Below are 112,330 nucleotides of genomic sequence, written 5' to 3'. Positions count from 1 at the left end.
CCCCGCCCTGCAGGGACCGGCAGCCCGCGCCCTCGGGGGCGCCGACTTCTCCTGGCTGGCCGGCACCGTCACCTCCGGCAGCATCTACTTCCTCACCGGCTACCGACGGTTCAAGAGCCGGATCCACGACGGCATCCCGCTCGGGATCCGCGGTGACATCGAGGACCACCAGGCGGTCGCAGAGCTGCAGTCCTGTGAGCAGGATGCTCTGGTCCGCGATCGGGCCGAGGAGGAGGGGGTTCCGGCGTGAGAGAACTCTTCCACCCGCCATCGGGCTTCCCGTGGCCCGAAGGCAAGAAGTTCGCCGCATCGCTGACCTTCGACGTCGACGCGGAAGCCGGTGCGCTGGCCTTCGATGCGACCTTCCACCGGCGTATGTCGCTGATGAGCCACCAGAGTTACGGACCCACCGTGGCGGTTCCGAAGCTGCTGGCGATGCTCGAGCACCACGACATACCAGCGACGTTCTTCGTGCCCGGCTACACGGCCGACCTCTACCCGGACATGGTCAAGCAGATCGCCGACGGCGGCCACGAGATCGCGCACCACGGCTGGATGCACGAGAAGACCACCGCGCTGACCGACGCGCAGGAGGCCGAGATGCTCGACCGGGGGCTGGAGAGCCTGGACCGCGTCGGCGTCCGTCCGGTCGGCTACCGCGCGCCCTGGTGGGAGTACAACTACCGCACGACGGATCTGCTGCTGGAGCGCGGGTTCGCCTACGACTCCAGCCTGTTGGACGGTGACGTGCCCTATCGGTTCACGTCCGCCGATGGCGTCGAGCGCGATCTGGTGGAGATCCCGGTCGACTGGGCCCTGGACGACTGGGAGCAGTTCGCCTTCTACCCGGAGTGGACCGGAAGCGGACTCATCGAGTCGCCACGCAAGGCGCTGGAGATGTGGTCCGACGAGGCGACAGTGGCGGCCACGGCCGGCAACTGCTTCGTGCTGACCAACCACCCGTTCATCTCCGGGCGACCGACCAGGCTCAGTGCACTCTCCGAACTGGTCGAGCACATCACGTCGCTCGACGGTGTGTGGTTCGCAACCCTCCAGCAGATCGCCGAGCACACCGCAAACACCTTGTCCAACATACGGATCCATCGCCGGATCGCTGATCCCGGCCCCCAGCCCGGCCAGAGCGGTGACGGACACCCGCTGGGCCACCTGCACGACAACCTCTCGACAGAAGGAGACCTCTCATGACGACCACCGCTTCCCCCGCCACCAGCGTCGCCGACCTCGAGCGCCTGAAGGTGCTGCACAACGGGTCGAAGGTGCCGCTGACCTTCAGCGACGCCGAGCTCGAGCGGCGCATCGACGGCCTGCGGTCGATCATGTCCGACCTGCAGCTGGACGCCGTCGTGCTGACGTCATACCACTCGATCAAGTACTACAGCGACTTCCTGTTCACCTACTTCGGCCGGTCCTACGCCATGGTGGTGACGGCGAACGACACGGTGACGATCACCGCCAACATCGACGCCGGTATGCCGTGGCGCCGCTCCTACGGCGAGAACATCGTCTACACCGACTGGAACCGCGACAACTACTACTACGCCATCCAGCAGGCCCTCAAGCAGCGCGGCGTGACGGCCAAGCGCGTCGGTGTCGAGGACGACCAGCTGCCGCTGCTGCTGCGGCAGCGGCTGGCTTCCGCACTCGATGGTGCCGAGCTGGTCGACGTGTCGCAGGCCGCGATGCGGCAGCGGATGATCAAGTCCCCTGAGGAGATCGAGGTCATCAAGCACGGGGCGCGCATCGGTGACCTCGGCGGTGAGGCGATCCGGCGGGCGATCAAGGTCGGCGTCGCCGAGTACGAGGTGGCGCTCGCCGGGACCGAGGCGATGACCCATGAGATCGCCAAAACGTTCCCCAACAGCGAGATTCGCGACACCTGGGTCTGGTTCCAGTCGGGCATCAACACCGACGGCGCACACAACTGGTCGACCACCCGGAAGCTGGAGGACGGCGACATCCTGTCGCTCAACTGCTTCCCGATGACGTCCGGCTACTACACCGCCCTGGAACGCACCCTCTTCCTCGGTGAGCCGGACGCCCGGTCGCTCGAGCTGTGGAACATCAACGTGGAGGTGCACCGGGCCGGCCTGGAGCTGATCAAGCCCGGCGCGGTCTGTAAGGACATTGCGGCGCAGCTCAACGAGATCTACGTCGGCTACGGCTTGCTGCCCAACCGCACCTTCGGCTACGGCCACTCCTTCGGTGTGTTGTCGCACTACTACGGTCGCGAGGCGGGCCTGGAGCTGCGCGAGGACATCGACACCGTGCTCGAGCCGGGCATGGTTGTGTCGATGGAGCCGATGATCACCGTGCCGGAGGGCGAGCCCGGAGCGGGCGGCTACCGCGAGCACGACATCCTCGTCGTCGGCGACGACGGCGCCGAGAACATCACCAAGTTCCCGTTCGGTCCGGAGCAGAACATCATCAGCGCCTGACGACACCCCGGACACCCGGGGACGGGCTGGTGCGGCGGAGCCGGCTCGTCCCCCGGTCGCTGCGTTCGCACGTCGTATGGCCGAGAATGCGCCACCATCGCGGGTGGCACGGAGGAGGATGACAACCATGCACCTGAACGCACTGCGCGAACGCTTCTCACGATCGGCGTTCGAGGCCGCCGTCGAGGCGGCCGAAGCGTCGCTCGCCGACGGTGGCGTGCCGATCGGGTCGGCGCTGGAGCGCGGCGGAGCGCTGCTGGCCAGCGGCCACAACCAGCGGGTGCAACACAGTGACCCGACCGCGCACGGAGAGATCGACTGCCTGCGCCGGGCCGGTCGCATCGGCTCGTATGCCGGCACGATCCTGCACACCACTCTCGCGCCGTGCGCGATGTGCTCCGGCGCAATCGTGCAGTTCGGGATCACCGACGTCGTCGTGGGTGAGAACCGCACGTTCGCAGGAGAACTCGAGTGGTTGCGCAGCCGAGGGGTCACCGTCCTGGTGCTCGACGACGACCGGTGTGCCGGGCTGATGGCACAGTTCCAGCAGCGCTTCCCGCGGGTGTGGGCCGAGGACATCGGCACCCTGCCGGGCGACGATGCGAAGTAGCATCCGAGGAGATCCGCAGCGTAAGCGACCGGGAGGGGAGGAGCGAGCCGATGGCCGAGCAGATCGCCAGGACACCGCGTGGCACGTCACCCGTGGCCACCGCGATGGCCGTACTGCGCTGCTTCAGCCCCGACCGTCCGGTGCTCGGCGTCGTCGAGATCGCCGAGCAGATCGGGCTGCACAAGTCGTCCGTCTCCCGGATGATGACCACCCTCGAGGCGGAGGACCTGGTCGAGCAGGACCCGCTGTCCAAGAAGTTCCGGCTCGGCCTCGGTCTGCTCAGTGTCGCTGGCGCGCTGCTGGCCGACCTCGACGTACGCCGTGCCGCGCTGCCGGTGCTCACCGCGTTGACCGAGCGGACCGGCGAGACCAGTTCGCTGGTGATCTGGGACGTGTCCGCGGCGGTCATCGTCGAGCAGGTGCCTTCCGCGAACCCGATCAAGCACGCCACCGAGCTGGGCACGCGTTACAGCCGGATCGAGGATGCATCGGTCCGGGTGCGCCTGGCAGCGCTGACGGACGACGAACGCGAGGAGTCCTTCGCCGCCGCGTCGATCAGCGCGGCGGCATACCGGCGACTGGCCGCGAAGGACAGCGTGCACGGCGCAGCTCGCATCGCGGTGAACGACGGCGACACGACGCCGGACGAGGTGGGTGTGGCGGCCGCGGTGCACGACCACCGGGGGCGGCTGATCGCCGCGATCCTGCTTGCCGCGCCGCGCTATCGGGTCGGCCCGGAGCGACTTTCGCAGCTGTGCGATGACTGCCGACTGGCGGCGGCCGACCTCACCCGCGCCCTGGGCGGCACTCCGGGGCAACGCAGCGCGTAGTCGTCCCCCGGGCGTTCGAGCACGAGCGCGGAGTGACCACGACGGCGGGCCCCGACGGGTCCGCGCGCCCGGGCGGCGAACACCCCGCCCAGTCGGTGAGATCGGTCAACTGCTGGACACCGTGCGGTCACCCTCACCGTGCTACCGTCAAGGCTCGACTGCAGTTGCAGTTCCTCGTGGTGCGGCGCCCGACTCACTGGTTGGGCGCCGAGTTTGTGAGCGGACGGTTCACTCCATTGGGGGGATGCCTCGGCGGTCAGGTGGCCACGTAAGGTGCGCGGTCATGCGAAGAAGAACAATAGATTGAGAGTTACCCCCAATGGCACAGGGAACCGTCAAGTGGTTCAACGCTGAAAAGGGCTTTGGTTTCATCGCTCAGGATGGCGGCGGTCCGGACGTTTTCGTCCACTTCACCGCGATCCAGTCTCAGGGTTACCGCAGCCTCGAAGAGGCACAGCGCGTCGAGTTCGAGATCACCCAGGGTGACAAGGGCCCGCAGGCGGCCAACGTCGTTCCGGTCTGATCGACCTCTCGAAGTAGCACCCCAGATTTAGCAACACCCATGGTCGGGCACTGGTCCGGCCAGCAGGACGCCCCGGCAGCGCAGCAGCGTTGCCGGGGCGTTCTGTGTGCGCGTCGGGCGGGGCCGGGACCCGGTCGTATGTCGCCCCTGGGGAGACTTTGGTACGTGGTCGGGCTGGGACCCGGTCGTATGTCGCCCCTGGGGAGACTTTGGTACGCCGCCGGGGCCGGGGGTGGTCGGGTGTCGACCCTGGGGAGACTTTGGTACGTCGTCGGGGTCCGAGGGTGGTCGGTTGTCGACCCTGGGGAGACTTTGGTACGTCGTCGGGGTCCGGGGGTGGTCGGTTGTCGACCCTGGGGAGACTTTGGTACGCCGCCGGGGCCGGGACCCGGTCGTATGTCGACCCCGGGGAGACTTTGGTACGTGGTCGGGCTGGGACCCGGTCGTATGTCGACCCTGGGGAGACTTTGGTACGTGGTCGGGGCCGGGACCCGGTCGTATGTCGACCCTGGGGAGACTTTGGTACGCCGCCCGGGCTGGGACCCGGTCGTATGTCGACCCTGGGGAGACTTTGGTACGTGGTCGGGGCCGGGACCCGGTCGTATGTCGACCCTGGGGAGACTTTGATACGTGGTCGGGCTGGGACCCGGTCGTATGTCGACCCTGGGGAGACTTTGGTACGCCGCCGGGGCCGCGACCCGGTCGTATGTCGCCCCTGGGGAGACTTTGGTACGCCGCCGGGGCCGGGACCCGGTCGTATGTCGACCCTGGGGAGACTTTGGTACGCCGCCGGCGCCGCTCAGCTGTTGGCCAGGGTGGTGAGGAATTTCGCGGCAACCGGCGCGGCGGTGTCGCCGCCGCTCTTGCCCTTCGGGATGTCCTCGACCAGCACACAGAATGCCGTGTTGCCCTGCCAGCCGGTCAACCAGCCGTTGACCCCGGTCTTGCCGCCCTCGGCCCACTCCGATGTGCCGGTCTTGGCGTAGACGGGTCCGCCCGGCACGGACTTGACGGCCTTCGCCGTGCCTTGAGTGACGGTCAACCGCATGAGCTTCTGCAGCTCCTGCACGGCGCTCTGGTCCAGCGAGGTGGCCTTGTGCGAGCCGCCCGGAGCCGGTGTGGTGACCAGTGACGGCGGGATCGTCGAACCGCGCGCGACCGACCCGGACATGACCGCGATGGCGAGCGGCGAACCTTGCACCCGGCCCTGACCGAAGACCGAAACCGCTTTGTCCGTGGGCCCGTTCGCGGTCGGGACATTGCCGTCGAAGACGCCGTTGACGCCGACGCCCTTGGCCCACCCGGAGCCGAAGCCGAGCGCGTGCGCCGCCTGCTGGAGCTCGGTGTCGCTGAAGTCGGACGCCGCCTTGACGAAGGCGGTGTTGCACGACTTGGCGAAGTCCTCGCTGAACTTCGGGCTACCGGCGGTCTCGCCCTCGAAGTTGCCGATGCGATAACCGTTGACGGTCACCGACTTGGGACAGGGCACCACCGTGTCGGGATTGAAGCCGTGTGTCAGCAGCGCGTAGGTGGTGGCGATCTTCATCTGCGAGCCCGGTGCGTAGCGGCCGGTCAGCGCGCGGTCGATCCCGTATGTCGGCGAGTTGGCCACGGCACTGACTCCGCCGGTCTTGACGTTGATCGCCACGATCGCTGCGGGTTTGCCCTTCTGCGACTCCAGCGCCTTCTCGGCGGCATTCTGGACACGCGGGTCCAGCGTGACTGTGAGGTTCTTGCCATTCACGGCCTTGCTGCCGAAGAGCACCTCGGAGGTGTCCGAGCGCGGTGTGATGGTGAAGCCAGGAGTGGCGCTGAGCCTGTCGTCATACTGCGCCTGCAGTCCGGACAGTCCGGCGATGTCGCCCGCGTGGTAGCGGTTGGGATGCTTCTTGATCATCTCCGCGGTGACCGGTCCGACACTGCCGAGCAGCGGCTGGCCGAAGGTGCGCGTCTCGGCGAGTGGCTGCTTGCGGCTCTGGACCACCACGCCGGCCAAGCCCTCGACGCCGTTCTGGTAGATGATGTAGTCATCCTGCCGGTAGGTGATCACCGGGATCAGCGCCTGTGAGTGCGCCTTCTGCGCCGTGTGCAGCTTGTCGACCAGACCGGTGATGTTGAGGACGTTCTGCAACTGGCCGATCGACGCGTCGGTGCCCTTGGTCGGGTCGATCGAGATGTCGTAGACGGTTCGGTTGATCATGATCGCGCTGCCGTCGGTGCTGCGGATCTCGCCGCGGAGTCCGTGGTCCTGGTGCACCACGAACGCGTCGGACGCCTGCAGCTTCGGGTGCCACAACGACGTGGAGTTGTCGACCTTGACACCCCAGGTCTGTCCGCGCTTGGCCAGCTCGATCGGGTCGTTCCAGCTGAAGGTGCGCTTGTCGCTGAGCGTCCACGCCACGTGCAGGGTCGCGGTGGCCGTGTCGCCGTCGCGGTTGAACTTCGTCACGTCGACCTTGATCGGGCCGTCGCCCAGCGCAGCGGTCGCCGTTGCGAAATTGGCGGCCGCGCCCTGGCTGGTGGTGCCGATGTATGACGCCGCGCCGAGCTCCCGCGTGGACCAGTCGTGCGCGAACTGTGTCGCAGCGGCCCTGGCCGCAGCGTCCTGCTTGTGCACACTGTCGGCCTGCTGCCAATACATGTAGCCACCAACCCCGCCGGCGATGACCAGGGCTCCGGCAGTGACTCCCAGCACAGTGCGCGAACTCATGACTGCATCCAACCCCATCGGTCCGTCACGACCCGGCGGTGGGCACGACTCACAGCTGACCGGCAGCGCACGATCAGCAGGAGTCGGCCGTGTCGCTGATGGCGTTCTGGGTCGTGCTGCTGGAGCTGCTGGACGGCGTCGTCGAGGACGAGCTGGTGCTGCTACTGCCGCTCTTCTTCGGGGTCGACGCCTTCTTGCTGTGCTTGGCGGTGATCGCCTTCTGCACCAGCGCGTGGATCTTGGCGTAGTCGGGGTTGCTGTTGCTGACCGGGTTGGAGATGTCGACCGAGCGCATGTTGCCACTCTTCATCCGCTCGGCGAGCGTAGCGAAGGCCGGCAGGTCGTCCTGGCTGATGTCCAGACGGATGTTCTTGGCGGCGACCTGCATGATCGAGGGGAACTTCTGCACCATCTGGAACGGGTTGACCTGGGAGATGAGGCTGTTGATCATGCAGCGCTGACGGCGCATCCGCTGGTCGTCACCGCTCGCGACGCGGCTGCGGGAGTACCACAGTGCTTCGCGTCCGTTGAGCTTCTGGTAGCCCGGCTTGATGTAGCCGGTGATCGAGCCGGGCTGGACCTGGCCGTTGATGATCCGGCCACCGATCGGTATGCCGAGCTGCGGGTTGGTCTGCCCCGGGTCCGGTTTGACGTTGACCCAGACACCGCCCATGGCGTCGACCAGCTGCTCGAAGCCCTGCAGGTCGACGGTGGCGGTGTAGTCGATCTCCAAGCCGGTGATGCCGGTGACGGCGTCCTTGGTGGCGGTCAGGCCGGGCTGCGGGTCGTCCTTGGGGAAGAGGTCCCGGTGATCGTCGCCCGCCTGCCAGATGCTCTCCATCAGACCGGCGGCCGGGTCGGTCTGACCCGGCAGCTTGACGAAACCGTTCGGGTAGATCTTGTGCAGCGGGTCGCTGGCCGGGATCGGCGCGTGGCCCATGTTGCGCGGCACGCTCACCAGGACGGTGTCACCGGTCTTGGTGTCCACGCTCGCCACGATCAGGGAGTCCGGGCGTTGCTTGATGCGGTCGGCGCCGGCGTCGGATCCGAACAGCAGGATGTTGACCCGCGGCACGTCGGCCCACGGGTCGCTGCCTCCGCCGGGGGTCGCCGCATCGGTGTTGGTGGTGTAGCGCTCGTGGAAAATGTTGTTGAAGGCGTTGCGGGTGATCCAGACGTCGTGTGCGGCATACGCGGCCGGTGCCGCGACGACCAGGCACATGACCGTGGCGAAGACGCGGTGCATCCACCGGGTCTGCTCCGGCCAGCGCCGTCCGGTCGTGGTCATGGCGGTCAGCACGATGCCGGCGATCCAGAGCAGGCCGCCGCCGATCGTGCAGACGAGCAGCAGCACCAGGCCCTTCTTGGTGAGCAGCTGTGCGGTGCCGTGGATGAGGCCGCCGCTGGAGACGATGATGCCCAGGCAGATCGCGCCGATGACGGTGATGCCGACCATCGCCAGGCCGACCATCTTGCGGCGCGTCCACAGCAGGCCGAGACCGGGCAGCAGCACCGACAGTGCGGTCAGGCCGAGCGCGCGCCGGACGTCCCGGGCCCGTGCGGAGCGCATGTCGGCTCGCGAGCCGACGGGCGGGCGGGCCCCAGCCTGACGCCGGACGAGTTCCTGCCGGGTGGCGATGATGGTCTCGTCCGGGTCATGATCCGGTATGTGACGTCGTCCCCCGACGTCCCCGACGTTCCCCGTCATTCGCCTGCCTTCATTATGGTCCGTTACCGTTCTGTGATCATGTGATGAACGAGTCTGACCGACAGATCGTGCCGATCACAAATCGGCGCCCCATCACAGTAGACGCCGAACCTTTGTCTCCGGTTGTCCGACGCGGCGACCCGTTTTGAACTCGGGCCCGTCTCTTGGGTAGCCTTGCCACGCTTCACCGCACGGTGCAGCACTGGAGGCGTCGCCTAGTCTGGTCTATGGCGCCCGCCTGCTAAGCGGGTTTGGGGATAAAACCCCATCGAGGGTTCAAATCCCTCCGCCTCCGCACACTGGAACCCCCGGGAGCTTGCGACCGGGGGTTTTCCGTGTGCCGGACCGGTGCGTGCACTCACCCTCGCACCGTCGTCGGCCGGGGCGCGAACCATCGACGCAGCATCACGAAGCGGATGACCGTGGCGACCACGTTGCCGGCCAGTTGCACCGCCGACTGCGCGGTGTGCGAGGCGTGCGGTTGGGTCTGCAGCAGCAGGAAGAGCGCGAGCGCGGTGGCGGCCCACATGACCAACCACAGCACCAGGCCCTGCATCTGTGCTCTGCCCGCGCCGTCGCGGGAACGCACGCCGAAGGTGAAGCGGCGGTTGGCGGCGGTGTTGCCGACCGTGGTGACGACGAGCGCCAACGCGTTGGCGAGCTGCGCGTTCATGGTGAGGTTGAGCAGGTAGAAGAGCACCACGTTGGCGACGGTGCTGACGATCCCGATCACGGCGAAACTGCTCAGCTGGTGTTTCAGCCGGGTATGGCGCGGCGCCGTCGTCATACCGGCACCCGCGGGTCGTGCGGTGCGGTGGGGGCCGGTGCCTTGGCCGGCGGGGTCGGCTGCCGGCGCGGCAGCCAGATGGAGAAGACCGTCTCGCCGGGACGTGAGGTGACGTCGACGGTGCCGTGGTGCGCGGCGACCACCGCGGACACGATCGACAGGCCGAGCCCGGTCGAACCCTCGGTCCGGGTGCGGGCAGCGTCCCCCCGGGTGAAGCGCTCGAAGATGTGCGGCACGAGTGCGGCAGGTATGCCGGGGCCGTTGTCACGGACCTGCAGGAGCGCGCCGTCGCCCTGTGGCCGGACTGCGGCGACCACCTCGGTGCCGTCGGGGGTGTGCTTGCGCGCGTTGCCCAGCAGGTTGATCAGGATCTGCCGGATGCGCGCCTCGTCGGCCTCGATCTCGATGCCTTCCTCGGGCAGGTCGAGCGACCAGCGGTGGTCGAGCCCGGCGGCGCGGGCGTCGCTGATCGTCTCGATTGCGATCAGCGGCAGCTCGACCGGTTCGAAGTTCAGCGGGCGGCCGGCGTCGAGCCGGGCCAGCAGCAGCAGGTCCTCCACCAGCGTGGTCATCCGGTCCGCCTCGGACTCGATGCGGCCCAGAGCGTGCGTGACCCCTTGCGGCACCGGCTCGGTCTCCCGGCGGGAGAGTTCGGCATACCCCCGGATCGATGCCAGCGGGGTGCGCAGTTCGTGCGAGGCGTCCGCGACGAACTGCCGCACCTGGGTCTCACTCGCCTGGCGGGCGCTCAGCGCGTGGTAGACGTGATCGAGCATGTCGTTGAGCGAGGCGCCGACCTGGCCGACCTCGGTGCGTTCGTCGGTGTCGCGTGGTTCGACGCGTTCGGGCATGACGACCTCGCCGGACGACAGCGGAAGTTTGGACACTCGGGTCGCGGTGGCTGCGACCCGCCGCAGCGGCTCCAGGTTGCGTCGGATGATGTATGTCGCCGCCAGCGCGACCAGGATCACGCCCGACCCGCTGAGCAGCGCGATCGCGATCGCGGTCTTGGCGACGGTCGACCGGTTGGGGCCGATCGGCAGGCCGATGACCGTGGTGACACCGGCATTGCGCAAGGACGGTCCGATCCCCACCCCGGCCTCGGAATGCACTGCGATCACTCGGTATTCGCCAAGATAGCCGCCGAGTTCGACCGTCTTGGGCGAGGAGCCGATGCCCGCTGCCTGCAGGACGGCGATCTGCTTGTCGCTCAGGCTGCGCGGTGACTTGAAGCCGTAGACGTAGTTGTCCGTCTCGACGCCCGTGCTGCCGTCGCGGTATCGCACCGCCAACGGGGCGAGCCGGCCGGTGGAGCTGAGCAGGGTGACCCGGATCGACTCCCCGGCGACCGGTGGCGGCCCGCCGATGGTGTCGCTGTACTGGCCGTTGAAACGCGCGGCCGACTGTCTCAACTGATTGTCCAACTGACCGTTCAGCGTGCGGCTCAGCTGCCACACGCTCAGGGCGCCGACGGCCAGCGTCACGGCGACGAAGAGCAGCAGCATCCAGGCGACGAGCTTGGTGCGCAGAGTCCAACGGCTCGGGTGCCAGGACGCGGTGGTCGTCATCGTGGGTCGGTCGACGGTGAAGGGTCGCTCAACCGGCGGGTTTGAGCACGTATCCGGCGCCGCGCATGGTGTGGATCATCGGGGTGCGGCCGGCGTCGATCTTCTTGCGTAGGTAGGAGATGTAGAGCTCGACCACATTGGCCTGGCCGCCGAAGTCGTAGTGCCACACGCGGTCCAGGATCTGCGCCTTGGACAACACCCGCTTGGGGTTGCGCATGAGATAGCGCAGCAACTCGAACTCCGTTGCGGTCAGGGAGATCTCATCGTCGCCGCGGAAGACCTCGTGGCTGTCCTCGTCGAGGCGCAGGTCGCCGACGACGAGCATGGAGGAGGTGTCCTCGGTCATCGCCACCGATCGGCGCAGCAGGGCGCGCACCCGCGCCACCACTTCCTCGAGCGAGAAGGGCTTGGTCACGTAGTCGTCACCACCGGCCGTCAGGCCGGCCACCCGGTCCTCGACCGCATCGCGCGCAGTGAGGAACAGCACCGGCAGGGTCGGGTCCTCGTCGCGCAGCCGGCGCAACACCTCCATGCCGTCGAAGTCGGGCAGCATCATGTCCAGTACGACCGCATCCGGGCGGAACTCCTTCGCCGTACGCACCGCGCTGGTCCCGGTACCGGCACTCTTGATCTCCCAGCCCTCGTAACGCAGCGCCATCGACAGCAGTTCGGTCAGATTGCTCTCGTCGTCGACCACGAGGACGCGCACGGGCGATCCGTCGGGACGCTTCAGGCCGGATTTGTCGCTCATGACGCCGCCTTCCTTGCTCCGGTGTCGTCATCCGCCGACGATGTTGGTCGCTCGCTGCGCTCGCTCATGCTGCTCACCCTCTCGCCGCACACTGTGCGCGCACGTGGTCGAGTCTATGTCTCACCTGTGCGCGAACTGTATGACTGAGCGGTCGCGGCGTGATGATGGAGTCCGAGGCGGTGATAACGGTGGAAGCGAATCGCACGGTCGATCGACGGACCCTGCTGGCCGGAGTGGGCGCAGCGGGCGTCATGGCCGCGGTCGGCGGTTGCGACGCGCACCGGCCGGCCAGCACCGGCTCGCCGCCCGGACCCGGCGGCGGTGACCGCAACGCGGTCAGCGACGTCGTCACCGGTCTGCACGCACCGTGGTCCGTGGTGTGGGTCGACGGTGCCCCGCTGATCAGCCAGCGTGACGACGCGCGCATCCAGCAGCTCGTGAACGGCCGGTTGCGCCAGGTGCTCGAAGTGCCGGATGTCCAACACGGTGGTGAGGGCGGACTGCTCGGTATGGCGGTGCGCGACGGGTGGCTCGCGGTCTACTACACCGGCGAGGACGACCATAACCACGTCGTCCGTTACCGCTGCGTGACGCAGGGCGGCATGGCGCGGCTCACCGGCCGGCAGCAGATCCTGGGCGGCATACCCGCGGGCGCGGTGCACAACGGGGGACGGGTGGAGTTCGGCCCTGACGGCACGCTCTACGTGTCCACCGGTGACAGCACACAGCGCGAACTCGCGCAGGACAGAAGGAGTCTGGCGGGCAAGATCCTGCGGATCGAGCCGGACGGCCGAGTGCCGGGCGACAACCCTTTCGCCGGCAGCCCGGTGTGGTCGATGGGGCATCGGAATGTCCAGGGCATGGCGTGGGCGGCAGACCGCACGATGTTCGCGGTCGAGTTCGGCGAGAACACCTGGGACGAACTCAACGTCATCGTCCCCGGCGGCAACTACGGGTGGCCGGTGCACGAGGGGCGGGCGGCGGACCCGGCATACCGCAACCCCGTGCAGCAGTGGCCGACCTCCGAGGCCAGTCCGAGCGGTATGGCGATCCTGGACGACACCATCTACCTCGCGGCGCTGGGCGGGCAGCGACTGATCACCGTGCCGGTGCACCGTCCGACCACCTCCAAGGAGTACTTCGTGCGCACCTACGGCCGGCTGCGGGACGTGGTGGTGGCACCGGACAGGTCGCTGTGGGTGCTGACCAACAACACCGACACCCGTGGCGACCCCCGGCCGGGCGACGACCGGATCTTCCGGGTGGAGCCGGCCGCGCTCCGCGGTTCGGCCGACTCCGCCGAAGGCCGATCCGGTGTCTCAGCCACGTCCCAGGCGACATGAGGCACGATGAACAGCGTGCAACAGACTGATCGAAGGGCAGATATGACCGACGGCGACGATCGCGAGGTCGCGGTGACCGTGATCGTCCCGACCTATCGTTCCGGGCCGGGGCTGCAGCGCGTCTTCGACTCGGTCGACGAGGTGACGTTGCCAGGCGGGCTGGAGGTGATCTTCGTCGACGACGGATCCGGTGACGACACGGTGCAGCGGTTGCACGACTTCGCCCGCGACCGGCCGCATGTCCGAGTGATCGAGTTGGAGAACTCCGGTTGGCCGAGCCGACCACGGAATGTGGCCCTCGAGCAGGCGCGCGGCGAATACGTGCTCTTCATGGACCACGACGACTCGCTCTTCCCTAACGCTTTGCGCAGGGCCTACGAATTCGCTTGTGAGCAGGACGCCGATGTTGTCTCGCCCAAGGAGTCGAAGACCAACGACGCCTGGTGGAGCCTGCAGGACGCCGACTTCGGTAATACGCCCGACATACGGCTCGCAGGGGGCGTGCGGCGCATGATCCCGATGGTTCCCCACAAGCTCTACCGGCGGAGAATGTTGCTGGAGCACAACATTCGCTTTCCCGAGGGTCGGCGCTTCCTCTGGGAGGATTGGTATGTCAACGTGTCGTCCTACCGCTACGGAAAGGTCGCGGCACTGGTCGACACGGCGATGTACGTCTGGCACGCGAGCGACACCCAGACCACCCACACCTTCGACCCCTACCGCCAGGACTACTGGGATCGTCTGGAGGACCTCTTCGAGCACATTCGTGAGACGCTGCCCGGTCCCCAGTTCGACGACGATCGCAACACCCTGATCCGGCACAACCTCGGCCTGCGAGTCATCCAGCAGTCGGCCCGGCAGCTAGCGGCTCGTGCACGTAAAGACCCGGCGGCCAGCTCCCGGCTGACGGGAGAGGAGTCGATGATCCTCAAGCGAGCGGCGCAGGCGTTGAAGCGGTACGGCGAACCCGGCGTGCTGGCCAATTTCACCCCGGTGCAGAGCGCGCAGGCACGACTGTTGCGGCTGCGCCGCCCCGGGTTGATCCGGTCGTTCGAGCTTGCGATCGAATGTCTCAGCGCGACGGTCATGGCGACGGAGGTCGGATGGCGCAACGGCGCCCTGCACCTGGAGCTCGAAACTCGCTGGACGACAAGCGATCCCGATAAGGCCTCGTTCGTCCCGGAAAGTGGCGGTGGTGGACACCTCGACCTGGGCTGGTCGCTGAACACGCTCGTGCCCCGCGGCCTGTTGTCCACTGGCCAGGCCCCCGAGCCGACGGAGATCGCGCTGCGGGACCGGAGCGGCAAGGTCAGCTGGCCCGTTGCGAGCGAACTGCTCGGTCCGACGACGATGACGGAGACCGGATTCAGCTATCGCACCCGGGCCGTGGTCGATCCGGCTACGGCCGCGGCCGGAGCGCCGGTCCCCGATGCCGTCCTCGACCTGCGAGTCCGCTCGCTCTGGCTTGGATTGCGCAGCTACGGCGGCATCGAGACCCGATGCCCACCGGCGGCAATGCTGACCGGCCGCCGGCAGGGCACCGCCTACCGCAACACCAAGGGTATGCTCAGCCTGGACCTGTCCGGCACGCTGCGTGTGCCGGCCATCGACGCCGCACCGCAGGAAGGGCCGATCGGCCCGGTGTCCGATTTCCGTGCCCGATTGACCAAGGTCGCGTTGCACGAGCCGCAGCCGCTGTCGGTGGAGCTGGCCGCCATACCGCTCGAGACGGATGTGTCCGACCTGCCGGCCGACGAGCGCCAGGAGCGGTTGCGCGGCCTCGCCGCCCACGGGCGGTTGTCCACCCGGATCGTCGTCGAGGACGGCAGCGCGTGGCTCACCGGCTCCGGTGACCTGGCGGCCGGTTACTACCTGCTATGGGCCGATCGCGGCAACAAGTGGGAACGCACCCGGTACGCGATGTCGGTCGCCGAGGACGGCACAGCTCACCTCGACGTGCGCTGATCCGCGGGCGCTACTTCGTCGCGGTGACCTGTCGCAGCCCTTGCCGCATCTCGGGCGCTCGCAGCCGTGCCGCGTCGCTCTCGGCGTCGGTCTGCAATTCCTGCGAGACGCGTTCGGCGGCGACCCGCTCCCGATAGGTGTCGACCTCGTGGCGCTTCTGCTCCTCGGTCCAGCCGAGCAGCGGAGCCATGATGTCCGCGGTCTCCTCGGCCGCTTCGGCACCACGGTGCTTGGTCTCGATCGACATCCGGGTGCGGCGGGCCAGCACGTCGTCCAGGTGCAGGGCGCCCTCGTGCGTCACCGCGTACTTCAGCTCCACCCGCAGATAGGTCTCGGCCGAGGCCACCGGTTCCAGCAACGACGGGTCCTCCGCGGCCACCGCGAGCACCTCGTCCAGCTTCGACCCGTAACGGCCGAGCAGGTGCTCGATCCGCCACGGCGGCAGGCCGGTCTGCTCGGAGAGCTCGCGGGTGAGATTGCGCATGGCGGCATACCCATCGGCACCGACCAGCGGCACCCGATCGGTGACCGACTCCTTGATCTCGCCGATGTCCTTTCCGGCGATGTCGATGGCGTCCTTGGCCATCACCCGGTAGGTGGTGTACTTGCCGCCGGCGATCGAGACCAGTCCGGGTCGCGGGCGAGCGACCGCGTGCTCCCGGGACAACTGGCTGGTGTCCTCGCTCTCCCCGGCCAGCAACGGACGCAGACCCGCGTAGACGCCGAGGATGTCGTCCTTGGTGATCGGCGTCGCGAGCACCGAATTCGCATGGTCCAGAAGGTATTCGATATCGGATGCCGTGGCGGCCGGGTGCGCCAGGTCGAGCTCCCAGTCGGTGTCGGTGGTGCCGATGAGCCACTGCTGTCCCCACGGTATGACGAACAGCACCGACTTCTCGGTGCGCAGGATCAGGCCGACCTCGCCGGCGATGCGGTCGCGGGGGACCAGGATGTGCACACCCTTGGATGCACGCACCCGGAAGCGGCCGCGACCGCCGCTCATCCGCTGGATGTCGTCGGTCCAGACGCCGGTCGCGTTGACCACGACCTTGGCACGCACCGTGGCGCGTTCGTCGGTCTCCACGTCGCGGACGACGGCGCCCACGACGCGATCGGCCTCACGGACGAGTTCGACCACCTCGGTCGAACTGCGCACGACCGCTCCGTAGTGGGCGGCGGTGCGGGCCACCGTCATGGTGTGCCGGGCGTCGTCGGCCTGCGCGTCGTAGTAGCGCACCGCGCCGACGAGCGAGTCCGACTTCAGGCTGGGGAAGAGCTTCAGCGCGCCACCGCGGGTCAGGTGCTTCTGCCGGGGCACCGACCGCGCCCCGCCCATCTGGTCGTACATCGCCAAACCCGTTGCGACGTACGGGCGTTCCCACCCACGGTGGGACAGCGGGTAGAGAAAGGAGACCGGGTGCACCAGATGCGGTGCGATCGTGGTGAGCATGAGTTCTCGTTCGCGCAGGGCCTCCGCGACCAGGCTGAAGTTCATCTGCTCGAGGTAGCGCAGCCCACCGTGGAAGAGCTTGCTGCTGCGGGACGACGTGCCGCTGGCGAAGTCGCGTGACTCGACGAGCGCGGTGCGCAGTCCGCGGGTCGCCGCGTCGAGAGCGGCACCGGATCCGGTCACCCCGCCGCCGATGACGAGGACGTCGAATTCGCGCTCCTGCAGGTCTTTCCACGCCTGTTCGCGCTCCGCCGGACCGAGTCTGGCGCTATTGGGCTGCATCACCATGAAAGTTCCTCCTGGCTGCCGGTCGTATGGCGACGACCGGTGTGATCCACCTTAGGTATGGGGGTGATCCGCGTAGCGCGCGGATGGCTCGTGGCCGGCACGAACCATCCGCGCGAGGTGCGGTCCGGCTACGAGTCAGTCGACATCTACCCAGTCGAGCGTGCGTTCAACGGCCTTCTGCCAGCCGGCATACCCGGCCGCGCGCTGCTCGTCGTCCCACTCCGGCGACCAGCGCTGGTCCTCGTTCCAGTTGGCGCGCAGTTCGTCGGTGTTGTTCCAGAAGCCGGTCGCGAGACCCGCCGCGTAGGCCGCGCCCAGCGCGGTCGTCTCGGCGACCACCGGGCGGGACACCGGCACGCCGAGGATGTCGGCCTGCAGCTGCATGCACAGGCTGTTGGCCGTCACCCCGCCGTCGACCTTGAGCACGTCGAGCTTGACGCCGGAGTCCTTCTCCATCGCGTCGGCGACGTCTTTGCTCTGGTAGCAGATGGATTCCAGCGTTGCCCGCGCCAGGTGGGCGTTGGTGTTGTATCGCGACATACCGACGATCGCGCCGCGTGCGTCCGAGCGCCAGTAGGGGGCGAAGAGGCCGGAGAACGCGGGCACGAAGTACATGCCGCCGGTGTCCTTCACCTGCCGGGCCAACTGCTCGGTCTCGGCCGCGCCGGAGATGATGCCGAGCTGGTCGCGCAGCCACTGCACCGCGCTGCCGGTGACCGCGATCGATCCCTCCAGCGCGTAGACCGGCTTGTTGTCGCCGAATTTGTAGCACGGCGTCGTCAGCAGTCCGCTCTTGCTGCGCACCAGTTCCTCGCCGGTGTTCATCAGCAGGAAGTTGCCGGTGCCGTAGGTGTTCTTGGCCTCACCGGGGGAGAAGCAGACCTGGCCGACGGTGGCGGCCTGCTGGTCGCCGAGGTCACCACACAGCGGTACCTCGCCGCCGACCGGTCCGCTGCGCAGCGTCGTGCCGTAGTAGTTGGGGTCGGAGCTGGGTCGGATCTCCGGCAGCATCGAGCGCGGTATGTCGAAGAACGACAACAGTTCGTCATCCCAGTCGAGGGTTTCCAGGTTCATCAGCATGGTGCGACTGGCGTTGGTGACGTCGGTGACGTGGACGCCGCCGTCGGTGCCGCCGGTGAGGTTCCACAGCACCCAGCTGTCGGTGTTGCCGAAGATCGCGTCCCCGTGTTCGGCGGCTTCCCGCAGGCCGTCGACGTTGTCCAGCATCCATTTGATCTTGCCGCCGGAGAAGTAGGTGGCCGGTGGGATGCCGGCCTTCTGCCGGATGACATCGCCCTTGCCCTCGCGTGCGAGCGCCGAAGCGATCCGGTCGGTGCGAGTGTCCTGCCACACGATCGCGTTGTAGTAGGGCCGTCCGGTGTTCTTGTTCCAGACGACCGTCGTCTCACGCTGGTTGGTGATGCCGATCGAATCCAGGTCGGACGCCTGCAGATTGGCGTTGGCCAGGGCACTGCCGATCACGGTGCGGGTGCGGTCGATGATCTCCAGCGGGCTGTGCTCGACCCAGCCGGCCTGCGGCATGATCTGCTCGTGCTCGAGTTGCCGCTTGGCGATCTCGTTGCCGCTGTGGTCGAAGATCATGAAGCGGGTGCTGGTCGTGCCCTGGTCGAGGGCTCCTACGAAGTCGGGCATGGTCTCTCCTACGTCTTCTTGCTGCTGTGCTCGGGCGGTATGACGACGAGCGGGTCGACCGGTGGTCGACCCGCCGTCCGGACTAGTACTCGGCTTCCTCGTCGACCGGTGGCACCTGTTCCGGTGCCTCCTCGGGTGCGTTGACCAGCTCCCGGGCGTCCAGGGCCTTGCCGATGAAGAGGTCGTAGACCACGATGCCGATGACCCCGCCGATCAGCGGTCCGACGATCGGCACCCACATGTACGCGGTGAATCCGCCTGGCCCGTGGACGGTGCCGGGTAGCGCCAACTCGCCGAACCCGGCGAAATAGGCCAGGATGCGCGGGCCGAGGTCACGTGCCGGGTTGATGGCGTAGCCGGCGTTGGCGCCGAAGCTCATGCCGATCGCGGCGACGATGAAACCGATGATCAGCGGCGCCAGGTTGGCCTTGACGATGGTGTTGCGGGCGTCGACGACGGCCGCGATGCACAGCAGCAGCAGAGCGGTGCCGATGATCTGGTCGAGCAGCGGACCCCACATGGAGCCGTGGAAGGCAGGGGACGGGAAGGTCGCGAAGATCGAGAACGTCGCGTTGGTGTGTCCGTTGACCAGTGATGCCCCCGCCTTGGCGGCCGCGTGGTCGTAGGCGTTGATGGAGTCGTGGTAGTTCCACCAGACCAGCGCGGCGCCGACGAACGCGCCGACCAGTTGGCTCAGCGCGTAGGGCGCCACCTTGCGCCAGGGGAACTTGCGCCGTACCGCGAACGCCAGCGTGACCGCGGGATTCAGGTGGGCGCCGGTGACGCCACCGGCGATGTAGACGCCGAAGCAGACGGCGAAGGCCCACCCCCAGGTGATCAGCAGCCAGTCGCCCGAGGCGAGGAAGATCGTCGTCGCGCTCTCGGCGCGGCCGGAGCCGGGCAGTGCCGCGACGGCCATTGCCACGACACCGTCGCCGAAGAGGATCAGCACGCAGGTGCCCAGGAACTCGGCGGCGCACTCACCCCACATGCCCCCCATCTGCTTCAGGCCCCATCCCTGCTTCATCGGGGCTGTGACGGCGCTCATCGTGCGGCCGCCGTGGCTGGTATGTCGAAGACCGGATGTCTCATGGCGGTTCCTACCTTCCAATGTGATCGGCATCACAGATTGCCCTGCGTCACGCCAAGGTAGAGCCGGCACAACGGACCGGTGCGGACCGCGTTTGACATTGTCGAACGGCCGCTGCGCGGCCTAGGGTCGGGCGTATGCCGGGAAGCGTGCAGTCGGTGGAACGGGCGGCGGCGATCCTTCGCCTGCTGGCCGTCGGACAGGGCCGCGCGCTGGGTGATCTGTCGGGTGCGCTCGGGCTGAGCAAAAGCACGGTGCACGGCATACTGCGCACCCTGGTCGAGGTGGGATTCGTCGAGCAGGACCCGGTGAGCGGCAGCTACCTGCTGGCGCCGGAGATCCTCGGTCGGCGCTCGAAAGCCATGGACATCAACGAAATGCGGTCCCGTGCGACCAACTGGGTCGACGCCCTCGCCGGCCGCACCCGGCTGTCCGCCAGACTCGTCGTGCTGCCCGATGCGCCGCCGGCCTCGATCGGCTCCGGGGTCACGGCGCACCATGTCTTCAGTGCATCGCCCGTGCCACAGCGAGTGGAGATCGGCGACCCGGTGGACCTGGCCGCGACCGCCGAGGGCAAGGTGCTGCTCGCGCTGAGCCCGATCGGCGGGCAAGTGCTCGACGGCCTGGTGGGTCGCGAAACGATCGACGCCGCGGCCCGCTCGCTGCGGGAGAACATCACGGCCACGCGCTCCCGGGGACTGGCGGTCGCGCTCGGACGGGCCGATGCCGGCGTCGCCGTGCCGGTGCGCAGCCACGGCGGCATGGTCGTGGCCGCGCTCGGCGTCCGTGGGACCGTCGAGCAGGTGCTCACCTCCGCCCGCACTCCGCGCGAGGGAGTGCTGTCGGCGCTGGACGAGGCGGCTCGCGGCACCTCTCACGCCCTCATGGCTCAGCGATGGTGATGCCATGAGCGCGCGGTATGTCATCAGCATCGACCAGGGCACGACCTCGACGCGGGCCATGGTCTTCGACCAGCACGGCCGGCTGGCCGGCATGGGCCAGCGCGAGCACCGGCAGATCTTCCCGCGTCCCGGTTGGGTCGAGCACGACGCGGCGGAGATCTGGCACAACACGCGGCGCGTCATACCGCAGGCATTGGCGGACATCGGCATCTCGGTGGCCGATGTCGCCGCGGTCGGGATCGCCAACCAGCGCGAGACTTTCGTCTTGTGGGAGAAGGTGACCGGTCGCCCGGTGTGCCCGGCGATCGTGTGGCAGGACACGCGCACGACGGCGATCGCCGACCACCTGTTGGACGATCCGGGCGCCGACTTCTTCCGGGAGCGCGCCGGGATCCCGCCGGCGTCATACTTCACGGCTCCCCGGCTGTCCTGGCTGATGGACGACCGGCCCGAACTACGGGCGCGTGCTCGTAGTGGCGAGCTGTTGATGGGCACCATGGAGACGTGGTTGATCTGGAACCTCACCGGTGGTCCGGACGGCGGCATACACGTCACCGATGTGACGAATGCGAGTCGCACCCTGTTGATGAATCTTGAACGTTTGCAGTGGGATCCGGAGCTCTTGGAATTCTTCGACGTGCCGGAGGCGATCCTGCCCGAGATCGTGCCGTCGTCCTCCGTCGTCGGCACTGCGACGGGTGCGCTCGCCGGGGTGCCTGTCGCGGCGGCGGTGGGTGACCAGCAGGGTGCGCTGTTCGGTCAGACGTGTTTCGAGGCGGGCGAGGTCAAGTGCACCTACGGCACCGGCGCCTTTCTGTTGATGAACACCGGTGACGAGGTGGTGCGATCGACGCACGGCATGCTCGCCACGGTCGCCTACCAGCTCGCGGACGGGTCGAAGGCTTATGCGCTCGAGGGGTCGATCGCGGTTGCCGGCGGACTCGTGCAATGGGTGCGTGACGGGCTCGGCCTGATCAGCACCGCTCCGGAGATCGAGACGCTGGCGCGCACCGTCGACGACAGTGGCGGGTGCGTGGTGGTGCCCGCGTTCACTGGACTCTTCTCGCCCTACTGGTCCTCGGGCGCGCGCGGCGTGATCTCCGGCCTGACCAGCTTCGTGACGGCCGGGCACCTGGCACGTGCGGTGCTCGAGTCCTGTGCCTGGCAGACGAGCGATGTCGTCGAGGCGATGGCCGCCGATGCGGGAGTTCCGTTGAAATCGTTGCGTGTTGACGGCGGTATGACGTCAAACCACCTGATGATGCAGATGGTCGCGGACGTGCTCGACGTCTCCGTGGTCCGGCCGACGGTCAGCGAGACGGTGAGTCTGGGAGCGGCATACCTCGCGGGCTTGGCCGTCGGCTACTGGTCCGACGTGAAGGTGCTGCGCCGCAACTGGCACCGTGCCGGGCAGTGGGATCCGGGGATGTCCCCGCAGTTGCGGGAGGCGCAGCGCGCCGCCTGGCGGTCCGGCATTGGCCGGACGCTGGGCAGTGGCGTGGTGCGGATCGCGGAGTGAGCGTGAAAGCGGCCAGAGCGTCTTCAGGCCTGATCGAGTGCGCCCAGAATGCGCGTCGCCGTCTCGGCTGGTGTGAGCTGATCGGTGTCGACCGCGAGGTCCCAGCCGTCGCCGACAGCCACGTCGATGTGACCGCGCGCGTTGCCGAGCACCCGGCCCTTGAAGCGGCCACGCTCGCGCTCTTCCAGGATGGGCAGAGTCGCCGTCAGGTGAACCCAGAAGGCCGAGCGTGCTCGCAACTCGCGCCTCCACGCGGGAACGATCGAGTCATCGATGGGCATCTCATCGAGGATGACGTTGTTGCCCGCGGCCAACATCGCGTTCACCGCAGCTCGCATCCCGGCCAACAGCTTTGCGCCGTCAGCGCCGTAGCGGATTCGGGCACGCGGTGAGCCATCGGGATCGGTGGTCTTCTCGACCCAGAACCCCGGCCCCGGCTGCCGGACGCTTGAGACTCCGACCAGCACGATGACCCGACCGCTCATGTGCTGCAGTGTTCCAGGCTCCGGATGTGGCTCGGCACCCTCGCTGGGCGATCGGTTCAGCTCAGTCGACAGCCGTGTCCCGACTGCGGCTCGCCCGTCGTCATGATTCGCAGGTAAGCACGTGCGATGTCGTGGCCTGCTGCCATGATCCACGACGTGGCTCACGATCTCGTTCAGCAGGTTCGCGCCCTTGTCGCCGGCATCGAGCCATCTGACGATCTGGCGGGCGCCCATCAAAAGGTGGCGCTGCGCTGGCTGGACTCGACGCATGACATCTACCGGCGAACGAAACTGGCGATCCCCTCTCCGCACCTGGTGTCCTACTTCTTACTGATCGACCGCGCAACCAATGCGGTGTTGCTCTGCGATCACCGCCTTTCCGGTCTGTGGCTACCGACAGGCGGGCACGTCGAGCCCGACGAGCATCCGGCGGACACCGTGCGTCGTGAGGTTGTCGAAGAGCTCGGGATCGAGGCGATGTTCGACGCCCAGACGGGCGCCGCGCCGTTCTTCCTGACGGTCACAGAGACCGTCGGTGACCCCGCAGCACGGCACACTGATGTGAGCTTGTGGTTCGCCCTCGAGAGTCGACCTGCTCAAGTGCTCGTTCCCGATGAGCGGGAGTTCACGTCGGTGCGCTGGTGGGGCATCGATGAGCTGTACGCCGAGACGTCCACGCGCATGGAACCTCACCTGATCCGTGCAGTGAAGGCGCTGCACATGGAGGTACCTGCGGCCCGCTGAGGCATCCGCAACTGAGGCAGCCTCGCCTTCTGGACGGTAATTCGCGTGCGTCAGCAGCGGACCCGCGATGGGATCGAAATCTTCCCCACGCTTCTCGTGCGGTAGGACGGACGCGATGATGAGACACCCGTTCCTTGGAGTGAGCGTCGAGACGCCGCTGTTGCAGTTGTGCGCTGCGACCGACGAATCGATGGGGGAACTGGCTGCGCCGGCTCACACGCTCTCTCGGATCACACCGTGGTTGGTGATGGCGCGTGCTCGGGTGGAATGAACTCCCCATTTAGCTAACGCTCTATACGCTTCACCGAAAACGTGTTCGATGAATCTCTAGGTTTCCCCACGCCCCCTGCAGTAGAATAGAAGTACGTCGAAAGCATTGCCCGGTAAGGAGTTTCGCGATATGGATGTCGATCCACAGCTGCCCGGCGAACCTCTCACGCCCTCCCACCTGGGCACCGGTTCTGAAGACGTTGTCACACCTGCGGCGCCCGGTCGCGGACCGGAGTTACTCGCCGCGCTGCACGACGTGGCGGACCTGTTGGACGAGGTACCGGGCGCGGTGCATCAACTCGGCACCGAGCAGGAAGATGAACTGGTCTCGGTCCTGCTGCGGTTGCACGGGCGGTCCGCGCAAGTGGTGACCCTGGTGGCCGCGGACGTGGTCGACCGGGGTGTCGTGTCACCCTCGGATGCGGCCACCACCAGCCAATGGATCACCGGACAGCAGGGCGGTGGGGTGCCGGTCGAACCGCGCACGATCCGGGCGATGGCAGCAGTGGCCGACGCGTGCCAGCACCGCCAGAACTCCGTCATCACGCACGCGTTACGGCAGGGTCGTGTTCGGTGGAATCCGCCCGGACCGCGCTGACCCAGGCCGACAAAGTGGGTCCGGTGATCCCTACCGCCGACCGCGACGAAGTTCTGGGCTGGTTCCTGCAGATCGACCCCGGACTGGGGTGCGCCGGGCTCACCCTGCTGACCCGCCGGATCATCGCCCGGTTCGCCCCCGACCAACTATCCCTGGGCGACGAGAAACTCGAACGCACCGAAACCCTGACCTGGGGCACCACACCGACGGGCATGACCCGGCTGGTGGCCGAGTTGGCACCGGCCAACGCCGCAATCCTCCAAAACGCGATCATGGCCACCTCTGCACCCCGCCCCGCACAACCCACGCCGGAGGCCGAAACCGGCGAGGCCACCCACGGTGAGCAGGTGCGGGACGAGCGGTCCCCGGGCAAACGCCGCGTCGACGCCCTCATGGACCTGGTCGGTGCCGGCGCCCGCGCCGCCACCGGTGAAGGCGTCCAGACCGCCGCAGCCACCGTCCTCCTCACCATGAACCTCGAAACATTGACCACCGGCAGTGACGGGGCAACCACCACCACCGGGGACGTCCTCGACGCCGGCGCCGCCCGCCGCCTCGCCTGCACCGCCGACCTCATCCCCGCCGTCCTCGGCGGACCCAGCGCCCCCCTCGATGTCGGCCGCCGACAACGCCTCGCCACCAAAGCCATCCGGGCCGCAGTCATCCTGCGCGACCACGGGTGCACCTTCCCCGGCTGCGACCGACCACCCGGCTTCTGCGAAATCCACCACCTCACCCCCTGGTGGGCCGGCGGCCACACCTCCCTCACCGACTCCGCACTCCTGTGCAGCCGCCACCACCACACCGTCCACCGGCAGGGCTACACGGCCGAGGTCCGACCCGACGGCGTGCACTGGGACCTCACACCCGGCCACATGCCCGGACACCACACCGCAGCAGCCTGAGGAGCGCCGTGCCCGATAACCCGTTGACGCCATACGAGCAGATGCCTGACGGTTCAAGGTTGTTTATCCGACCAGAGCAGACGACCGACGTCGAAGCCATCCGGGCAGTCACCGCAGCGGCCTTCCGAAGCGCGGCGCACAGCGCACCGCCCGTGACGCCCGGCGGCGACCCGGGGGAAGCGACGCTGGTGTCGTGGCTGCGCGACGATCCCGCGTGGATCCACGAACTCTCGCTGGTCGCCCTCGAGGACGACGCGGTGATCGGCCACGTCCTCTGCACCCGTGCGCACCTCGACGGCGAGGACGCCCTCGGACTCGGCCCGCTCAGCGTCCTCCCGGAGCGGCAAGGGACCGGCGTTGGCTCCGCGCTGGTGCACGCGGTCCTCGCCGCCGCGGACGGACAGGGCGAACGGCTCGTGGCGCTGCTCGGCGAGCCCGGTTACTACGGCCGCTTCGGATTCGTGCCGGCCCGCGAAGTAGGGATCACCGCGCCCGATCCGTCCTGGGGTGACTACTTCCAGGTCCGGACGCTCAGCGGATATGAGGGCAAAGGCGGCACCTTTCGTTACGCCGAACCCTTCGACAGGCTCTGAGCCCGCCGCACCCGACAAATCACTCGGCAGATCACCAGGTGACGGTGAAGCTGCCCTTGTCGGAGATGGGGCTGACGGCATACGAGGTGCCGGGGAACTTCCAGCCCGCACCGTCGGCCACCCAACCCTGCGCAGGCAGCGTCCCCCGCCAATAGGCCTCGATGTCGGTGGGCAGATAGGTGATCCGCACCGTCAACGTGTGGTCCGTGTGCGCAGTGCGCTGCCACGTCAAATCCGACGGCATCGACAGCATGCGCGCCGGACCGCCGGAAGGATCCACCAGCGGCACCGCGCCCGTGTAATCCTGATCACCCAGCGAGCCCGACTGCGGGAGCTCGGACGGCATCGCCGGCGGCAGCTGTGCCGCGGAGGTGTGAAGCGACGACTGGGCCGAGCCACCGGTCGAACCGTGCGACAGCGCAGTGCGATTCACGTCCGGCGAGGTGGACGCATCCGACGTCGGAACGGTCGACTGACCACCGGACGATCCCACCGAGGACAGCGTCGAGGTGCGCCCGTTCCCGGGGGTGGCCGGCTGCTGGAGATCGGGCCCCAGCTCGCCGGTGGACGAGGACGACGGGCCGGTCACAGTGCTCGAACCCGGCGACGACGAAGTCGTCGTCACGGCCGGGGGCAGGCCGTTGACCACCTGCCGCGTGTTCCCGTCATGCAGACCCACGAGAGCCACACCGATGATCGCGGCCGCGGCGGCCGCCGAACCGATGCCGGCGAACCAACGCGTCGCCGGATGGCGGCGACCCTGGGCTTCCAGCGCCGCGACGACCTCTGCCTCGCGTGCCGGGTCGAGATCGGCGTCGGAGACCTGCAGGGCCTTGGCCGCGAACGCGTCGCGCAGGCGGCGCTCCAGCTCCGCCGGGTCGTGCGGGTCAGACGGATTCATCGGTTGCGCCTCCTTGCATGATCGTGGTGAGTGTGGCCATCGCACGGCTCGCCTGGGACTTCACGGTGCCCCGGCTGATCCCCAGGGCGTCGGCGATCTCCGCCTCCGACATGTCGGACCAGTAGCGCAGCACCAACACCTCGCGCTGCCGCGGCGGCAACTGATCCACCGCCCGCAGCACCTCCTGGTGCTCCTCGGCGATGATCACGTCGGTGTCGGCGGGCGGGGCGATCTCCGGCTCGGCGACCTTCAGATGCGCGCGCACCGTGCGCCGCCGGCGCAGCATCGAGCGCGACTGGTTGACCACCGCCTGCCGGAGATAACCGACCGCGGCACGCGAGTCACGCAAGGCCGCGCGGTTGCGGTGCATCCCGAGGAACGCCTCCTGCACCACGTCCTCGGCGCTGGCCAGATCGTCGACGAGCAGTCGCGCGAGCCGCACCATCTGCAGGTGGTGGGTGCGATAGAGCTCCGCCAGATCGACGGAGTCGTCCGCAGTCATCGCATCGTGGGCGGGAGCCGGTCCATGCTCATGGATCCGACCTCCCCAGCGACTCGGCCTTCCGGCATACACGACGGGTGTGCTGAGTGTCATGACACCGCAACCCCTCGCCCAGACCTTAACCACTGGCTGACGCAGGAGGGAACGACGCACCGCGACGGGCCGGGGACCGGCCGCCATCCGTCGGTTCGCACGTTCCTCCTCACACCGGGAAGACGTGCGACGGCCCGCGAGGTTGCCTGCGCGCGCCCGCCAACCTGTATGGCGAGAGGTGCGATCGGTCACATGCGGCAGCCCGGCCGGCGCCGGCCACCCGCGTTCACGGCAGCAGGAGTATGCCGTCCGCGCGGGCCTTGGTCGCCCGGACCAGTTCGGCGTTGCGCTCGTCGGAGCCGAGCGCACGCTCGGCAGCCTCCGCAGGACTGCGCCCGAAACGGCGGTGCCGCTGGATCAGCCGGTCGCGGCGCAGCGGGTCGGGGACGTCGACATACCAGACCGCATCCAGCAGCCCGGGCACCGCGCTCCACGGCGGCCGGTCCAGCAGCAGGTAGTTGCCCTCGGTGAGCACGACCCGTGTCCCGGGGGAGACCGCGATGGAGCCGGCGACCGGCTCCTCCAGCGCACGGTCGAACGCCGGCGCCCAGACGGTGTCGTCCCGCTCCCGACGGATCCGGTCGAGCAGCGCGACATAGCCGGCGCCGTCGAAAGTGTGCGGCGCACCCTTGACCGGTGCCCAGCCGCGCGCGTCCAGCACCGCCTGCGCCAGGTGGAAGCCGTCCATCGGCACCACGACCGTGCGCAACCCGCGCGCCCGGCAGCCGGCGGCCACCAACTCGGCGGCGGTGGATTTCCCGGCCGCGGGCGGCCCGGTCAACCCGATGACGACGCGGTCGGACCGCGCGGCCGACTCGACGACGGCGTCGACGGCGGCTGCGGCATCGAGGGCGCGGACGGAGGTCACTCGCGAGACTCTGCGGCATTCCGGCGCCGTGCACAAGCTGCGGTGGTGCGGGAGCAGGCTGCGGCGGTGCTACCGTTTCCGGATCGGGTGCCCGTGTCGGGCACCCAGGTGCGAGCAGGGGAAGCCGGTGCGATTCCGGCGCTGTCCCGCAGCCGTGAGCGGCCGACCGGTCGCGAGTCGGAATACCTGCTCCCACCCGTCACCGGATCGACTGTCGAGGACTGCAGTCGCGGGCGAGATCGTGTCGCGCGCAAGAAGTCCCGACACGAAAGGACTCACGCGCATGCCCAGCCGCACGGTGCGCTCCGTCGCAGCCCTCGCGCTCGCCGCCTCGGCGACCACCTTCGCGTATGCCGGATCGGCCGCGCCGGCGCAGGCCGCCGGCTACAACGGCGTGTGCAAGACCAGTTCCGGGGTGACCGTCGTGGTCGACTTCCGTGACCTCGGCGGCGGGATCGCGGTCCGGTGCTCGCCGGTCGGCAGCGGCGCCACCGGTCTGCAGGCGTTGCAGGCCGCCGGGATCCCGGTGGAGGGGACCCGGCAGTACGGCCTTGCCTTCATCTGCCGCATCTACGGGCAGCCGTCGGCATCGGCCACGCTGCCCGGTGGTTACCACGAGTCGTGCGGGCGCACGCCTCCGCCGAATGCGCACTGGTGGTACACCCAGGCGCCCAATGGCGGGTCCTGGACCTCCAGCGGCGAAGGCGCCTCCAGCAGCCATGTCATCCCCGGCGGTTTCGAGGGCTGGGCGTTCAGCGAGGGCGGCACCAACTACCCGCCCCGCTACACCCCGAGCCGGCCCGCGGCGCCGAAGCCGCCGCCCGCGCACACCACCACGGCGCCGCCGGCGCCGCGCCATACGACCACCACCGCGCCACCGCCCCCGCACAGCACCGCACCGAAGCACGGTGGTGGGTCGCAACCGCAGTCCGCCACCGGCTCGACGTCCGGGTCGTCGACCGCGGCCGGCACGCATACCGCGAAGAACAAGAAGACGGCAGCTTCCCGGTCGGCCGGCGCCTCGACGGCCGCGCACAAGAGTTCGGCGACGTCCTCGACCGGAGCGGGCATCACGGGCACCTCCAGCGGGGGGCCCACCAATGCCGCCGGTGCGCCGATCGTCAACAGCGACAAGAAGATCAAGGACGCGGAGAAGTCGTCCACCATCAATGCGACCACCGTCGTGGGTGGTGGCGTCCTCGCGGCGCTGGCCATCGGCGGCAGCGCAGTAGCGTTCCTCCGCCGGCGCAACTGACAGTGGATCCGAGACATCCCACCAGGGCGACACGGCTGCCCGCACCGGTCCATCCGGTCGCCTGGTGGTTGTGGGCGATCGGACTGGCGGTGGCGGCGTCGTTCACCACCAACCCGCTGTTGTTGCTGCTGCTGATCGGGGTCTCCTGCTTCGTGGTCGTCCTGCGCCGCGGCAATGCGCCGTGGTCGCGATCGCTGCGGCTCTACCTGCTGCTCGGACTCTTCGTCGTCGTCGTGCGGGTCGCCTTCCGGTGCTTGCTCGGCGCGGCCGGCGCCGGGCCCGTGGTGCTGGACCTGCCGCGAATCCCCTTGCCGCAGTGGGCTGCCGGCGTCTCACTGCTCGGCCCGGTGCACCTGTCCGACCTGCTCGACGGTTTGTATGACGGCCTGCGGCTCGCCGCGATGATCATCTGCATCGGCGCGGCCAACTCACTGGCGAACCCGAAGCGACTGCTCAAGGTGGTACCCATCAGCCTCTACGACATCGGCACGGTGGTGGTCGTCGCCGTCTCGGTCTTCCCGCAGCTGGCGGACAGCATCCGACGGGTGCGCCGAGCGCAGCGTCTGCGGGCCGACGCCGATGGTGGCAAGTGGCACGTCGTGCGCCGAGTCATCGTCCCGGTGCTGGCCGATGCGCTGGACCGCTCACTGCTGCTCGCGGCAGCGATGGATTCGCGAGGCTACGGGCGTCGCGGCTCGACGCCGAAGCGGACCCGCCGGATCCTCGGCGTGCTGACACTGGCCGGCCTGATCGCCGTCTGCATCGGCATCTTCGGTGTCCTGGACGACCGCGCACCGACACTCTTCCGGTGGCCGGCGTTCGTGCTCGGGGTGGCGCTCGCCGCACTGGGGCTGCTCTGCTCCTCGCGTGAGCGCGCGGTCACCCGCTACCGCGTGGATCCGTTCGGGGTGGTTGGTTGCGCCGTGGCCGCCAGTGGTCTGGCCGCCGGGGCGTTGATGATCCTGGCGGCACAGATCACGCCGGCACACCTCAACACCTCCACGACCCCTGCGCAGTGGCCGATCGTCGACCTGCTGCCGCTGGTCGCTGCCGTCATCGGCCTGCTGGCCGCCGTCGTGTCGCCGCCCAGCGTCATACAGGATGCGACGGAGGAGGTGGCGGCATGATCGAGCTGCACGACGTGTCGGTGCGTTACGAGGGTGCGCCCGCCGGCGACCCGGGACCGGCCGGCGGCACGGCTGCCGCACTGGCGCACGTCGACCTGCAGATCGACGAGGGCGAACTCGCCCTGGTCGTCGGGCGCACCGGCGTCGGGAAGTCGACCCTGCTCGGTGCCGTCAACGGGCTGGTGCCGCACTTCACCGGAGGCCGGCTGTCGGGTCGGGTCGTCGTCTCCGGGATGGACACCAGGGACCACCCGCCCCGTGAGATGGCCGACGTCGTCGGCCGGGTCGGCCAGGACCCGCTCGCCGGATTCGTGGCGGACACCGTTGAGGACGAACTCGCCTACGGCATGGAGCAATTGGGTGTTGCACCGGCCACGATGCGCAAGCGCGTCGAGGAGACCCTCGACCTGCTCGGCATTGCCGCGCTGCGTCGCCGATCGCTGGCCACGCTGTCCGGCGGCCAGCAGCAACGCGTCGCGATCGGGGCGGCACTGGTGACCGCGCCGAAGGTGTTGGTGCTGGACGAGTCGACATCGGCACTCGACCCCGGATCCGCCGAGGAGGTGCTCGCCGCGATCACCCGGCTGGTGCACGACCTCGGCACGACCGTCGTGATGGCCGAGCACCGGCTGGAACGCGCTGTGCAGTATGCCGATTCGGTGATCACCCTGCCGGGTGACGGCATCGTCCGCGGCGGTGACCCAGCGACGATGATGATCGACGCGCCGGTAGCGCCACCGGTGGTGCAACTCGGCCGGCTGTGCTCGTGGTCGCCGCTGCCGTTGTCGGTGCGTGACGCCCGGCGAGCCGCGCGGCCGTTGCGCGAGCGGCTCGGGTCGCCGCCGCAGCGTACGCGTTCGCCCGGTGAGGTGCTGTTGCGGGCCGACGGGGTGACCGTCCGGTATGGCGACCGCGTGGCGGTACGCGAGATCGGGCTGCGGTTGGCCGCCGGCACGGTCACCGCGCTGATGGGGCGCAACGGGTCGGGGAAGTCGTCGCTGCTGTGGGCCTTGCAGGGCAGCGGGCCACGCGCCGCGGGTTCGGTGCTGGTCGACGGCGTCGAGACCGCGTCGAGGAACCGGCGGCGCAGCTCGGCCGAGTCGGCCGCGATCGGGTTGGTGCCGCAGACCGCCGCCGACCTGCTCTACTGGGAGACGGTCGGGGAGGAGTGCGCCGCGGCGGGTCCCGGCGCGCGCGCCCTTCTGGACCGGATCGCGCCCGGCATCGACGACCGGCAGAACCCGCGGGATCTGTCCGAAGGACAACGTCTTTCGCTCGTGCTGGCGATCCAGCTGGCTGCTCGCCCGCGAGTCCTGCTGCTGGACGAGCCAACCCGCGGGTTGGACTACCGGGCCAAGGAACTGCTCGCCCGGCAGCTCGACACGCTCGCGGGTGAAGGGCACGCCGTGCTGGTGGCCACCCACGACGTGGAGTTCGTGGCCGGGGCGGCCGACCGGGTGGTCGTGCTCGCCGACGGTGACGTCATCGCCGATGGTCCGACCGCCGACGTGGTGGCGTCGTCACCGATCTTTGCGCCGCAGGTGGCCAAAGTGCTGGCCCCTCAGGCGTTCCTCACCGTCGACGATGTCGCCGCGGCGCTCGGGGGCCAACCGTGAAACAGCAGGCCGCCAAGCAGCAGGCCATGAACCAGCAAGTCGTCGAGCAACGGCCGATGTCGGCGCGCGACGGGCACGACCTGGTGGCCACGCTCGGTGGTCACGCGGTCCCGTTGCGCGCACGTTCGGCGCTGGTGCTGGCGCTGATCAGCGTCGCCGGACTGGCGATGTTCTGCTGGCCGTTGCTGGTGCACCATGCGGGGTCGGGCACGGGCCACGTCACCGATGCACCGATCATCTTCGCGGTGACGCTTCCGCTGCTGGTCTTCGTCGTGCTTGCCGAATTCGCCGACGGCGGAATGGATTCCAAGGCGCTGGCGATGCTCGGAGTGCTGTCCGCGGTGGACGCCGCGCTGCGTCCGACGGGCGGCGGCACCGGTGGGATCGAGACGGTCTTCTTCCTGCTGATCCTCGCCGGCCGGGTCTTCGGACCGGGATTCGGCTTCGTGCTCGGCTGCACCTCGCTCTTCGCGTCAGCGCTGATCACCGCGGGCGTGGGGCCCTGGCTGCCCTTCCAGATGCTCTGCTCCGCCTGGATCGGGATGGGCGCCGGGTTGTTGCCACGACGGCTCCGCGGTCGCCGTGAGCTCGCGATGCTGATCGGTTACGGGGTGATTGCGGCATACCTCTTCGGTGCGCTGATGAACCTCTACACCTGGCCGTTCCTCGCTGGCACCGACATCTCCGGGCACGCGAACCTGGCCTTCGTCCCTGCGGATTCGCTGCTGGACAATCTGCACCGATTCGGCGTCTACACGCTGGTGACCTCCACCGGCGGGTGGGACACCGGCCGCGCCATCACCAATGCCGTGGCGATCGCCGTGCTCGGCCGTCCGGTGCTGGTGGTGCTGCGCCGCGCCGCCCGCAGGGCGTCATACGACCCCATCCGCAGCGACGCTTGACCGCCCCGTTGCCGAGACGCACCGCGATGCTGGGGCGGAGTCTCGGCGAGACGTGGGCGCGGTTACATCTCCTCGTGGGTGTCAGGGTCGCCGCCGAAGAGCCGCCCGTCGGGGCGACCCAGCGCCGTGATCGCGTCCATCTCGGCATCGGACAGCTCGAAGCCGAAAATGTCCAGGTTGGTCTTCTGCCGCCGCGGTGTCGCGGACTTCGGCAGCGGCAACGAGCCCAGCTGGTGGTGCCAGCGCAGGATGACCTGGCCCGGGGTGACATCGTGCGCGCGGGCTGCACCGGCCACCGGCGCTTCGCCGAACGGCGCCTGCCGCTTGCCCATCGGGCTCCACGCCTCCGTCCGGATCCCGCGCTCGGCGTTGGCCGCGCGCATCTCGACCTGTGGGAAATAGGGGTGCAGCTCGATCTGGTTGACCGCCGGGGACACCCCGGTTTCGCCGATGATCCGGTCCAGCTGCTGCGCGGTGAAGTTGGAGACACCGATCGTGGAGACCATCCCCTCCTGCTGCGCCGTGACCAGCGCGCGCCACGCCTCGACGTACTTGTCGACGCTGGGGTTCGGCCAGTGGATGAGGTGCACGTCGATCCGGTCCACCCGCAGAGCCTCCAGCGAGGAGCGGATCGACGCGAGTGCATCGTCATACCCGTGATGGCGGCCGGGGATCTTGCTCTGGATGCGCACCTCGTCGCGCGGCACACCGGAGCGTCGCAAGGCCTCGCCGACGTCGAATTCGTTCTCATAGTTCACTGCCGTGTCGAGCAGCCGGTAGCCGGTGTCGAGCGCGCTCTTGATCGCGATCGTGCCCTCCTCGCCCTTCAGCGGGTAGGTCCCGAAGCCGATCGCGGGCAGGCTGGTGCCGTCGTTCAGGGTGTATGTCGGAGTAGTCACCACTCCCACGCTACGCGCGGCCCGGCCGGCGGTCAGCGGCCGGCGACGAGAATTCACTCTCGTGCAGGGTGCTCCGGCGCATGCCCGGACACTGCAGTGGATATCCCTGGTGCGCCGGTGCCCCCGGGCTAACCTGCCAGGAAGCCCCGACGGCCGGGCGCCCTCGACGAACGAACTGCCGACGCGACCAAGGAGCGTTCGATGCTTGGACTGCCGGACTCCATCACCACCTGCCTCTTCGACCTGGACGGGGTGCTGACCGACACAGCCAGTGTCCATCGCACGGCGTGGAAGCAGATGTTCGACGCCTATCTGGAAACGCGGGACGGCAAGGACTTCCGGCCGTTCACCGAGGACGACTACAACCGGTATGTCGACGGCAAACCACGCCAGGACGGCGTCCGCGACTTCCTCGCCTCCCGCGACATACACCTGCCGAACGGGGCACCGAACGACGGCGGTGACGCCGAAACGGTGTGGGGGCTCGGCAACCGGAAGAACGACAGGTTGCAGGCCGAGATCGAGCGCAACGGCGTCGAGGTCTACGAAGGCAGCCGACGTTACCTGCAGCTCGCCCGAGAGCACGGGCTGCACCGGATCGTGGTGTCGTCCAGCGCCAACACCAGGATGGTGCTCGAGGTCACCGGTCTCGACCGGTATGTCGAGGGACGCGTCGACGGGGTGACGCTCGGCGAGCAGCACATCCCGGGCAAACCCGCTCCGGACTCGTTCCTCGCCGGCGCGGAACTCGTGGGTGCCTCGGCGGATCAGGCGGCCGTCTTCGAGGACGCCGTGTCCGGTGTCGCTGCCGGCCGGGCCGGAGACTTCGGCTTCGTGGTGGGGGTCGACCGCGTCGGACACGCGGACGCGTTGCGGCGAAGCGGCGCCGACGTCGTCGTGCGCGACCTCGCGGAACTCGTCGACCCCGCTGCGTCCACTGACCATGCCGGGCTCTCCGGGCAGAAGGACTGATGCGATGACCGACAACGCCAAGAGCGAGTTCACCGTCGAGCCGTGGCGGGTGCGCGAACTCGGTGTCCACCCGGGCAATCTCGCGCAGTCCGAGTCGGTCTTCGCGCTCGCGAACGGTCACATCGGGGTGCGCGGCAACTACGACGAATCCACCCCGAACGGCCTACTGGGCACCTACCTCAACTCGTTCTACGAGGAGCGGCCGCTGCCGTATGCCGAAGCGGGCTACGGCTACCCCGAGGAGGGGCAGACGATCGTCAACGTCACCGACGGCAAGATCATCCGGCTGCTGGTCGATGACCAGCCGCTCGACCTGCGCTACGGGGTGGTGCGGCACCAGGAACGCACGCTCGACCTACGCGAGGGGTTGCTGCACCGGGACCTGATCTGGGAGACGACCGCGGGCACCCAGGTGCACATCCGGTCCACCCGACTGGTCTCGTTCACCCAGCGCGCGATCCTCGGCATCCGCTACTCCGTCGAGGCGGTCAACAAGCCGGTCCGCATCGTGATGCAGTCGGAGATGGTCGCCAACGAGAACCTCGTCGTGGCATCCAAGGATCCCCGGGTGGCGGCCGCGCTGAAGGATCCGCTGGAGCCGGAGGAGGCCACCAACAGTGGCAACCGGTCCTCGATGATCCACCGCACCCGCCGCAGCAGGCTGCGGGTTGCCGTTGCGTGTGACCACCAGATCCACGGCGAGAACGACTTCCACAGCAACACCTACGTGCAACCGGACTGGACCCGCACCACGGTCGGCACCGAATTGCAGCCGGGCGAGACAGTCGGCCTCACCAAGTTCGTTGCCTACGGATGGAGTTCGCAGCGCACCTTGCCGGCGTTGCGCGACCAGGTGGATGCGGCGCTGTCCGCCGTGTTGCACACCGGTTGGGACAACCTGGTCAGCGAGCAGCGCCGCTACCTGGACGAGTTCTGGGACGGCGCCGACGTCGAGGTCGACGGCGACCCGGTCATCCAGCAGGCCGTCCGTTTCGGCCTGTGGCACGTGCTGCAGGCCGGCGCCCGGGCGGAGGGGCGCGCCATACCGGCGAAGGGGCTGACCGGCCCCGGGTACGACGGGCACTGCTTCTGGGACAGCGAGATGTATGTGCTGCCCGTGCTCACCGCCACCGCACCGCAGGCCGCCCGTGACGCGCTGAGGTGGCGGCTGTCGATCGCGGACCTGGCCGAGGAACGCGCCGACACCCTCAAGCTGGGCGGTGTCACCTTCCCCTGGCGGACGATCCGCGGACAGGAGTGCTCGGCGTACTGGCCGGCGGGCACGGCGGCGTTCCATGTGAACGCCGCCATCTCGGTCGCCGCGGCCCGCTACGTCTACTGGACCAACGACGAGGAGTTCGACCGTGAGGTTGCACTGCCGCTGCTGGTGCGTACGGCGCGGTTGTGGGCGAACCTCGGCTATCACGGCGACGACGGCAGGTTCCACATCGACGGCGTCACCGGGCCGGACGAATACAGCGCCGTCGTCGACGACAACCTCTACACCAACCTGATGGCGGCCCGGAACATGCGGTATGCCGCCGAGGTCGTGGAGCGGTGGCCGAAGGATGCCAAGGAACTGAAGGTGACCGAGTCGGAGCGCGCGAACTGGTGGGCGGCCGTCGAGACGATCGCGGTGCCCTACGATTCCGAACGCGACGTACACATGCAGGACGCCGACTTCACCCAGCACCGGGTCTGGGACTTCCAGGAGACCTTCGACAGCAAGAGCTATCCGCTGCTGCTGCACTACCCGTATGTCGCCATCTATCCGCGGCAGGTCATCAAGCAGGCCGACCTGATCCTTGCAATGCATTGGTGTGGCGACGAATTCACCATTGCGCAGAAGGCCAGGGCGTTCGCCTATTACGAACCGCTCACCACCCGTGACTCGTCGTTGTCGGCCTGCACGCAGGCGATCATCGCGGCTGAGGTCGGACACGTCGACCTGGCGCACGACTACGCGACCGAGGCGGCGTTGATGGACCTGCACGACCTGGAACACAACACCAAGGACGGCGTGCACGTCGCGTCGCTGGCCGGTGCCTGGCTCGCGCTGGTCTGCGGTTTCGGCGGCATGCGGGACCACCACGGCCAGTTGAGCTTCGCGCCGGCACTGCCCGAGGGGATCGAGCGACTGGCGTTCACCCTGCGCTGGCAGGGCTGCAAGGTCCGGGTCGAGATCACCCACGAGCGGACCACCTACCAGCTCGAGGACGGGCCGGATGCCCACACGACCGTGCAGCACTACGGCCGCAAGTTCACCCTGCGGTCCGGCAGGCCGACGTCCCGGGCGACGAAGGCGCCCAACCCGATCACGCCGCGCCCGGAACAACCGATCGGCCGGGCGCCGATCCGGGCCGGGTCGGGCGGCTGATCCGTGGCGGCGGACGGGTGGCAGACTGGTGGTCGAGCCGGGGACGGCTGATCAATGGAGATCCGCCTTCGGCATACGTCAGCGACGGGAGCCGAAAACAATGACGACACAAGGCGATTCACACAATGCAACGCGCACCGAGCACGACTCGATGGGCGATGTCGAGGTGCCGGTCGACGCCAAATGGCGCGCTCAGACGCAGCGCGCCGTGGAGAACTTCCCGATCTCGGGCAAGCCGATCGAGCGTGAGCTGATCGGCGCTCTGGCATCGATCAAGGGATGTGCGGCGCTGATCCGCGCCGATCGGGGCATGCTCGACCAGGACAAGGCGCGGGCGATCCACGACGCCGCCGCGAACGTCGCACGGGGGACCTGGGACGCGGAGTTCCCCATCGATGTCTTCCAGACCGGCTCGGGCACCTCCTCGAACATGAACGCCAACGAGGTCATCGCGACCCTCGCCCAGGAAGCACTGGGGGAGCCGGTGCATCCCAACGACGACGTCAACGACCCGTTCTCCTCCAACGATCAGTTCCCTGCCGCCATACACATCGCCGCGACGCGGGCGGTGGTCCGCAAGCTGGTGCCGTCACTGGAGCATCTCGCGGAAGCGTTGGAGGGCAAGGCGACCGAGTTCGTGGACGTGGTCAAGTCGGGACGCACACACCTGATGGATGCGACTCCGGTGACGCTTGGCCAGGAGTTCGGCGGCTACGCCGCTCAGATCCGGCTCGGGGTGTCGCGCCTGCAGGATGCGCTGCCGCGGGTCGGGTCGTTGCCGCTGGGCGGGACGGCGGTCGGCACCGGCATCAACGCACCCGAAGGCCTTGCGGCCGAGGTGATTTCGCGGCTCGCGCACGACATGGACCTGCCGCTGACCGAAGCTGCCGACCACTTCGAGGCGCAGGGAGCACGCGACGCGCTCGTGGAGTTGTCCGGTGTGCTGCGCACGATCGCCGTCAGTATGACGAAGATCGCCAACGACATCCGGTGGATGGGCTCGGGACCGCGGACCGGTCTCACCGAGATCTTCCTGCCCGACCTGCAGCCGGGCAGCTCGATCATGCCCGGCAAGGTCAATCCGGTGCTGGCAGAGGCGGTGTGCCAGGTCGCCGCGCAGGTGGTCGGCAATGATGCCGCCGTCGCGTGGGGTGGCGCCGCCGGCAACTTCGAGCTCAACGTGATGCTGCCGGTGATCGCCGACAACCTGCTGCAGTCGATCGAGATCCTGGCCAACGTCAGCGTGCTCTTCGCCGACCGCTGTGTCAGCGGCATCGAGGCCAACGTCGACCGGTGCCGGGAGTTCGCCGAGTCGTCCCCGTCGATCGTCACCCCGCTGAACCACTACGTCGGGTATGACGAGGCGTCCACCATCGCCAAGCAGTCGCTGAAGGAGGGCAAGACCATCCGCGAGGTGGTGATCGAGCGCGGCCACCTGGAGGACGGCTCGATCAGCGAGTCCGACCTGGACCGGGCGCTCGACGTGCTGGCGATGGCCCGGCCGCACGATCGCGACTGACGCACTTTCCGCCGACTGACGCACCTGCAACTGCGTCACTCGCCGCTACGTGCGTCACTCGCCAGACGCGGTGTCCCGCGAAGTAGGCTCTGAACGTGCCGAACTGGAGGAACCGCGCCTTCCGTGCGACGGCCGCGCTGCCCGCGGCCGTCGGCGCGGCGGCACGCGACGACGCGCCCGAGCGCATCCTGCAGCCGCGCCGGTCGGGCGACGACGTCCCCGTCGAGGCATCGGTGGTGGAGAAGGCCATCTACTGCAACGGGCACCGAGTGGAGGCGCCCCGGTCGCTGCGAGAGGCCATGCACCGGCTGCGCGAGCCCGACGAACCGATGGCCTGGATCGGGCTGGTCCACCCGACCGAGGCTCAGATCAACGACATGGCAGAGGTTTTCGACCTCCACCCGTTGGCCGTCGAGGACGCCATCGTCGCGCACCAGCGGCCCAAGCTCGAGCGGTATGACGAGACGCTCTTCGTCGTGCTGCGCCCGGCGATCTACCTGGACGAGTCCGAGACCGTGCAGATCGGGGAGCTGCACATCTTCATCGGCCCGGATTTCGTGCTGACCGTGCGCCATACCGACCGGCCGCGGTTGTCCGTGGTGCGCGAGCGGCTGGAGGGCGACCCCGACTTGCTGGCGCGCGGGCCGGAAGCGGTCCTCTACGCGATGATCGACTTCGTCGTGGACCGCTACGCGCCGGTGATCGCCGGCCTGGAGAACGACATCGACGAGATCGAGAACCAGGTCTTCGAGTCCGATCCTGCCGTGTCACGGCGCATCTACCAGCTGTCCCGCGAGGTCGCCGAGCTGCAGCGCGCCACCAAGCCGCTGCTGCAGATCGTGCGTGGCCTGGAGGCCGGCTTCGACAAGTACGGCACCGACGAGGAGCTGCGGCGCAACCTGCGCGACGTCGCCGACCATGCGACGAGCGTGGTGGAGAGGGTCGACGGTTTCCGCAGCAATCTCGCCGACATACTCACCCTCAATGCCACCCTCGTCGCGCAGACCCAGAACGAAGAGATGCGCCGGCTCGCGGAGGCGGGCATGGAGCAGAACGACGAGGTCAAGAAGATCTCCGCCTGGGCGGCCATCCTCTTCGCGCCGTCGCTGATCAGCGGCATCTACGGGATGAACTTCGACGAGATGCCCGAGCTGCACTGGGCACTCGGTTATCCCTACGGCATCTTCCTGATGCTGGTGGTCTGTTGCGTGCTGTTCGTCGTCTTCCGCAAACGAAAGTGGCTGTAGCAGCTTGCAGAACCGCTACTCGACCGGCGTCAGGGGTTCGCCGCCAGGAAGATGAACGCCGCCGTCAGCAGCAGATGTATGCCGCCCTGCAGTCGCGTGGCACGCCCCGGCACCACGGTGAGGATCCCAACGGCGGCGGTGAGACCGAGCAGCACGATCTGGGTGCTGCCCAGACCGAGGTGCAGGTCCGTCGGCAACCAGATGGAGGCCACCGCGATGACCGGGATGGTCAGCCCGATCGAGGCCATCGCCGACCCGTAGCCGAGATTGAGGCTGATCTGCACGCGGTCCCGCCGGGCGGCGTTGACCGCGGCCAGCGTCTCGGGCGCCAGGACCAGCAGCGCGATGATCACCCCGACGAAGGAATGCGGCAGGCCGAGAGCGCGCACGCCGTCCTCGATGGGCTTGGACTCGACCTTGGCCAGGCCGACGACCGCGATGAGCGAGACCATCAGCAGCGCCAGGCTCTGCAGCGCGGCACGATTGCTGGGCGGGGCCGCGTGCTCGCCGTCGTACTCCTGGGTCGCGGGGTCGTCGCCGGCGGCATCGGTCGCCGGCGAGTCCGACATACGCGCCGGGGTTCGAGCACCGGATCCGTTGCGCGCCAGCGGGCGGTAGTCCTCGCGTCGCACCGGCAGGAAGAAGTCTCGGTGCCGCACGGTCTGGGTCACGACGAAGAGCCCGTAGAGCGCTAGTGACGCAACGGCGGCGAAGGCCAGTTGCGACCCCGAGAACTCCGGGCCGGACACACTGGAGGTGAAGTTGGGCAGCACCAACGACATGGTGGCCAGGGTCAGCACGCACGCCAGCGCCGCGCCGGTGCCCTCGGCATTGAACGTCACCGTGTGATGCCGGATGGCGCCGGCGAGTAGTGACGCCCCGACGATGCCGTTGCAGGTCAGCATGGCGGCGGAGAAGACCGTGTCCCGGGCGAGGGTGTTGGCGTCGGCGCCGCCGCTGACCATCAGCGTCACGATCAGCGCGACCTCGATGACGGTCACCGCCACGGCGAGCACGAGCGACCCGAACGGTTCACCGACCTTGTGTGCGACCACCTCTGCGTGGTGCACCGCCGCCAGCACCGAGGCGCCGAGCAGCACCGCGACGATGACGATCCAGGCCGGGCCGATGTGTTCACCCCAGGTGAAGGGCAATGGCAGCAATGCCAGGATCGGGAGCCAGACGTTCCAGCGGGCCAGCACGGTGCGCAGTCGAGTCGGGTTCACCCGAGCCATTATCCGGGATCCTCTCCGCGCCACCTCCCGCCGAGCGGCGCGGCCCTCCCGCCGAGCGGGCACCCCCCTACACCGAGCGGACACCATCAACACCGAGCGGACACGAAAACCGGCCGTGATGGCGGTGGTTTTCGTGTCCGCTCAGTGCGTTTCGTGTCCGCTCGGTGGAAGGGGTGCTGGTTTACGGCAGGTAGTACGTCGGGTTGGGCAGCTTGATCGGCACGATCGCGTGCCCGCCGATCAGGTCACTGAACTGGTCGCCGAAGTTGGCGATGACGGTGTAGTCGCCACCGGAGCGGGACTCGACGTGGGCACGGGTCTGCGACTTGTATTCGATCGTCGTGCACTTCGCCGTCGCGCAGTGGATGTAGGACGGCTGCTGGCTGGCGCCCTTGCCGGTCCACTTGGTGTAGTAGTTCGGCTCGGTGAAGCCCTGGTAACCGACGTCCGCGAGGTTGCCGATCGTCGCGGCCTTCTGGTCGTCGTTACGGCCGGTGAGCCCGATCAGCGTGCATCCGGACTTCTTCGCGGCGTTGACCAGGCCGACCATGCCCGGGGTCGCGGGGAACAGCTTGCCCTGCACCCAGACGTCCTGCAGCGTGGGGTTGAAGTTGAACTTCATCGCCCCGTCCTCCATGTCGTAGGTCATCAGCGTGGTGTCGTCGGCGTCGAGCACGATGGCCGGTTTGGCGCCGAAGATGCTCCCGAACGTGCACGCGGCGGTCAGCGCGGGCGTGATGCGTGACGTCATCCGCTGCATCTCACTGATGTATGGCGAGGAGGTCTTGTTCGCGATGCCGTTCGCGTCCGCGTTGTAGTAGGTGCGGATCGTCGACTTCACCGAGTCGATGTTCGGGATCCCTTCGCCGCCTTGGGTTTTCCCGCTGGAGCCGTCGGCCTTCATGGTGAAGTGGGTGCGTGGCGCCAACCATGGCTCGTGAACGCCGGGCAGGTCGGGGGAGGGCAGGTAATAGGTCGGGTTGGGCAGCTTCAGGGTGTGGTCGGCATACCCGCCCTGCAGGTCGGAGAACTGGTCACCGACGTTGAGCGCGATGTCATAGCCCAGCGACTCGATGTGCTTGCGCGTGCCGGCCTTGAACTCCACGGTCGTGCACTTCGCGGCCGCGCAGGTGATGTATGACGGCTGCTGGCTGTCACCATTGCCGGTCCACTTCGTGTAGAACCGGTCGGCGGTGAACCCGGTGTAGCCGACCTTGTTCAGGTTGGCGACGGTCGCCGCCTTCTGGTCGTCGTTGCGGCCGGTGAGCCCGAAGATCGTGAAGCCGGCGTCCTGCGCGGCCTTGACGAAGCCGACCATGGCCGGCGTCGCCGGGAATCGTTGGTCCTGCACCCACTCGTCCTGCAGCGCAGGATCGAAGTTGAAGTGCATGGCGCCGTCCTCCATGTCATAGGTCATCAGCGTCGTGTCGTCGGCGTCGAAGACGATCGCCGGTTTCTTGCCGTGCGCGCGGCTCTGTCGATAGAGGGCGGCGAGTTTCTTCTCCTGCGTGGCGACGATCGAGTTCATCTGCGCGATGTATGGCGAGGAGGTCTTGCTCGCGATGCCGTCCGAACCGGCGTTGTAGTAGGTGCGGATGGTCGACTTCACCGAGTCGATGTTCGGAATGCCTTCTCCGCCTTGGGTTTTCCCGCTGGAGCCGTCGGGTGCCATGGTGAAGTGGGACCGCGGGGTGAGCTGCTTGTCGGTCCATGAGGACAGCGACTTGACCGCGTGGTGCTGGGTCAGCTGCGGTCCGTGGGACCGGTGACCCGTGTCCGCGCCGGCCGTGGGTGCCAGCGCGAAGGCGGGTGCGGCTGCTGCGACCGTGATCGCAGCGATCGTGGCTGCACGACGATGCATGTTTCATCTCCGGGGAAGTGACGGGAAGCGGGCCCATCGACGTTACTGCGCGCCGATGGCCCGTGTGGTCGCTTCAGCCGACGAAGTTGCGGCCCACGGTGCGGCCGGCCGCGACCCAGCGGGGTCGGTCGCTCACCTGGTCAGCGAGTCGATGATCGCGCCGACGTCCGGCGTGCCCCACCCGGTCGGGGAGTCCCAGCCGGTAGTGGCCGAGTAGCCCCCGTGGAACGTCGGTGTGGAATTGCTGCCCTCGGTGACGTCGTAGAGCAGACCGCTGCCGGCCCAGCTGCGGGCGTAGTTGTTCACACTGCCCAGCTTCGCGCCGGTGGCGTGGTCGATGTCCGCGGCGATGCCGGCCCACTGCGGCGACCCGGCGGAGGTGCCGCCGAAGTAGTAGAAGCCGTTGTTGTCACCGCCCATCATGCCCAGGTAGGTCAGCACGCCGGTGTAGACGCTGGCGTTGTAGGCGACGTCCGACCCCTGCTTGGCGGTGAGCAGGCTGGGCGCGCCGCCGGTCGCGCCGATCGGTCCGTCCGCGCAGTTGGTCGGGCAGTTCGCGTAGTCGCCCCAGACGGTTTCGCGGGGTTCGGCCAGGCCGCTGCCGACATACAGGTTGGTGCCGCCGACGGCGGTCACCAGCGGGTCGGCTGCGGGCAGGGCGAAGTTCTCGTAGCCGGCACCGTTGTCCGACCCGGCGTCCGCCGAGGACGCGAAGACGGACATGCCCTGTGCGGCAGCCTTCGCGAAGGTCTTGTGCACCTGACTCTGCTGGGCGCTGTTGCCGTGGATGAGGTTCTCGGCCTCGCCGTAGCTCATCGAGAGCGCGTTGCCGAGCTTGTTGTCGACGGCATACCGGACGGCGTTGTCGAGCGAGGAGCCGTGGTCGTTGGCGGCGACGACCAGAGCGATCTTGGCACCCGGCGCGACGGCGTGCGCCCACTGGATGTCCAAGGAGGTCTCCTGTGCCCAGCCCAGTTGGGTGCCACGCCCGTTCCAGGTCGGCTTGCCGCCGGGGTAATGGATGGTCAGATCCGCGGCCGGCAGACCCCACTGCTGGGAGAAGATGGCCAGATCGGAGGCGGCGGTCGGGCTGCCGAAGGCATCGACGATCACGATGGTCTGCCCGGTCCCGGCGGGCTGCCCGTTGATCGCGGCGGGGATGTTGTATGCCGCCCGGATGCTCTGCGGCGTCTGGCAGGCGAAGGTGCCACCGGACTGTGCAAGGCACTCGGCGGGGGTCAGTGCGGGGGTGATCGCGCTGGTGGCCAGATGCGACTTCATCACGATCGGCCGGACCGTGTAGTCGAGGCCACCGGCCGGACTGGCCGCGTATGCCGGCAGTGCCGAGACCGTGAGTCCGGCGGTGGTTGCGGTGGCGAGGGCGATCTTGATCGACGTGCTGCGCTTCATGGGCGCTCCTCAGGAGAAAGGAAGTCCCGCGTGTGATCGGACGACCAGCGGGTTTCGGCAAGATACTGCCGATCGCCGGGGTTGTGGAGCGCTATTGCGTGCAGCATTCGCGACTCGGGGGGCGATTGCTCGCCGCGCCGCCGCTCAGATGACGGTCGGCTCGGCGCCGGAGGCGCCCTCCATCGGCTTGCCCTCGGCATGCCACGCCTGCATCCCGCCGGCGACGTTGATCGCCTGGTGGCCGTTGTCGTTCAGCCACTTCGCCGCGCGTGAGGACCGGCCGCCGCCACGGCATACGACTGGTATCGGACCGTCGGTGGAAGGCAGTTCGGCCACCCGCGCCTGCAGCTCCTCGAAGGGGATGTGCACCGCGGTGGGCGCGTGGCCGGCATCCCATTCGTCCTGCCGGCGGACGTCGAGAATGACTGCATCGTCGGCGAGTTCGGCCGGCACGGTGTTCTTGCTCATGGCTCGATCCTGCCAAAACCGGCCGTCAGGGGCGATGCAGGGTGTCGAAGAGCTCGTCCACCACCTCGGCCAGCCGGGCCAGTTCCTCGATGTGGTCGGCGGACAGTGCGTTGAGCCGCTTGCGACCTTCCTCGGTCAGTGCCAGTCGCACCACCCGGTGGTCGCTGCCGTCGCGGTGACGGTCGATCAGGCCGAGCTCCTGGGTGCGGTTGACCAGCTCGACGGCGGTGTTGTGCCGCACCAGCAGGTAGTCGGCGACGTCGCCGATCGTCGGACCGTCGTCGTCCTTGTGTCCACGGATCGCGAGCAACAACTGGTGCTGGCTGGCGGTCAGTCCCATCGCTGCCGCCTGCTCGGCGCTCCAGTGCTCGAACTTGCGCAGCCGGGTGCGCAATCGCAGCAGGCGGGTGTAGTCGGCGTCGGTGACGCGCGGACGGGAGGTCACAGGCTGAGACTCCTTCGGGCGGATTTGACCGACCCCATATTATGTCGTTGCACGACATAATCGTGTCACGATATAAACACGATCGAGAAAGTGGCTCCCGAGTTGAGCGAACGAAGTCAGCGCCGTGAAGGGCACAGGGCGAAGGACCGCACCCGAGGAACGAGGGCGTCGTCATGAGCACCCAACCCATCGCGCCGAACGACGTGCCCCGCGACGTTCACCACCTCGGTGACTTCCGCGCGACGCCGCGGCTGCTGATCATCGCCGCGCTCGCCGTCCCGGTCGGGGCGGTCGCGGCCGTGGTCGCCTGGGCGCTGCTGCGGCTCATCGGCATCATCACCAACGCGGTGTTCTACCAGCGGTTCGACACCAAACTCGTTGCTCCCGGCGGCGGCCACGACCAGTGGTGGATCGTCCTGCTCGCGCCGATCGTCGGTGGCCTGGTCATCGGATTCATGGCCCGCTACGGATCCGAGAAGATTCGCGGCCACGGCATGCCGGAGGCGATCGAGGCGATCCTGCTGGGCGGCAGCAAGGTGCAGCCGCGCGTGGCCATCCTCAAGCCGGTGTCCTCGGCCATCGCGATCGGCACCGGCGGTCCGTTCGGTGCCGAGGGCCCGATCATCATGACCGGTGGGGCCGTCGGATCACTGTTCGCCCAGTTCCTGCGGCTGACGGCCGACGAGCGCAAGACCTTGTTGGTCGCGGGTGCCGCGGCCGGTATGGCCGCCACCTTCAACACCCCGTTCGCGGCGATCATGCTCGCCGTCGAGTTGCTGCTCTTCGAATGGCGTCCGCGCAGCTACGTGCCGGTCGCGGCCGCGGTGTGCGTCGCGACCGTCATACGACACCCGCTGCTGGGCGACGGCGTGCTCTTCCCGGTGAAGGGCGCGTTGCACATCACGCCGACGGCCGAACTGCTCTGCGTGGTCACCGGCATCGTGGCCGGGCTGCTGGCGATCGTGGCGACCGTCCTGGTCTACGCGGCCGAGGACGGCTTCCGCCGGCTGCCGGTGCACTGGATGTGGTGGCCGGCCATCGGCGGCGTCATCATCGGCATCGGCGGCCTGATCGTGCCGGAGTCGCTCGGTGTCGGTTACAACATCATCGAGGCCGAGCTGGACGGCAGCATCGGCATGGACCTGGTGATCGGCATCCTGATCGTCAAGACGCTCATCTGGTCGCTGTCGCTGGGATCGGGCACGTCCGGTGGTGTCCTCGCGCCGATGTTCATGATCGGCGGTGCCCTCGGCGCGCTGGAGTCCAACATCTTCCCGCACGTCGGGCCCGGCTTCTGGGCGCTGGTCGCTCTGGCGGGCGTCCTGGGCGGCGTGATGCGCTCTCCGTTCACCGGCGTGATCTTCGCGATGGAGCTGACCGGTCGCTTCGACGCCATACTGCCGCTGATCATCGGTGCCTCAACGGCTTTCGCGCTGTCCACGCTGCTGCTGAAGCGGTCGGTGCTGACCGAGAAGATCGCCCGGCGCGGCTATCACCTGACGCGCGAGTATGACGTCGACCCGCTGGAGATCTACTTCGTCGGTGAGGTGATGTCCCGTGATGTGCTCAGCTACGAGAGCGACCTGACGGCCGCGGAGGCGCTGGAGGTCATCTCCGGCACCGAGCCGGACAAGGTCGAGACGCGCCGACAGATGCTCTACCCGGTCATCGAGGGCGAGGACACGCTCGTCGGGGTCGTCACCCGGACGCAGTTGGAGACGGCAGTGCACGAGCAGGGCGGCGGCACCTCGCTGCGGGAGCTGTGCATCACCGCACCGATCGTGACGCACGCCGACCAGACACTGCGCGAGACGGCGAATGCCATGGCTGCCAACGCGGTCGACAAGATGCCGGTCGTCGACCGTGAGGACTCCACGCGCCTGGTCGGTCTGGTGTCGCTGACGATGCTGCTCGAGGGCCGCGTGCGTGACGTGCGCGAGGCACGCGAGTCCGAGCGGGTGCTGCGCCTGCGTGTCGCCCGCCCCGGCTGGTTCGGCCGGTCCTGACCGTCTACGGCACTGCCGAAGGTGCGATATGGCGCACCTTCGGCAGAGCCGTGACGGGTATGCCGCTCGCGGCGGACGGACTCAGCCCGCGGCGCCCGCCGGCGCGGTCGTCGTCTTGAAACCTTCGAGCTTGTTGGCCTTCATGGCGAATTCGTTGGTGAACGTGTCGGCCAGCTTCACCTTCCCGACGTCGACGCCCAGCACCTTCTCCATGGCGTAGATGGTCTTCGGACCTCCCGCGGGCATGATCCCGTCCGGCAGGAACTGTCCCTTGTCGGTGGTGAGCCCGGCGACATACTGGGCCTTGGAGATGGTGCTGTTCGACACGTACTGCGGCGGCATCTTGTTCGCGATGTCCGCCGCCGAATGGGTGTTGATCCAGTGCATCGTCGCCACCAGTGCGTCGACCACCTTCTGCACCGCGTCCTTGTGCGAGTTGACCCAGTCGGCGCGGGCGAGGACCGACGCGGCCGGCCACGCACCGCCGAGCACCTTGGTGGCGCCCTGCGTCGTCGCCAGATCGAGCGCCGAGTAGGCGAGGTGTTTGGACTCCAGAGCGCCGACGGTGGGCTGCGTCGTCATCACGCACTGCGCGGTGTTGCGCTGGATCGCCGCGATCGCGGTGCTGCCGGCCCCGACCGCCAGCGTCTTGTACTGCTTGCGGGAGATCCCGTGCTGTGAGGCGAGGAACTGCGTCAATTCGTCGGTCCCCGAACCGAGGTCGGTCACGCCGAGCGTCTTGCCCTTGAAGTCGGCCGCGGAGTGGACCCCGCTGTTGGTGCCGCACATCTCTCGCTCACCGGGTGCGCCGGACAGCTGCACCACGCCGATGACGTCCTTGCCCTTGGACTGGAAATCGATGGTGTGGATGTACCAGGCGCCGGCCATGTCGACCTGGCCGGATGCCATCGCCTCCTCGGCGCCGACCCCGCCGTTCTGCTCGGTGGACAGCTCGACCTTGACGCCGAACTTCTTGTAGAAGCCGAGGTCCTGGGCGAGCTGATAGGGCAGGTAGATCTGTTTGTCGATGCCACCGACCATCAGTTTGACGGTCGGCATCGAGCCGCCGGCTGCGGCGTTGCCGCCTCCGCCGGCGGCGGTCGAGCCACTGCTGCCGCCGCTTCCGCTACCGCACGCGGCGGTGGCGAGGGCGAAGGCGCCGATGGCGGTCATGGTCAGAGCTTGCTTGAGCATGGGACATTTCCTTTCGAGGTCCAACGGGTGTGGCCGAGGTGGGCGGGGTTCAGATCGCCTGGGATTCGGTCTTGCTCGGCGGGCGCCAGGACAGGACCCGCTTCTCCAGCAGCGCGATGAGGGACTCCGCGATGAGGGTGACGGCAGCCATCAGCAGCATGCAGGCGAAGACGGTGTTCGGGTCGAAGTGCCCCTGTGCCTGCACGATGATCAGGCCGATGCCGGCCTGGGCTCCGAGGACTTCGCCGACCAGCGCACCGATGATCGCGAACCCGAAGGCGGTGTGCAGACTGGCGATGATCCAGGTGAGGGCGGACGGGATGGTGACGTGTCGGGCCACCTGCAGCGGGGACGCACCGAGCACGCGGACGTTGGCGATGAGGTTCGGGTCGACTTCGCGCACGCCCTGGAAGGCGTTGAAGAACACGATGAAGAAGACCAGCACTGCGGCCAGCAACACCTTCGGCAGGATGCCGAGACCGAACGCCACCACGAAGATCGATCCGAGGATGATCCGCGGCACCGAGTTGACGGCCTTGATGTAGGGACTGCAGATGTCGGAGAGGGTGCGGTTCTGGCCGAGCAGCAGACCGAGGACGATCCCGCTGACCGTGCCGAGCGCGAAACCGAAGATCGCCTCCTTGATCGTGATCCACAGGTTGAACCAGATGGAGCCGAAGGCGGTGCCCTTGGTGAACAGGTCCACCAGGGACTGCCAGATCATCGACGGCTGGCCGTAGAAGAACTTGTCGACGACCCCGGTGGTGGTGCACACCTGCCATCCGCCGATCACCAGCACCGGCAGAATGATCCGGCCGGCCCAGACCCGCAGCGCTCGCCTCCGGCGAGCGTGCCGTGCCGACTGCTGGATGTCTGCTTCGGTGAGTTCCGACGTCGACTCGAGCGGTCGGGTGGCAACCATCACGCCGCACCTGCCGTCCGAGCGTAGGCACGCTCGACCTCGTCCTTCAGGGATGCCCAGATCTGGTTCTGCAGCTCCAGGAATCGTGCTTCGTGCCGGATCTCCTGCACCTCGCCACGCGGGCGGGGCAGGTCGATCTCGAAGCTGTGCTTGATCGATCCAGGACTGCTGGTCATGATGAGCACCCGGTCGGCCAGGGCGACCGCCTCGTCGAGGTCGTGGGTGATGAACAGGACCGACGGTCGGGACTGCTCCCACAACCCGAGCAGCTCGGTCTGCATGATGGCCTTCGTCTGCACGTCGAGCGCTCCGAACGGCTCGTCCATCAACAGGATCCGCGGTTCGTTGATGAGCGCGGCGGCCATGGCCACGCGCTTGCGCATACCGCCGGACAGTTGGTGCGGGTAGCGGTCCTCGAAACCGGCGAGACCGACGCGGCGCAGCCAGTCCCGCGCCATCGCGGTCGCCTCCTTCTTGGTCCTGCCGGCCAGCGTGGGACCGATCATCACGTTGGCGAGGACGGTCTTCCACGGGAAGAGCGCGTCCGACTGGAACATGAAGCTGACGCCCTCGGTGATGCCGTGCACCGCCTTGCCGCCGACCTTCACCGTGCCGCCGCTGGGATTCTCCAGGCCGGACACCTGGCCGAGCGTGGTCGACTTGCCGCAGCCCGTCGGTCCGACGATCGCGCAGAATTGGCCCGGCTCCACGGTGAACGTCACGTCGCGGATGGCGGTGAATGGCTCCCCGGTCGGGGTGATGTAGCGCTTGGTGAGTCCGGTGATCTCGATCCGGGCGGCGTCCGCCGCGTCGGGTGGTGAGGTGTCCAGCGGTGGGTTGTCGGCCATGGGTGCTCCTTCCGTTCGCACTGGAGACCGACAGTAGGAAGTGACCGAGGTCACGTCGCGGTTGCGCAAGAAGCTCGCCGTTGCTCTCATTGATCGGCGTTTAGCGCATTCTGCGCAGCCCACGACGCCTTGCCTGGGGCAGGTGCCGCCCTCACAATGAGCGCACATGCGATACCGAATGCGTCGGCTGTCCAGCCAGATCTTCGTGGCGCAGTTGGTCATCCTGACGATCACCGTCGTCATCGGGTTCCTGCTGTTCGCCAGGGCCGAACGCGGCCATCTGGACACCCAGTTCGAGACGCGGGCGGCGTCGATCGCGCAGGCGGCCGCGGGCGTCCCGCAGGTCCGCAGCTGTATGGCGAAACCCGCCCCGGGCTGCGCGGCGGCGGTGCAGGCCATCGCGGCCGGAATCGCGCATCAGGCGAAGGCGTCATACGTCGTCATCATCGACATGGACCGTGTGCGGCACTCCCACCCCGACCCGGCCCTGATCGGCGAGAGGGTGTCGGAGCAGATCGTGACGGTCGACGGCAAGGTGCACACCGGCGTCGACAACGGGAGCACCGGGCGGTCCGCGAACGGGCGCGTGCCGCTGTACGGCCCGGACGGGCGGATGGTCGGTGAGGTCTCCGCCGGCATCCGGGAGAGTTCGGTGTCCAGTGCGCTGTGGCACGAACTCCCTTCGTATGCCGTCTGGTTCGTGATCGCCCTGCTCGTCGGGGCGTTCGCGTCGTGGCAGCTGGCGCGGCGCCTCAAGCGCCGGACGTTCGGGCTCGAGTTGGACGAGATCGCACAGTTGCTGCAGGAGCGCGAGGCCACCCTGCACGGCATACGGGAAGGAGTGATCGCGTTCGACGCCGAGGGGCGGGTGACCGTCGTCAACGACGAGGCGCAGCGGCTGCTGCACCTGTCGACCGGCGCGATCGGCAGCCGGCTGGAGGAGCGGATGCCGGAGGGCCGGCTGCGCGAGGTGTTGTCGGGAGGCTCGACCAGACCGGACGACATCGTGTTCACCGACGATCACTGCCTGGTCATCAACCGCATGCCGGTCAGCATCGGCGGCACGTCGCATGGAGCGGTCGTCACGCTACGTGACCGCACCGAGGTCACCGGGCTGTTGCAGGAGCTGGACGGCGAGCGTGGCCTGACCGACTCGCTGCGCGCGCAACAGCACGAGTTCGCCAACCGGATGCATGCGGTCGCCGGGATGCTGGAACTCGGATTGCCACAAGAGGCATTGCAATTCGTGCTCGAGGTGCAAGGCACCTCGGCGGAGTTGGACAACACGCTGCGCAGTCACATCGGCGCACATCAGATCGTCGGACTGCTGCTGGGCAAGGCGGCCGAGGCGAGCGAGCACGGCATCGAGTTCGTCCTCGATCCGGACACCTGCCTCGGCGATTCGCCGGAGAAGGTGCAGGCACTGACGACAATCCTGGGCAACCTCATCGACAACGCCTTCGAAGCACTGGCCACCGTTCCCGCACCGCGGCGGGTGGTCGTCCGGATCGTGGAGGAACCGGGGCTGGTGACGGTCACCGTGACCGACAACGGCCCTGGCCTGCCGCCCGGCGCCGGCGAGGACATCTTCCGGGACGGCTACAGCACCAAGGCCAACCTCTCGTCGCGTCGGCGCGGGCTCGGCTTGGCGCTGATCCAGCGCATGGTGACGCGCGTGGGCGGAACCATCGAGGTCTCCGAAGGTCCCGGTGCACGATTCCGGGTGCGGCTGCCGCGGCAGGATCCGGCGCGCGAGGCGGTGCCGCGATGACCGGCGGCGCATTGCGGGTGCTGGTGGTCGACGACGACTTCCGGGTCGCGGGCATCCATGCCGCGATGGTCAGTCGCGTCCCCGGCTTCCAGGTGCTCGGCACGGCACACGGTGCCCAGGAGGCGCTGACGACCGCTCGTCGGACACGTCCGGACCTGGTGCTGATGGACATCTACCTGCCCGACGGCAATGGCCTCGAGGTGATCAGGTCGCTTCGTCACGAGCCGGAACCACCTGATGTCATGGTGATTTCGGCGGCGCGTGACACCTCCTCGATCCGTGATGCCATGCAACTGGGTGCGGTGCACTATCTCGTGAAGCCCTTCGGCTTCAGTGCGTTGACCGAGCGCCTGACGGCATACCAGCGCATGCGGCTGCACCTGGCCGAACTGCCCGGCCACGCCCGGCAGTCCGATGTCGACGAACTCTTCGGGATGCTGCGTCCCACCGCGACGGCTGCGGCGCTGCCGCCCAAGGGGCATTCGGCGGCCACCCTCGAGTCGGTACTCCGGGCGGTCCGCGACGCCGGTGCCGACCTGTCGGCGACCGAGGTCGCACAGCGCATCGGTGTCAGCCGGGCCACCGCCCAGCGCTACCTGAGCTATTTGGAGCAGCACGGGATCGTCAAGCTGCAGTTGCGCTACGGCTCCGCCGGCCGGCCCGAGCACCGTTACCGGCTCGCCCGGGACTGACCGGGCACAGGTCAGGTGAAGGTGCTCAGGATCATCACGAACACGAAGCCCACCACCGAGATCGCGGTCTCCATCAACGACCACGAACGGATCGTCTGACCGACCGTCATCCCGAAGTATTCCTTGACCAGCCAGAAGCCCGCATCGTTGACGTGCGAGAAGAACAACGAGCCGCAGCCGATCGCGAGCACCAGCAGCGCCAGGTGATTGGGTGACAGGTCGGCCGCCAGGCCGCTGACGATGCCCGCCGCGGTGACCGTCGCGACCGTGGCCGACCCGGTCGCCAGCCGGATGCCCACCGCGACCAGCCAGCCGAGCAGCAGCACACTGATGTTCTTGCCGTTGGCCCAGTCGGCGATGACGTTGCCGACACCAGAGTCGACCAGCACCTGCTTGAAGCCGCCGCCCGCCGCGACGATCAGCATGATGCCCGCGATGCCGGGCAGTCCGTTGCCGAGGGAGTCGCTTGCCTGGCTGCGCGACATACCCGACCCCAGGCCGAGCACGAAGTATGCCGCCACGACCGTGATCACCAGCGCGACCGACGGAGTGCCGATCACGTCGAGGACCTGGCGGGCGCGGTTGTTCTCATCGGACACCGCGATGTTGATGATCGCCGCCGGCAGCATCAGGCAGACCGGCAGCACGAGCATGGCGATCGACCGGCCGAAGGTGGGTTTGCGTGCCGGACCCGACTTCTCGTCGATGTCCTGGCCGGCGCCGCCCGACCCCCGGGCGCCGCCCGGCAGCACGGGGTGCTCGATGGGCACCAGCCGATCGAGCACCCGGGCCAGCAACGGACCACAGATCACCAGTGTGGGCACCGCGACGATGAGGCCGAAGATCAGCGTGCGGCCGGTGTCGGCGTGCAGCGACGCGATGGCCGTCTCCGGTCCGGGGTGCGGCGGCACGAGCCCGTGCAGGATGGACAGACCGGCCAGCGCGGGTATGCCGACCAACATCAGCCGTTGACCGGTGTGACGGGCCACCATCAGCACGATCGGCACCAGCACCACGACGCCGATCTCGAAGAACATGGGCAGACCGATGAGCGCGGCCATCAGCGCCATACCCCATGGCAGGGCGGACCCACTGAAGGTGTCGCTGATGGTGTCGACCACCACGCCCGCTCCGCCGGAGTCGACAAGGATCTGGCCGAGCATGGCGCCGAGGGCGATCAGCAACGCCACCGATCCGGCGGTCCCTCCGAAGCCGCCGTTGGGGTTGATCGCGCCGCTGGTGAAGCTGGTGACGGCCTCGGCCGCCGGCACCCACGCCACCAGGGCGACCACCGCGGATCCGAGGATCAGCGAGATGAACGGGTGCAGCTTCACCACGACGATCAGCAGCACGACGGCGGCGATGCCGGCCAGTGCCGCCAGGGCGAGTTGGGTGTTGCCGGCGTGCGACAACTGGGCCGCGTCCTTGGCGATGAGCATGCTGACGACGTTAGCCACTGCGGGCACGCCGGTGGTCCGGTGGGCGCAGTCGCCTTGTCAGCGGGTCACCGGCGGTCAGCGCCTGCCCGCCGTGACCAGCGCGGCGAAGCGCCCGGCGAGCAGCGCCGACGTGTGCCGCACCGCGTCGTCGGCGGCCGTCAGGTCGTCGATGCCCTGCATGACGCGGGCTCGTTCCGCGGTGTCATCGCTGTGGAAGGCGTGCGCCCATGCGGCATACGTGTCCGGACCGATCTCGGGATGGAACTGCACACCCCAGGCGTGCGGTGCCGCCCGGAACACCTGGTGCGGATAGACGTCGCCGGTGCCCAGCAACGTCGAGCCGGCGGGAAGCGTGTCGACGGCGTCGCCGTGCATGGAGGCGACCGGGAAGTGCGGGCCGACTCCGTCGAACAGCACGTCGTCCGATGCCGCGTCGGTCACGGTCACGGTGACCAGGCCCGACTCGGTGCCGTGGGCGCCGCGCACGACCGTGCCGCCGAGTGCCTGGGCCAGCAGCTGACCACCGAGGCAGATCCCGAGGGTGGGTATGTCGCGGCCGACCGCATCCCGCAACAACCCGCGGATGTCCTCCAGCCAGGGGTAGGTGGCGGTGTCGTTGGAGCTCATCTCGCCGCCGAGCACGATCAGGCCGTCGGCGGCGATCTGTGCCGGGACGGGCTCCTCGGCACACGGCCGCACGGTCTGTATGGCGATGCCCTGCTCGGCGAACCAGCCGGTGAACCGGCCGAGCGGGTCGTCGTCACCGGGCTGGATGACCAGGACGGTCGGCGTCATGCTCAGCGCTCGTCCTGTTTGAGGGCGGTGTCCACGGTCAGCGCAGCGGCGATCGCCAGCGACCGCAACGGATCGGTCAGCTCGGGGCGGATGTGCACGACGTAGTTGTCCGCGGTGGTGAACATCGTGGTGAGCAGCCCCTCCCACGTCTTGGTGATGCGCCCGACCTCGAAGCCGGTGGAGTCCAGCAGCGCGAAGTTCCAGGCGCGCCAGTTCTCCGCGTTGAGGGTGCCGACGTCCTTGCCGTCGACCTGCAGGCCGAAGCGGATCTTGCCGAAGACGTTCTGCTGGACCAGCCGGCCGATCTCGCCGCCACCGGGGTGCTCGACGACGATGGTGGACTTGAAGACCTTGCCGGGGCGGGTCAGCAGCAGCAACGGCCGGCCGCTGGTGTCCCGGATCTCCAGCCGGTGGGTGAGGAACTGATCGACGTTGGTCAGGAAGCGCAGCGCCTTGCGGGCGTTGCTCTGCCCGACCTCGACGACGGCGCCGATCTCGGTCCCGTCCTGTCCGTAGACCAGGTATTCGTTGGTCAGCTCGATCAGCTTGCGCTTCTGGCTGACCACCAGGGTGTGCTCGGTGAAGACGTTGCGGTCGCCGGCGACACTGTGGCCGACCGGGCCGTTGACGGCACCGCCGAAGCTCTGGTCGCCATACCCCTGGGTGAAGCCGGTGTGCTGACCGCGCGCCGACTGCGGCTGCTCCTGCTGCTGGGTTTGCTGCGGCACCTGCTGCGGCGGCGGCATCGGCTGGTAGTGCTCGGTCCACTGCTGGCCGTCCCACCAGCGCAGGCGGTGGGTGCCGGCCGGGTCCGGATGCCAGGCGGCGGGCGGGTTGGAGGTCATGGGCACATCCTGTCATCGGCGACGCTTTATAGTTGCCGCGGTCCGAGGCGCGGTGAGAGGAATTGGTTCCGTGAGTATGACGAGTGGGCCGGCGCCATCCGCTGCGGCGCGCGAGGACGAACGCAAGCGTCTGCTGCTCGAAGTGGGCGCGGCGTTGCTCGGCGGCGGGGCGGCCTCCAGCGACGTGGAGGACGAACTGCGCGCGCTCAGCCCGGTGATCGGCTGCCCGGACATCACCGTCGCGGCGTTGCCGACCGGGCTGTTCGTCGGGCTGGAGCCGATGGACAGCGTCAGCTTCGCGCCGGTCGATGCCGCGGTGCGGCTGGATCAGACCTCGGAGGTGCTGGTCGTCATCTCGGCACTGCGCGCACGAGAGCTGACTGTCCCCGCGGCGCTGCAGCGGCTGCACGAGATCCGCGCGAATCCGCCGCGGTGGCCGCGCTGGGCCGGCGACCTGGGCGGCATACCGATCGGCATCGGCCTGTGTCTGCTGCTCCAACCCTCAGCGCTGAATCTGCTTGTCGTCACAGGATGTTCGCTGGTGGTGGCGCTGCTGACGATGCTGACGCGACGCTGGCGTTCGCTGGCGCGGCTGTTGCCGGTCGCGTCCGCGTTCGGCACCTCGCTGATCGTGCTGGGCGCCTTCCACGCCGGGTGGGTGGACGGCCCGTTGCGGCTCATCGTCGCGGCCATCGCGGTGCTGCTGCCCGGCAGCGCGATCGTCATCGGGCTGACCGAGATCGCCTCCGGTGCCGCGGCCGCGGGCACTTCCCGCCTGGTCTCCGGCGGGGTGCAGATCGCACTGTTCATGTCCGGTGTGGTCGCGGCCGCGGCGCTGACCCGGACGCCGGCGAACTCGCTGACCAACAGTGCGGCCGCCCACCCGGCCTGGTGGGCCGCCGTCGCCGGCATCGCCGTCTGCATGGTCGGTCTGCTGATCCATTTCTTCATGCCGCTCGAGCACGCGGTGGCGATCGCGGTCGTGATGGCCGCCGCGGGCGGGACGCAGGTGCCGCTGGAGATCGTCTACAACCCGGAGGTGGGCGGCTTCCTCGGTGCCCTCGCCGCGATGGTCGCGGCGATCGTCGTCTCCTGGCTGCCCCGCGGGCCGGTATGGCGGGTGACCTATGTGCCGGCCTTCCTCATCGTCGCGCCCGGGTCCTTCGGACTGCTCAACGCCTCGCAGATCGAAGTGGGCAGCGGGACGAGCAGATCTCTGCTCACGGCGCTCTCGGCGTTCCTGGCCATCGCCGTCGGCACGCTCATCGGCTCGATCATCGCCCGCGCCGCGGACCACTCGGCGCGGTCGCTGCCCGCCACTGCGGCCGCGGTCGACTGGCCGACGGGGGAGTGAGCGCGGCAACTCGCACGACGACGAACGACGCCGGCCCGGTCGACGGATCGACCGGGCTGGCGTGCGATGCGGTGCGCCGGGATCACTCGGAGGCGGCGTCGCTGGCCGTCTCGGAGTGACGGGTCGGGCCGGGTGACTTCTCGTCCTCGGACGGGGTGCCGTCCTTCTCGTGCTCCTGCACGTAGTCGTCGGCGTCCTTGTCGACCGGCTTCAGACCGGAGGAGGCGTTCATCGCCTCCAGCCGCAGGAAGTTGATCGCGATGTCGTGACGCAACTGCAGGCTGGCCTGCTGGCGGAAGTCCGCGAGGTCCTGGCGTTCCTCCTCGCCCATGTGCCGGCTGTTGTAGACGTTGCAGTCGGTGACCGCGGTCCACCACTCGGCGGTGCCGGTCTTGGCACGGTCCGCCTTGCGGATGGCCTTGCGGATGTTGTTGTGGTCGTGGATCGCGTCGTCGGTCTCGTCCTCGGCGTCGGGCGCGTCGGCCGCTCCGGTGCCGAGCTTGAGCAGCTCGGGATAGAAGTAGCGCTCCTCCGCCTCGGCGTGGTTCTCCAGCAGGATGGCGAGCCGGCGCCACATCGCGGCCAGGCCCTCGGTGTCATCCCGCGGCCACTCCTCCAACATGGCGAAGCCACGCCGCTGCTCGTCGTGCTGCTGCTGAATGATCTCGGTAATGTCCATGGCGCGACGTTACCCCGCGCGCGTGACCGTGGAACCTGTCGGTCGTCCGGCCGCCGGCGGGGCGCACGCGGCGGATTACGGTGGTCGGCAGGCATGACCCGAGGCTGAGGGCGGTTGGTATGGCGGTCGGTATGACGCGCAGGCGTCGCGCACCCCGCGCGGATCGCTTCGTCGGGGAGATCCTCGGCGTCGGCACCCGGGAAGGCACCCGGATCGTCGTGGGCAACTGGGCCCGTTCGCCATACGGGCGCTTCGCCGACGTGATGATCGAGCGCGCGGACGGCCACCGGATGTTGCTGGCGCCGACGCACCCGATCGCCGAGTATGTCGCTGCCACCTACGCCTTCGACGAGGTGCGCGTGGTGCCGGTCGTGGTGGACCGATCCCAGCGCCGGCTGAGCGCCTCGGCGGGACCACTGACCCTCGACGCGCGCATCGGCCGGCGTACGGCGATCGGCTGGTCGTTGCATGCGCTCCCGCAGGGCGTCACCGGGCAGACCTGGTTCAGCCGGCTGTGCGACCCGATCGCGCGGATTCTGTTGCCCGGAGTGCGGACTCACGGCACCGCGGGCGGCGGACGGCACGAGTTCTACGGGGCCCACGACGTCCACGCGGTGACCGCGCTCATCGCCTCCTGGGAAGGGCGCACCTTGGGTGGTCTCGCGCAGGTCGAGCCGCCGCCGCGTTTCGGTTTCGGGTCCACGCCGCGGCGGCCGGCGCTGACCCGGGTGACCACCACAGTGGTGTCCGCAGCCACACCCGTCACAGGGCTGCAATCTCACCCCGGATCGGCGGGTGACGGGGCGATTCGGCGACGGCCGTGAGGGGTAATCCGCGACTGTCGTCCGAGGAGTGTGCGCGCAATGGCCCTGACACCGCACGAAGAGCGGGAGATCCACCAGATCGAGGAATCGCTGTCCGGCAGCGATCCCGGATTCGCCGCGCGGATGAGCGGACGCCTGCCGGTGCGCCGTCGGCTCGTGCTCGGCGGGCTGTGCCTGGTCGTGGTCGCCGGCGCGTTCGCCTTCGCCGACCACTCGGCGTGGGTGGTGTTCGTGGTCGGAGCGGCCGTGGCGGCGTTCTTCGCCGGCTGGTGTTTCGGCCGGACCGGACCGCTCGATCTGCGCGGGGCGACCAGCCGCTTGCTGAGCAGGTGGGCACAGGCCGTCGGTGCGGCCTGGCGGGCGGCCCGCGGTGCGGTCTCGGCGGCCGTGCGCCGGCCGGTCCGCCGGTGGCGCCGCACGGAGTGACACCGCCCGCCATCGCCACCGGCTCGGGCGGGTTCCGGCCGATCGGCTGCGGCGTGAGACGGTGATCAACGGCGCCCGCTACGGATGCGCCCGAGGTCCGGCCGCCCGCCGCAAGGCATCGGGAGCCGGTGACTTCCGTCGATCGAAGGAGTGCACGACATGCAGAGCTACCGCACCGAGAACCCCACCACGGGCGAGGTCGAGAGGACCTTCGACGAGCTCGACCGGCAGGGAGCGATGGACGCCGTGGCGAGGGCGCAGGCGGCATACGAGCAGTGGCGCGCGGTGGGCCCGGCCGACCGGGCGGCCGTGCTGAGCCGCACCGCCGATCTCTACGAGGAACGGTCCGAGGAGTTGGCGCGCGCGATCGCCGTCGAGATGGGCAAGCCGCTGCGCCAGGGGCAGGGCGAGGTGGCTCTGTCCGCGTCCATCTACCGGTGGTATGCCGAACACGGCCCGCAGTTGCTGGAGGAGCAGCAGCTGGACCCGCAGGGTGCGCTGCGCAGCGTCGTACGGCGCGAGCCGGTGGGGGTGCTGGTCGGCATCATGCCGTGGAACTACCCCTACTACCAGGTGGCCCGGTTCGCTGCGCCGAACCTGATGCTGGGCAACACGATGCTGCTGAAGCACGCACCGATCTGCGCCGCCTCGGCGCAGTTGATGCAGGACGTGCTGCGCGACGCGGGACTGCTCGACGGCGGCTACGTCAACGTCTACGCCTCCAACGAGCTCATCGCCGATGTCATCGCCGATCCGCGGGTCCGCGGCGTCTCGCTCACCGGCAGTGAGCGCGCCGGCGCGGCAGTCGCCCAGGAAGCGGGCAAGAACCTCACCAAGTCGGTGCTGGAGCTCGGCGGGTCCGACGCCATGCTCGTCCTGGACTCCTCGGACGTCGGCACGATGGCGAAGGTGGCTGCGCGCGCTCGGCTCTCCAACTGCGGTCAGGCGTGCAACTCACCGAAGCGGATGTTCGTCGCCGACGAGATCTACGACGAGTTCGTGGACGCGTTCGCCGCGGAGTTCCGCAACTCGACGGTCGGTGACCCCACCGATGCGGCCACCCGCGTCGGCCCGATGTCGTCCAGGGACGCACGCGACCTGCTGGACGAGCAGGTGCAGGACGCCGTCGACAAGGGTGCCACCGTGCGCGCCGGCGGCCGGCCGCTGGACGGCCCCGGGGCGTTCTACGCGCCGACGGTGCTGACCGACCTCACGCCGCAGATGCGAGCTTGGGACGAGGAGCTCTTCGGACCGGTCGGGATGATCTACCGGATGACCGATGTCGACGAGGCGCTGCAGATCGCCAACAGCTCCTCCTTCGGGTTGTCCGGGTCGGTGTGGAGCGACGACCCCGACAAGGCGGCCGACATCGCGGCCCGACTCGACGTCGGGATGGCCTACGTCAACGAGCATGGGACGACCATGCCGGGGCTGCCCTTCGGCGGGGTGAAGAACTCCGGCTACGGGCGGGAACTCGCCGAGGACGGCATGCAGGAGTTCGCCAACCGCAAGCTGATCCGGGTCTCGGCGAACAAGCAGTGAGCGAACCCGCCACCGAGGAACCACAGCGGCATACCGACGAGCCGGACCCGAACCGCTGGAAGGCGCTGGCCGTCTGCCTGGCCGCGGGGTTCATGACGTTGCTCGACGTGAGCATCGTCAACGTGGCGCTGCCGAGCATCCGCACCGGCCTCGGGGCCGGGGAGAACTCGCTGTCCTGGATCGTCTCCGGCTACGCGCTCACCTTCGGCTTGCTGCTGGTGCCCGCGGGCCGGATCGGCGACGTGCGCGGCCGCCGGTCGATGTTCATGGTCGGCGTGACGCTGTTCGTGCTGGCCAGTGCCCTGTGCGGATTCGCGGTCAGCGCGCCGATGCTGATCGGCGCGCGGCTGATCCAGGGCTTCGCCGGCGGTCTGGTCACCCCACAGATCAACGGGCTGATCCAGCAACTCTTCCGCGGTGCCGAACGCGGTCAGGCGTTCGGGCTGTTCGGTGCGGTCGTCGGCATCTCGACCGCGATCGGGCCGGTCACCGGCGGGCTGCTGATCCAAGCGTTCGGCACCCACGACGGCTGGCGTTACGTGTTCTTCGTCAACCTGCCGATCGGCGCGTTCGCGCTGCTCTTGGCGCGGCGCTATCTGCCCCGGACCCGCTCGTCCACGAGCCCGCACCGGCACGACCTCGACCCGGTCGGCGTCGTGCTGCTCGGGCTGACGGTGCTGCTGCTGATCTTCCCGTTCATCGAGCAACAGCAATGGCATTCGGTATGGCGGCTGCTGATGTTCCCGGCCGCTGCGGTGCTGCTGGCGCTGTTCATCCGGTGGGAGCTGCGTTACCTGCGACGGGGCCGCGAGCCGGAGGTCGACCTGCGACTCTTCGCCCTGGCCAGTTACCGCAACGGGTCCCTGCTGGGCATGGTCTATTTCGCCGGTTTCACCGGGATCTTCTTCATCTTCTCGCTGGCGGTGCAGGAGGGGCTGGGCTACTCGGCCTTGTTGTCGGGAGTGGCCGGCCTGCCGTTCGCCATCGGCTCGGCGCTCTCTGCCGCGGTGAGCGGCCGGCTGGTGACGCGGGTGGGCAGGCTGCTGGTGGTGATCGGCACGTTCGTGGTGCTGGTCGGTGTGCTGGGCGTCTTCGCCGCGGCGCACTTCGTGACCAGTGCGAAGTTCGGATTCGCCGCCGCGGCACCGCTGTTCGTGGCCGGGATCGGTGGCGGGATGGTCATCTCACCGAACATCACCTTGACCGTGTCGGAGGTGCCGGTGGCGCAGGCGGGTGCGGCTGGCGGTGTGCTGCAGACGGGTCAGCGGGTCGGCTCGGCCGCCGGCATCGCCATCACCGGCAGCGTCTTCTTCGGCGTGCTCAACTCCGCCCATGGCAGGCCGGACTTCCTGCAGGCGCTGCGGCACGGATTGCTCGTGGTGGCCGCTTTCGTGGCGGCCGCGCTGGTCATCGGCATCGTCGAGCTGGTCAGTGAGCGCAGGCGTCCCGCCGCACCGTGATCGACGGCGGGTCGGCGAGCGACCGACCCACGACGCAGTAGCGCTCGGTCAGCTGGCCGAGGCGCTCGAGTTGCGCGTCGGTCGCGTCGGTGTCGGCGGTGAACTCCAGCGCCAGCCCCTGTATGCCGACCGGGACCGTCCGGTCCACGCCCAGTGTCCCGCGAGCGTCGAAGGCGGCGTCCGCGCGACCGTGCACCGCGCGCAGCTCCACACCGGAGGCGAGCGCCACAGCGCGCAACGTGACGCCGGCGCAGGCCAGCACTGCTTCCAGCAGCATGTCGCCGGAGCAGGCGTCGGTACCATCGCCGCCGGCGGCACGGTGCAGCCCCGCCTGGGTGGTGGAGCCGGTCTGCCGCACCGAGAACGACGGCGCCGGGCCAGTGCCGTCTCCTGTCGCGGCGATCGGCGTCAGTGCGTCCGCGGCGGACTGCCGGTAGCGCTCCTTCAGCGGTGCTTGGGCCGCGTGCAGTTCGTTCGCATCCATGCGCTCATTCTGCTCCGGTGCGGCACACCGGGTGCGGTGTCCGTGGCTGCCGTCCCGGCTCAGGCGCCGGTCGGCAGCTCGAACCAGGCGATGGTGCCTCCGCCGGGACGTGGCTCGAGTCCGATGGTGCCGCCATGGGCCTCGACGATGCGGCGACAGGTCGCCAGGCCGATGCCGTGCCCCTCGACGTCGAGCTGCCGCGAGCGGGCGTAGAGCTCGAAGACCTGCTCCTGTTGGTCCGGTGCGACACCGATCCCACGGTCCGCGACCTCGACCCGGACGGCGTCGTCACGCAGCGTGCCGCTGATGGCGACCGGGCACGTCCGGTGCGGTGGCGTGTACTTGATGGCGTTGGTGACCAGGTTCAGGACGAGCGAGTGCAGTTGCACACGGTCGCCCTGCACACTCGGCAGCTGCTGCACGGTGAGGTCCACCTCGCGGCGCTGGATGAGTTCGACCAGGTCTTCGCGGACCGACTCGACGACGGACCGGAGGTCCACCGTGGTGTTGCCGAGCACGCCGCCGACCTGCGCGTAGTCGAGCAGCTCGGTCATCTGGTCGTTCATCCGTCCGCTGGCACGCCGGGCCCGCGCGACCATCGCCGCGAGCGCGGGCTGAGTGGCGATGGCCGGGTCGTCGTCCAGCGCTTCGAGATAGCCGATGATCGCGGTGAGCGGGTTGCGCAGGTCGTGGCTGACCTGGTGCGCGAAGCCGCCGAGTTGCTCGTTGGACCGCCGCAGCTCGGACCGGGCCGCGTCCAGCTCGGCGAGCAGGACCTCCAGCTCGGCGGTGCGGCGTCGCAGTTCCAGCACCTCCATCACCTGCCGGGCGAGCGTGTCGAGTGCGTCGCCCTGGGCCGGCTCGAGCGGGTGCGCCCGGGTGTCGAAGACGCACAACGTCCCGATCGTCACGCCGTTCGGAGTGCGCAGCTGGCTGGCGGCGTAGAACCGCACCTGGCCCAGAGCGCCCGTGACGAAGGGATTGTCGGCGAAGCGTTCATCCGTCCGGGCGTCCTGCAGCACCACGGTGTCGGTCTCGTGCAGCGCGATCGCGCACATCGAGTCGTCGCGGGTGCACACCGAGACCGGTATGCCGTAGGTCGCCACGCTGTGTTGTTGCGCACCGTCGATCAGGTTGATGGCCGCACTCGGCACCGAGCACACCACGGCGGCCAGATGCGCCAGCTCGAACAGCTCTGCAGGAGCCTCGCGGCCGATGACGTCATACGCCTCGAGCTCGGCCACCCGTCGTCGATCGATCAGGGTGCCCGCCGCGGTGTCACCGGGAGGGGAGGTCGCAAGGTGCTCGGCAGACATGCCCACATTGTGCCGACGTGAGGGTGGCTGGGTGCAACCTGTGGTGTGCTGGCTTCGCATCGCCTTACGGTGACCGGCGGGCCGACGAACAACCGGAGATCGATGAGAAAAGACCGCCGATCATGTCGGCGGTCTTCATGTGTCGGGGTGACAGGATTTGAACTGTTCACTCGCCACTTTCGGCTAACACTCTGATCTGCACCGCAAGCGCCTGACCTGCAGCGATGTAGACTCTAGCGCGTGAGAGTAATGGGCACAAGAGGACACAACGAACCTCAAATTATGCCCGGATTATGTCCCCATGTGTCCGCGAAAGGCATGTCATGACGCGGGCAAAGCGGGACTTCGGGACGATCCGGAAGCGCGCCAACGGCCGCTACCAGGCCTACTACATGGGACCCGACCAGGGCTTCCACCGTGCGCCATCGACCTTCCAGACGAAGTCCGACGCCGAGGGCTGGCTCGCCGCCGAGCGCCGGCTCATCCAGAACGATGAGTGGTCGCCGGCGAAGTCTCGGCGGGCGAAGGTACGGCGTGCGACGGAGGCGTTCGGTCCGTATGCCGAGGCGTGGCTCGCGCAGCGCGAGCTCAAGCAGCGAACCCGCGCGCTCTACCGGCGGCAGTTGGATCGCTTCATCCTGCCGGCGTTCGCGGAGATGTCGCTGCGGGACATCACGCCGCCCATCGTGCGCACTTGGTACACGGGGCTCGACCAGACGCGACCGACTCAACGCGCTCACGTGTACTCCCTGCTCCGCGCGATTCTCAACGAGGCTGTTCGAGACGACATCCTGACCAAGAACCCATGCACGATCCGAAGCGCCGGCATCGCGAAGCGGCAGCGACCGATCGATCCAGCGTCTCCGCAGGAGATCGTCACGCTGATGAACGAAATGCCTGACCGTTATTGGGCATTCGTGCTCATCGCAGCCTGGTGCGGGCTCCGCTTTGGAGAGCTTGCCGAGCTACGTCGAAGCGACATCGACGTGAAGGCCGGGCTCATCCACGTGAGGCGTGCCGTCACCTGGGACCACAACACACCCGTCGTCGGCACGCCCAAGAATGGCCAGCAGCGCTCAGTCTCGATGCCTCCGCACATCGTCGATGTGGTGAGTGCGCACCTGACGCGCTTCGTCGCGAGGGGGAGCGATGCACTGGTCTTCCCGGCGGTTGGCGACAGCACGCGGCAGATCCACTCCAACACTGTCCGGCGCCACTGGCTCAAGGCCAGGCGAGCCGCCGGTCGCGAGGACATGCGTATCCACGACCTTCGGCACACTGGCGCCGTCCTCGCCGCCCTGGCCGGCGCGACCCCGAAGGAGACCATGGACAGACTCGGGCACCTCACCGCCGAAGCAGCAATGCGCTACCAACACGTCGCTCGCGGTCGCGACGCCGAAATCGCAGCAAAGCTCTCCGAACTGGCAGGGTTCTGACTCGGCGCTCGACCATCGCTACCCGGTTCGCGTCCTCCGCGCCGCAGGCACACACGCGGCGGTATGACGCAGGACAGTGCATCAATCCCCTAGGGCTTCCACTCCACAGTGAGGCTCTTGCTCGTCGAGCCATGCAAGGCCTGCGACGGCATGGGGTGTCCGGCGACGAAGCCAAATGGCTGGTATGGCAGGCCTTGGTAGGCGGTGGTGTAGGCCGGGCCCTGTCGGACCTGGTCGATACGCTTGGCGACCAAGATGGCGTGATTGTCAGTGCGAATAGGTACCCCAGGGGGTTTCGAACCTCACCGGTGGACGATAGGTGAGGAGATGAGCATGGCAGGAGACGGTGGCCGTGGTCGCATCAGCGACACGGAGCGGTTCAAGGTGTACCTGCGGTCCGGAGGCCGGTGCGCCATGTGCGGGAAGTACCTGCTCGAGGGGACGGTGACGCGTCGCCCGATGCGGCTCGGCGAGCTCGCGCACATCGTGGGCGCCAAGCAGACGCCCGGTTCGCCGCGCGGCATAGACCCGCTCCCCAAGAGCGAACGTGAGAAGGCGGACAACCTGATGCTCGTGTGCCGTGACGAGCACACCGAGCTGGACCGCAAGGGCACCCTCGACGTGATGACAGTCGAGAAGCTCCGCGCCATCAAACGGGACCACGAGGCGTGGATCTACCGGATGACGGGCCTGGACCGGAATCGCGGCACTACGGTCCTGCGGATGCTGGGGCAGATTCGTGGCAACACAGTCGAGCTGGCCAGGCCGACCGCGTCGTCGGCGATCCTCGAATCCGACGACCGGTTCCCCGACTTCCCGCTGAGTCACGACCTCCACGGCGTCGAGATCGACCTCCAACGGCTGCCCGGCGAGGGCACGAAGGAGTACTGGAAGACCGGCATGGCTGCCATCAACGAGGTCATCGAACACAAGCTCAAGGACGCCGTCGCGGACGGCACCGTGCAACACGTCAGCGTGTTCGCGTTCGCCCGGCTTCCGCTGCTGGTGTACCTCGGCAGCCGCCTCGACGACACGTACGGCGTCGAGCTGTACCAGCGCCACCGCTCGACGGACTCGTGGGCGTGGCCAAACACGGATGCGCCGACGCCGCGGTTCGAGGTGACGTACGAGCGTGCAAACGACGCGGCCGCCAACTCACCCGCAGTCCTGATCTTGAACGTGTCCGGCACCGTGCACCCCGATGAGCTGCCCCAAGACCTGCGCGGCCTCAACCGTCACGTCCTCGCGCCCGTCGGCGACACCCAGGCCGGGGTGGACGTCATCAACTCACCGGAAGCAGTCGCCGCGTTTCGGCACGCGGTCCGGTCCTTGCTGTCCGACCTGGAGGTCTCCGACAAGAAAATGCCTGTCCTGCACGTAGTTGGCGCGCTGCCACTCGCGGCCGCTGTCGCGCTCGGTCAGGCACGCGACCCGCACGTCCACCCGACGTTCGCCATCTACTGGCGCACCGACGACGGTACCTACGAGCACGCCCTGGACCTGGCATGAAGCTCATCGCCTACCACGAGGCGTTCCTCAAGGACACCGTCAACCTGAACCGTAGCCGCCTGGACCAGCTGGGCACCCGCGTCAACAGGATCGTGTCGGCCTTGGAGGAGGATGACGAGGTCGGCGACATCCTCGTCGGGCACATCCCGCAGGGCTCCTGGGCGCACAATACGATCATCAAGCCGTTGAACAACCATGAGTTCGACGCCGATATCCTCGTCGAGCTCGAAGAGCAGGCCAACTGGTCCGAGCGCGACTACATCACCGCCGTCCGGAACGCGTTCAAGCGGTCCACGACGTACAAGCCATTGGTCCGCAAGAAAAACCGATGCGTCCGCATCGGCTATACCAACGACTGCCACGTCGACGTTGTCCCGTACATCAAGCTCTCCGACGGGCGCCAAGTCATCGTGAACTGGGCCGAGGAGAAATTCGAAGAGACCAATCCCGACGGATTCACCACCTGGATGAAGGAGCGCGACGACTTCGCGCTGAAGAACCTCCGCAAGGTTTTGCGTCTCCTGAAGTACCTGCGTGACTTCAAGCAGACCTTCACCATCCCGTCCGTCATCTTGACCCTGCTGGTCGCCGAACGCGTCACGTCGTGGGACGCGGACCAGCGCTACAAGGACGTGCCGACGGCGCTGAAGAACATGCTTAACGACCTCGACCAGTGGCTCGACATGTACCCGCTGATGCCGTGGCTCGAAGACCCGTCGTGCCCGGGCACCTACTTCAACCACCGCTGGAATGAGGACCAGTACAAGAACTTCACGAACATGGTGAAGAAGTACGCCGCGTGGGTCAGCGAGGCATACGACGAACCGGACAAAGCGATCAGCCTTGCCGCCTGGCAGAAGGTGTTCGGCGACGGCTTCAAGGCGCCTGCAGTCGCTTTGTCGGCGACGGCGTCCGAGTCGGCGCCCCCGACCGCGGTACGGCTGGAGCGGGCCCCGAACGAGCAGTACATCGAGGAGTTCGGGTTCACCTTCAACCTGACTCACGTCGCCCACATCGCCGCGACCGCGCTGATGGATGGGTGGCGCAAGAAGGACTTGCGCCAGCTTCGCTGGTTGGCCCGCAACTGTCAGCTCGACTTCAAGGTCACGACCGACGTCCAGGAGCCGTACGACGTGTACTGGAAGGTCCGGAACGTGGGCGTGGCCGAGCATCGACTACGCGGCGAGATCACGCCCGACGACGGACGTCGGACCAAGCGGGAGAACACCCTCTACCCAGGTCGTCACTACATCGAGGCGTACATCGTTAAGGACGGGCAGGTGCGCGCCATGGACCGGCACGGTGTGCCCATCGAGTAGCTTGCGGTCCCGCCCAGCGGCCCTCGGCGAACACAGCCCGCCCGTACGCCCATGAGCGGCGCCCGTCCATGCCGTCGTCCTACGCATCGATGCAGATATTCCGACGCTCGCTAGAATCCGGGTGGCGCGTACCCGCTTCCGCGGTGCCCCGCACCCGAGCGAGTTGCCACTGTTGGGAAATGAAACTCCCGAAGAAGAATCTGCGAGTGACGCGTCACAGTGGGCGCAATGCACGCGGGGCACCAACGAGAATGGCGTGTGTTTCAGCCGCAACCCTGGGCAGTCGGAACGAGCACCATTAACCGATCGACATCGGCGGGATCGACCCGCAGCACGCGCGGACCACTGCGGTAGGCGGGGAGTTGGCCCGCTGCGATCCTGCGGCGGAGCGTGCGGACGCTCAGGCCGGTGCGCTCGGCGACATCGGAGAGGGACTCGAACTGGCGGCGGGACTTGGGAGTGTTTGCCATACTCCCCGAAGGTCAGATCGCACCTCTGGCGGTCACACTCGGGAACGTCGATCGTGGAGTGAACTTCGACCGCCGGGGGACGCGTGACTGGCCGCTCCAATCGACCCTGGCGCCCATGCGACCGTGCCCCGCGCGCACAAGCCGCCGCAGCGTGCGTCTACATCGCGGACAGCGCGAAGAGCGGGCAACCGGCGCCCGACTGGACTACGCGGATCGCTGACAGCCGGGACAGTTAGCTGCGCAGCTGCTCTTCCAAAGCCGTTGCTACTGCTTCGAATTCAGCGAGAGCGGCGGTTAGGTCCTCGACGATCTCGCGGGCGATGACGTCTGGCGACGGCAAGTTGTCCAGGTCCTCGAGCGAGTCGTCCTTGAGCCAGGTGATGTCGAGGTTGGCCTTGTCGCGGGCAACAATTTCGTCGTACGTGAACGGCTTCCAGCGCTCCGACTCGACACGCTCGGTTGCTGTGTACGCCTCGACGAACTCGTCGAGGTCGGCTCGGCGCAGCGGGTTCTGCTTGAGCGTGAAGTGCTTGTTGGTGCGTAGGTCGTAGACCCATAGCCGTTCTGTCCATGGCTCGCCCGGGCGCGCGACCTTCTTGTCGAAGAACAGCACGTTGGCCTTGACGCCGTTGGCGTAGAAGATGCCGGTCGGCAGGCGGAGCATGGTGTGCAGGTCGAAATCGGCCAGCAGCTTGCGGCGGATCGTCTCGCCAGCACCACTCTCGAAGAGGACGTTGTCGGGCAGCACCACGGCAGCGCGGCCGTTGGTGTCAAGGATGGTCATGATGTGCTGCACGAAGTTGAGCTGCTTGTTGCTCGTGGTCGCGACGAAGTCCTGACGCTCGATCTCGCGATCTTCGCGCACCTCGCGTCCATCGGCACCCACCATCGTCAGCGAAGACTTGCGGCCGAAGGGCGGGTTCGACAGGACCACTGACCAGCGATCACCCGGGTCGGCGATCAGCGAATCCTTGACCTCGATCAGTGACGGGCCGTTGGACTTGCCCATGCCGTGCAGCAGCAGGTTCATCGATGCCAGGCGCGCGGTGCCATCGACGAGCTCGTAACCGGTGGCGAAGGTGTCGCGTAGATGGTCACGTTGCTTGGGTGTCATGGACTCGGCACCCTGCTCCGCATTGTCGTGGGCGACCAACAGGAAGCCGCCAGTGCCGCACGCGGGGTCGACCACAGTGTCAGCAACCGTTGGGCTGATGACGTCGACGATCCCCTGGATGAGCGCGCGTGGTGTGAAGTACTGGCCGGCTCCTGAGCCCTTGTCGGACGCACCTCTGGACAGCAGTTCCTCGTATGCGTCGCCCTTGATGTCAGTGCCGGACTGCGACCACTGCTCCTTGTCGATCAGGTCGACTATGAGCCGGCGCAGCTTCGCAGGGTCCTGGATGCGATTCTGCGCCTTGCGGAAGATCGTGCCGATCAGGCCGGGTTCGCGGGCCAGGCCGACCAGAATCTGGGTGTACACGACCTCCAGATTGTCGCCTTGTGCGTCGAGCAGCCGCTGCCACGAGTACTTTTCGGGCACGATCCGTTCCGGAGCGAGCTTGCGAGTTGCCCGCTCCTGAGCCATCTTCAAGAACAACAGATACGTCAGCTGCTCGGTGTATTCGATGACACCGACGCCGTCGTCGCGCAGCACGTCGCAGTAGGACCACATCTTGTCGACGAGGCGGCGGGAATCTGTCATTGGGACCTCCTCGGCCAGAACGGATCGCTGAACCAGTCGTTGGGCACACCCATGCCCGACAGTGGCACGGTCGGATGCTCGAGAAAGAGATCATTCAGCCGTGGCGCCCACATTGAACCGGGTGCGATCGTGTGGAGCATTGTCTGCAGCGAGACCAGCACCGCGTATAGCCGTTGACGGCGCCAGGCGTTTCGGTCGAAGAGGTCGGTGTCTTCGAGCCAGCGGATCGCGCGAGACTTTGGGATCGCTGGATACACTCCGAGGCCGCGGTTCCAGAGTCGGCCATGGTGCGCGCAGATGTTGCGGACTCGTTGATAGCTCTGCAGCCAGGAGCGGAGGACCGGGGCACGCACCCCTAGCGACGCGGCGATGTCGCCTTGAGCGCTCGTGTCACCGAGCGCGCCGTAGATCGCGCGGACTGAGCCAAGGCTCAACTCCTCGAACACCACCCAGGTCGGCGGCCTGGACGGCGATCCGTAGTGGGTCACGTAGTGCTCGAGGGCGGAGACGAAGGTGTCCGCGCCGACCGCTCGCTCGCGTGGTCGGCGCAACTGCTCGTCCACCATGATGTCGACGTCACGCAGAAGCCGCTGATGCACACCCGCGTTGGCAAATTGCCGAGAGTCTTCGTACCAGTGAGGTCCTGCAGCCCGCGACATGCGGTCGCTGATGGCGGCCCTGACGGCTACCTCGACACGCTCCATCGCATCGAGCACTTGCAGCCGAAGCTTTCTGTCGAAGATGTAGAGGTTGAGTACGTCGTCGAAAGTGGTGCCTTGTCGAAGCACGTCACGCTGCTCGCTCTCGAAGCTTCGAACGTATGCCGAGAGGCGGTAGTAGCCGAGGTGCCGCAGATACCGGGTAGCTCGCTCTTCATCTGGAATGGCCAGACCACGCTGGCGCCAGCGCTCCAGCAGGTCGATTTCGGCCAGCGCCGGCTTTGCGTACTCCGTCGCCGGTCGCGAGCTGTTGTCAGGCAAGAGAAAATCCCCCGGTTGCGCATCGTTGAGAGGCTCGGGGGATGTGGTGCCCCAACCATACAACGAACCACGGACCGCCGTGACCAAGCCCGTCGAGATCACTGGTCATCGATGCCCCGGCTCTCCCAAGCACCGAATGCCAGCCCATCCGAGGCAACCCATGACGTGCGACCGTTGCAGGACCGGCCAAGCGCGATCGCGCCAGCAGTCGACGGGGAGGAGAACACGATGTCCCGCGTGACCCGGCCGACATCGTCCTCGACCACGATCGATCCGTCGGCCAGCAGGCTCTCATGCTGGGCTCGGTAGTTCGCGTACGCCTTCTGCGTGCTGGCCGCTTTGCCCACGCCGTGCCACTCGGGCACGACGAGCGAGTTGCTCAACATGACGAACTCCCCGTCGATCTGTTGGGCTGACGCATCGACATGCTGTCGCTTGCTGCGCAGGCTGAAGATCGGTGACTCGGCGGGACTTGCTGTGCCGGCCGTCGATCGCGTTGGGCGGACGCGAATCGCGTTGACTCCCAACACCGGCAGCACAATTTGCAACTGGCCGAGGAAGTACTCCATGTCGGACGCATCCGCCTCCGGTAGCCGGGGCGTTGGCGGCGCAGTGCCGTTCTCGAGGGTGACGCGGCCAGCTTCGGTGGCGAGCTCGATCAACCGGGACTCCAGGTACCTTCCGTGCGACTTCGTCAGATTGGTGTCCTTGGAGGTGATGACCACCACCTGGTTCCAGAACGACTTCTCCTTGATGTGGCTGCGCAGCCGAGTCGCGACGACGTCGGCCTCGCCGATGTAACAGCGGGTGTCGCCGATCGCCTCTTCGTCCTCGCCGAGCAGGAGGTAGACGCCGGTGCGCTCGGCTTCCTCTCGGCGAAGTAGGTCGGCCAGGTCGGAGCGTCGGGCGGACAGCACGTGGCCGGTCCAGTTGGTGATCTCGGCCGTGGTTAGCCCGCCGGGTGTTCCGTCGACGAGGAAGAGTTTGACCTGTTTGCCGTTCACGCCATGGCCTCGGCGAGTTCCTCGATCACTTCGTCGTCGGTATGACGACCGGTGAGCTTGCCGCTGAATGCCGCAGCAAGCACGGCACGCCGGAGCGACACAGCGCGGGCGTTGGAGCGCGAGAGCTCGGATTCGAGGTTCTCCCACCGCTGCTCAGCTTCGGAGTACTGCTGGACGGCGGATCTCTGCTCGTCGGGTCCGACCTCGGGCACCTGGACTCGCAATAAGGACGTCTGCGAGATGTTCCGCATTGAGTCCTTCGTCCCAGTAGCCAATGCCGAAATCTGGGCGCGGGCGTTTGGAGTTTGCAGTGTTCGCCAAAGCCAGGCCGGGTGCGTGTCGCCAGCCGGCACGACGCGGAGACTTTTGTCGCTCAACAGCAGCCGAGGACGAACCGTTTCTTCGACGAGAACGCTCGCTCCCACATATTCCGCGGTGTTTGCCCGACTGACCAACAGGTCACCTGAGTGAATCTCGTACCTGGGATTGGCGCGTTCGGTCGGAATGGCCTTGTTCTCATCTGGTCGGAACCTGCCCCAGGTCATGGCTGAGACCTTGATGATCCCCCATTCGTCGTCTGCAGCCGGCGCCGCGGCCCCACCAAGGGATTTTCCGGCTTCGATTCGGTCAACCAGTCGAGACAGCGGCACCTGCTTTTCGCCTCGACTGAATAGGTCTTGGAGTGTTGAGCGACGGAGGCTACCGAGCCTGCGCCTTGCAGTGGACGCATAATCCGCTGCTGCGTCGAGGTGGGAGAGGTGGTCTTCGAGGATCTCGACGATCCGCCGCTGCTCATCCAGATCGGGTAAGGCGACCGGCCACGGCCTCAGGATGGTCTGGCTGATGTTGCGCTGGGTAGCGCCCTTCCCCATCGCATCGAGTTGTCGCCTCTGGCTCAGGAGGTAGTAGAAGAGAAACTTGGTGTCGACATCCGGACCCGGTATGACAAATGCAATCGCCTGGTTGGTTGTCAGTGGGATGCCTGAGATGCCGAGCTTGCCGATCGACCCATACATTCCGATGAGAACTGCGCCGGAGGGCACCCACTTCGCTGAGGAAGCATCGAGGCCAGCCGCCGTGATCGTCCGCTTCGTCGATGTAACGATGCCGTCATTGAGATCGCCGATTACCGCCCACGGTATATCGCCCGTCGTAGAACTCGGACTTCCTCGCCTGGGGAGTGCCACCGCTCCCGAGACGTGCCACCGCGGCCAGAGTGGTCCTGTGCCATCCGGGCGGCGTCACGCGGTGAGCTCCGCGTTGAGGTTCTCCAGCAGGTCGGCGGCTTGGTCGCCAAGGTCGCGCAGTGCGCCGTCGACGCCGCCGCGTTCGATGAAGGGTGCTTCGTCGAGGTCTTCGGCGGTGATGCCAGCGGAGTTCGCGATCACTTCGACCATCCGGTCCAGCCACCACCTTTGTGTATCAGTGAAATTCGTGCCTGCTTGCTTCTGTTGGGCGAGCCAGGCGGCATACCGCTCGCGCACTCGGTCGGCATATGGCACCAGCTCGTCATCCACGCCGACGGTATAGCGCAGCAAGGACACCAGATCGGTGAGGGTGTGTCGGTCGCTGTGGCGGACCTTGTCGACATACAGCGTCTCGTAGGCGTGCCAGATGATGTCGGCGGTCCAGTTGTGCGGAGGCCGACTGATCCGGTCGGCGAGCTCCTGGATGTCGGCGAAGTTGATCCGTCGCACGCGGGCTTCGCCGAGTAGCTGTATGGCGGTGATCTCGTCGCGGTGCTCGTTCAGATAGGCCTGCCAGGACTCGACCACCGAGCGCGCGCGGCCAGTGTCGACCACGCCGCTCGCGTCGATCAGCGTGTCGGCGTTGACCTCGTCGATGATCCGGTCGTGCGTGGCGCGCAGCTCCAGGATCCGACCGCGGAGTTCGGGGTTGGCGGCGAGCGGTCGCGTCGCATCGTCCAGGAGGCACTGGATGGCTGCTTCCGGATCCGCCTGCCCGGCAGCGGCTTTCGCCTGGGTGTCGGGGTCGACCGCGTCGACCAGGCCGCGGACGATGTCGCGGACCGGCATACCGGCGACGTCGTCGAGTTCCTCGCGTTCGGCCGGTGTGAGGTCGAGCTCCAACTTGGCCAATCGCGAGGCGAGAGTGGCGGTTTCGTCCTCGGTCAGGGAGAGTGTCGCGGCCTTGTCGAGCAGTTTCTTGAGCGAGACGCCCTTCTCGCGGTTCAGCGGTGGGTCGACGAAGTCGTGCTCGGTGACACCGACTGCGTCGACGATGACGAACCGGTCCTTGCCCGACGCGTCTGGCGTGACGGACTGGAAGTCGGCCGGGGTGATGGTGCGCGCGCCGCGGCCCTTCATCTGCTCGAAGTACTGCGCCGACCGCACATCGCGCATGAAGAAGACGCACTCCAGTGGCTTCACGTCGGTGCCGGTCGCGATCATGTCGACGGTGACCGCAATGCGCAGACTGGGTGAGGTCCGGAACGCCTGCAGCTGCCCCTTGGGGTCGCGGGCGTTGTACGTGATCTTGGCGGCGAAGTCGTTGCCCTTGCCGAAGACCTCGCGCACGGTCGTGACGATCTCCTCTGCGTGCGCATCGTCCTTGGCGAAGATCAGCGTCTTGGGCACGGTGGAGCGCCCGGGGAAGATCTCTTTGAACAGCCGATCGCGAAAAGTCTCCAGCACCAACCGGATCTGCGACTTCGCAGTGACCGCGCGGTCGAGCTGCTTGTTGGTGTACTCGAGGTCCTCCTCCAACGCTTCGAGCCGTTGTTTGCGGGTGCGGCGGTCGACCTTCGGCACGATCGTGCCGGCGTCGATCGAGTTGCCCCGCTCGGAGATCTCGGTGCGGATCCGGTAGAGGTCGAAGTCGACGTTCACGCGGTCGGCGACCGACTGCGGGTAGGTGTACTCGGACACCAGGTTCTGCCGGAAGAACGCGAAGGTCTGTTTGCCGGGGGTGGCGGTCAGACCGACCACGTGGGCGTCGAAGTATTCGAGGACGCTGCGCCATACGCCATAGATCGAGCGGTGTGCCTCGTCGACGACGACCAGGTCAAACGTCTCGGGCGGCAGCTGCGAGCTGTATGCGACGGTGACGGGGGAGTCAGGCACGAAGTCGTCCAGTCCCGGGTCGTCGTCGGCCGTGACCTCGTCGCCCTGCAGCGCCTTATAGACACGCTGGATGGTGGAGATGACCACGTTGCTGCTGCCGAGCATGCCCGCGCGGGTGAGCTTGTCGACGTTGTAGATCTCGGTGAAGCGGCGGCCGTCGCCGGGCGTCCGGTAGTTCTGGAACTCAGCGATCGCCTGGTCGGCGAGGTTGTTGCGGTCGACCAGGAACAGGATCCGCTTGAACCCGCCGAACTTCAGCAGCCGATAGGCAAGCGTCACCGCGGTGTAGGTCTTGCCCGCGCCGGTCGCCATCTGCACAAGGGACCGGTCGAAGTGCTGGGCGGCGAGGGATCGTTCGACGCCGGCGATCGCGGTGATCTGTGCGGGCCGCAGTGCGGTGGTGTCGAGCTCCGGAAGGTGGCGCACCTTCGCACGCCAGGTCGGCGCGTCTGGGTCGGCTTCGGCGTCGCGGATGGCGCGCGCCAGGGACTCTGGCTGCGGGAAGGCGAACAGTTGCCGTGCCCGCGGGTTGGGGTCGTAACCGTTGGTGAAGTGCGTCTCGGTCCCGCTGGCCTCGAAGACGAACGGCAGTCGGGCGTCGGTCGTCAGCGCCTTGAGACGTATGTCGGCGGGGATGCCTTCGGCATACATCGACGACTGCCACTCAACGCCGCTGAGCGTGGTGCCTCGCGGCTTGGCCTCGACCACGCCGACGACGCGTTGGTCGACGTACAGCAGGTAGTCCGCGCGACCGTGCCCGGACTTCATGGTGACCTCACGGCACGCGACGCCCTGAGCGGCGAAGAGGTTCAACGCCTTCTTGTCCTGCACCACCCAGCCCGCCTCGGCCAGCTGGCGGTCGATCAGAACACGAGCGCGTGCCTCGGCAGCAAGCCGATCCTCGTCCTCTGATGGCGCATTCATGATGCTCGCAGGTTACTGCGAACTATCCGCAACGTTTGCGATCTCGCGCCGTTCCGCCAATGACCGTCTGGACGACGTCAGATTGATTACCGAGTGCTTAACCAGGAGTGCAGCGGCCGGATGTCGGCCTACGTGGCTATGGTCCGGGCATGCTTCTCGTTGCCATCTCAATCGTCTCCGCCGGCATCGCTCTTGTGGCGCTCATCGTGTCCTATCGGCTCGGATCCCGCAGCGCGCGTGCGGCCGAACGTTCGGCTGGTGCCGCTGAGGCATCCCGAGCCATCTCCCAGCGCCAGCTCGAGAACGCCATCCGAGCTCAAGAGGCAGCTCTGCAACCGTACGTCTGGGCGGATATTCGACCGAGAGATGACGGCCAGATTCTGACGCTTGTCGTTGGCAACTCGGGGCCCACGGTCGCGACGGATGTTCGGGTCGTCCTTGACCCGCCGTTGGAGACGATCGTTCCTGACCGGATGAAGAAGATGGTGCATGGCGTGGATGAGCGTCTAGCAGCGGGAATCGGTTCGATTGCCCCACACCGCACTTTCAGTTGGGGACTCGGTGTCGCCCGCGAATTCTTCCAGGGCTCTGATGGGCCACCAGTCGCGGACTTGACCATCACCGTTGTTGGTCAGGGTCCCAGCGGTCCCCTTGCAGCCCTTGAGTACGTTGTCGCGTTGGAAGATCTGCGCCAGCAGAGCGCACGTGCAGTCGGCGTTGCGCTGCTTGAACCGTCACTCAAGAAGATCGCGGATGCTGCCGAGCGTCGTGCCCGGGTAGCTGAGGCACAGTCTCGCAAAGACATAGATGTCCACAGATCAGAGTGACTCCGTGGCTTGCCCGGAGTAGATCTCGCTGACGGAATCCTCGGGTGATCAGACGGTCGGCACGCGGACCATCAGCCGATCGACGTCTGCAGGGTCAACGCGCAGCACGCGCGGGCCACTGCGGTATGCCGGGAGGTGGCCGGCGGCGATACGGCGACGCAGGGTCCGAACGCTCAGGCCGGTTCGTTCAGCGGCATCGGACAGAGACTCGAAGTGGCGACGGGCATTGGCAGAAGTAGACATTTGGATCTCCTTTCCCAAGCCCGAAGGGCAGATCCGGTCCCTGGCGGTCACGAGCGGCGGTAGATGTTCCGGAAACCGAAACGCCGGAGGGCTGTGTGCGTCGATCGACCGGGGGTGGGATGTGAGCGCTGGGCGCACGAGGCGAGCTCGTCACCGGGACGTCGCACCCTGCTCGTGGAGTGATCCGACCTAGGTTGTCTTGTTTGGGTGCTGCCGGCCCGGCCCCGCTGTCGCATACACGGTGCTGCGGCGTCGTCGGTCCTGCGCCCGCCGCAACGAACGTGCGCCGCTGTTTTAGCGGTCTTTAATTCTTTTAATTCTCGCCGCCGCTCGAGTTGCACCAGGCCGAGCGGCTCGCTCCGAGCGACGTTCGAGTGCGCGCTGGTCAACGAGGGCAACGCGCTGGCACCACCCGCGACGTACCTCCTGCAGAAACGCGAAAGTCGAAGCAACACACAGCTCTTGCATTGTCGGTGAATGTGCGTTTCGATGATGCGAAATGATGCGTCGGTTGGGAGGAGACACCTGGCCAAGAACGAACTGGACCGAGTCGCCGGACCGAGGCCAGCGCGCGACATCGAAGGCCTCGCCGACGACCTACTAGCGCGCGCGTGAGACATGCTGCTGGACCACGTCACGGAGGATCGAAATGAGCGATGAATCAGCTCTCGCATGTCCACGGTGCGGCGGCCCGGTGGTCTATGCCGGCCGCGGTCGGCGGCCCGTGTGGTGCTCGACGAGGTGCCGAAACGAGGCAGCGGTGGTGCGCCGCGGCGCCCGTGAAGCGGCCGTCGAGATCCGCTTGATCGACGTCCCGAAGCAACCACGCCGCGGCGCTGGCGGAGGGGCCGGTACGCGCCCTATCGACGCCGTGAGGTCGAAGCCGTCTGTGGCGATTGCCGACGGGACTCAGCGATCGGAGGGAACGTCGAGTCAGGACAGCAACGATGTCGGCACGTTGGATCGGCGGGCATTGACCGCTGCCGTTCTCGCGGATCCGGTGGCGGTCGCTACGGTTATTCGCGCCCTCGCCGGGCTCCACGAGATGGGCAAATTCTCCGGTGCGAAGTGGGCGTCGGTGCGGGCCGGCGTCGTTTCGTTGGCCGACCTCGTTCGGACCGATGACGGGGGAGTGCGAAGCGCCGCGCTGGGTGATGCACACCCGCGGTCAGGGCGAAGCGCGCGTTCAGGGCTGTAGCCCACCGGGGGATGTCCGGAATCGGCCTCGAGTTGGTGGTCGGACGAGGCCCCCCCGTTGCCGGGCATTTCATCGGACGGGTCTTACGGGAGGGGCGTCGCCACGCTCAGACCAGACAGCGTTCTGACGTGCGGGTTCACCGTTTGTGGAACGTCAATTGAAAAACCGCAGCCAGGATGCGATGGGATGCGGCAGAGGTGGCTTCGGGCCGGATCAGTGATGTTCGCGTTGCAAGAGATCTCGGCGATCGTCGTTCGCTTTAGAGGCGGCTGACTACGAAGTCGGCTGCCTGGTCGGGCATGCCGTTGTGGAAGTACGCGACGTGTCCTTCGACGTCTGATCCTGGCGCGTTTTGGGCGGAGATGTCGCCCCGGGCGCAGTAGTCGCGGATTGTGTCCGCGTGCGGTGTGAGCATGCCGGGCTTGCGGGGTATGACTCCGCTGACTCCGGGGGCGGGCTCGCCTGCGTTGTGGGGTTCACCGGCGGTGAAGGTGGGGTTGCCGAACAACGCGATGGCGGCGATCTGGTCGACGGCTGTGGGGTCGAGGTCCGGTGCGTCGGTCCCGGCGTATCGCACGGCGGGGTGCACGAGTGCGTCGGTGATGACTTGGGCGCCTTGGGACCAGCCGAGCAGCACGGTCCGTTGCTGCGGTCGGGAGGCGGCTTCGTCGTTGAGCAGCGACACCAGGTTGCGCACGCCGATCGTCGGGCTCTGTCCGAGGTCGATGCGTGCCGGGTAGGTCGCGGTGAAGCTTTCGAACGTCGCCGGGTAGGGCAGGCTGTGGACCTGCACTTTCCCGGCGTACCGGTTGCCGATCGCGTGGGCGATGGGCGTCAGGAGGCGTGACCCGCTGGCGGGCTCGGTACTGCCCCGGACGGTGACGATCAGGACGGGCGTCTGATCGTCGCTACTCATCGGCTGTGCCCGGTGCCGGGTGGCGGTTGGTCATGGCGTCGAGGCCCCGGTGGTGGCTGTTGTCGGAGCAGTCGCGTGTTCGCGCGCCCAGGTTTGGGTGGCCATTTGGACGGCGTCCCACGGTGATCCGAGGGGCGGGGTGTAGGACAGGTCGAGTTCGCTGACGGCTTCGACGCTCATGCCGTGGAAGAGGGCGGTGGCGTAGGTGTCGACGCGTTTGGCGGTCTCGGTGCCGCGGGCTCCGATCAGTTGCGCACCCAACAGTCTGCCGGTGTGTTGGTCACCGGTGACCCGGATGGTGATGGGGTGCGCGCCCGGGTAGTACGCCTTGTGGTCGTCCGGAGTCGCCGTCGCCGAGACGGGTGTGAAATCGGCTGAGGTTGCTTCGTGTTCGCGTAGCCCGGTGCGGGCGGCGATCAGGTCGAACACCTTCACGACCTGGGTGCCTAGGGACCCGGCGAACCTCGCGTGACCGCCGAGGGCGTTTTCTCCGGCGACCCGGCCTTGTTTGTGCGCGGTCGTACCGAGCGGCAGGTAGGTGGTGCCCAGCAGCCGGTGGTGGGTGACGACGCAGTCACCGGCGGCCCACACGTGCGGCAGACCGGTGGCCATGGTTTCGTCCACGACGACGGCGCCGCGTGGCCCTGTGGTTGCTCCGGCCCGCACGAGTAGGTCGGTGTCGGGGGTGACGCCGACGACGACGAGGACCAGGTCGACGTCCCAGGACAGGGGCTCCTTCTCGGGGCCGGTCCCGGTGACGTGCAGCCCGTCGCCGGTTTTGGTGATGCGGGTGACGGTGGTGTTGGTGTGCACGTCGACGCCGTGCTTGGTGAGTTCGGTGTGCACGAGGGCGCCGAGGTCGGGGTCGACCGTGGGCAGGACCTCGGGGAGCATTTCGACCTGGGTGACGGCAATGCCGCGGCCGGTCAGTCCTTCGGCCATTTCCAGGCCCACGTACCCGGCGCCCACGATCAACGCATTCGTGGGGTTGATGCGGTCCAGGGAGTCGGTCAGGGCGAAGGTGTCGCCCATGGAGTGCAGCAGGTGCACCCCGTCACCGGTCCCGAGGTGGTCGAGTCCCTCGATCGGTGGCCGGGCGGGTACGGCGCCGGTGCCGACGACCAGTTCGTCGTAGCCGATGGTGTCGGTGCCGCCATCGGCTGTCTTGACGATCAGCTGTTGGCTGGGGACGTCGATGTCGGTGACCAGGGTGTCCAGTCGCAGCCGCATGCCGGTGGCTTCCAGGTCGGCGTGGGTGCGGTGGGCCAGGTTGGTCCAGTGCGTCACTTCGCCGGAGATGTAGTACGGGATGCCGCAGATGGAGAAGTTCGGGTAGGCGTCCGCGACGACGACGGTCACGTCGGTGGTGGGGTCGAGTTCGCGGGCGCGCAGCGCGGCGGAGATACCGGCGTCGGAGCCGCCGATGGCAACCAGGTGCATGGACGTTGGCCTTTCAGGATGGGAAGGTCACGGGGCGTGCAAGGACAGGACGGGTGGTTCCGAGCACAGGGGTTAGATGTTGAGTTCGCGCAGCAGGGTGCCGACGCGGGTGGTGAGGTCGTCGCGGATGTCGCGCAGCACGGGCAGGGGTTGCCCGTCGGGGTCGGCCACGTTCCAGTCTTCGTAGCGTTTGCCCGCGTAGACGGGGCAGGCGTCGCCGCAGCCGATGGTGATGATGACGTCGGCGGCGTGGACGACGCTGTCGGACAACGGTTTCGGGTAGGCCTCGGTCAGGTCGATGCCGCGCTCGTGCAGGGCTTCGACGGCGACCGGGTTGACCTGCCCGGTGGGGTGGGACCCGGCGGAACGCACGTGCACCTTCCCGGGCGCCAGGTGCGCGGCGATCGCGGCGGCCATTTGGGAGCGTCCGGCGTTGTGGACGCACACGAACAGGATTTCCGGGACGGTCTTGGCGACTAGGCCGTGGGCTTGCGCGGTCGCGGTGAGTTGTTCCTTGGCGTGTCGGGTGATCAGGATCGGCAGGAAAGTGGCGATCTTCGAGGGCGGTTCCAGCAGGTCGCGGGCGTCGGTGACGGCGGTGGTGACTTGGTCGCGGGTGAAGACGCCGTCGAACTGGTAGGCCAGGTCGTCGATGATCGGCACCAACTCGACCGGCCGGGCCGCGGCAGATGGTGCGTCAGGTGAGGGCATGGGCCGACTCCTTTGTCGGGGTGAACCTGCTGCGTAGGGCGAGGGAGACGTAGACCAGCCCGACCAGGACGGGGACCTCGATGAGGGGGCCGACGACACCGGCGAGGGCTTGTCCGGAGGTGACTCCGAAGGTGGCGATCGCGACGGCGATGGCCAGTTCGAAGTTGTTGCCTGCGGCGGTGAACGCCAACGTGGTGGTGCGTTCGTAGCCGAGGCCGACAGCCCGCCCGAGGGCGTACCCGCCGCCCCACATGAGGGCGAAGTAGACCAGCAGCGGGAGCGCGATCCGGGCCACGTCCAGCGGGTGGCCGGTGATCTGGTGGCCTTGCAACGCGAAGAGGATGACGATGGTGAACAACAGCCCGTACAGGGCCCAGGGGCCGATCCGGGGGAGGAACTTCTCCTCATACCAAGTGCGGCCCTTGGCGCGTTCGCCGAGGCGGCGGGACAGGTACCCGGCCAGCAGCGGGATGCCGAGGAACACCAGGACGGATCCGGCGATCTTCCACGCGGACACGTTGAGGTGTTCTTGGTGCAGGCCGAGCCAGCCGGGCAGCACCGACAGGTAGAACCAGCCCAGGACGGCGAACATGATGACTTGGAAGACGGAGTTGATCGCGACCAGCACGGCGGCTGCTTCGCGGTCGCCGCAGGCCAGGTCGTTCCAGATGATCACCATGGCGATGCACCGGGCGAGGCCGACGATGATGAGGCCGGTGCGGTAGGTGGGTAGGTCGGGCAGGAAGATCCAGGCGAGGGTGAACATCAGCAGCGGCCCGATGACCCAGTTCAGCACCAGTGAGGTGATCAGCAGCCGCCGGTCGCCGGTGACGGAGTCCAATTTGTCGTAGCGGACTTTGGCCAGGACCGGGTACATCATGATCAGCAGCCCGAGCGCGATCGGCAGTGAAACGCCTTGGATGTCAACGGCGCTCAGCGCGTTGTCCAGGCCGGGGATGGCGCGGCCGAGCAGTATCCCGGCGACCATGGCGGCGCCGATCCAGACCGGCAGGAACCGGTCCAGGGTGGACAGTTTCCCGACCACCGCATCATGGGCCGGAGCCTGCCTCGTTGTGGTCATCAGGACAGACCACCCGTGGTGGACAGGCCGCCGAGGCTGACCGGTTGCGGACCGACCGGGCCGCAGCAGGCGCCGCCGGAGCCTTCCTCGGAGTCGAACAGACCCGCGCCGCCGCACACGCCGGTGTCGGGCAGGGTGAGCTCCACCTGGCGGGCCGCGTCCAGGTCGCCGGCCAACGCCGCGGCGATGGAGCGGACCTGCTCGTACCCGGTCATCGCCAGGAACGACGGGGCGCGCCCGTAGGACTTCATCCCGGCCAGGAACAAGCCGTCCTCGGGTTGGGCCAGGACGTCATACCCGTGGGGTTGCACCGACCCGCAGGAATGCCAGTTCGGGTCGATTTCCGGGGCGAGCTTGGCCGGTGCCTGCAACCGCTGATCCAAGTCCAGACGCACCTCGGACAAGAACGACAGGTCGGGACGAAACCCGGTCACGCACACCACCTGATCCAGGCCCTCAATGCGACGACCATCAGAAGAGATCAACACAACCCGGCCATCAGCGCCGCTGCCGTTGTTGGTGTCGCCGTTGTTGGTGTCGTTGTCTTCGACGGCGATGGTGCGGAACCCGGTGACGACCTCGATCCGGCCATCGGTGACGGCTTCACGGACCCGGGCGCCCAGGGCGCCGCGGGCCGGGAGTTCGTCGGCGTCGCCGCCGCCGTAGGAGTTCCCGACCGTCCCGCGGCGCAGCACCCACACCACCCGGGACCCGGGGGTGTGGACCTCATCGCTGGTGAGCGCGATCAGCGACGTCAGCGCTGACGCACCGGAGCCGACAACCGCGACGGCCTTACCCGCGCACGGGTTACCTGCTGCTGTCGCGTCCGGCATGCCGTACAGAATCCGGTCGGCGTGCGCGGTCTCGCCGGAGACCGGGTATCCCTCCGAACCCAGCGGATTCGGCAAACTCAACGTGCCGGTCGCGTCGATCACGGCCCGCACGAAAACCCGCTCGATCGACCCATCGCAGGACTGCACGTGCAGCACGAACGGTTGCTCGTCGCGGCCGGACTCCACCAGCAGGTCCCGATCCAGTCGCGACACACCGACCACGGTGGAACCGGTGCGGACCCGGTCGCCCAACACTGCCGCCAACGGGGCCAGGTAATCCGTGATCCACGCGGTGCCGGTCGGGTACCGCTTCCCGTTCGGTGCCGCCCAGCCGGTGGGTGCCAGCAGTTTCTCCGCAGCCGGAGAGGTCAGTTCGGACCACGGGGAGAACAACCGCACATGCCCCCAGGACCGCACCCCAGCCGCCGGTTCGTCGCCTTGCTCGAACACCACGACCTCCTGGTCGCGGCCGACCAACTCCGCGGCAGCGGCCAAACCGATCGGTCCGGCACCGATCACTGCGACCGGAAGCTCTTGGGGGACAACGGAAACCATCAGCGACCACACCTTCTAACTAGACGACTGATTAGATGAATGTCGATATGGTCAGCGTTGCGCATTGCATCGATGATTGTCAATATGGTGTGGTGACCGCGACCAAGACGACCCGCACACCATCCGCCGCGACGCCGGTGTGCGACACCGCATGCGTGCCAGGAGACGGCCTTGACGCCGTAACCGCCGAGCGCGCCGCGGCGGTCTTCAAAGCCCTCTCAGACCCGGTCCGGCTCCGGCTGTACACCCGGATCGCGTCCTGCGCGGGCGAGACGTGCGTGTGCGACATCCAGGACGTCGGTGTCTCCCAACCGACCGTGTCCCACCACCTACGCAAACTGCGCGAAGCCGGGCTCATCGAGTGCGAACGCCGCGGCACCTGGGTGTACTACTGGCCCGTCGCCGGCGGACTCGACCCTCTAAGCACAGTGCATGCACACACCCGACAGACGATCCTTGACCGGGGATGACGAAGTCGCGAGATGGAGCGCGCAGGCATTTGATTCCGTTGCGCGGGCGGTGGGTCGATCGGCGGGTGATTCTTTGCTGAAGACGACGCACCGGCGCACCTACCCTGCAGGCGGAGCAACGGAGCCCAAGAGGTCAGACGCGTCCACCTCGAGAATCACCGCGAGGTCATCCAGCCGCTCGAACAGCACCCCACGCCGTCCGTGCTCGAGTTCGATCAACTGGTTCCGGCTGAGGCCCGACTCGAGAGCCAACGCCTCCTGCGTCAGGCCGCGCTCCAGGCGTAGCCGGCGGACGTTCGCGCCGACCCGTCTACGCGACTCGGCCCAGCGTTCCTGCTGCTCAGGGTCCACCTGATCGCGTCGTGTCGGCACGCACCGATGTCACGCGAGTTGGGCATGAATGTCTGCCCCACTAATAGTGCATCATCATGCGCATGGAACCGATTGTTCGCTACGGGATCAAGTCGCGGTTCGACAGCGTGTGCGCGCTCTGTGGTGCACCGACGTCGGTCGGGGATCGGATCTACAAGCTGCCCGACAAGCGAGGCGGGCGGAAGTGGGTGTGCGCGGCGTGCCGATGGGAGGACGAGGAGCGCGCGATCGACCTTGCGTTTGTCCTGCGCAAGGTCGAGCACCGGATGGGTATCGGGCCGTACACCCCGAAACTCGTTGAGCTGGAAGTGATTCTGCAGGCTGTGCGCGGTGTCGTCATGCAGTCCGAAGACGAGGTGCGTCTGTTCAACCGTTTCGACGAGTTCTTCGAACTCCGGCGTTCGCCGACGCTGGGTAGAGCGAAGATGGCGACACTTCTCGGGGTCCTGCGCCGAGTGGGCGAATAGGGACCGCAGAGGGAGCACGGGAGCGGGGTGAAGGTAGGGGGACCCCAACCCGCGCAGGGTTGTGGGTCCCCGGAGACCGCGTCGGTCGCGTGGTCGCGTATGGCTTGGCCGGGGACGGGCTACGGGTATGACTCGCTTGCCCCAGGACCGGGATGTGTTCGGGACGCCGTACGAGGGTCAGTCGTCCGCGCCCGGGTCTGCCTTGGACCGCGTGACGCCACCGAACTCGGGCAGGGTGCAGTTCCGGCTCTGACCCGGGACGGCGCCGAGGACTGGTCGGCCCACCCGTTTCGATCCGTACGGGCGCAGACGTTCCTGTAGGGGAGGGGGAAAGCGCGGCCGCAGAGGGCGGCGGCGCGGACGGTGCTCGGGCTGGATGCCTCGGAAGCCCGTCGTCAGGGGGTGTGGTGTTAGCCGACCGGCGATGAACCACCGCCTGTCTCGTCTACGGCAGAGCGAGACAGGTGGCGACATGAGGTGACAGGGCCTGCGCCCTGCCGAAGCTCGACGCCCTTCACGGGCGGAGCTGCGGCCACTACAATGGGACCCACGTCAGCACCTCTGGATTGCTGTCGTCAGACCCCCGGAGGTTGCCGCCTCGCGGGGGTTAAACCTGTCCGCGATCGGTGCTGTTGTGCCTCAGTTATGCCCTTCGGGACACAAAAGAAACCGGCTCCGACCACGTTTCCGCAGGTCAGAGCCGGTTTGCCAACTGGTCGGGGTGACAGGATTTGAACCTGCGACCTCTTCGTCCCGAACGAAGCGCGCTACCAAGCTGCGCCACACCCCGTGGCATGCTGCGTGCACCCAGCGGATGCGCGCAGCGAGATGCAACGATACAAGCAGTGCTGGCGTTTCGCCCAATCGGGTCCGTAACGCGCGGTGCTGTTCGGATCTCGATACGTCGCTCGTACCTCGCGACTACTCGATCAGCGAGGCCGGATCGGGCCTCACGACTACTCAGGACGACGCTCGATCGGCGGGTGCTGCATCAGGCGTAGCGGCGCATGATGCGCTCGGCCTGCTCGACATACCCGCCGCCGAAGAGCACGGCATGCAGCAGCACGAGGTGCAGCTGTAACAACGGCACCCGCTCGCGCCGACCATCGGCCCACGGCGCCACTTCCTCGTATGACGCCAGGATCCGCTGCAGATGCGGCGCTCCGAAGAGCGACAGGGCCGCGAGATCGGACTCCGGATGTCCGCCGTGAGCTGCCGGATCGATCAGCACCGCGCCGTCGGCGGTCCACATGACGTTGCCGGACCACAGGTCACCGTGCAGGCGTGCCGGGACGGCGCACGAACCGTCGAACTCGCCATCCCGCAGTCGGCGCAGCACCGGCTCTGCAAGAGGCCGGGTCTCGATCTGCACCTTCCCCCGTGCCACTTCTCCAGGAGTTGCTCGACCAGCCAGGTGGTCCAGAAGTGGCTCGACGCACAGGTCGGCATACATCGCACCCCACGACTGGTAGGGGCGCAGCGGCAACGGCAGCAGGTCGTCGGTCGGACCCTGGTAGCCGTCGCCTGCCCAGCCGTCCGGTCCCACGCCATACGCGGATGCACCCGCCGCGTGCGTCGTGGCGAGTGCCCGGCCGAAGTCCTCCGCGTCCGCAGCTGTGGGTGTCACCGGTGAAAGTTGTTGCAGTACCAGCAAATCGCCGTCCACCCCAGTAACGCCGACCACCGCGGCACCGTCGTCGACGCGCAGCCAGTCGAGCCCGGCCGCCTCCCAGGCGGTTGCGCGCGGTGACGCGCCGTGTTTGGTATAGGTCACAGCGACGGTTTCGATACGGGCTCATTCCTCGCCCTCGTCAACCGACGCCTCACCGCGGCACCAGCGTCAGCAGCGTCGCCTCCGGCCGGCACGCCAACCGGACCGGGTTGAACTTGTTGTGCCCCAGCCCCGCCGACACCTCCAACCACGCCGCGTCGTCGGGTGCGTCCGCGTCCGGGTGCCCCGACGCCCCCGGCCACCACCGCGAAACCCCTTTGGCGCGAGCGTTGTCCAGGTCGCAGTTGGTGGTCAGCGCTCCATAGAACGGCACACACACCTGGCCGCCGTGCGTGTGGCCGGCGAGCACCAGCCGAGCACCGTCGGCCGTCATCGGATCGAGCACCCGGACGTATGGCGCATGCACCACCCCCACCGTCGCGACCACGTCCGAGGCGGCCCGTGCCGCGACCGACGGATAATCGTCCTGCTCGATGTGCGGGTCGTCCACGCCGACGAACTCGACCGGTTGGCCGGCGATCTCCAGCGTGGTCCGCACGTTGTCCAAGTCGGTCCAGCCGCCGCCGGTGAACCCGTCAACCAGGTCCTGCACCGGCAGGTCGGGCACCCGCATCGCGGCGCCGCGACGATGCGGGTCGCCGAGGCCGACATACTTCAGCGGATTCTTCGGCATGGGTGCGTAGTAGTCGTTGGAGCCGAGCACGAACGCGCCGGGGAAGCGCAGCAGCGGCTCCATGGCGTCCAGCACCGCCGGCACCGCGTGCAGGTCGGAGCAGTTGTCACCGGTGTTGACGACGAAGTCCGGCTCCAGGGCGGCCAGCCCGCGCACCCATTGGATGCGCCGCTCCTGCCGCGGCACCAGGTGCAGGTCGCTCAGGTGCAGCACCCGCAGGGGACGAGCTCCCGGCTGCAGCACCGGGACGGTGAAGCGGCGCAGGGTGTAGAGGTGGCGTTCGACCAGCGACGCCCACGCGAGCGTGCCGAGTCCGGCACCGGCGATGGCGGTCGAGGTCTTGGTGAATGCATGCATGAGACGCCCATTATGCGCGGTGGGAGACTGAGCCGTATGACGAGCAAGCAGAGCCTCCGCGAGGACATGACCGCAGCCCTCCGCGCCCGGGACCAGGTCCGCACCTCGACCCTGCGGATGGCGATGGCGGCCATCACCAATGCCGAGGTCGCCGGCAAGGAAGCCAAGGAGCTGACCGACGACGAGGTGCAGCAGGTGATCGCCAAGGAGGCCAAGAAGCGCCGCGAGGCCGCCGAAGCGTATGACGGCGCCGGCCGCACCGAGCTGGCGGAGAACGAACGCGCCGAGCTTGCGGTGCTCGAGGAATACCTGCCGCGGCAGCTGGGCGACGACGAGCTGTCCGCTCTGGTCGCCGACGCGATCAGCGAGACTGGCGCGCAGGGTATGGCGGGCATGGGTCAGGTCATGAAGGCCGTGCAGCCCAAGGTGGCCGGCCGCGCCGAGGGTGGCCGTGTCGCCGCCGCGGTGAAGCGGGCGTTGCAGGGCTGAGTCGGTACGGGAGGAGACTCCCGCAGTAACCGCGCCTCGGGTCTCGATACGCTCCCCCGCTTCGCTCCTCCGCTACTCGACCAGCGCGGCGCGCCTATTTCTTCGACGGCGGGCCGCCGGTGTGCCGGGGCGGTCCGGTCTGCTTCGGCGGTTCGGTCGTCTTGGGCGGCTGCGTGGTCGTCGTGGTGGCCGGCGGCGGTTGCGTCGTCGAGGACGGCGGCGGCGCCTGGGTCGTCGACGGCGGCTGGTAGGTCTGCGTCGTCGCGGGCGGCGGGTAGTAGGTCGGCGGGTTCGACGTCGTGGTCGTCTCGCTCGTCTTGGGCGAGGGCGAACTCTTCGGCGTCGTGCCGTCCGGCTTCATGAAGTATTCGATCGGCTGGCCCTTGAGCGCCTGATCCATGATGTTCTTCCAGATCGGCGCGGCCAGGTCACCGGCGAAGACATAACCCTTGTAGAAGTGGCCGGCGAGGGTGATGTCCTTCATGTACTTCGGCGCCTGGTGGTGGCCCACCCACACCGCCGTCGCCATCTGTGGGGTGTAGCCGACGAACCAGATGTTGGCCGATCCGTCCTCGGTGCCGGTCTTACCGGCGGCCTGCCGGTCGCCGGCCAGCAGGATGTCGCCGTGGGTGGTGCCGCGGGGGTCGGTGAGCACCGACTCGAAGATCTTGCTCGTCTCCGCGGCGACCTTCTTGCTGATGATCCGCTTGCACTTGATGCCGGACAGCTTCAGCTTCTTGCCGTTGCCGTTCTTGATCGACACGACCGGGTGCGGCGGGCAGTACATGCCACCGGAGGCCACGGTCGCGTAGGCGTTGGCCAGATCCACCGGGGTGACGTTCGAGGTGCCGAGGGTGATCGACGCCGGCGTCGCCTTGATCGTCTTCCCGGTGCCACTCTGCACGCCGAACTTGTCGGTCGTCTTCAGCACGTTGCAGGCGCCGAGCTGGCTGACCATGGTCGCGAAGACGGTGTTGACCGACTGCGCCGTGGCGTCCGTCAGCGACATGTAGGAGCCGGCCTTCGGGTACGGCTTGTCGTTGGGCAGCACCCACTTCTCGCCGCGGCCGAGGCCACAACCGGCGGGGAAGTCCTGGTGGGTGAAGGCGTGTGCCGGCGCACCGGCCGCGGAGGTGGTGTCGTAGACCGGCACCTGGATCTTCTTGTCCGGGGACCAGCCGTTCTCCAAGGCCGTGATCACCGCGAAGATCTTCGCGGTCGACCCGTAGGCGTAGCCCTCACCCGACACGGTGAAGTCCGAGGCGCTCTTGCCGCTGCCGCCGGCGTTGGAGTAGCTCGTGTTCTGGCCGCTGGCGAGCACCAGGCCGGTGCCCGGCTGCACGATCACGCCGGCCGAGTCGATGCCTTCGCTGTTGCCCTGCGGCACCTTGGCGCGGATCTGCTTGTCGATGATGTCGGCCATCTTCGGGCTGAAGCTGGTCTGGATCGTCAGGCCGCCGCTCTCCAGCGTCGCCATCCGTTCCTTCGGGTTCTTGCCCAGGGCCGGCTGGGTCTGCAGCCAGTCGATGACGTAGTAGCAGAAGTAGGCGTACTTGGAGTTGGCGCAACTGTTGGACTGCACCGGGTGTGGGTTGAGCTTGAGCTTGGTGTTCTGCGCCTTGATCATCTGGTCGCGCGTGATCATCTTCTGCTGGTACATCTTGGTCAGCACGACATTGCGGCGGGCGACGGCGCCCTTGGCGTTGGTGAACGGGTCGAGGTTGCCCGGTTCGTTGACCACGCCGGCCAGCAGCGCCGACTGCGGCAGGTTGAGCTCGGAGGCGTGCACGCCGAAGTACTGTCGCGCGGCTGCTTCCACGCCATACGCCTGACCGCCGTAGTAGACGAGGTTGAGGTAGCCGTCGAGGATCTGGTCCTTGGTGTACTTCTGCTCCAGCGAGACCGCGTACTTCAGCTGCTGCAGCTTGCGGACGTAACCCTCCATGCCGGTGCGGCTGACGGCCCGCTTGGCCTTCTCGGTGTTGCCGGCGTTGATCGCCTGGTTCTGGATGGCGATCTTGACGTACTGCTGGGTGAGCGTGGAGGCGCCCTGCGTGCCGTTGCTGAAGATGTTGGAGCCGATGGCGCGGAACAGGCCCCTGGAGTCCAGGGCACCGTGCTCGTAGAAGCGCTCGTCCTCGATCGCGACCTGCGCGTGCTTCATGTAGTCGGAGATCTTGTTGAACGGCACGACGATGCGGTTCTGGTTGAACGGCGTCGCCAGCACCGAACCGTCGGAGGCCAGGATGCGCGACTGCTGCGCAAGCGGGTTCATCGCGAACGACCCCGGCATGTCGTTGAACAGCTTCACCCCGCCGTTGGTCGCCTGACCCGCGGCGCCGATCGCCGGCAGGAAGAGGCACGCCACGATCAACCCCATCGCCACGGCGGTGGCCACGAAGGCGCCGAGCAGGCTGAAGACAGAGCCGAGGCGGGACGCAACACGCATGCGACGCAGGGTAACCGCCGAAACTGTCATCCCCTGAATTCCACGGTGGTATGCCGCCCGTGGGCTGTCCCGGCGCCGCAGGGGCGCAGCATCATAGACGACCGACCAACTCCGCCCGTATAGTTCCAAATGACTAGCCAGAAGTAGTCCCCCGAGCATCTGGCTACTCGGGCTCGGGATCAGTATGGTGACCCAAGACACACGCGGGGGCGTGACAAACGGGCGGGGAAGGTCGAGAGCGAGAACATGACTGCTGTGATGCCGGAGAAGGCGACCTGGGACGACAACTGGGCGGCGCGCGCTGTATGCCGCACGGGGGCGTCCCCGGACGAGCTCTTCGCCAAGGGGGCTGCGCAGCAGTCCGCCAAGGTGATCTGCCAGCGGTGTCCGGTGGTCGCCGAATGCCTCGCGGACGCCCTGGACAACCGCACCGAGTACGGCGTGTGGGGCGGCATGACCGAGCGCGAGCGCCGCGCCCTGCTGCGTCGGCGGCCCGATGTGCCCTCGTGGGCGCAACTGTTCAAGCTCGCCCGCGCCGACGAGGCCAAGGACTGACGGACGGCCCGCGAGTAAACGGCGACTGTCGTCACTTACTCGCCGGCGGGCGGGGTTTTCCGCGAGTAGACCGCGACTGTCGTCCCTTACTCGCCGGCGTCACCGTCAATCGGCCAATTGGACGCCGATGTCGCGCAGCTGTTCCACGTCGTTCACATCCTCGGCCGAAGCGGCCACGCTGACCTGCGGGATCGTGGGATGGGCCGCGGTGAAGCGGCCGATCGCCGCCTCCTGGCGAGCCGCCTGAGCCGACCGCTGGGCGTGCAGCCGCAGCAGGCCGGCGGTGTCCGCGGGCTGCCAGCCCGCCCCCTTACGCGGTACGAGCTCATCCGCCTCGTCGGCCGCGGCTTCCGCCCGGCCCTCCCGCAGTGACGGCACGTGGGTGCGTTCCACCCGGTTGACCACCAGGCCGGCCAGCGGCATACGCTCCTCGGCCAGCCGCCCGGCGAAGAACGACGCCTCGCGCAGCGCGTCCCGCTCGGGGGTGGCCACCACCACGAACGCCGTCGCCGCGTCGCTGAGCAACGCGTACGTCTGGTCGGCGCGCTCCCGGAAGCCGCCGAACATCGAGTCCAGCGCCGCCACGAACGTCTGCGCGTCCCGCAGCAACTGCCCGCCGAGCACCTTCGACATCACAGCGGTCATCGTGGTGACGCCGACCGACATGACCTTCAGGTAGGCGCGCCCGCCGGCCTTCGCCGGCGACATCAGCAACCGGATGAACTTACCGTCGAGGAACGACCCGAGCCGCTTGGGCGCGTCCAGGAAGTCCAGTGCCGAGCGCGACGGCGGCGTGTCCACGACGATGAGATCCCAGCGGGCGTCGCCGTCGGCCTGCTCGGCGTGCAGCTGGCCCAGCCGCTCCATCGCCATGTATTCCTGCGTGCCGGCGAACGAGCTCGAAACCGCCTGGTAGAACGGGTTTTCCAGGATCTGCTGCGCCTTGTCCGGGTTCGAGTGCCGCAGCACGAGCTCGTCGAAGGTGCGCTTCATGTCCAGCATCATCGCGTCGAGGGAACCGCCGGCCGAGTCGTCGATGGCCTCGACCGGCGCCGGCTCGTTGTCCAGGTGCTCCAGGCCGAGCGCCTGCGCCAGGCGCTTGGCCGGGTCGATCGTCAGCACCGCAACTGCGCGGCCCTGCTCCGCAGCACGGATGGCGATCGCGGCCGCGGTCGTGGTCTTGCCCACGCCGCCGGACCCGCAGCACACGATCGTGCGCACCGAATGGTCCTGTAGCAACGCGTCGATGTCGAGGGTGGGTGTCTGCGTCATACCGCCGCCTCCTCGCCGGTGAGCTGCTCGCCGAGCAACGCCGAGAGCTCGAGCAGACCGCCGGCGTCGAGCCCCTCCGGCAGCAGCGGCAGGTGGCAGGTCGGCAGGTGCAGCTCGTGCAGCGTGGTCCGCTCGCGCTCCTGCAGGGCGAGCCGCTGGACGAGGTCCAGACCGGTCTGGGTCAGTCCACGCACCAGGCGCGGACCGACGCGCAGACCGACCGCGGCCAGGTCCTCGCCGAGCGGGCCGGTGTCGAAGCCGTCCGTCGCCAACAACTCCAGGGTGCGGTCGCCGACCGGGGGAGTGACCTCTTGGTTGATGATGACCGCACCGAGCGGCAGCGAGATGGCGCGCAGCTCGGCCACGGCCTCGACCGCTTCTTGGACCGGCATCTCCTCCAGCAGGGTCACCAGGTGCACGACGGTCTGCGACGACTGCAGCATCGCGGTGATGGCGTCCGCCTGGTTCTTGATCGGACCGACCTTGGCCAGCCCGGACATCGCGTGGTTGACACCGAGGAACTGGCCGACCCGGCCGGTCGGCGGGGCGTCGAGCACGACGGCGTCATACAGCTGGTCGCTGCGGGTGCCGCGCCGGCTCGGACGACGGCGCACCGCCTCGTAGACCTTGCCGATCAGCAGCACGTCGCGCAGGCCGGGCGCCACCGTGGTGGCGAAGTCGATGACGCCGAAACGCTCCAGCATGCCGCCGGCCATGCCGAGCTTGTAGAACATCTGCAGGTATTCCAGCAGCGCCGCCTTCGGATCCACCGACAACCCCATGACCTGGCCACCGCCGGGGCCGGTGGCGACCTGCACCTCGTCGTCGCCGAGCCGTGGCACGTCGAAGACGCCACTGATGCCCTGGCGGCCCTCGACCTCGACCAGCAGCACCCGCTTGCCCTCGGTCGCCAGCGCCATCGCCAGGGCGGCGGCCACGGTGGTCTTGCCCGTGCCGCCCTTGCCCGTCACCACGTGCAGGCGCACGCCGTCCCAGTCGCCGGTGCTCATGGCTCCACGGTATCGGGGCGGTCAGCGCAGGATCGCGTCGATGGCTGCCACCGTGTGGGCGAAGTATGGCGAGCTCGGGTCGATCAACTCGAAGTGTCCGCAGCCGGCCAGCACCTGTAAGGGCAGCCCGTTGCCCGCAGCCGCCTGAAAGCTCTCGGAGATCTCCACCGGCACGCGGTCGTCGGCTGCTCCGTGCACCAACCGGACCGGCACCGGCGGGCGCCCCAGCATCGCGGGATCGGCGCTGCGCCATGCGGATTCGGGAGCGGCACCCATCAGCGCGGCGGCGGCGCCGTCACCGAGGCCGAGGTCGCGGGTCAGGTGCAGGTCCACGCAGCCCGCGAGCGAGACGACGCCGGTCACCGGCACCGACTGGTATGCCGCCCAGGTCGCCAGGTGCCCACCCGCGGAGTGGCCGAGCAGCACCGTCCGGTCGGGCAGGTCGGGATCGGCCCGGACAGCTTCGATGGCGGCGAGCACGTCCGCGGCCATCGCCGGCCAGTCGCCCGGGATCCGCCGGTATTCGATGGTGGCCACGTGAAAGCCGTCCTGTGCCAGCGCATTGGACTGCTGCCCGGCGTGCGAACGGTCGTACGACGGCCGCCAGAAGCCGCCGTGTACGACAACCACCGTCGCACCGCGCGGCGTCATCGTCGGCCGGCGGAGGTCGATGACCTGGTCGGGCGACTCGCCGTACGCGATGGTGCGGTCCGGGAGCGGCTGCTCTGCGTCGAGAATGGACATCCACGCGAGCGTACTTGTACGGCGTGGCGCGTCACGGCTGGCAAGCGGACGACGGGGGAGGGGTTCACACGATCCCGGCGGATCCGACGGTGTGCTCGAAGATCAGGCTGGTCTCCGTGCTCGCGACCTCACGCGTCTTGCTCAGGCCTTCCACGAAGTTGCGCAGATCCTCCGTCGACGCGGCCGCCACGTGCACCTGGAAATCGTCGACACCGGCGACGAAGTAGACGTTCAGGACGCCGGGGAGCCGCACCAGGCCGGCCGCGTAGCGGGGTATCTGCCCGCGAGCCGTCGGCTGGAGCCGCACCGCGACGATCGCCTGGATGCCGTAGCCCAGCGCTTCGGGGGCGATGTCGAGCCGGAAACCACGGATGACACCGCGGTCGATCAGCCGCCGCACCCGGAAGTGGCACGTCGAAGCCGCGATTCCGACCCGCTTGGCAAGGGCACTGTTGGACAGCCGGGCATCCTCGGACAGCGCTCTGAGCAGCCGGCGGTCGATGTCGTCGATCGGTGTGTCGCGCGTCACCTTTCGCGGTCGCACATCCTCCATGACAGCGAGCTTATCCGATGTCCAGGTTGCAGAATGTGTGTTCATTCTTGCTCCTTGTTGAATATTCGCAGCAGGGACACCCAGGTACGGCGTGAGAAGTGCTGAAATGCTGTGCTACCAGTTGAAGGAAAGAGGTTGCCAATGGTGCTCGAACCCCTCCGGCCCGCCAAGGGCCAGGGCACCCCACATGTCGTCGTCGTCGGAGCGGGCATGGTCGGTCTTGCCACCGCCTGGCACCTGCAGGAACGCGGCGTGGAAGTGACCGTCGTGGAGCGGTCCGGCGTCGCGGCCGGCAGCTCCTGGGGGAACGCCGGCTGGGTGTCGCCCGGCCTGTGCGTGCCGCTGTCCGACCCTTCGGTGATCAAGTACGGCCTGAAGGCGTTGCTGGACCCCGACTCCCCGCTCTACATCCCGATGAAGCCGGACCCCAAGTTGGCCGCCTTCCTGCTGGGCTTCGCGCGCCGATGCACCCCGGGTCAGTGGAAACGCACGATGGACAAGTTCGTGCCGGTCAACCGGCAGGCGATCGAGGCCTTCCAGTTCCTGGAGGACCACGGCGTGCAGGCGAAGTCGCACGACGCGCCGATCATGGCGGCGTTCCGCCGCGCCGAGGATGCCGCCGGACTGGAGCACGAGGTCACGCTGATCCGTGAGGCCGGCCTGGACCTGGAGGCCACCGAGGTCGACAACGCGACACTGCGCGCCGAGTTGCCGATCGTGAGCCCGGACGTCGAGAAGGCGATCCGGCTGGGCGGACAGCGATTCATCAACCCGCCGGAATACGTCAACGCGCTCGCGGATGCCGTGGTGCAGCGGGGCGGTCACATGGTGATCGGGTCCAACGCGCGAGCGCTGCGGCACGGTCCGGGCGGGGTCACCGTGGAGATGGTCAGCGGTGAGCCGATCTCCGGTGATGCCGTGGTGATCGCGACCGGTGCCTGGCTGCCGGAGCTGGCGAAGGCGTGCGGGGTCAAGATCCCGGTGCGCGCCGGACGCGGGTACAGCTTCTCGGTCGCTGTCACGGACCCGGCGAACCGCCCCGTGCCGTGCCCGGTCTACTTCCCGTTCGAGCGGATCGCCTGCACGCCGCTGGGTGACCGCCTGCGGATCGGCGGCACCATGGAGTTCGCCGGCACCGAGGAGCCGCTGCACGTCGAGCGTGTCGACGCGATCGTCAAGAACGGCAAGCCGTTGCTGTCCGGCGTGGACTGGGACGACCAGCAGGACACCTGGGTCGGTGGCCGCCCGGTCTCCGTGGACGGCCTGCCGCTGGTCGGCGCGACGCGGGTGCCGCGCGTCTTCTCCAATGGCGGACATGGCATGTGGGGCATCACCCTCGGCCCACTGTCCGGTCAGCTGCTGGCCGAGCAGATGGTCACCGGTGTCACCCCGCCGGAGCTGCTCCCCTTCGACCCGACCCGCTGAGGTTACTTCGACCGAGAGGAGTACCCAATGACCGAGGGGAGTACGGAAAATGCGTGATTCGGTACTCCTGTCGGTCGTGCGGTACTCCTCTCGGTCGTGGGACTTCGTCGCGATACACCGCCCGTACCTCGCGGCACTCGACCCGCGTGGCCGGGAATAGGGTGACGAGCATGACCACGTGGGAATACGCAACCGTGCCGTTGATCGTGCACGCCACCAAACAGATTCTCGACCAGTGGGGCGAGGACGGCTGGGAGCTCGTGCAGGTCGTGCCGGGCCCCGACGGCAACAGCCTCGTTGCCTACCTCAGGCGTCCGAAGGAGCAGTGACAGATGTCCGCAGTTGAAGATCGCCTCGCCGAGCTCGGCCTGCAGGTGCCCGAAGTGGCCGCGCCGGTCGCGGCATACGTCCCGGTCGTGCAGGAGGGCAACCTGGTCTACACCTCGGGCCAACTGCCCGTGGTCGGCGGCAAGCTGGCCGCCACCGGCAAGGTCGGCGCCGAGGTGAGCGCGGAGGACGCCGCCCAACTGGCGCAGACGTGTGCGCTCAATGCGATCGCCGCGGTCAAGTCGCAGGTCGGTGACCTGGACAAGGTCACCCGGGTCGTCAAGGTCGTCGGCTTCGTCGCCAGCGCCCCGAGCTTCACCGCTCAGCCGGCCGTGATCAACGGCGCGAGCGAGCTGCTGGCCAAGGCCTTCGGCGACGCCGGCGCCCACGCCCGCTCGGCGGTCGGGGTGGCCGCCCTGCCGATGGACGCTCCGGTCGAGGTCGAGATCACCGTCGCCGTCCAGTAGGACCGTCCCGTATGCCGTCGACGCACGACCTGGAGTTGCCGCCGACGCTGCGCGAGCACGCGCTCAGCTGGCTCGCAATACCCGCGCCGGAGCGCCAGATCGCTCCGGCGCGGTTGGCGTCCACGGTGTTGTTGCTGCGCGAATCGAACGTGGGCACCGAGGTTTTCCTGCAGCGCAGGGTCTCGTCGATGAAGTTCGCGCCGTCGATGTGGGTCTTCCCCGGCGGTGGCGTCGACGCACGTGACGAGTCCGCCGGGGTGCCGTGGGCCGGGCCGTCGGCTGCCGACTGGGCTCGTCTGCTCGGGCTGCCCGCGCCCACCGCGCGGGCGATCGTCATCGCCGCCGTGCGGGAGGTCTTCGAGGAATGCGGCGTGCTGCTCGCCGGTCCCACGGCGCACGAGGTCGTCCTCGACGTGACCGGGGACGAGTGGCAGGCGGACCGCGCCGACGTGCTCGGCCGGACCCTGTCCTTCGGTGCGCTGCTGGAACGCCGGGGGTTGGTGCTGCGCTCGGATCTGCTGGCGGTGCAAGACCATTGGATCACCCCCGAGATGGAGCCGCGACGCTACGACACGTGGTTCTTCTCCGCCCGGCTGCCCGAGCGGCAGGTTGCCGACGACCGCACCACCGAGGCCGCCGAAGCCGTATGGCGTCGTCCGGGCGAGGTGCTGACCGAGGTGCGCGAGGGCACCGCGCGGATGCTGCCGCCGACCATCGTGCAGTTGCGCCGGATCGAGGCATGGGCCGACCTGACGCCGTCGACGGTCAATCGCGAAGGACTGCACGCCGTCCTGCCCGAGCCGGTGCAGGACGGCGCCCGGCTGCTGCTGCGCGCCCAGCTCAACGACTGACCTCCGTCATACCGAGCGGACACCACAGCGCCCACCGGACACATCATTCCGGCCGGGTGGCCATGAATGAGGTGTCCGGTGAGTATGTTTCGTGTCCGCTCGGTGAGAATGGGCCGGGTCAGCCGAGTGCCAGCGCACGCACCCGGCTCAGGTCGCCGTTGAAGTAGTCCTTGTCGATCGGCGAGGAGGTGTACTGCCACATCGTGTAGTAGGGCCAGCCGCCGGGGAGCGTGCCCGGTGTCGACGCGTAGCGGGCGATCCACAACGGGTTGGTCTGGTTGAACGCGGTCGAGTTGCCGGTGCAGGTGCTCCACCAGTCGGCCGTCGTGTAGATGACGGCGTCGCGACCCGTCAGGCGCTTGTATTCGTTCAGCCATGTCCTGATCCAGGTCACCATCCCGGACTTGGAGTAGCCGTAGCAGGTGGCGCCGTAGGGGTTGTACTCGATGTCGAGCATGCCGGGCAGCGTTTTGCCGTCGCGCGACCACCCGCCGCCGTGCGAGACGAAGTAGTCGGCCTGCGCGGTCGCGGACGTGGAGTATCCCGGGTTGGCGAAGTGGTAGGCACCGCGGATCATTCCGGCGCTGTAGCTGCCGTTGTACTGCTGCGCGAAGTACTGGTTCTTGTAATAGGTGCCCTCGGTCGCCTTGGTGTAGGCCCAGCGGACCCCGGAATTCCACTGCGAGCTCCAGTCGACGTTGCCCTGGTATGCCGAGACGTCGATCCCCGGAGTCCGGGCTGCGGCCAGTGCCGGGGACACGCGCGTCAGGCCGGCGCGGACGTGATCGGATCCGACGTGCTTCTCCCAGCCGGCGTAGGCGTCGCCGAGCTTGTGGATGCCGGCGCGCTGCGCGGCCTTCGTCGGGGTCTGGTGCGGCTTCTTGTCGGTGGAGACTGCGGCGTGGGCCGGTGCGGCGGAGGCGATGAGCGCGAAAGCGGCGATCGTGGCGCAGGCGGTGGGCAGGGTCTTCTTCATGGTCGGGGTCCTTTGCGCGAAGCGGTGGAACAGGGTGGAACAGCGGGACAGGGGAACCCCAACTGCACCAGCATTCACGGTATTCACACGTGTGCCAACGGGGTGTCAGCGTTCGGTCAACGTTTGACAAGTGCGCGAGTCGTGGACGACTGCGGCTAACGTGACGTGCTGTGACGACTGAAGCGGTATGGCGCGGCGGTGACCTCGGCGAGCACGCCCACGCGGTGCTGGCGCCGAACCCGGGACCGATGACCCTCGACGGCACGAACACCTGGGTGCTGCACGTGCCGGGTGACGCCACCGCGGTGGTGGTCGACCCCGGCCCGCTCGACGAGACACATCTGCAGGCGGTGCTGCGGTATGTCGAACACCTCGGAGCAGATGTCGCACTCACCCTCGTCACACACTGGCATCATGACCACACCGAGTCGCTGGGTCGCTGGGCCGAACTGGTCGATGCTCCGATCCGCGGCGGAGGCCATGGTCAGCCGCTGGTCGACGAGGAACGAATCGAGCTGGGATCGTTGCGGATCCGGGCGCTCACGACACCCGGCCACACCGCCGACTCGGTGTCGTTCCACCTGCCCGACGCCGACGTGCTCGTCACCGGGGACACCGTGCTGGGCCGTGGCACCACGGTGGTGGCACATCCCGACGGTGCGCTCGGGCCCTACCTGGCATCGCTGCAGCGGTTGCACGCCATCGCGGTCGAGCGCCCGACCGCGCTCGCGCCGGCGCACGGACCGAGCCACGCCGACGCGGCGTCGGTGATCGCGGCATACCTACAGCACCGCACGGAGCGGCTGGCCCAGGTGCGCGCGGCGCTGGCAGCCGGCGACGCCACGGCGCCCGACGTGGCGCAGGCGGTCGTCGAGCGCGTGTATGCCGACGTCCCCCGCGAGGTGTGGCCGGCGGCGAAGGCGAGTGTGCAGGCTCAGCTGGACTACCTCGCTGCAGGTTCAGCCTGACGGGGTGAGTGCGGCCAGCACGACGCTGATGTTGTCGTGGCCGCCGGAGGCGTTGGCGAAGTCGACCAGGCCCGCGGTGATCTCGGTGGCCGAGTCGCCGTGCGAGGAACGCACCCGCTGCACCAGGTCCCACAGATCGGCCGGCGCAGAGCAGTAGTTCCACAAACCGTCGGTGCACACGACGACCCAGCCGGGTTCGTCGGCGAGCAGATGCGCCATCCGCGGGGTGAGATCGGACGGTGCGGTGTGACCGAGCCAACGGGTGATGGCGTGGGCGTTGGGTGCGTTCTCGGCACTGTCGCGCGGCACGCCGCGGCGCATGAGTTCGCTGGCCATCGAGTCGTCCTGACCGAGTTGGACGGCGCGGTCCGGTCCGGAGCCGGGGATCCAGTAGACCCGGCTGTCGCCCACGTTGCCGCCGAGGACCAGGTTGTCCTCGATGATCGCTGCGGCGAGCGTGCAGGAAGGCGGGGTCGGGTCGTCCGGGTCGGTGCCGGTCCCTGCCGCGGCGTCGCTGGCGTCGCGGGCGGCGTCGGCGAAGGCCGCTGCCGCGGTGCGCAGCCACTGCTCGTCCGGCACTCCCTGGCGCGGCATCGGCCGGGCCAGCCGCTCCATCGCCGCGATCGCCGCAGCCTGGGAGGCGAGGTGTGAGTCGGTGGAGGTCGACACGCCGTCGCAGGCCACCAGGACCGCTCGTGCGCCGACCTCGGTGGAAGCGGCCAGGGCTATTGAGTCCTCGTTGCGGTGGTGCCGCCGGCCGATGTCGGACCGACCGGCGACCCAGCCGTGCGGTGAGAGCAGGACGTGATCGCGCGGGTCGCCGTCGCCGTGCTCCGCGTCGTGGGCCCGGTCACGCTCGATGCCCCGCTCGGCGTCGTGTTCGGTGCCCTGCTGGTGGCTCTGGTCCACTCCCGTGCCTTCCGTGGTTCGGCTGCCGCTGACGTCATCCGGACGACGTCGGGGCGTGCGTGGTTCCGGCCCGCGACGCGCGCCGGGGCACTGTGGGCCGCGCGGCCGGTCAGCGGGCGCGGCGCTGCAGCCGCTCGGTGTCGATCAAGGTGACGGCGCGCGCCTCGAGCTTGATCCAGCCGCGCGAGGAGAAGTCGGCCAGGGCCTTGTTGACGGTCTCGCGGGAGGCGCCGACGAGCTGGGCCAGCTCCTCCTGGGTCAGGTCGTGCGCGACCAGAGTGCCCTCGTCGGACGGCTGACCGAAGCGGCGTGAGAGGTCGAGCAGCGCCTTGGCGACACGGCCCGGCACGTCGGTGAAGACCAGGTCGCCCAAGGCCTCGTTGGTGCGTCGGAGACGGGCAGCCAGCGCTGACAGCATCGTCATCGCGATCTCGGGGCGGGTGCCCAGGTAGTCGGTCATGTCGGGGTGCGACAGCCCGACGAGCTCGGTGTCGGCGATGGCGCTGGCCGTCGCGGTGCGTGGGCCCGGGTCGAAAAGGCTGAGCTCGCCGAGCATCTCGCCCTCGCCGAGGATGGCCAGGAGGTTCTCCCGGCCGTCCGGCGAGCGGCGGCCGAGCTTCACCTTGCCCGCGGTGATGACGTAGAGGGAGTCTCCCTGCTCGCCCTCATGGAAGAGCTCCTGCCCGCGCGCGATCCTGGTGCGGGTCATCGTCGACAGCAATGCCTCGGCGGCATCGTCGTCGAGAGCAGCGAACAGTGGCGCTTTGCGCACGGCCTCGGTATCCACGATGTGCAGTCTGCCACGAGCCGCCGCTTCTGTTGCGAAGCTCACACGCCATGGCCCCGAATTCCGGTGTTCCCGCTGCTGTTCGGGGCAGGTGGGTCGTGCCCGGCGGGGGCCGACAACCGGGCCGTGCACGACCGCGGTGTCAACCGACGGCTGTCGGTGCGCTCAACTAAGGTCGATGCCCGTGAAGCCCATCGACGTCTCGGCCGAGTCGGACCTGTCCCGCACCCGCCGGGCCCGCAAGATGTTCCGGGCGCTGCAGGAGCAGTTCCCGCATGCCCACTGCGAGCTCGATTTCCGCACGCCGCTGGAGTTGCTGGTCGCCACCATCCTGTCCGCACAGACCACCGACGTGGGCGTCAACAAGGTGACACCGACGCTGTTCGCGCGCTACCCGGACGCGGCGGCCTACGCCGGCGCCGACCGCGAGGAGCTGGAGGAGCTGCTGCGACCGACCGGGTTCTACCGTGCCAAGGCCAAGTCGGTGATGGCGCTCGGTCAGGCGCTGGTGGAGCGCTTCGGCGGAGAGGTGCCGGCGCGACTGGAGGACCTGGTCACGCTGCCGGGCGTCGGGCGCAAGACCGCCTTCGTCGTGCTGGGTGACGCGTTCGGTCTGCCGGGGCTGACCGTCGACACCCACTTCGGCCGGGTGGTGCGCCGTGCCGGCTGGACCGACCTGGAGGACCCGGTCAAGGTCGAGCACGCGATCGGTGAGCTGTTCCCGCGCAAGGAGTGGACCCCGCTGAGTCACGTGCTGATCTTCGAGGGTCGGCGCATCTGCCACGCCAAGCGCCCGGCGTGCGGGGTGTGCCCGATCGCGCGCTGGTGCCCGTCCTACGGCGCGGGGGAGACCGACCCGGACAAGGCGCGCAAACTGCTGAAGTTCGAGCTGGCGCCGGGCGCCACCCGGCCCGAAGGTGTGCCCGAGCCGGCAGCGGTGCTGTGACGGAGTTCGTCCCGGCGCCGGCACCGGAGTGGCTGCGCGACCTGGAGCACCGCGCCCACGGGGCCCCCATGGTCACCGGACTGCCCGAGGCCGCCGGGCGGGACTCGGCGGTGCTGATGCTCTTCGGCCAGGACGAGCTCGGCGGGCAGGACGTGGTGCTCACCGAGCGGTCGGCCGGTCTGCGCAAGCACGCCGGTCAGGTGTCCTTCCCGGGCGGCCGGGTCGATCCGGGAGACGTCTCGGCGGCCGACACCGCGCTGCGGGAGGCCCACGAGGAGGTCGGCCTGGACCGGGAGGGTGTGCGTGTCGTCGGCGTGCTGCCGGCGTTGCCCCTGAGCGTCACCGGCTTCCGCGTCACCCCGATCGCGGCGTGGTGGGAGCGCCCCTCGCCGATCGGTGTCGTCGACCCGGCCGAGGTCGCGAGGGTGGAGCGGGTCCCGCTCGCCGCACTGGTCGACCCGGCCAACCGGTTCAGCGCGGTCGTCCCGGGCCGGGAGTTCGTGGCGCCGGCGTTCGAGGTGGACGGTCTCTACGTGTGGGGCTTCACCGCGATCCTGCTGGACGCGACGTTGCGGCTGGCCGGGATGGAGCTGCCGTGGGACCGCAGCGACCGTCGGCCGGTGCCCGGTCGCTATCTGCACGGCGGCTGAGCCCGCGGCATACAGGCGGCATACACGCAGGCGGAGCCGGGGGACTCGTGCGCCGAAAACGCGAGAGCCCCGGCGGACCGGGGCTCTCGTCGACGGGTACTTGCGATCAGACCTTCGGAGGCTTCACGGCCGCGACGGTGCGCTGTGCGTTGTCGATGGTGCGCTCCGGCTTGCCCTTGACCTTCTTCAGCGCGCTGATGCCGAGCAGCGCCAGGATCAGCGTGATGACCAGCAGCACACCAGCGGTGATCAGCATGCCCAGCCACACCGGCAGGCCGGCCGCGTGCAGGCCCCAGGCCAGCGTGAGCAGCAGGAAGCCGAGCAGGTAGAGGCCGAACAGACCGGCGGCGGCCAGCAGCCCGGCGCCCTTGCCGCCCTTGGCGACGTCGGCCTTGACCTCGACCTTCGCCAGCGCGATCTCGTCCTTGACGATCGCCTTCAGGTCGGTCGAGGCATCGGCGACCAACTGGCCGAGTGTGCGCTCCGTGCCCTTCGTGGTCTGGGCCATCGATTACTCCTCGTGTGTTGTCGGCTCGCTCAGCCTGTCATGGCCAGGATAAGTGCATCGAACTCACCGGTACCTTAGTCGGTTCGCGGCGAAGTGTTCCTGCCGTGGTTCAGTGCGTCGCGGCGGGTGGGTCCTGCTGGTAGCAGTCGGGCACCCCGTCGCCGTCGTCATCGCGCGACTCCTCCGCGTGGATGCGGCGGTATGTCGCATTGCGCATCCGCAGCACGACGGTGGCCAGCAGGGCGGCGACCAGCGACCCGCCGAGGATCCCCAGCTTGACGTGTTCGTCGGCGAGCGAGCCGTCACCGAAGGCCAGTTCGCCGATCAGCAGCGACACCGTGAACCCCACTCCCGCGAGCAGGCTGAGCCCGAAGACGTCCGACCAGGCCAGTTCGTCGTCGAGTTCGGCACGGGTCAATCGCACCGTCAGCGCGGTGCCGCCGAAGACACCGATCGTCTTGCCCAGCACGAGCCCGACGACGACACCGATGGTGATCGGGTCGCTGAGTGCGTCACCCAGTCCGCCGCCGACGACCGTGACGCCCGCGGCACAGAATGCGAAGGCCGGCACACACAGCGCTGCCGAGAAGGGCCGCAACCGACTGTCGATGCGGCCGCCCAGTGACCGGTCCTCCCCGCCTCGCGGGGTCACCGGGACCAGCAGGCCGAGCGCGACCCCGGCGACGGTGGCGTGCACGCCGGAGTTGAGCACTGCCAGCCAGGCGATCAGACCGAGCACGAGGAGCACCGGCAGGTTCCGGCTGCCGCGCATGCTCAGGCCGAAGCCGGCGAGCGCGAGCAGCGCCACCGCGAGCCAGATCGGGCTGATCGACGAGGTGTAGAAGAGCGCGATGATGGTGATCGCGATCAGATCGTCCACCACAGCGAGGGTGAGCAGGAACGAGCGCAGCGCCGACGGCAGGTGAGTGCCGATGACCGCGAGCACCGCCAACGCGAACGCGATGTCGGTCGCCGTCGGGATCGCCCACCCCTCGAGCGCACCCGCGCCGAGGCGCTGGCAGGCGGCATACAGGACGGCGGGGAGGGCGACGCCACAGCAGGCGGCGACGATCGGCACCGCCGCCTTGCCGGGATCGCGCAGGGCACCGTGGGTGAACTCGTGCTTCAGCTCCAGTCCGGCCAGGAAGAAGAAGATCGCCAGTAAGCCGTCCGACGTCCAGTGCGCCAGGCTGAGACGCAGATGCAGCACATCCGGCCCGATCTCGGACGCAACCAGCTGGTGGTAGCTGTCCCGCCACGGGCTGTTGGCCCAGACCAGGGCGGCGAGCGCAGCGATCAACAGCAGCGCACCACCGACGGTCTCCTGACGCAGCAGGGCGGCGACGCGGCGCGCTTCGGGCCAGTCGCCGTGGGAGAAGACACGGGTGATGGGCCGGATCGTCATACGGGGCCTTTCGGTGTGCGGGGTTGCGAACTACGACGCCGACCAGCAGTCCGGCCGAAGGACGGCCATCAAAATCAGAAGTGTGACGTGAAGATGAGGAACGAATCTTCGCGCCACACTTCCCGGCACACCGGTGTTCATTCTACCAAGGCTGCCCATTGACGCTCGAAACGGCGAGTGACGCAGCAATTGCTGCGTCACTCGGCGTTTACTGCGTCAACGGGGCGTGGGACGCCGATGGGCGATGCGTGATGCGCAGAGCTCGCGCGGTGTCAGTCCGGGAAACCGATGGTGTGCGCGGCGGTGTGGAAGGTGTAAGTGCACACCTGGTCGCCGGGTTCGAAGCTGCCGACCAATTGGCCGAAGAGGTCGAAGCCGATCACGCCGAAGACCTGCGTCCAGGCGGCCGCGAACCGGATCAGCACGTGTTCGGGCAGGTCGGTGTCCAGCGCGGCGCGCAGTTCCCTGGCCTGCCGACGGAGGAGTTGGCTCACCGGTGGCGCGGCTCGGTCGGTGTCGAGCCCTCCTGCGTGCCAAGCCTGTTCGGCCAGTCGTATGGCGGCGGCCGGCGTGCGTGCGGCATCCGGGACGGTGCCGGCCGGAGCCCGATAACCCGGGACCGGTGAGCCGAAGAGCAAGGCGTACTGGTGCGGGTGGTCATGTGCCCAGGTGCGGATCGCTTCGCACAGCGCGACGAACCGTCGGCCCGGCGCGGCGCGTCCGGCGGCCGCGGCCTCCGCGACGCCCGCGAGATCCCGGTAGCCCTCGATGATGAGTGCGGTGAGCAGGTCGTCCCGGCTGGCGACATAGCGATAGACGGCCGAGGAGACCATGCCCACGTCGCGAGCAACGGCTCGTAGCGACAGCGCGGCGGCCCCGTGCTCGGCCAGCTGGCTGCGGCCGGACTCCAGGATCCGCTCCATGGTGTCGATCCGGGCGCGTTCTCGCGGCGTCGTGCTCATGGCCGCGATGCTGGCAAGTGTGAGCACCGAACGCAAGAGAGAGCACTGCTCTTGTTTTGTCGATATGGCGGCAGTACTGTGGACGTGAGAGAGCGGTGCTCTCGCAATTTCAGGAGGCAGTCATGACCGTCCAGCTCGACCGGAGCACCCGGGTCTTCAACGCGATCGTCACCGGCCTTTCCCGACTGGGCATCAGCGCCTTCGGCGCGACGGAGCTGGTCGTCACCGGCCGCAAGTCCGGCGCGCAGCACAGCACGCCGGTCAACCCGCTGCGTGTGGACGGGCGGCTCTACCTCGTCGCGCCGCGCGGGCAGACCCAATGGGTGCGCAACGTGCGCCATACGCCCCGAGTGGTGCTGCGGACCGGCCGCTCGCACCAGGTGTACGAAGCCCGGGAGGTCACCGACGAGTCCGCCGTGCCGGTGATGCGTCACTACCTGAAGCGCTGGGCCTGGGAGGTCGGCCGCTTCTTCCCCGAAGGCGTCAGCGCGAAGTCGACGGATGCGCAGATCGCGGCCGTCGTGCCGGCGCACCCGGTCTTCCGGCTGGAGCGGGTCTGAGCGGCGGCCCGGGACCTGCAGCGCGAGACGGCCGCCGGGTCGGCAGCACGCCGTCGTCGCGGCGATGCGGTTGACTTGAGGTATGCCGCTCACCGATGAGGAGATCGATGCACTCGACAGTGCGGCACGCCGCACGCTCATCCGTCGGCTGCGGGTCGGTGTGGTGGGGGACGTCGGCGATGCCGCATTGCTGGCGGCCGAGCGGCGGGTCCGCCGACGGCGCGCGATCGCGCTGACGGTGACAGCGGTCGCGGCGGGCTTGCTGGTGCCGTGGACTGCTTACCTCGCGCTGAGCCTGCCGGACCGCTACGTCGCCCGGGCGTGGGCGTTGACCTGGGTCGGATTCGACGTGCTGCTCATCGTGCTGCTCGCCTTGACGGCTTTCTTCGCTTGGAAGCGGCGGATGCTCGTGGTCCTCACATCCTTCGGGGCAGGTGTGCTGCTGCTGGCGGACGGTTGGTTCGACGTCACGACGTCTGACGCCGACGACCTGCACCTGTCGGTGGCCTCCGCCATCCTCGTCGAGATTCCGCTGGCGATCTTCCTGATCGGTATGGCGATCAGCATCTCCTGGCGTGTCGCCGGTCTGCTCAACGCGCTGACCGGTCACGTCGCGCAGGGTCGATGGCGGATGCCCATCAACGGTGGCGTGCTGTGGGACAACGACGATGAGCCGGACGAGCCCGGAACGTGACACCGCCTATCCTCGGGTGGTTCCCACCGACCGCGCGAGGAGTGCGACACCTGATGACCGCTGCGCTGACCGGGTTGACCGCGCTACCAGGGGTTGCCGCTGCGATCGATGCGGCACGCGAGGCATGCACCCAGTTGCGCTGGCATGCGGCGCTACGGCGCAGGATCCCCGAGGCCGCGGCCGAGTCACGCGTGCGTGGGGCGCGCTTCAGCGCGTTCCTCGATGGCGCCGAGTTCCCGATGGAGTTGGTCCGCGACGTGATCCGCGGAGCGGTGCCGCTGGGGCACGACGGCCCCGAGGAGCGGGTGCTGCACGGCGCCATACAGGCGACCGCCACGACCGAACAGCTCACCTCGATCGTGCTGGCCGCTCCGGCGCAGGCGCTCGCCCGGCTGCACACCGCCGCCGCCGCGGATCTCGCGGACGCAGCCCAGCTCGGCCGGCCGCGGTTGGCCGGCGAGACGGCCGCCGAGCTGCGGGACGTCGGCGAGCCACCGGACGCGGCGGCCGCCGGGGAGCGGTTGCGTGGGTTGGTCGGGCTACTCGCCGAGGCTCGGAACGAGCCAGGCATCCTCGTGGCGGCGATCGCCCACGCGGAGATCGCCACCGTGCGCCCGTTCACGCACGGAAACGCGGTGGTGGCGCGGGCAACGGAGCGCCTGCTGTTGCACGTGCTCGGCGTCGATCCGACCGGTGCCGTGGTCAGTGAAGCCGGCTACGCCCGCCAGGGCGCGGTCGCCTACCAAGGCGCGCTCGCGGCATACGCGACCGGCCGTCCGGACGGGGTCGCCCTGTGGCTGCGGCACTCCGCGGACGCGGTCGTCGCCGGCGCCGCCGAGGCCACCGCCATCGCCGACGCGGTGCTGGCCGGCAGGCTCGCCCCGCGCTGAGCGCAGGGCGGATTGTCCGCCCGGCCCGGCCCAGATTCAAGTCTTGTATGCCGCGGCCGATCGGAGTAGACCTGAGGCACGACGACGGATGGGAATCCGACGACCACCGCTCTCGAACCCGGCACCCACGCGGAGACAGTCCACGTTATGGACCGCTCGTCCGGGGCCTTGCGCCCTGGCGACAAACCTTGAGGATGCACGCCTGGTAACTGGACGTAGAAAGCGGTTGATGGCCCCGCCACCCTTGTGGCGGGGCCATCGTCTTCGTTCGGCGTCGTCAGCCGGGAGCAGGTCGAGCCGTCGGTGACGGCTTGCGGCGGTCCACCTGGCGGCACAACCGGCGACCGTTGCTGGTTGTGTACACCGGGCGGCTCACGACGGTGCTCGAACTGGCGACCGTTGCCGGTTGTGTGCACGGGCGCCCGCGCGGCTGTGAGTTCTCCCGTCCTTACCGAACCGCTGGAGTTCTGCGGAACGTAAGGACTTGTTATGGGATTTCGGCGGGCCATTGTGCTGCGTCGGCCGGCCGTCCAGACTTGATGGCGAAGCGCTCCCCCAGAGGTCGAAGCGCCGCTGCGAGTTCCTACCCCCCCCGGGGACTCGTTGCCGATGAAGACCCCCGCCACCCCCCCCGGCGGGGGTCTTCGCATGTATGTCGCCAGGACGCGTGGCGTGTTGTGCAGGATGCCGGCCGACCCCTTTCCGGTCCCCTCGTCCACACCCCGTCGGGGGGTCGGCCGGCATCCACAAGTAGCGACGTCACCGCTGCGCCCCGGGTTCCGGTCGGCCCACGATCGGCTGCATGAACGACGTACGGACGATTGCGGTGCTGGGTGCCGGCACCGGTGCAGGCGCGACCACGCTGGTGGTGGCGCTCGCGTGTCGCGCCCACGCCGCGGCGCGGCGAGTGGCGGCGATCGACGCCGACCCGTGCGGGGGCGGGCTCGACATCGCCTTCGGCATCGAGACCGAGCCGGGCATCCGGTGGGAGGATCTGCTCGGCTCGGACGGTCCGCTGGACGGTGCACGGCTCGTGGAGCGCCTGCCCGCCTGCGACGACGGTCCGGCCGTCGTCTCCTTCGGCCGTCAATGGTGCACGGTCGACGCCGAACTGCTCGAGCGCACGCTGGGCGGCATACAACAGGTGCACGAACTCGTGCTGGTCGACGTCGGTCGGCACGACCTGTCGCCGGCCGCGTTGGCCGACTACGACGACGTGCTCCTCGTTGCCCGCGGCACGGCGAGTGGGTTGGCCGCAGCCGGCGCGACGGCGCAACGCATCGAAAGAGTGCCGCGACTGGTGGTTCGCGGCGGCAACCGCGCCGCTGCCGGTGAGGCGGCTGCAGCACTGGGCCTGCACCTGGCCGCACTCCTGCCGACCGACCGGCGGCTCGCCCTCGACGCGGAGCGCGGCGTGCCGGCCGGGGCACGGGCGCGGTCGGCATACGTCGGCGAGTGCGACACGCTGCTGCGGGACCTGCTGCTGCCGGACGAGGCCGCAGCATGAGTGAGGCGGTCGGCGACGCCTTGTGGGCGCAGATCCGGGACGGCCGATCGCCGACCGACGAGAGCGTCGAGCAGCTTGCCGGGCTCGATGCGGCGGTGCTCGGCGAGCGCAGCGTGCGCAACCTCGCGGGCCGGTTGCACGCCGACGTCTTCGGCGCGGGTCCGTTGGAGCCGCTGCTGACCGTCGCGGATGTGACCGACGTGCTCGTCAACGGTGTCGCCGGCGTCTGGATAGACCGGGGTGCCGGTCTGGAACGCGCACTCGTCGAGATCGGCGACGCGGCAGCCGTCCGGCGGCTCGCGGTCCGACTGGCGACCCGTGCCGGGCGCCGGCTGGACGAGACGTCACCCTATGTCGACGGATTGCTGCCTGGCGGCGTCCGCCTGCACGCGCTGTTGCCGCCGCTGGTCGAGGGCGCGGCGCACATCAGTCTGCGGGTCCCACGGCGCGAGCCCCCCGCGCTCGCGCGGTTGGCCGAGTCCGGCACCTGCTGCCCGGAGGGCCTGGCGGTGCTGCGCCGGATCATCCAGACGCGTGCGGCCTTCGTCATCAGCGGCGGCACCGGATCCGGCAAGACGACACTGCTCGCCTCGATGCTCGCGGAAGTGGATTGCCTCGAGCGCATCGTCGTGGTCGAGGACGTGCGGGAGTTGCAGATCGACCATCCGCACGTCGTGCGGTTGGAGAGTCGTGCACCCAATGTCGAGGGCAAGGGCGAAATCACCCTCTCGACGCTGGTGCGTCAGTCGCTGCGCATGCGGCCGGACCGGCTCGTCGTGGGCGAGGTGCGCGGTGCCGAGGTCCGCGAGCTGCTCAGCGCCCTCAACACGGGACACGAAGGTGGCTGCGGCACGGTGCACGCCAACACCAGCAGTGATGTGCTGGCCCGTTTCGAGGCGTTGGGTGCGCTTGCCGCGATGTCCGGCGGTGCGGTGCGTTCGCAACTCGCCTCGGCGGTCCAGATCGTCATCCACGTGCGCCGGGAGGACGCTGCCCGGGTGGTCGCCGAGATCGGCGTCATCGACTGGGCCGGCGATCGATTGCGGGTGGTGCCGGCGATGCACCGCCTCGCGGGACGACTGCGGCCTGCGGATGGTTGGCCGCAATTGCTGGCCGTGCTCGACCGACACGCGTCGACCCGCGCGGCACCTGCCGACCGCCGCACTCCGGGGCCTGCCGCCCCTGCGACGGACCTGCGAGGAGGCGGACCGCGATGACCGTCCTGGCTGCGATGTGCGTCGTCGGCGCCATACTGTGCTGGCCACGAGGCAGGGCGCGCGGTGCGCCACCACGGCGGTTGCGGCCGATCCCCGGACGCCGATGGTGGCCCCGACGGATGGCCCACAACGCCGACCTCGACGCGCTCACCACAATGGTCGAAGGCATCGCGCCCGCGGTAGCGGCCGGAGTGACCCCGGCCACCGCCGTGGCGACCTCGGCGCTGCTCACGGCGTCGTCCGTCTCCGACGATGCGTTGCGGGCCGACCTGCACCAGCTCGCCCGACAGGCGAGCGCGGGCGTCGAGCTGGCCCCGCTGTGGTCCGGGCTGTCCGCTCGGCACCACGTGGCGGCGCTCAGTGAGGTGGCCCGTGCCTGGGCGCTCTCCGAGCAATTGGGTTGTGCGATCGGCGACGCGCTCGATGCGGCGACCGCGATGATGCGCGAGCAACTCGACCTCCGCCGCCGCATTGCGGCCGCCACGGCCGGACCCCGAGCGACCATGCAACTGCTCACGGTGTTGCCGGTGCTGGGTGTCGGGATCGCCATGGTCATCGGCGTCCCACCCTGGCGACTGTATGCCGGCCCGCTGGGCCTCACCGTGCTCGCCCTGGGTGGCGGCTTCGTGCTGGCCGGCCGGCGACTGACCCGGCGGATGATCCGCCGCGCCACAGCTCCGGCGGTGGTGTCGTGACCTTGCTGGCCGTGCTGCTCGTGGCCGCCCTCCCGGTGGTGTGGCCGGGCCGGGCTCTCGCCGGTCCCGCGCCGCCCGCTGGTGCGGTGCTCCGCCCTGCACCAGCGCGCGGCGCCACGTCACCGGAGGACGTGCTGAGCGTCGCCGGCGCGCTCGACCTGCTGGCGCTC

At 68.3% G+C, this 112,330-nt stretch carries 105 protein-coding genes, 2 tRNA genes and 1 riboswitch (2 of these 108 cut by a window edge); of the genes, 53 read left to right on the top strand and 54 right to left on the bottom strand.

Annotated features, from left to right (window positions below; all coding sequences use genetic code 11):
• The 6 genes from ACYVBN_RS08800 to ACYVBN_RS08775 form a co-directional block, all read left to right on the top strand.
• Positions 1–250, top strand: the 3' end of a protein-coding gene (locus ACYVBN_RS08800) for a purine-cytosine permease family protein (protein ID WP_440283365.1). It extends 1,295 nt beyond the left edge of the window; 250 of the gene's 1,545 nt are visible here — the last part of the coding sequence; its start codon lies beyond the left edge, outside the window; it ends in the stop codon at positions 248–250.
• Positions 247–1,206, top strand: coding sequence for a polysaccharide deacetylase family protein (locus ACYVBN_RS08795; protein ID WP_460600172.1), 960 nt, complete (start codon positions 247–249; stop codon positions 1,204–1,206). Before ACYVBN_RS08800 ends, ACYVBN_RS08795 begins: the two co-directional genes overlap by 4 nt.
• The gene (locus ACYVBN_RS08790; protein ID WP_460600171.1) at positions 1,203–2,456 is read left to right on the top strand and encodes an aminopeptidase P family protein; all 1,254 of its coding nucleotides are present in this window, start codon (positions 1,203–1,205) and stop codon (positions 2,454–2,456) included. Before ACYVBN_RS08795 ends, ACYVBN_RS08790 begins: the two co-directional genes overlap by 4 nt.
• A 118-nt stretch (positions 2,457–2,574) precedes the next feature.
• On the top strand, positions 2,575–3,066 hold the full coding sequence (locus tag ACYVBN_RS08785) for a nucleoside deaminase (RefSeq protein ID WP_460600170.1): 492 nt from the start codon (positions 2,575–2,577) through the stop codon (positions 3,064–3,066).
• A gap of 50 nt (positions 3,067–3,116) precedes the next feature.
• On the top strand, positions 3,117–3,896 hold the full coding sequence (locus ACYVBN_RS08780; protein ID WP_460600169.1) for an IclR family transcriptional regulator: 780 nt from the start codon (positions 3,117–3,119) through the stop codon (positions 3,894–3,896).
• Between the two features lie 319 nt (positions 3,897–4,215).
• Complete coding sequence (locus ACYVBN_RS08775) at positions 4,216–4,419, top strand: cold-shock protein (protein WP_440283360.1); 204 nt, start codon at positions 4,216–4,218, stop codon at positions 4,417–4,419.
• Positions 4,420–5,218: 799 nt separating this feature from the next.
• On the opposite strand, the gene ACYVBN_RS08770 is transcribed toward ACYVBN_RS08775, so the two are convergent.
• Positions 5,219–7,129 (bottom strand): penicillin-binding transpeptidase domain-containing protein, encoded by a 1,911-nt coding sequence (locus ACYVBN_RS08770; RefSeq protein WP_460600168.1) that lies wholly within the window; start codon positions 7,127–7,129, stop codon positions 5,219–5,221.
• A 73-nt stretch (positions 7,130–7,202) separates the two neighbouring features.
• Positions 7,203–8,837, bottom strand: coding sequence for an LCP family protein (locus ACYVBN_RS08765; protein WP_460600167.1), 1,635 nt, complete (start codon positions 8,835–8,837; stop codon positions 7,203–7,205).
• 204 nt (positions 8,838–9,041) lie between these two features.
• Between ACYVBN_RS08765 and ACYVBN_RS08760 the strand changes: the two genes are divergently transcribed.
• Positions 9,042–9,132, top strand: a tRNA-Ser gene (locus ACYVBN_RS08760).
• Between the two features lie 63 nt (positions 9,133–9,195).
• Here the strand turns inward: ACYVBN_RS08760 and ACYVBN_RS08755 are convergent.
• Genes ACYVBN_RS08755 through ACYVBN_RS08745 form a run of 3 tightly spaced genes read right to left on the bottom strand, consistent with a single transcriptional unit; the run spans position 9,196 to position 11,943 of the window.
• Positions 9,196–9,624, bottom strand: a complete 429-nt coding sequence (locus ACYVBN_RS08755) for a GtrA family protein (protein WP_460600166.1) — start codon at positions 9,622–9,624, stop codon at positions 9,196–9,198.
• Complete coding sequence (locus ACYVBN_RS08750; protein WP_460600165.1) at positions 9,621–11,192, bottom strand: sensor histidine kinase; 1,572 nt, start codon at positions 11,190–11,192, stop codon at positions 9,621–9,623. Before ACYVBN_RS08750 ends, ACYVBN_RS08755 begins: the two co-directional genes overlap by 4 nt.
• A gap of 28 nt (positions 11,193–11,220) precedes the next feature.
• Positions 11,221–11,943, bottom strand: coding sequence for a response regulator transcription factor (locus tag ACYVBN_RS08745; RefSeq protein WP_440281660.1), 723 nt, complete (start codon positions 11,941–11,943; stop codon positions 11,221–11,223).
• Positions 11,944–12,131: 188 nt separating this feature from the next.
• Here ACYVBN_RS08745 and ACYVBN_RS08740 point away from each other — a divergent pair, with 188 nt between their 5' ends.
• The gene (locus tag ACYVBN_RS08740; RefSeq protein WP_460600164.1) at positions 12,132–13,286 is read left to right on the top strand and encodes a PQQ-dependent sugar dehydrogenase; all 1,155 of its coding nucleotides are present in this window, start codon (positions 12,132–12,134) and stop codon (positions 13,284–13,286) included.
• 42 nt (positions 13,287–13,328) lie between these two features.
• Positions 13,329–15,251 (top strand): glycosyltransferase family 2 protein, encoded by a 1,923-nt coding sequence (locus ACYVBN_RS08735; RefSeq protein WP_460600163.1) that lies wholly within the window; start codon positions 13,329–13,331, stop codon positions 15,249–15,251.
• Positions 15,252–15,261: 10 nt separating this feature from the next.
• Here ACYVBN_RS08735 and ACYVBN_RS08730 read toward each other — a convergent pair whose 3' ends face one another.
• The 3 genes from ACYVBN_RS08730 to ACYVBN_RS08720 all read right to left on the bottom strand — a co-directional run bounded on the left by ACYVBN_RS08730 (position 15,262) and on the right by ACYVBN_RS08720 (position 19,690).
• Positions 15,262–16,989: a glycerol-3-phosphate dehydrogenase/oxidase gene (locus ACYVBN_RS08730; protein ID WP_440281657.1), complete on the bottom strand. Its 1,728-nt coding sequence runs from the start codon at positions 16,987–16,989 to the stop codon at positions 15,262–15,264.
• 135 nt (positions 16,990–17,124) lie between these two features.
• Positions 17,125–18,642 carry a glycerol kinase GlpK gene (gene glpK / locus ACYVBN_RS08725; RefSeq protein WP_440281656.1) on the bottom strand — a complete coding sequence of 506 codons (1,518 nt, stop codon included), beginning with the start codon at positions 18,640–18,642 and terminating at the stop codon, positions 17,125–17,127.
• A gap of 82 nt (positions 18,643–18,724) precedes the next feature.
• Positions 18,725–19,690 (bottom strand): MIP/aquaporin family protein, encoded by a 966-nt coding sequence (locus ACYVBN_RS08720; protein WP_460600162.1) that lies wholly within the window; start codon positions 19,688–19,690, stop codon positions 18,725–18,727.
• A 179-nt stretch (positions 19,691–19,869) separates the two neighbouring features.
• Here ACYVBN_RS08720 and ACYVBN_RS08715 point away from each other — a divergent pair, with 179 nt between their 5' ends.
• Both ACYVBN_RS08715 and glpK (ACYVBN_RS08710) read left to right on the top strand, forming a co-directional pair.
• Positions 19,870–20,634 carry an IclR family transcriptional regulator gene (locus ACYVBN_RS08715; RefSeq protein ID WP_460600161.1) on the top strand — a complete coding sequence of 255 codons (765 nt, stop codon included), beginning with the start codon at positions 19,870–19,872 and terminating at the stop codon, positions 20,632–20,634.
• A 4-nt stretch (positions 20,635–20,638) separates the two neighbouring features.
• The gene (gene glpK, locus ACYVBN_RS08710) at positions 20,639–22,153 is read left to right on the top strand and encodes an FGGY family carbohydrate kinase (protein WP_460600160.1); all 1,515 of its coding nucleotides are present in this window, start codon (positions 20,639–20,641) and stop codon (positions 22,151–22,153) included.
• A gap of 23 nt (positions 22,154–22,176) precedes the next feature.
• Here glpK (ACYVBN_RS08710) and ACYVBN_RS08705 read toward each other — a convergent pair whose 3' ends face one another.
• Entirely contained in the window at positions 22,177–22,638 is a 462-nt protein-coding gene (locus ACYVBN_RS08705; RefSeq protein ID WP_460600159.1) for a P-loop NTPase family protein, read from the bottom strand.
• A gap of 144 nt (positions 22,639–22,782) precedes the next feature.
• On the opposite strand from ACYVBN_RS08705, the gene ACYVBN_RS08700 reads away from it, so the two are divergent.
• The 4 genes from ACYVBN_RS08700 to ACYVBN_RS08685 all read left to right on the top strand — a co-directional run bounded on the left by ACYVBN_RS08700 (position 22,783) and on the right by ACYVBN_RS08685 (position 25,748).
• A complete protein-coding gene (locus ACYVBN_RS08700; protein WP_460600158.1) occupies positions 22,783–23,382 on the top strand; it encodes an NUDIX hydrolase in 600 nt (199 codons plus the stop codon).
• Positions 23,383–23,782: 400 nt separating this feature from the next.
• The gene (locus tag ACYVBN_RS08695) at positions 23,783–24,250 is read left to right on the top strand and encodes a hypothetical protein (protein ID WP_460600157.1); all 468 of its coding nucleotides are present in this window, start codon (positions 23,783–23,785) and stop codon (positions 24,248–24,250) included.
• Positions 24,226–25,155, top strand: a complete 930-nt coding sequence (locus tag ACYVBN_RS08690; RefSeq protein ID WP_460600156.1) for an HNH endonuclease signature motif containing protein — start codon at positions 24,226–24,228, stop codon at positions 25,153–25,155. The genes ACYVBN_RS08695 and ACYVBN_RS08690 overlap by 25 nt, the downstream gene beginning before the upstream one ends.
• A gap of 59 nt (positions 25,156–25,214) precedes the next feature.
• Positions 25,215–25,748 (top strand): GNAT family N-acetyltransferase, encoded by a 534-nt coding sequence (locus ACYVBN_RS08685; RefSeq protein WP_460600155.1) that lies wholly within the window; start codon positions 25,215–25,217, stop codon positions 25,746–25,748.
• A gap of 31 nt (positions 25,749–25,779) precedes the next feature.
• On the opposite strand, the gene ACYVBN_RS08680 is transcribed toward ACYVBN_RS08685, so the two are convergent.
• The 3 genes from ACYVBN_RS08680 to ACYVBN_RS08670 all read right to left on the bottom strand — a co-directional run bounded on the left by ACYVBN_RS08680 (position 25,780) and on the right by ACYVBN_RS08670 (position 28,112).
• Positions 25,780–26,649, bottom strand: coding sequence for a hypothetical protein (locus ACYVBN_RS08680; protein WP_460600154.1), 870 nt, complete (start codon positions 26,647–26,649; stop codon positions 25,780–25,782).
• Complete coding sequence (locus ACYVBN_RS08675) at positions 26,636–27,151, bottom strand: RNA polymerase sigma factor (protein ID WP_440283688.1); 516 nt, start codon at positions 27,149–27,151, stop codon at positions 26,636–26,638. The genes ACYVBN_RS08680 and ACYVBN_RS08675 overlap by 14 nt, the downstream gene beginning before the upstream one ends.
• 319 nt (positions 27,152–27,470) lie before the next feature.
• Complete coding sequence (locus tag ACYVBN_RS08670) at positions 27,471–28,112, bottom strand: nucleoside/nucleotide kinase family protein (RefSeq protein ID WP_460600153.1); 642 nt, start codon at positions 28,110–28,112, stop codon at positions 27,471–27,473.
• Positions 28,113–28,186: 74 nt separating this feature from the next.
• Positions 28,187–28,320, top strand: a riboswitch (cobalamin riboswitch).
• Positions 28,321–28,395: 75 nt separating this feature from the next.
• Between ACYVBN_RS08670 and ACYVBN_RS08665 the strand changes: the two genes are divergently transcribed.
• From ACYVBN_RS08665 to ACYVBN_RS08650, 4 genes are read left to right on the top strand one after another with little or no spacing between them, the layout of a single operon-like run.
• Positions 28,396–29,367: a hypothetical protein gene (locus ACYVBN_RS08665; RefSeq protein ID WP_460600152.1), complete on the top strand. Its 972-nt coding sequence runs from the start codon at positions 28,396–28,398 to the stop codon at positions 29,365–29,367.
• Between the two features lie 2 nt (positions 29,368–29,369).
• Complete coding sequence (locus tag ACYVBN_RS08660; protein ID WP_440283685.1) at positions 29,370–30,494, top strand: CbiQ family ECF transporter T component; 1,125 nt, start codon at positions 29,370–29,372, stop codon at positions 30,492–30,494.
• Positions 30,491–32,110: an ABC transporter ATP-binding protein gene (locus tag ACYVBN_RS08655; protein ID WP_460600151.1), complete on the top strand. Its 1,620-nt coding sequence runs from the start codon at positions 30,491–30,493 to the stop codon at positions 32,108–32,110. Before ACYVBN_RS08660 ends, ACYVBN_RS08655 begins: the two co-directional genes overlap by 4 nt.
• Before the next feature lie 26 nt (positions 32,111–32,136).
• Positions 32,137–33,012, top strand: coding sequence for an ECF transporter S component (locus tag ACYVBN_RS08650; RefSeq protein WP_440283683.1), 876 nt, complete (start codon positions 32,137–32,139; stop codon positions 33,010–33,012).
• A 62-nt stretch (positions 33,013–33,074) separates the two neighbouring features.
• Here the strand turns inward: ACYVBN_RS08650 and ACYVBN_RS08645 are convergent, their stop codons facing one another.
• Positions 33,075–33,914, bottom strand: coding sequence for an aldo/keto reductase (locus tag ACYVBN_RS08645; RefSeq protein ID WP_440283692.1), 840 nt, complete (start codon positions 33,912–33,914; stop codon positions 33,075–33,077).
• A 198-nt stretch (positions 33,915–34,112) separates the two neighbouring features.
• On the opposite strand from ACYVBN_RS08645, the gene ACYVBN_RS08640 reads away from it, so the two are divergent.
• The 4 genes from ACYVBN_RS08640 to ACYVBN_RS08625 all read left to right on the top strand — a co-directional run bounded on the left by ACYVBN_RS08640 (position 34,113) and on the right by ACYVBN_RS08625 (position 40,026).
• Positions 34,113–34,883: a beta-phosphoglucomutase family hydrolase gene (locus tag ACYVBN_RS08640; protein WP_460600150.1), complete on the top strand. Its 771-nt coding sequence runs from the start codon at positions 34,113–34,115 to the stop codon at positions 34,881–34,883.
• A 4-nt stretch (positions 34,884–34,887) separates the two neighbouring features.
• Entirely contained in the window at positions 34,888–37,260 is a 2,373-nt protein-coding gene (locus ACYVBN_RS08635; RefSeq protein ID WP_460600149.1) for a glycoside hydrolase family 65 protein, read from the top strand.
• Between the two features lie 100 nt (positions 37,261–37,360).
• Positions 37,361–38,779, top strand: coding sequence for a class II fumarate hydratase (locus ACYVBN_RS08630; protein WP_460600148.1), 1,419 nt, complete (start codon positions 37,361–37,363; stop codon positions 38,777–38,779).
• Between the two features lie 95 nt (positions 38,780–38,874).
• Complete coding sequence (locus ACYVBN_RS08625) at positions 38,875–40,026, top strand: magnesium and cobalt transport protein CorA (protein ID WP_440283679.1); 1,152 nt, start codon at positions 38,875–38,877, stop codon at positions 40,024–40,026.
• A 29-nt stretch (positions 40,027–40,055) separates the two neighbouring features.
• Here the strand turns inward: ACYVBN_RS08625 and ACYVBN_RS08620 are convergent, their stop codons facing one another.
• The 5 genes from ACYVBN_RS08620 to ACYVBN_RS08600 all read right to left on the bottom strand — a co-directional run bounded on the left by ACYVBN_RS08620 (position 40,056) and on the right by ACYVBN_RS08600 (position 45,445).
• Entirely contained in the window at positions 40,056–41,252 is a 1,197-nt protein-coding gene (locus ACYVBN_RS08620; protein ID WP_440283678.1) for a calcium:cation antiporter, read from the bottom strand.
• Positions 41,253–41,442: 190 nt separating this feature from the next.
• Positions 41,443–43,122, bottom strand: coding sequence for an HAD family hydrolase (locus tag ACYVBN_RS08615; RefSeq protein ID WP_460600147.1), 1,680 nt, complete (start codon positions 43,120–43,122; stop codon positions 41,443–41,445).
• A 132-nt stretch (positions 43,123–43,254) separates the two neighbouring features.
• Entirely contained in the window at positions 43,255–44,532 is a 1,278-nt protein-coding gene (locus ACYVBN_RS08610) for a S53 family peptidase (protein ID WP_460600146.1), read from the bottom strand.
• 144 nt (positions 44,533–44,676) lie between these two features.
• Positions 44,677–45,000: a rhodanese-like domain-containing protein gene (locus ACYVBN_RS08605; RefSeq protein ID WP_460600145.1), complete on the bottom strand. Its 324-nt coding sequence runs from the start codon at positions 44,998–45,000 to the stop codon at positions 44,677–44,679.
• A gap of 25 nt (positions 45,001–45,025) precedes the next feature.
• Positions 45,026–45,445: a MarR family winged helix-turn-helix transcriptional regulator gene (locus ACYVBN_RS08600; protein ID WP_460600144.1), complete on the bottom strand. Its 420-nt coding sequence runs from the start codon at positions 45,443–45,445 to the stop codon at positions 45,026–45,028.
• 173 nt (positions 45,446–45,618) lie between these two features.
• On the opposite strand from ACYVBN_RS08600, the gene ACYVBN_RS08595 reads away from it, so the two are divergent.
• Positions 45,619–47,451, top strand: a complete 1,833-nt coding sequence (locus ACYVBN_RS08595; RefSeq protein WP_460600143.1) for a chloride channel protein — start codon at positions 45,619–45,621, stop codon at positions 47,449–47,451.
• A gap of 81 nt (positions 47,452–47,532) precedes the next feature.
• Here the strand turns inward: ACYVBN_RS08595 and ACYVBN_RS08590 are convergent, their stop codons facing one another.
• The 3 genes from ACYVBN_RS08590 to ACYVBN_RS08580 are packed head-to-tail and all read right to left on the bottom strand — an operon-like array spanning position 47,533 to position 50,415.
• Positions 47,533–48,645: an ABC transporter substrate-binding protein gene (locus ACYVBN_RS08590; RefSeq protein ID WP_460600142.1), complete on the bottom strand. Its 1,113-nt coding sequence runs from the start codon at positions 48,643–48,645 to the stop codon at positions 47,533–47,535.
• Between the two features lie 49 nt (positions 48,646–48,694).
• Positions 48,695–49,567, bottom strand: a complete 873-nt coding sequence (locus ACYVBN_RS08585; RefSeq protein ID WP_440283208.1) for an ABC transporter permease — start codon at positions 49,565–49,567, stop codon at positions 48,695–48,697.
• On the bottom strand, positions 49,567–50,415 hold the full coding sequence (locus ACYVBN_RS08580) for an ABC transporter ATP-binding protein (protein ID WP_440283209.1): 849 nt from the start codon (positions 50,413–50,415) through the stop codon (positions 49,567–49,569). Before ACYVBN_RS08580 ends, ACYVBN_RS08585 begins: the two co-directional genes overlap by 1 nt.
• Before the next feature lie 166 nt (positions 50,416–50,581).
• Between ACYVBN_RS08580 and ACYVBN_RS08575 the strand changes: the two genes are divergently transcribed.
• Both ACYVBN_RS08575 and ACYVBN_RS08570 read left to right on the top strand, forming a co-directional pair.
• Positions 50,582–52,186, top strand: a complete 1,605-nt coding sequence (locus tag ACYVBN_RS08575; RefSeq protein WP_460600141.1) for a sensor histidine kinase — start codon at positions 50,582–50,584, stop codon at positions 52,184–52,186.
• Positions 52,183–52,878, top strand: coding sequence for a response regulator (locus tag ACYVBN_RS08570; RefSeq protein WP_440283211.1), 696 nt, complete (start codon positions 52,183–52,185; stop codon positions 52,876–52,878). Before ACYVBN_RS08575 ends, ACYVBN_RS08570 begins: the two co-directional genes overlap by 4 nt.
• A gap of 11 nt (positions 52,879–52,889) precedes the next feature.
• Here ACYVBN_RS08570 and ACYVBN_RS08565 read toward each other — a convergent pair whose 3' ends face one another.
• The 3 genes from ACYVBN_RS08565 to ACYVBN_RS08555 are packed head-to-tail and all read right to left on the bottom strand — an operon-like array spanning position 52,890 to position 55,957.
• Positions 52,890–54,344: a GntP family permease gene (locus ACYVBN_RS08565; RefSeq protein WP_460600140.1), complete on the bottom strand. Its 1,455-nt coding sequence runs from the start codon at positions 54,342–54,344 to the stop codon at positions 52,890–52,892.
• Between the two features lie 48 nt (positions 54,345–54,392).
• Positions 54,393–55,112 (bottom strand): type 1 glutamine amidotransferase, encoded by a 720-nt coding sequence (locus tag ACYVBN_RS08560; protein WP_460600139.1) that lies wholly within the window; start codon positions 55,110–55,112, stop codon positions 54,393–54,395.
• Between the two features lie 2 nt (positions 55,113–55,114).
• Positions 55,115–55,957, bottom strand: a complete 843-nt coding sequence (locus ACYVBN_RS08555; RefSeq protein WP_460600138.1) for a phospholipid scramblase-related protein — start codon at positions 55,955–55,957, stop codon at positions 55,115–55,117.
• Between the two features lie 76 nt (positions 55,958–56,033).
• Here ACYVBN_RS08555 and ACYVBN_RS08550 point away from each other — a divergent pair, with 76 nt between their 5' ends.
• Positions 56,034–57,311, top strand: coding sequence for a threonine/serine exporter family protein (locus ACYVBN_RS08550; protein WP_460600836.1), 1,278 nt, complete (start codon positions 56,034–56,036; stop codon positions 57,309–57,311).
• 82 nt (positions 57,312–57,393) lie between these two features.
• On the opposite strand, the gene ACYVBN_RS08545 is transcribed toward ACYVBN_RS08550, so the two are convergent.
• Positions 57,394–57,990 (bottom strand): hemerythrin domain-containing protein, encoded by a 597-nt coding sequence (locus tag ACYVBN_RS08545; protein WP_440283215.1) that lies wholly within the window; start codon positions 57,988–57,990, stop codon positions 57,394–57,396.
• A 131-nt stretch (positions 57,991–58,121) separates the two neighbouring features.
• Between ACYVBN_RS08545 and ACYVBN_RS08540 the strand changes: the two genes are divergently transcribed.
• From ACYVBN_RS08540 to ACYVBN_RS08525, 4 genes are all read left to right on the top strand, one after another.
• Positions 58,122–58,814, top strand: a complete 693-nt coding sequence (locus tag ACYVBN_RS08540) for a hypothetical protein (protein WP_460600137.1) — start codon at positions 58,122–58,124, stop codon at positions 58,812–58,814.
• Positions 58,815–58,853: 39 nt separating this feature from the next.
• Complete coding sequence (locus tag ACYVBN_RS08535; RefSeq protein ID WP_460600136.1) at positions 58,854–59,240, top strand: DUF3040 domain-containing protein; 387 nt, start codon at positions 58,854–58,856, stop codon at positions 59,238–59,240.
• 159 nt (positions 59,241–59,399) lie between these two features.
• Positions 59,400–60,782 carry an NAD-dependent succinate-semialdehyde dehydrogenase gene (locus tag ACYVBN_RS08530; protein ID WP_460600135.1) on the top strand — a complete coding sequence of 461 codons (1,383 nt, stop codon included), beginning with the start codon at positions 59,400–59,402 and terminating at the stop codon, positions 60,780–60,782.
• On the top strand, positions 60,779–62,242 hold the full coding sequence (locus ACYVBN_RS08525) for an MFS transporter (RefSeq protein WP_440283219.1): 1,464 nt from the start codon (positions 60,779–60,781) through the stop codon (positions 62,240–62,242). The genes ACYVBN_RS08530 and ACYVBN_RS08525 overlap by 4 nt, the downstream gene beginning before the upstream one ends.
• On the opposite strand, the gene ACYVBN_RS08520 is transcribed toward ACYVBN_RS08525, so the two are convergent.
• Positions 62,211–62,726 carry an OsmC family protein gene (locus ACYVBN_RS08520; RefSeq protein WP_460600134.1) on the bottom strand — a complete coding sequence of 172 codons (516 nt, stop codon included), beginning with the start codon at positions 62,724–62,726 and terminating at the stop codon, positions 62,211–62,213. The genes ACYVBN_RS08525 and ACYVBN_RS08520 overlap by 32 nt on opposite strands.
• Positions 62,727–62,785: 59 nt before the next feature.
• Complete coding sequence (locus tag ACYVBN_RS08515) at positions 62,786–64,042, bottom strand: sensor histidine kinase (protein ID WP_460600133.1); 1,257 nt, start codon at positions 64,040–64,042, stop codon at positions 62,786–62,788.
• A 392-nt stretch (positions 64,043–64,434) separates the two neighbouring features.
• On the opposite strand from ACYVBN_RS08515, the gene ACYVBN_RS08510 reads away from it, so the two are divergent.
• The 3 genes from ACYVBN_RS08510 (at position 64,435) to ACYVBN_RS08500 (ending at position 68,306) form a co-directional block, all read left to right on the top strand.
• Positions 64,435–65,478, top strand: coding sequence for a tyrosine-type recombinase/integrase (locus ACYVBN_RS08510; protein ID WP_460600132.1), 1,044 nt, complete (start codon positions 64,435–64,437; stop codon positions 65,476–65,478).
• 327 nt (positions 65,479–65,805) lie between these two features.
• Positions 65,806–66,987 carry an SAVED domain-containing protein gene (locus tag ACYVBN_RS08505; protein WP_460600131.1) on the top strand — a complete coding sequence of 394 codons (1,182 nt, stop codon included), beginning with the start codon at positions 65,806–65,808 and terminating at the stop codon, positions 66,985–66,987.
• Positions 66,984–68,306 (top strand): SMODS domain-containing nucleotidyltransferase, encoded by a 1,323-nt coding sequence (locus tag ACYVBN_RS08500; RefSeq protein ID WP_460600130.1) that lies wholly within the window; start codon positions 66,984–66,986, stop codon positions 68,304–68,306. Before ACYVBN_RS08505 ends, ACYVBN_RS08500 begins: the two co-directional genes overlap by 4 nt.
• Before the next feature lie 263 nt (positions 68,307–68,569).
• Here ACYVBN_RS08500 and ACYVBN_RS08495 read toward each other — a convergent pair whose 3' ends face one another.
• The 6 genes from ACYVBN_RS08495 to ACYVBN_RS08470 all read right to left on the bottom strand — a co-directional run bounded on the left by ACYVBN_RS08495 (position 68,570) and on the right by ACYVBN_RS08470 (position 76,469).
• Positions 68,570–68,776: a helix-turn-helix transcriptional regulator gene (locus ACYVBN_RS08495; protein WP_460600129.1), complete on the bottom strand. Its 207-nt coding sequence runs from the start codon at positions 68,774–68,776 to the stop codon at positions 68,570–68,572.
• 232 nt (positions 68,777–69,008) lie between these two features.
• A complete protein-coding gene (locus ACYVBN_RS08490) occupies positions 69,009–70,448 on the bottom strand; it encodes a class I SAM-dependent DNA methyltransferase (RefSeq protein ID WP_460600835.1) in 1,440 nt (479 codons plus the stop codon).
• Positions 70,449–70,474: 26 nt separating this feature from the next.
• Positions 70,475–71,560, bottom strand: a complete 1,086-nt coding sequence (locus tag ACYVBN_RS08485) for an Abi family protein (protein ID WP_460600128.1) — start codon at positions 71,558–71,560, stop codon at positions 70,475–70,477.
• Positions 71,557–72,462, bottom strand: a complete 906-nt coding sequence (locus ACYVBN_RS08480; protein ID WP_460600127.1) for a GIY-YIG nuclease family protein — start codon at positions 72,460–72,462, stop codon at positions 71,557–71,559. Before ACYVBN_RS08480 ends, ACYVBN_RS08485 begins: the two co-directional genes overlap by 4 nt.
• Positions 72,459–73,649, bottom strand: coding sequence for a restriction endonuclease subunit S (locus tag ACYVBN_RS08475; RefSeq protein WP_460600126.1), 1,191 nt, complete (start codon positions 73,647–73,649; stop codon positions 72,459–72,461). The genes ACYVBN_RS08480 and ACYVBN_RS08475 overlap by 4 nt, the downstream gene beginning before the upstream one ends.
• Positions 73,650–73,703: 54 nt before the next feature.
• A complete protein-coding gene (locus ACYVBN_RS08470; RefSeq protein ID WP_460600125.1) occupies positions 73,704–76,469 on the bottom strand; it encodes a type I restriction endonuclease subunit R in 2,766 nt (921 codons plus the stop codon).
• A 149-nt stretch (positions 76,470–76,618) separates the two neighbouring features.
• Here ACYVBN_RS08470 and ACYVBN_RS08465 point away from each other — a divergent pair, with 149 nt between their 5' ends.
• On the top strand, positions 76,619–77,296 hold the full coding sequence (locus tag ACYVBN_RS08465) for a hypothetical protein (RefSeq protein ID WP_460600124.1): 678 nt from the start codon (positions 76,619–76,621) through the stop codon (positions 77,294–77,296).
• Positions 77,297–77,344: 48 nt separating this feature from the next.
• On the opposite strand, the gene ACYVBN_RS08460 is transcribed toward ACYVBN_RS08465, so the two are convergent.
• The 6 genes from ACYVBN_RS08460 to ACYVBN_RS08435 all read right to left on the bottom strand — a co-directional run bounded on the left by ACYVBN_RS08460 (position 77,345) and on the right by ACYVBN_RS08435 (position 84,273).
• Positions 77,345–77,539, bottom strand: a complete 195-nt coding sequence (locus ACYVBN_RS08460) for a helix-turn-helix domain-containing protein (RefSeq protein ID WP_460600123.1) — start codon at positions 77,537–77,539, stop codon at positions 77,345–77,347.
• Between the two features lie 1,457 nt (positions 77,540–78,996).
• The gene (locus tag ACYVBN_RS08455) at positions 78,997–79,653 is read right to left on the bottom strand and encodes an alpha/beta hydrolase family protein (protein ID WP_460600122.1); all 657 of its coding nucleotides are present in this window, start codon (positions 79,651–79,653) and stop codon (positions 78,997–78,999) included.
• 30 nt (positions 79,654–79,683) lie between these two features.
• On the bottom strand, positions 79,684–81,093 hold the full coding sequence (locus ACYVBN_RS08450) for an NAD(P)/FAD-dependent oxidoreductase (RefSeq protein WP_460600121.1): 1,410 nt from the start codon (positions 81,091–81,093) through the stop codon (positions 79,684–79,686).
• Positions 81,094–81,165: 72 nt separating this feature from the next.
• On the bottom strand, positions 81,166–81,804 hold the full coding sequence (locus ACYVBN_RS08445) for a low molecular weight phosphatase family protein (RefSeq protein ID WP_460600120.1): 639 nt from the start codon (positions 81,802–81,804) through the stop codon (positions 81,166–81,168).
• Positions 81,791–82,885, bottom strand: coding sequence for an ACR3 family arsenite efflux transporter (gene arsB, locus ACYVBN_RS08440; RefSeq protein ID WP_460600119.1), 1,095 nt, complete (start codon positions 82,883–82,885; stop codon positions 81,791–81,793). The genes ACYVBN_RS08445 and arsB overlap by 14 nt, the downstream gene beginning before the upstream one ends.
• Positions 82,885–84,273 (bottom strand): NAD(P)/FAD-dependent oxidoreductase, encoded by a 1,389-nt coding sequence (locus ACYVBN_RS08435; RefSeq protein ID WP_460600118.1) that lies wholly within the window; start codon positions 84,271–84,273, stop codon positions 82,885–82,887. Before ACYVBN_RS08435 ends, arsB begins: the two co-directional genes overlap by 1 nt.
• 35 nt (positions 84,274–84,308) lie before the next feature.
• Between ACYVBN_RS08435 and ACYVBN_RS08430 the strand changes: the two genes are divergently transcribed.
• On the top strand, positions 84,309–84,743 hold the full coding sequence (locus ACYVBN_RS08430) for an ArsR/SmtB family transcription factor (RefSeq protein ID WP_460600117.1): 435 nt from the start codon (positions 84,309–84,311) through the stop codon (positions 84,741–84,743).
• Positions 84,744–84,842: 99 nt separating this feature from the next.
• On the opposite strand, the gene ACYVBN_RS08425 is transcribed toward ACYVBN_RS08430, so the two are convergent.
• Positions 84,843–85,115 (bottom strand): helix-turn-helix domain-containing protein, encoded by a 273-nt coding sequence (locus ACYVBN_RS08425; protein ID WP_460600116.1) that lies wholly within the window; start codon positions 85,113–85,115, stop codon positions 84,843–84,845.
• Between the two features lie 56 nt (positions 85,116–85,171).
• On the opposite strand from ACYVBN_RS08425, the gene ACYVBN_RS08420 reads away from it, so the two are divergent.
• The gene (locus ACYVBN_RS08420; RefSeq protein WP_460600115.1) at positions 85,172–85,582 is read left to right on the top strand and encodes a hypothetical protein; all 411 of its coding nucleotides are present in this window, start codon (positions 85,172–85,174) and stop codon (positions 85,580–85,582) included.
• Positions 85,583–86,295: 713 nt separating this feature from the next.
• Here the strand turns inward: ACYVBN_RS08420 and ACYVBN_RS08415 are convergent.
• The 3 genes from ACYVBN_RS08415 to ACYVBN_RS08405 all read right to left on the bottom strand — a co-directional run bounded on the left by ACYVBN_RS08415 (position 86,296) and on the right by ACYVBN_RS08405 (position 88,344).
• A tRNA-Pro gene (locus tag ACYVBN_RS08415) sits at positions 86,296–86,372 on the bottom strand.
• Positions 86,373–86,573: 201 nt separating this feature from the next.
• Positions 86,574–87,356, bottom strand: a complete 783-nt coding sequence (locus ACYVBN_RS08410) for a fructosamine kinase family protein (RefSeq protein WP_460600114.1) — start codon at positions 87,354–87,356, stop codon at positions 86,574–86,576.
• 49 nt (positions 87,357–87,405) lie between these two features.
• Entirely contained in the window at positions 87,406–88,344 is a 939-nt protein-coding gene (locus ACYVBN_RS08405) for a metallophosphoesterase (protein WP_460600113.1), read from the bottom strand.
• A gap of 36 nt (positions 88,345–88,380) precedes the next feature.
• Between ACYVBN_RS08405 and ACYVBN_RS08400 the strand changes: the two genes are divergently transcribed.
• Complete coding sequence (locus ACYVBN_RS08400; protein ID WP_460600112.1) at positions 88,381–88,833, top strand: GatB/YqeY domain-containing protein; 453 nt, start codon at positions 88,381–88,383, stop codon at positions 88,831–88,833.
• A 94-nt stretch (positions 88,834–88,927) separates the two neighbouring features.
• Here the strand turns inward: ACYVBN_RS08400 and ACYVBN_RS08395 are convergent, their stop codons facing one another.
• Complete coding sequence (locus ACYVBN_RS08395; protein ID WP_460600111.1) at positions 88,928–91,282, bottom strand: transglycosylase domain-containing protein; 2,355 nt, start codon at positions 91,280–91,282, stop codon at positions 88,928–88,930.
• A 246-nt stretch (positions 91,283–91,528) separates the two neighbouring features.
• On the opposite strand from ACYVBN_RS08395, the gene ACYVBN_RS08390 reads away from it, so the two are divergent.
• A complete protein-coding gene (locus tag ACYVBN_RS08390) occupies positions 91,529–91,837 on the top strand; it encodes a WhiB family transcriptional regulator (RefSeq protein WP_440283226.1) in 309 nt (102 codons plus the stop codon).
• 105 nt (positions 91,838–91,942) lie between these two features.
• Here the strand turns inward: ACYVBN_RS08390 and ACYVBN_RS08385 are convergent, their stop codons facing one another.
• The 4 genes from ACYVBN_RS08385 to ACYVBN_RS08370 form a co-directional block, all read right to left on the bottom strand.
• Entirely contained in the window at positions 91,943–93,109 is a 1,167-nt protein-coding gene (locus tag ACYVBN_RS08385) for an ArsA family ATPase (RefSeq protein WP_440283227.1), read from the bottom strand.
• Positions 93,106–94,119: a P-loop NTPase family protein gene (locus ACYVBN_RS08380; protein ID WP_460600110.1), complete on the bottom strand. Its 1,014-nt coding sequence runs from the start codon at positions 94,117–94,119 to the stop codon at positions 93,106–93,108. Before ACYVBN_RS08380 ends, ACYVBN_RS08385 begins: the two co-directional genes overlap by 4 nt.
• 21 nt (positions 94,120–94,140) lie before the next feature.
• Positions 94,141–94,863, bottom strand: a complete 723-nt coding sequence (locus ACYVBN_RS08375; RefSeq protein ID WP_460600109.1) for an alpha/beta hydrolase family protein — start codon at positions 94,861–94,863, stop codon at positions 94,141–94,143.
• Between the two features lie 64 nt (positions 94,864–94,927).
• Complete coding sequence (locus ACYVBN_RS08370) at positions 94,928–95,416, bottom strand: Lrp/AsnC family transcriptional regulator (RefSeq protein ID WP_460600108.1); 489 nt, start codon at positions 95,414–95,416, stop codon at positions 94,928–94,930.
• A 141-nt stretch (positions 95,417–95,557) separates the two neighbouring features.
• On the opposite strand from ACYVBN_RS08370, the gene ACYVBN_RS08365 reads away from it, so the two are divergent.
• The 4 genes from ACYVBN_RS08365 (at position 95,558) to ACYVBN_RS08350 (ending at position 98,486) form a co-directional block, all read left to right on the top strand.
• Entirely contained in the window at positions 95,558–96,841 is a 1,284-nt protein-coding gene (locus ACYVBN_RS08365; protein WP_460600107.1) for an NAD(P)/FAD-dependent oxidoreductase, read from the top strand.
• A gap of 170 nt (positions 96,842–97,011) precedes the next feature.
• Positions 97,012–97,170, top strand: a complete 159-nt coding sequence (locus ACYVBN_RS08360) for a DUF4177 domain-containing protein (protein WP_460600106.1) — start codon at positions 97,012–97,014, stop codon at positions 97,168–97,170.
• Between the two features lie 3 nt (positions 97,171–97,173).
• A complete protein-coding gene (locus ACYVBN_RS08355) occupies positions 97,174–97,635 on the top strand; it encodes a RidA family protein (RefSeq protein ID WP_460600105.1) in 462 nt (153 codons plus the stop codon).
• Between the two features lie 11 nt (positions 97,636–97,646).
• Positions 97,647–98,486 (top strand): NUDIX hydrolase, encoded by an 840-nt coding sequence (locus tag ACYVBN_RS08350; RefSeq protein ID WP_460600104.1) that lies wholly within the window; start codon positions 97,647–97,649, stop codon positions 98,484–98,486.
• Positions 98,487–98,604: 118 nt separating this feature from the next.
• Here the strand turns inward: ACYVBN_RS08350 and ACYVBN_RS08345 are convergent, their stop codons facing one another.
• On the bottom strand, positions 98,605–99,462 hold the full coding sequence (locus ACYVBN_RS08345) for a lysozyme (protein WP_460600103.1): 858 nt from the start codon (positions 99,460–99,462) through the stop codon (positions 98,605–98,607).
• Between the two features lie 170 nt (positions 99,463–99,632).
• Between ACYVBN_RS08345 and ACYVBN_RS08340 the strand changes: the two genes are divergently transcribed.
• Positions 99,633–100,430, top strand: a complete 798-nt coding sequence (locus tag ACYVBN_RS08340) for an MBL fold metallo-hydrolase (RefSeq protein WP_460600102.1) — start codon at positions 99,633–99,635, stop codon at positions 100,428–100,430.
• On the opposite strand, the gene ACYVBN_RS08335 is transcribed toward ACYVBN_RS08340, so the two are convergent.
• Together ACYVBN_RS08335 and ACYVBN_RS08330 are read right to left on the bottom strand one after the other, a co-directional pair.
• Positions 100,422–101,339 (bottom strand): PP2C family protein-serine/threonine phosphatase, encoded by a 918-nt coding sequence (locus tag ACYVBN_RS08335; RefSeq protein WP_460600101.1) that lies wholly within the window; start codon positions 101,337–101,339, stop codon positions 100,422–100,424. The genes ACYVBN_RS08340 and ACYVBN_RS08335 overlap by 9 nt on opposite strands.
• Before the next feature lie 109 nt (positions 101,340–101,448).
• Positions 101,449–102,126, bottom strand: coding sequence for a Crp/Fnr family transcriptional regulator (locus ACYVBN_RS08330; protein ID WP_440283237.1), 678 nt, complete (start codon positions 102,124–102,126; stop codon positions 101,449–101,451).
• Between the two features lie 178 nt (positions 102,127–102,304).
• Between ACYVBN_RS08330 and nth the strand changes: the two genes are divergently transcribed.
• Both nth and ACYVBN_RS08320 read left to right on the top strand, forming a co-directional pair.
• Positions 102,305–103,072 carry an endonuclease III gene (gene nth, locus ACYVBN_RS08325; RefSeq protein WP_460600100.1) on the top strand — a complete coding sequence of 256 codons (768 nt, stop codon included), beginning with the start codon at positions 102,305–102,307 and terminating at the stop codon, positions 103,070–103,072.
• Entirely contained in the window at positions 103,069–103,722 is a 654-nt protein-coding gene (locus ACYVBN_RS08320) for an NUDIX hydrolase (RefSeq protein ID WP_460600099.1), read from the top strand. Before nth ends, ACYVBN_RS08320 begins: the two co-directional genes overlap by 4 nt.
• A gap of 106 nt (positions 103,723–103,828) precedes the next feature.
• Here the strand turns inward: ACYVBN_RS08320 and ACYVBN_RS08315 are convergent, their stop codons facing one another.
• From ACYVBN_RS08315 to ACYVBN_RS08305, 3 genes are all read right to left on the bottom strand, one after another.
• Complete coding sequence (locus ACYVBN_RS08315; RefSeq protein ID WP_460600098.1) at positions 103,829–104,230, bottom strand: phage holin family protein; 402 nt, start codon at positions 104,228–104,230, stop codon at positions 103,829–103,831.
• A 109-nt stretch (positions 104,231–104,339) separates the two neighbouring features.
• Positions 104,340–105,635, bottom strand: a complete 1,296-nt coding sequence (gene nhaA, locus ACYVBN_RS08310) for a Na+/H+ antiporter NhaA (RefSeq protein WP_460600097.1) — start codon at positions 105,633–105,635, stop codon at positions 104,340–104,342.
• 272 nt (positions 105,636–105,907) lie between these two features.
• Positions 105,908–106,597, bottom strand: coding sequence for a TetR/AcrR family transcriptional regulator (locus tag ACYVBN_RS08305; RefSeq protein ID WP_460600096.1), 690 nt, complete (start codon positions 106,595–106,597; stop codon positions 105,908–105,910).
• Between the two features lie 122 nt (positions 106,598–106,719).
• On the opposite strand from ACYVBN_RS08305, the gene ACYVBN_RS08300 reads away from it, so the two are divergent.
• From ACYVBN_RS08300 to ACYVBN_RS08270, 7 genes are all read left to right on the top strand, one after another.
• The gene (locus ACYVBN_RS08300; RefSeq protein WP_460600095.1) at positions 106,720–107,157 is read left to right on the top strand and encodes a PNPOx family protein; all 438 of its coding nucleotides are present in this window, start codon (positions 106,720–106,722) and stop codon (positions 107,155–107,157) included.
• An 82-nt stretch (positions 107,158–107,239) separates the two neighbouring features.
• Positions 107,240–107,851 carry a hypothetical protein gene (locus ACYVBN_RS08295; RefSeq protein ID WP_440283244.1) on the top strand — a complete coding sequence of 204 codons (612 nt, stop codon included), beginning with the start codon at positions 107,240–107,242 and terminating at the stop codon, positions 107,849–107,851.
• A gap of 53 nt (positions 107,852–107,904) precedes the next feature.
• The gene (locus ACYVBN_RS08290; protein ID WP_460600094.1) at positions 107,905–108,741 is read left to right on the top strand and encodes a Fic family protein; all 837 of its coding nucleotides are present in this window, start codon (positions 107,905–107,907) and stop codon (positions 108,739–108,741) included.
• 802 nt (positions 108,742–109,543) lie between these two features.
• Entirely contained in the window at positions 109,544–110,248 is a 705-nt protein-coding gene (locus ACYVBN_RS08285) for a CpaE-like family protein (protein WP_460600093.1), read from the top strand.
• A complete protein-coding gene (locus ACYVBN_RS08280; protein ID WP_460600092.1) occupies positions 110,245–111,465 on the top strand; it encodes a CpaF family protein in 1,221 nt (406 codons plus the stop codon). The genes ACYVBN_RS08285 and ACYVBN_RS08280 overlap by 4 nt, the downstream gene beginning before the upstream one ends.
• On the top strand, positions 111,462–112,160 hold the full coding sequence (locus tag ACYVBN_RS08275; RefSeq protein WP_460600091.1) for a type II secretion system F family protein: 699 nt from the start codon (positions 111,462–111,464) through the stop codon (positions 112,158–112,160). Before ACYVBN_RS08280 ends, ACYVBN_RS08275 begins: the two co-directional genes overlap by 4 nt.
• Positions 112,157–112,330: the beginning of a type II secretion system F family protein gene (locus ACYVBN_RS08270; RefSeq protein WP_460600090.1), read on the top strand. Its footprint extends 396 nt past the window's final position; 174 of the gene's 570 nt are visible here — the first part of the coding sequence; it begins with the start codon at positions 112,157–112,159; its stop codon lies beyond the right edge, outside the window. The genes ACYVBN_RS08275 and ACYVBN_RS08270 overlap by 4 nt, the downstream gene beginning before the upstream one ends.

This window comes from Flexivirga lutea (assembly GCF_054778955.1).
The sequence above is the reverse complement of the archived record's forward strand: the minus strand, read 5'-3'. Positions and strand labels throughout refer to the sequence as shown.

Coding starts and splice junctions, on each gene's coding strand:
- ACYVBN_RS08790 (WP_460600171.1), top strand. CDS start 1,203: ATGACGACCACCGCTTCCCCCGCCACCAGCGTCGCCGACCTCGAGCGC.
- ACYVBN_RS08785 (WP_460600170.1), top strand. CDS start 2,575: ATGACAACCATGCACCTGAACGCACTGCGCGAACGCTTCTCACGATCG.
- ACYVBN_RS08780 (WP_460600169.1), top strand. CDS start 3,117: ATGGCCGAGCAGATCGCCAGGACACCGCGTGGCACGTCACCCGTGGCC.
- ACYVBN_RS08775 (WP_440283360.1), top strand. CDS start 4,216: ATGGCACAGGGAACCGTCAAGTGGTTCAACGCTGAAAAGGGCTTTGGT.
- ACYVBN_RS08770 (WP_460600168.1), bottom strand. CDS start 7,129: ATGAGTTCGCGCACTGTGCTGGGAGTCACTGCCGGAGCCCTGGTCATC.
- ACYVBN_RS08765 (WP_460600167.1), bottom strand. CDS start 8,837: ATGACGGGGAACGTCGGGGACGTCGGGGGACGACGTCACATACCGGAT.
- ACYVBN_RS08755 (WP_460600166.1), bottom strand. CDS start 9,624: ATGACGACGGCGCCGCGCCATACCCGGCTGAAACACCAGCTGAGCAGT.
- ACYVBN_RS08750 (WP_460600165.1), bottom strand. CDS start 11,192: ATGACGACCACCGCGTCCTGGCACCCGAGCCGTTGGACTCTGCGCACC.
- ACYVBN_RS08745 (WP_440281660.1), bottom strand. CDS start 11,943: ATGAGCGACAAATCCGGCCTGAAGCGTCCCGACGGATCGCCCGTGCGC.
- ACYVBN_RS08735 (WP_460600163.1), top strand. CDS start 13,329: ATGACCGACGGCGACGATCGCGAGGTCGCGGTGACCGTGATCGTCCCG.
- ACYVBN_RS08730 (WP_440281657.1), bottom strand. CDS start 16,989: ATGGTGATGCAGCCCAATAGCGCCAGACTCGGTCCGGCGGAGCGCGAA.
- glpK (WP_440281656.1), bottom strand. CDS start 18,642: ATGCCCGACTTCGTAGGAGCCCTCGACCAGGGCACGACCAGCACCCGC.
- ACYVBN_RS08720 (WP_460600162.1), bottom strand. CDS start 19,690: ATGAGCGCCGTCACAGCCCCGATGAAGCAGGGATGGGGCCTGAAGCAG.
- ACYVBN_RS08715 (WP_460600161.1), top strand. CDS start 19,870: ATGCCGGGAAGCGTGCAGTCGGTGGAACGGGCGGCGGCGATCCTTCGC.
- glpK (WP_460600160.1), top strand. CDS start 20,639: ATGAGCGCGCGGTATGTCATCAGCATCGACCAGGGCACGACCTCGACG.
- ACYVBN_RS08705 (WP_460600159.1), bottom strand. CDS start 22,638: ATGAGCGGTCGGGTCATCGTGCTGGTCGGAGTCTCAAGCGTCCGGCAG.
- ACYVBN_RS08700 (WP_460600158.1), top strand. CDS start 22,783: ATGATCCACGACGTGGCTCACGATCTCGTTCAGCAGGTTCGCGCCCTT.
- ACYVBN_RS08695 (WP_460600157.1), top strand. CDS start 23,783: ATGGATGTCGATCCACAGCTGCCCGGCGAACCTCTCACGCCCTCCCAC.
- ACYVBN_RS08680 (WP_460600154.1), bottom strand. CDS start 26,649: ATGAATCCGTCTGACCCGCACGACCCGGCGGAGCTGGAGCGCCGCCTG.
- ACYVBN_RS08675 (WP_440283688.1), bottom strand. CDS start 27,151: ATGACTGCGGACGACTCCGTCGATCTGGCGGAGCTCTATCGCACCCAC.
- ACYVBN_RS08665 (WP_460600152.1), top strand. CDS start 28,396: ATGCCCAGCCGCACGGTGCGCTCCGTCGCAGCCCTCGCGCTCGCCGCC.
- ACYVBN_RS08655 (WP_460600151.1), top strand. CDS start 30,491: ATGATCGAGCTGCACGACGTGTCGGTGCGTTACGAGGGTGCGCCCGCC.
- ACYVBN_RS08650 (WP_440283683.1), top strand. CDS start 32,137: ATGAACCAGCAAGTCGTCGAGCAACGGCCGATGTCGGCGCGCGACGGG.
- ACYVBN_RS08640 (WP_460600150.1), top strand. CDS start 34,113: ATGCTTGGACTGCCGGACTCCATCACCACCTGCCTCTTCGACCTGGAC.
- ACYVBN_RS08635 (WP_460600149.1), top strand. CDS start 34,888: ATGACCGACAACGCCAAGAGCGAGTTCACCGTCGAGCCGTGGCGGGTG.
- ACYVBN_RS08630 (WP_460600148.1), top strand. CDS start 37,361: ATGACGACACAAGGCGATTCACACAATGCAACGCGCACCGAGCACGAC.
- ACYVBN_RS08615 (WP_460600147.1), bottom strand. CDS start 43,122: ATGCATCGTCGTGCAGCCACGATCGCTGCGATCACGGTCGCAGCAGCC.
- ACYVBN_RS08610 (WP_460600146.1), bottom strand. CDS start 44,532: ATGAAGCGCAGCACGTCGATCAAGATCGCCCTCGCCACCGCAACCACC.
- ACYVBN_RS08605 (WP_460600145.1), bottom strand. CDS start 45,000: ATGAGCAAGAACACCGTGCCGGCCGAACTCGCCGACGATGCAGTCATT.
- ACYVBN_RS08595 (WP_460600143.1), top strand. CDS start 45,619: ATGAGCACCCAACCCATCGCGCCGAACGACGTGCCCCGCGACGTTCAC.
- ACYVBN_RS08590 (WP_460600142.1), bottom strand. CDS start 48,645: ATGCTCAAGCAAGCTCTGACCATGACCGCCATCGGCGCCTTCGCCCTC.
- ACYVBN_RS08585 (WP_440283208.1), bottom strand. CDS start 49,567: ATGGTTGCCACCCGACCGCTCGAGTCGACGTCGGAACTCACCGAAGCA.
- ACYVBN_RS08580 (WP_440283209.1), bottom strand. CDS start 50,415: ATGGCCGACAACCCACCGCTGGACACCTCACCACCCGACGCGGCGGAC.
- ACYVBN_RS08575 (WP_460600141.1), top strand. CDS start 50,582: ATGCGATACCGAATGCGTCGGCTGTCCAGCCAGATCTTCGTGGCGCAG.
- ACYVBN_RS08570 (WP_440283211.1), top strand. CDS start 52,183: ATGACCGGCGGCGCATTGCGGGTGCTGGTGGTCGACGACGACTTCCGG.
- ACYVBN_RS08560 (WP_460600139.1), bottom strand. CDS start 55,112: ATGACGCCGACCGTCCTGGTCATCCAGCCCGGTGACGACGACCCGCTC.
- ACYVBN_RS08555 (WP_460600138.1), bottom strand. CDS start 55,957: ATGACCTCCAACCCGCCCGCCGCCTGGCATCCGGACCCGGCCGGCACC.
- ACYVBN_RS08550 (WP_460600836.1), top strand. CDS start 56,034: ATGACGAGTGGGCCGGCGCCATCCGCTGCGGCGCGCGAGGACGAACGC.
- ACYVBN_RS08545 (WP_440283215.1), bottom strand. CDS start 57,990: ATGGACATTACCGAGATCATTCAGCAGCAGCACGACGAGCAGCGGCGT.
- ACYVBN_RS08540 (WP_460600137.1), top strand. CDS start 58,122: ATGACGCGCAGGCGTCGCGCACCCCGCGCGGATCGCTTCGTCGGGGAG.
- ACYVBN_RS08535 (WP_460600136.1), top strand. CDS start 58,854: ATGGCCCTGACACCGCACGAAGAGCGGGAGATCCACCAGATCGAGGAA.
- ACYVBN_RS08530 (WP_460600135.1), top strand. CDS start 59,400: ATGCAGAGCTACCGCACCGAGAACCCCACCACGGGCGAGGTCGAGAGG.
- ACYVBN_RS08520 (WP_460600134.1), bottom strand. CDS start 62,726: ATGGATGCGAACGAACTGCACGCGGCCCAAGCACCGCTGAAGGAGCGC.
- ACYVBN_RS08515 (WP_460600133.1), bottom strand. CDS start 64,042: ATGTCTGCCGAGCACCTTGCGACCTCCCCTCCCGGTGACACCGCGGCG.
- ACYVBN_RS08510 (WP_460600132.1), top strand. CDS start 64,435: ATGGGACCCGACCAGGGCTTCCACCGTGCGCCATCGACCTTCCAGACG.
- ACYVBN_RS08505 (WP_460600131.1), top strand. CDS start 65,806: ATGAGCATGGCAGGAGACGGTGGCCGTGGTCGCATCAGCGACACGGAG.
- ACYVBN_RS08500 (WP_460600130.1), top strand. CDS start 66,984: ATGAAGCTCATCGCCTACCACGAGGCGTTCCTCAAGGACACCGTCAAC.
- ACYVBN_RS08495 (WP_460600129.1), bottom strand. CDS start 68,776: ATGGCAAACACTCCCAAGTCCCGCCGCCAGTTCGAGTCCCTCTCCGAT.
- ACYVBN_RS08490 (WP_460600835.1), bottom strand. CDS start 70,448: ATGTGGTCCTACTGCGACGTGCTGCGCGACGACGGCGTCGGTGTCATC.
- ACYVBN_RS08470 (WP_460600125.1), bottom strand. CDS start 76,469: ATGAATGCGCCATCAGAGGACGAGGATCGGCTTGCTGCCGAGGCACGC.
- ACYVBN_RS08465 (WP_460600124.1), top strand. CDS start 76,619: ATGCTTCTCGTTGCCATCTCAATCGTCTCCGCCGGCATCGCTCTTGTG.
- ACYVBN_RS08460 (WP_460600123.1), bottom strand. CDS start 77,539: ATGTCTACTTCTGCCAATGCCCGTCGCCACTTCGAGTCTCTGTCCGAT.
- ACYVBN_RS08455 (WP_460600122.1), bottom strand. CDS start 79,653: ATGAGTAGCGACGATCAGACGCCCGTCCTGATCGTCACCGTCCGGGGC.
- ACYVBN_RS08450 (WP_460600121.1), bottom strand. CDS start 81,093: ATGCACCTGGTTGCCATCGGCGGCTCCGACGCCGGTATCTCCGCCGCG.
- ACYVBN_RS08445 (WP_460600120.1), bottom strand. CDS start 81,804: ATGCCCTCACCTGACGCACCATCTGCCGCGGCCCGGCCGGTCGAGTTG.
- arsB (WP_460600119.1), bottom strand. CDS start 82,885: ATGACCACAACGAGGCAGGCTCCGGCCCATGATGCGGTGGTCGGGAAA.
- ACYVBN_RS08435 (WP_460600118.1), bottom strand. CDS start 84,273: ATGGTTTCCGTTGTCCCCCAAGAGCTTCCGGTCGCAGTGATCGGTGCC.
- ACYVBN_RS08430 (WP_460600117.1), top strand. CDS start 84,309: ATGAATGTCGATATGGTCAGCGTTGCGCATTGCATCGATGATTGTCAA.
- ACYVBN_RS08420 (WP_460600115.1), top strand. CDS start 85,172: ATGCGCATGGAACCGATTGTTCGCTACGGGATCAAGTCGCGGTTCGAC.
- ACYVBN_RS08405 (WP_460600113.1), bottom strand. CDS start 88,344: ATGCATGCATTCACCAAGACCTCGACCGCCATCGCCGGTGCCGGACTC.
- ACYVBN_RS08400 (WP_460600112.1), top strand. CDS start 88,381: ATGACGAGCAAGCAGAGCCTCCGCGAGGACATGACCGCAGCCCTCCGC.
- ACYVBN_RS08395 (WP_460600111.1), bottom strand. CDS start 91,282: ATGCGTGTTGCGTCCCGCCTCGGCTCTGTCTTCAGCCTGCTCGGCGCC.
- ACYVBN_RS08390 (WP_440283226.1), top strand. CDS start 91,529: ATGACTGCTGTGATGCCGGAGAAGGCGACCTGGGACGACAACTGGGCG.
- ACYVBN_RS08385 (WP_440283227.1), bottom strand. CDS start 93,109: ATGACGCAGACACCCACCCTCGACATCGACGCGTTGCTACAGGACCAT.
- ACYVBN_RS08380 (WP_460600110.1), bottom strand. CDS start 94,119: ATGAGCACCGGCGACTGGGACGGCGTGCGCCTGCACGTGGTGACGGGC.
- ACYVBN_RS08375 (WP_460600109.1), bottom strand. CDS start 94,863: ATGTCCATTCTCGACGCAGAGCAGCCGCTCCCGGACCGCACCATCGCG.
- ACYVBN_RS08370 (WP_460600108.1), bottom strand. CDS start 95,416: ATGGAGGATGTGCGACCGCGAAAGGTGACGCGCGACACACCGATCGAC.
- ACYVBN_RS08365 (WP_460600107.1), top strand. CDS start 95,558: ATGGTGCTCGAACCCCTCCGGCCCGCCAAGGGCCAGGGCACCCCACAT.
- ACYVBN_RS08360 (WP_460600106.1), top strand. CDS start 97,012: ATGACCACGTGGGAATACGCAACCGTGCCGTTGATCGTGCACGCCACC.
- ACYVBN_RS08355 (WP_460600105.1), top strand. CDS start 97,174: ATGTCCGCAGTTGAAGATCGCCTCGCCGAGCTCGGCCTGCAGGTGCCC.
- ACYVBN_RS08350 (WP_460600104.1), top strand. CDS start 97,647: ATGCCGTCGACGCACGACCTGGAGTTGCCGCCGACGCTGCGCGAGCAC.
- ACYVBN_RS08345 (WP_460600103.1), bottom strand. CDS start 99,462: ATGAAGAAGACCCTGCCCACCGCCTGCGCCACGATCGCCGCTTTCGCG.
- nth (WP_460600100.1), top strand. CDS start 102,305: ATGCCCGTGAAGCCCATCGACGTCTCGGCCGAGTCGGACCTGTCCCGC.
- ACYVBN_RS08315 (WP_460600098.1), bottom strand. CDS start 104,230: ATGGCCCAGACCACGAAGGGCACGGAGCGCACACTCGGCCAGTTGGTC.
- nhaA (WP_460600097.1), bottom strand. CDS start 105,635: ATGACGATCCGGCCCATCACCCGTGTCTTCTCCCACGGCGACTGGCCC.
- ACYVBN_RS08305 (WP_460600096.1), bottom strand. CDS start 106,597: ATGAGCACGACGCCGCGAGAACGCGCCCGGATCGACACCATGGAGCGG.
- ACYVBN_RS08300 (WP_460600095.1), top strand. CDS start 106,720: ATGACCGTCCAGCTCGACCGGAGCACCCGGGTCTTCAACGCGATCGTC.
- ACYVBN_RS08295 (WP_440283244.1), top strand. CDS start 107,240: ATGCCGCTCACCGATGAGGAGATCGATGCACTCGACAGTGCGGCACGC.
- ACYVBN_RS08290 (WP_460600094.1), top strand. CDS start 107,905: ATGACCGCTGCGCTGACCGGGTTGACCGCGCTACCAGGGGTTGCCGCT.
- ACYVBN_RS08285 (WP_460600093.1), top strand. CDS start 109,544: ATGAACGACGTACGGACGATTGCGGTGCTGGGTGCCGGCACCGGTGCA.
- ACYVBN_RS08280 (WP_460600092.1), top strand. CDS start 110,245: ATGAGTGAGGCGGTCGGCGACGCCTTGTGGGCGCAGATCCGGGACGGC.
- ACYVBN_RS08275 (WP_460600091.1), top strand. CDS start 111,462: ATGACCGTCCTGGCTGCGATGTGCGTCGTCGGCGCCATACTGTGCTGG.